At 69.2% G+C, this 115,343-nt stretch carries 99 protein-coding genes, 1 tRNA gene and 1 pseudogene; 39 read left to right on the top strand and 62 right to left on the bottom strand.

The window, feature by feature from the left end; genetic code table 11:
• Positions 1–43: 43 nt before the first annotated feature.
• Complete coding sequence (locus ACQP2E_RS33830) at positions 44–1,498, top strand: glycoside hydrolase family 3 N-terminal domain-containing protein (RefSeq protein WP_433827043.1); 1,455 nt, start codon at positions 44–46, stop codon at positions 1,496–1,498.
• Between the two features lie 580 nt (positions 1,499–2,078).
• On the opposite strand, the gene ACQP2E_RS33835 is transcribed toward ACQP2E_RS33830, so the two are convergent.
• Complete coding sequence (locus ACQP2E_RS33835; RefSeq protein WP_433827044.1) at positions 2,079–7,052, bottom strand: NAD-glutamate dehydrogenase; 4,974 nt, start codon at positions 7,050–7,052, stop codon at positions 2,079–2,081.
• 200 nt (positions 7,053–7,252) lie between these two features.
• Here ACQP2E_RS33835 and ACQP2E_RS33840 point away from each other — a divergent pair, with 200 nt between their 5' ends.
• Positions 7,253–9,157 carry a penicillin-binding transpeptidase domain-containing protein gene (locus tag ACQP2E_RS33840; protein WP_433827045.1) on the top strand — a complete coding sequence of 635 codons (1,905 nt, stop codon included), beginning with the start codon at positions 7,253–7,255 and terminating at the stop codon, positions 9,155–9,157.
• A 1,645-nt stretch (positions 9,158–10,802) separates the two neighbouring features.
• Here the strand turns inward: ACQP2E_RS33840 and ACQP2E_RS33845 are convergent.
• The 4 genes and pseudogenes from ACQP2E_RS33845 to ACQP2E_RS33860 all read right to left on the bottom strand — a co-directional run.
• Positions 10,803–11,948, bottom strand: a pseudogene (locus ACQP2E_RS33845) (arginase family protein); the annotation flags it as partial.
• Between the two features lie 13 nt (positions 11,949–11,961).
• On the bottom strand, positions 11,962–12,924 hold the full coding sequence (locus ACQP2E_RS33850; RefSeq protein ID WP_433827046.1) for a tetratricopeptide repeat protein: 963 nt from the start codon (positions 12,922–12,924) through the stop codon (positions 11,962–11,964).
• Between the two features lie 74 nt (positions 12,925–12,998).
• Positions 12,999–14,672, bottom strand: a complete 1,674-nt coding sequence (locus ACQP2E_RS33855) for an acyl-CoA mutase large subunit family protein (protein ID WP_433827047.1) — start codon at positions 14,670–14,672, stop codon at positions 12,999–13,001.
• A gap of 38 nt (positions 14,673–14,710) precedes the next feature.
• Positions 14,711–15,907 carry an FAD-dependent oxidoreductase gene (locus ACQP2E_RS33860; protein ID WP_433827048.1) on the bottom strand — a complete coding sequence of 399 codons (1,197 nt, stop codon included), beginning with the start codon at positions 15,905–15,907 and terminating at the stop codon, positions 14,711–14,713.
• Between the two features lie 53 nt (positions 15,908–15,960).
• On the opposite strand from ACQP2E_RS33860, the gene ACQP2E_RS33865 reads away from it, so the two are divergent.
• The gene (locus ACQP2E_RS33865; RefSeq protein ID WP_433827049.1) at positions 15,961–16,542 is read left to right on the top strand and encodes a PadR family transcriptional regulator; all 582 of its coding nucleotides are present in this window, start codon (positions 15,961–15,963) and stop codon (positions 16,540–16,542) included.
• On the opposite strand, the gene meaB is transcribed toward ACQP2E_RS33865, so the two are convergent.
• Together meaB and ACQP2E_RS33875 are read right to left on the bottom strand one after the other, a co-directional pair.
• Positions 16,535–17,491 (bottom strand): methylmalonyl Co-A mutase-associated GTPase MeaB, encoded by a 957-nt coding sequence (meaB, locus tag ACQP2E_RS33870; protein ID WP_433827050.1) that lies wholly within the window; start codon positions 17,489–17,491, stop codon positions 16,535–16,537. The two genes, ACQP2E_RS33865 and meaB, sit on opposite strands and share 8 nt — an antisense overlap.
• Positions 17,488–18,630 (bottom strand): acetyl-CoA C-acetyltransferase, encoded by a 1,143-nt coding sequence (locus ACQP2E_RS33875; protein ID WP_433834163.1) that lies wholly within the window; start codon positions 18,628–18,630, stop codon positions 17,488–17,490. Before ACQP2E_RS33875 ends, meaB begins: the two co-directional genes overlap by 4 nt.
• Positions 18,631–18,751: 121 nt before the next feature.
• Between ACQP2E_RS33875 and mce the strand changes: the two genes are divergently transcribed.
• The 5 genes from mce to ACQP2E_RS33900 all read left to right on the top strand — a co-directional run bounded on the left by mce (position 18,752) and on the right by ACQP2E_RS33900 (position 24,369).
• On the top strand, positions 18,752–19,312 hold the full coding sequence (gene mce, locus ACQP2E_RS33880; RefSeq protein WP_433827051.1) for a methylmalonyl-CoA epimerase: 561 nt from the start codon (positions 18,752–18,754) through the stop codon (positions 19,310–19,312).
• A 280-nt stretch (positions 19,313–19,592) separates the two neighbouring features.
• Positions 19,593–20,981, top strand: coding sequence for a cell division protein DivIVA (locus ACQP2E_RS33885; RefSeq protein WP_433827052.1), 1,389 nt, complete (start codon positions 19,593–19,595; stop codon positions 20,979–20,981).
• Positions 20,982–21,223: 242 nt separating this feature from the next.
• Positions 21,224–22,636: a Laminin subunit beta-1 gene (locus ACQP2E_RS33890; RefSeq protein WP_433827053.1), complete on the top strand. Its 1,413-nt coding sequence runs from the start codon at positions 21,224–21,226 to the stop codon at positions 22,634–22,636.
• A gap of 65 nt (positions 22,637–22,701) precedes the next feature.
• A complete protein-coding gene (locus ACQP2E_RS33895; RefSeq protein WP_433827054.1) occupies positions 22,702–23,817 on the top strand; it encodes an AI-2E family transporter in 1,116 nt (371 codons plus the stop codon).
• Between the two features lie 42 nt (positions 23,818–23,859).
• A complete protein-coding gene (locus tag ACQP2E_RS33900; RefSeq protein WP_433827055.1) occupies positions 23,860–24,369 on the top strand; it encodes a hypothetical protein in 510 nt (169 codons plus the stop codon).
• Here the strand turns inward: ACQP2E_RS33900 and ACQP2E_RS33905 are convergent, their stop codons facing one another.
• Complete coding sequence (locus ACQP2E_RS33905) at positions 24,370–25,164, bottom strand: alpha/beta hydrolase (protein ID WP_433827056.1); 795 nt, start codon at positions 25,162–25,164, stop codon at positions 24,370–24,372.
• Between the two features lie 3 nt (positions 25,165–25,167).
• Complete coding sequence (locus ACQP2E_RS33910; RefSeq protein WP_181558215.1) at positions 25,168–25,494, bottom strand: hypothetical protein; 327 nt, start codon at positions 25,492–25,494, stop codon at positions 25,168–25,170.
• Positions 25,495–25,548: 54 nt separating this feature from the next.
• Here ACQP2E_RS33910 and ACQP2E_RS33915 point away from each other — a divergent pair, with 54 nt between their 5' ends.
• The 3 genes from ACQP2E_RS33915 to ACQP2E_RS33925 are packed head-to-tail and all read left to right on the top strand — an operon-like array spanning position 25,549 to position 29,177.
• Positions 25,549–27,042: an aldehyde dehydrogenase family protein gene (locus ACQP2E_RS33915; protein ID WP_433827057.1), complete on the top strand. Its 1,494-nt coding sequence runs from the start codon at positions 25,549–25,551 to the stop codon at positions 27,040–27,042.
• 9 nt (positions 27,043–27,051) lie between these two features.
• A complete protein-coding gene (locus ACQP2E_RS33920) occupies positions 27,052–27,684 on the top strand; it encodes an ABC transporter ATP-binding protein (protein WP_433827058.1) in 633 nt (210 codons plus the stop codon).
• The gene (locus ACQP2E_RS33925; RefSeq protein WP_433827059.1) at positions 27,681–29,177 is read left to right on the top strand and encodes a DUF6297 family protein; all 1,497 of its coding nucleotides are present in this window, start codon (positions 27,681–27,683) and stop codon (positions 29,175–29,177) included. The genes ACQP2E_RS33920 and ACQP2E_RS33925 overlap by 4 nt, the downstream gene beginning before the upstream one ends.
• 98 nt (positions 29,178–29,275) lie before the next feature.
• Here ACQP2E_RS33925 and nucS read toward each other — a convergent pair whose 3' ends face one another.
• A complete protein-coding gene (gene nucS, locus ACQP2E_RS33930) occupies positions 29,276–29,935 on the bottom strand; it encodes an endonuclease NucS (RefSeq protein ID WP_433827060.1) in 660 nt (219 codons plus the stop codon).
• A gap of 54 nt (positions 29,936–29,989) precedes the next feature.
• On the opposite strand from nucS, the gene ACQP2E_RS33935 reads away from it, so the two are divergent.
• From ACQP2E_RS33935 to ACQP2E_RS33950, 4 genes are read left to right on the top strand one after another with little or no spacing between them, the layout of a single operon-like run.
• Complete coding sequence (locus tag ACQP2E_RS33935) at positions 29,990–30,637, top strand: DUF4126 domain-containing protein (protein ID WP_433827061.1); 648 nt, start codon at positions 29,990–29,992, stop codon at positions 30,635–30,637.
• A gap of 8 nt (positions 30,638–30,645) precedes the next feature.
• On the top strand, positions 30,646–31,962 hold the full coding sequence (locus ACQP2E_RS33940; RefSeq protein WP_433827062.1) for a hypothetical protein: 1,317 nt from the start codon (positions 30,646–30,648) through the stop codon (positions 31,960–31,962).
• Between the two features lie 57 nt (positions 31,963–32,019).
• Positions 32,020–34,635: an FtsK/SpoIIIE domain-containing protein gene (locus tag ACQP2E_RS33945; protein WP_433827063.1), complete on the top strand. Its 2,616-nt coding sequence runs from the start codon at positions 32,020–32,022 to the stop codon at positions 34,633–34,635.
• Entirely contained in the window at positions 34,622–35,392 is a 771-nt protein-coding gene (locus tag ACQP2E_RS33950) for a hypothetical protein (RefSeq protein WP_433827064.1), read from the top strand. The genes ACQP2E_RS33945 and ACQP2E_RS33950 overlap by 14 nt, the downstream gene beginning before the upstream one ends.
• A gap of 935 nt (positions 35,393–36,327) precedes the next feature.
• On the opposite strand, the gene ACQP2E_RS33955 is transcribed toward ACQP2E_RS33950, so the two are convergent.
• Entirely contained in the window at positions 36,328–37,176 is an 849-nt protein-coding gene (locus tag ACQP2E_RS33955; RefSeq protein ID WP_433827065.1) for a 3-hydroxyacyl-CoA dehydrogenase family protein, read from the bottom strand.
• 125 nt (positions 37,177–37,301) lie between these two features.
• Between ACQP2E_RS33955 and ACQP2E_RS33960 the strand changes: the two genes are divergently transcribed.
• On the top strand, positions 37,302–37,634 hold the full coding sequence (locus ACQP2E_RS33960; RefSeq protein WP_111654346.1) for a hypothetical protein: 333 nt from the start codon (positions 37,302–37,304) through the stop codon (positions 37,632–37,634).
• Positions 37,635–37,640: 6 nt separating this feature from the next.
• Here the strand turns inward: ACQP2E_RS33960 and murA are convergent, their stop codons facing one another.
• Positions 37,641–38,930, bottom strand: a complete 1,290-nt coding sequence (gene murA / locus ACQP2E_RS33965; RefSeq protein ID WP_433834165.1) for a UDP-N-acetylglucosamine 1-carboxyvinyltransferase — start codon at positions 38,928–38,930, stop codon at positions 37,641–37,643.
• A 55-nt stretch (positions 38,931–38,985) separates the two neighbouring features.
• On the opposite strand from murA, the gene ACQP2E_RS33970 reads away from it, so the two are divergent.
• Entirely contained in the window at positions 38,986–39,564 is a 579-nt protein-coding gene (locus tag ACQP2E_RS33970; protein WP_433827066.1) for a cob(I)yrinic acid a,c-diamide adenosyltransferase, read from the top strand.
• Between the two features lie 279 nt (positions 39,565–39,843).
• Here the strand turns inward: ACQP2E_RS33970 and ACQP2E_RS33975 are convergent, their stop codons facing one another.
• From ACQP2E_RS33975 to glyA, 14 genes are all read right to left on the bottom strand, one after another.
• Positions 39,844–40,686: a PhzF family phenazine biosynthesis protein gene (locus tag ACQP2E_RS33975; protein WP_433827067.1), complete on the bottom strand. Its 843-nt coding sequence runs from the start codon at positions 40,684–40,686 to the stop codon at positions 39,844–39,846.
• A 52-nt stretch (positions 40,687–40,738) separates the two neighbouring features.
• The gene (locus tag ACQP2E_RS33980) at positions 40,739–41,206 is read right to left on the bottom strand and encodes a DUF2550 domain-containing protein (protein ID WP_433827068.1); all 468 of its coding nucleotides are present in this window, start codon (positions 41,204–41,206) and stop codon (positions 40,739–40,741) included.
• Positions 41,207–41,214: 8 nt separating this feature from the next.
• Entirely contained in the window at positions 41,215–41,496 is a 282-nt protein-coding gene (locus ACQP2E_RS33985; protein WP_043524744.1) for a F0F1 ATP synthase subunit epsilon, read from the bottom strand.
• 72 nt (positions 41,497–41,568) lie between these two features.
• Entirely contained in the window at positions 41,569–42,618 is a 1,050-nt protein-coding gene (locus ACQP2E_RS33990) for an LCP family protein (RefSeq protein ID WP_433834167.1), read from the bottom strand.
• 264 nt (positions 42,619–42,882) lie between these two features.
• A complete protein-coding gene (atpD, locus tag ACQP2E_RS33995) occupies positions 42,883–44,325 on the bottom strand; it encodes a F0F1 ATP synthase subunit beta (protein ID WP_433827069.1) in 1,443 nt (480 codons plus the stop codon).
• Positions 44,325–45,254: a F0F1 ATP synthase subunit gamma gene (locus tag ACQP2E_RS34000; RefSeq protein WP_433827070.1), complete on the bottom strand. Its 930-nt coding sequence runs from the start codon at positions 45,252–45,254 to the stop codon at positions 44,325–44,327. Before ACQP2E_RS34000 ends, atpD begins: the two co-directional genes overlap by 1 nt.
• 2 nt (positions 45,255–45,256) lie before the next feature.
• Entirely contained in the window at positions 45,257–46,819 is a 1,563-nt protein-coding gene (gene atpA, locus ACQP2E_RS34005) for a F0F1 ATP synthase subunit alpha (RefSeq protein ID WP_433827071.1), read from the bottom strand.
• A 76-nt stretch (positions 46,820–46,895) separates the two neighbouring features.
• The gene (locus tag ACQP2E_RS34010; RefSeq protein WP_433827072.1) at positions 46,896–47,717 is read right to left on the bottom strand and encodes a F0F1 ATP synthase subunit delta; all 822 of its coding nucleotides are present in this window, start codon (positions 47,715–47,717) and stop codon (positions 46,896–46,898) included.
• A complete protein-coding gene (locus ACQP2E_RS34015; RefSeq protein WP_433827073.1) occupies positions 47,717–48,274 on the bottom strand; it encodes a F0F1 ATP synthase subunit B in 558 nt (185 codons plus the stop codon). Before ACQP2E_RS34015 ends, ACQP2E_RS34010 begins: the two co-directional genes overlap by 1 nt.
• Positions 48,275–48,299: 25 nt before the next feature.
• A complete protein-coding gene (locus tag ACQP2E_RS34020; RefSeq protein WP_111654357.1) occupies positions 48,300–48,536 on the bottom strand; it encodes an ATP synthase F0 subunit C in 237 nt (78 codons plus the stop codon).
• Positions 48,537–48,612: 76 nt separating this feature from the next.
• Entirely contained in the window at positions 48,613–49,401 is a 789-nt protein-coding gene (gene atpB, locus ACQP2E_RS34025; RefSeq protein ID WP_433834169.1) for a F0F1 ATP synthase subunit A, read from the bottom strand.
• A gap of 15 nt (positions 49,402–49,416) precedes the next feature.
• Entirely contained in the window at positions 49,417–49,578 is a 162-nt protein-coding gene (locus tag ACQP2E_RS34030) for an AtpZ/AtpI family protein (protein ID WP_433827074.1), read from the bottom strand.
• A 288-nt stretch (positions 49,579–49,866) separates the two neighbouring features.
• On the bottom strand, positions 49,867–50,337 hold the full coding sequence (locus ACQP2E_RS34035) for a hypothetical protein (protein WP_433827075.1): 471 nt from the start codon (positions 50,335–50,337) through the stop codon (positions 49,867–49,869).
• The gene (gene glyA, locus ACQP2E_RS34040; RefSeq protein ID WP_433827076.1) at positions 50,334–51,623 is read right to left on the bottom strand and encodes a serine hydroxymethyltransferase; all 1,290 of its coding nucleotides are present in this window, start codon (positions 51,621–51,623) and stop codon (positions 50,334–50,336) included. Before glyA ends, ACQP2E_RS34035 begins: the two co-directional genes overlap by 4 nt.
• A gap of 116 nt (positions 51,624–51,739) precedes the next feature.
• Here glyA and ACQP2E_RS34045 point away from each other — a divergent pair, with 116 nt between their 5' ends.
• Entirely contained in the window at positions 51,740–53,224 is a 1,485-nt protein-coding gene (locus ACQP2E_RS34045; RefSeq protein ID WP_433827077.1) for an SDR family oxidoreductase, read from the top strand.
• Here ACQP2E_RS34045 and ACQP2E_RS34050 read toward each other — a convergent pair.
• The 4 genes from ACQP2E_RS34050 to prmC are packed head-to-tail and all read right to left on the bottom strand — an operon-like array spanning position 53,183 to position 56,254.
• Positions 53,183–54,127: an L-threonylcarbamoyladenylate synthase gene (locus ACQP2E_RS34050; RefSeq protein ID WP_433827078.1), complete on the bottom strand. Its 945-nt coding sequence runs from the start codon at positions 54,125–54,127 to the stop codon at positions 53,183–53,185. The two genes, ACQP2E_RS34045 and ACQP2E_RS34050, sit on opposite strands and share 42 nt — an antisense overlap.
• Positions 54,124–54,711 (bottom strand): phosphotyrosine protein phosphatase, encoded by a 588-nt coding sequence (locus ACQP2E_RS34055; RefSeq protein WP_433834171.1) that lies wholly within the window; start codon positions 54,709–54,711, stop codon positions 54,124–54,126. Before ACQP2E_RS34055 ends, ACQP2E_RS34050 begins: the two co-directional genes overlap by 4 nt.
• A 1-nt stretch (position 54,712) precedes the next feature.
• Positions 54,713–55,357, bottom strand: a complete 645-nt coding sequence (locus tag ACQP2E_RS34060) for an L-threonylcarbamoyladenylate synthase (protein WP_433834173.1) — start codon at positions 55,355–55,357, stop codon at positions 54,713–54,715.
• 24 nt (positions 55,358–55,381) lie between these two features.
• Complete coding sequence (prmC, locus tag ACQP2E_RS34065) at positions 55,382–56,254, bottom strand: peptide chain release factor N(5)-glutamine methyltransferase (protein ID WP_433827079.1); 873 nt, start codon at positions 56,252–56,254, stop codon at positions 55,382–55,384.
• 82 nt (positions 56,255–56,336) lie between these two features.
• Between prmC and ACQP2E_RS34070 the strand changes: the two genes are divergently transcribed.
• The 3 genes from ACQP2E_RS34070 to ACQP2E_RS34080 are packed head-to-tail and all read left to right on the top strand — an operon-like array spanning position 56,337 to position 60,502.
• Positions 56,337–57,833 (top strand): GGDEF domain-containing protein, encoded by a 1,497-nt coding sequence (locus tag ACQP2E_RS34070; RefSeq protein ID WP_433827080.1) that lies wholly within the window; start codon positions 56,337–56,339, stop codon positions 57,831–57,833.
• Entirely contained in the window at positions 57,834–59,144 is a 1,311-nt protein-coding gene (locus ACQP2E_RS34075) for a PQQ-binding-like beta-propeller repeat protein (RefSeq protein ID WP_433827081.1), read from the top strand.
• Positions 59,144–60,502 carry a PQQ-binding-like beta-propeller repeat protein gene (locus ACQP2E_RS34080; RefSeq protein WP_433827082.1) on the top strand — a complete coding sequence of 453 codons (1,359 nt, stop codon included), beginning with the start codon at positions 59,144–59,146 and terminating at the stop codon, positions 60,500–60,502. Before ACQP2E_RS34075 ends, ACQP2E_RS34080 begins: the two co-directional genes overlap by 1 nt.
• A gap of 17 nt (positions 60,503–60,519) precedes the next feature.
• On the opposite strand, the gene prfA is transcribed toward ACQP2E_RS34080, so the two are convergent.
• Both prfA and rpmE read right to left on the bottom strand, forming a co-directional pair.
• Entirely contained in the window at positions 60,520–61,611 is a 1,092-nt protein-coding gene (gene prfA / locus ACQP2E_RS34085; RefSeq protein ID WP_433827083.1) for a peptide chain release factor 1, read from the bottom strand.
• 81 nt (positions 61,612–61,692) lie between these two features.
• On the bottom strand, positions 61,693–61,917 hold the full coding sequence (gene rpmE / locus ACQP2E_RS34090; RefSeq protein ID WP_111651844.1) for a 50S ribosomal protein L31: 225 nt from the start codon (positions 61,915–61,917) through the stop codon (positions 61,693–61,695).
• A gap of 200 nt (positions 61,918–62,117) precedes the next feature.
• Between rpmE and ACQP2E_RS34095 the strand changes: the two genes are divergently transcribed.
• Together ACQP2E_RS34095 and ACQP2E_RS34100 are read left to right on the top strand one after the other, a co-directional pair.
• Positions 62,118–63,014, top strand: coding sequence for an AAA family ATPase (locus ACQP2E_RS34095; RefSeq protein WP_433827084.1), 897 nt, complete (start codon positions 62,118–62,120; stop codon positions 63,012–63,014).
• Position 63,015: 1 nt separating this feature from the next.
• Positions 63,016–63,633 (top strand): RNA ligase family protein, encoded by a 618-nt coding sequence (locus tag ACQP2E_RS34100; protein WP_433827085.1) that lies wholly within the window; start codon positions 63,016–63,018, stop codon positions 63,631–63,633.
• On the opposite strand, the gene ACQP2E_RS34105 is transcribed toward ACQP2E_RS34100, so the two are convergent.
• The 5 genes from ACQP2E_RS34105 to ACQP2E_RS34125 all read right to left on the bottom strand — a co-directional run bounded on the left by ACQP2E_RS34105 (position 63,617) and on the right by ACQP2E_RS34125 (position 73,000).
• Positions 63,617–64,780 carry a nitric oxide synthase oxygenase gene (locus ACQP2E_RS34105; protein ID WP_433827086.1) on the bottom strand — a complete coding sequence of 388 codons (1,164 nt, stop codon included), beginning with the start codon at positions 64,778–64,780 and terminating at the stop codon, positions 63,617–63,619. The genes ACQP2E_RS34100 and ACQP2E_RS34105 overlap by 17 nt on opposite strands.
• 132 nt (positions 64,781–64,912) lie before the next feature.
• Positions 64,913–67,120 carry a transcription termination factor Rho gene (rho, locus tag ACQP2E_RS34110; protein ID WP_433827087.1) on the bottom strand — a complete coding sequence of 736 codons (2,208 nt, stop codon included), beginning with the start codon at positions 67,118–67,120 and terminating at the stop codon, positions 64,913–64,915.
• Positions 67,121–67,430: 310 nt separating this feature from the next.
• Positions 67,431–68,378 (bottom strand): homoserine kinase, encoded by a 948-nt coding sequence (gene thrB / locus ACQP2E_RS34115; protein ID WP_433827088.1) that lies wholly within the window; start codon positions 68,376–68,378, stop codon positions 67,431–67,433.
• 24 nt (positions 68,379–68,402) lie between these two features.
• Positions 68,403–69,644 carry an MFS transporter gene (locus tag ACQP2E_RS34120; RefSeq protein ID WP_433827089.1) on the bottom strand — a complete coding sequence of 414 codons (1,242 nt, stop codon included), beginning with the start codon at positions 69,642–69,644 and terminating at the stop codon, positions 68,403–68,405.
• Positions 69,645–69,760: 116 nt separating this feature from the next.
• Positions 69,761–73,000 carry an efflux RND transporter permease subunit gene (locus tag ACQP2E_RS34125; RefSeq protein WP_433827090.1) on the bottom strand — a complete coding sequence of 1,080 codons (3,240 nt, stop codon included), beginning with the start codon at positions 72,998–73,000 and terminating at the stop codon, positions 69,761–69,763.
• A 174-nt stretch (positions 73,001–73,174) separates the two neighbouring features.
• Between ACQP2E_RS34125 and ACQP2E_RS34130 the strand changes: the two genes are divergently transcribed.
• Positions 73,175–73,618: a MarR family winged helix-turn-helix transcriptional regulator gene (locus ACQP2E_RS34130; protein ID WP_433827091.1), complete on the top strand. Its 444-nt coding sequence runs from the start codon at positions 73,175–73,177 to the stop codon at positions 73,616–73,618.
• A gap of 807 nt (positions 73,619–74,425) precedes the next feature.
• Here ACQP2E_RS34130 and thrC read toward each other — a convergent pair.
• From thrC to argS, 4 genes are all read right to left on the bottom strand, one after another.
• Positions 74,426–75,475 carry a threonine synthase gene (gene thrC / locus ACQP2E_RS34135; RefSeq protein ID WP_433827092.1) on the bottom strand — a complete coding sequence of 350 codons (1,050 nt, stop codon included), beginning with the start codon at positions 75,473–75,475 and terminating at the stop codon, positions 74,426–74,428.
• Positions 75,476–75,606: 131 nt separating this feature from the next.
• The gene (locus ACQP2E_RS34140; RefSeq protein ID WP_433827093.1) at positions 75,607–76,905 is read right to left on the bottom strand and encodes a homoserine dehydrogenase; all 1,299 of its coding nucleotides are present in this window, start codon (positions 76,903–76,905) and stop codon (positions 75,607–75,609) included.
• Positions 76,902–78,287: a diaminopimelate decarboxylase gene (gene lysA / locus ACQP2E_RS34145; protein ID WP_433827094.1), complete on the bottom strand. Its 1,386-nt coding sequence runs from the start codon at positions 78,285–78,287 to the stop codon at positions 76,902–76,904. The genes ACQP2E_RS34140 and lysA overlap by 4 nt, the downstream gene beginning before the upstream one ends.
• A 2-nt stretch (positions 78,288–78,289) precedes the next feature.
• Positions 78,290–79,954 (bottom strand): arginine--tRNA ligase, encoded by a 1,665-nt coding sequence (argS, locus tag ACQP2E_RS34150; protein ID WP_433827095.1) that lies wholly within the window; start codon positions 79,952–79,954, stop codon positions 78,290–78,292.
• Positions 79,955–80,040: 86 nt separating this feature from the next.
• Here argS and ACQP2E_RS34155 point away from each other — a divergent pair, with 86 nt between their 5' ends.
• The 3 genes from ACQP2E_RS34155 to ACQP2E_RS34165 all read left to right on the top strand — a co-directional run bounded on the left by ACQP2E_RS34155 (position 80,041) and on the right by ACQP2E_RS34165 (position 81,638).
• The gene (locus ACQP2E_RS34155; protein ID WP_433827096.1) at positions 80,041–80,844 is read left to right on the top strand and encodes a DUF3105 domain-containing protein; all 804 of its coding nucleotides are present in this window, start codon (positions 80,041–80,043) and stop codon (positions 80,842–80,844) included.
• Positions 80,841–81,500: a DUF305 domain-containing protein gene (locus ACQP2E_RS34160; protein ID WP_433827097.1), complete on the top strand. Its 660-nt coding sequence runs from the start codon at positions 80,841–80,843 to the stop codon at positions 81,498–81,500. Before ACQP2E_RS34155 ends, ACQP2E_RS34160 begins: the two co-directional genes overlap by 4 nt.
• A 66-nt stretch (positions 81,501–81,566) precedes the next feature.
• Positions 81,567–81,638: transfer RNA gene (locus ACQP2E_RS34165), tRNA-Arg, on the top strand.
• Positions 81,639–81,799: 161 nt separating this feature from the next.
• Here the strand turns inward: ACQP2E_RS34165 and ACQP2E_RS34170 are convergent.
• Entirely contained in the window at positions 81,800–82,552 is a 753-nt protein-coding gene (locus ACQP2E_RS34170; RefSeq protein ID WP_433827098.1) for an ABC transporter permease, read from the bottom strand.
• A gap of 53 nt (positions 82,553–82,605) precedes the next feature.
• On the opposite strand from ACQP2E_RS34170, the gene ACQP2E_RS34175 reads away from it, so the two are divergent.
• A complete protein-coding gene (locus ACQP2E_RS34175; RefSeq protein ID WP_433827099.1) occupies positions 82,606–83,388 on the top strand; it encodes an ABC transporter ATP-binding protein in 783 nt (260 codons plus the stop codon).
• Here ACQP2E_RS34175 and ACQP2E_RS34180 read toward each other — a convergent pair.
• Positions 83,369–84,340: an ABC transporter substrate-binding protein gene (locus ACQP2E_RS34180; RefSeq protein WP_433827100.1), complete on the bottom strand. Its 972-nt coding sequence runs from the start codon at positions 84,338–84,340 to the stop codon at positions 83,369–83,371. The genes ACQP2E_RS34175 and ACQP2E_RS34180 overlap by 20 nt on opposite strands.
• Positions 84,341–84,483: 143 nt before the next feature.
• On the opposite strand from ACQP2E_RS34180, the gene ACQP2E_RS34185 reads away from it, so the two are divergent.
• Positions 84,484–85,413, top strand: coding sequence for an LLM class F420-dependent oxidoreductase (locus ACQP2E_RS34185; RefSeq protein WP_433827101.1), 930 nt, complete (start codon positions 84,484–84,486; stop codon positions 85,411–85,413).
• On the opposite strand, the gene glmS is transcribed toward ACQP2E_RS34185, so the two are convergent.
• Complete coding sequence (gene glmS / locus ACQP2E_RS34190) at positions 85,414–87,237, bottom strand: glutamine--fructose-6-phosphate transaminase (isomerizing) (RefSeq protein ID WP_433827102.1); 1,824 nt, start codon at positions 87,235–87,237, stop codon at positions 85,414–85,416. It lies immediately after the preceding gene.
• Between the two features lie 95 nt (positions 87,238–87,332).
• The gene (locus tag ACQP2E_RS34195; protein WP_433827103.1) at positions 87,333–89,420 is read right to left on the bottom strand and encodes a bifunctional polysaccharide deacetylase/glycosyltransferase family 2 protein; all 2,088 of its coding nucleotides are present in this window, start codon (positions 89,418–89,420) and stop codon (positions 87,333–87,335) included.
• A gap of 178 nt (positions 89,421–89,598) precedes the next feature.
• Here ACQP2E_RS34195 and ACQP2E_RS34200 point away from each other — a divergent pair, with 178 nt between their 5' ends.
• Entirely contained in the window at positions 89,599–90,603 is a 1,005-nt protein-coding gene (locus ACQP2E_RS34200; protein ID WP_433827104.1) for a glycosyl hydrolase, read from the top strand.
• An 8-nt stretch (positions 90,604–90,611) separates the two neighbouring features.
• Here ACQP2E_RS34200 and ACQP2E_RS34205 read toward each other — a convergent pair whose 3' ends face one another.
• From ACQP2E_RS34205 to ACQP2E_RS34220, 4 genes are all read right to left on the bottom strand, one after another.
• The gene (locus tag ACQP2E_RS34205) at positions 90,612–90,884 is read right to left on the bottom strand and encodes a hypothetical protein (RefSeq protein ID WP_433827105.1); all 273 of its coding nucleotides are present in this window, start codon (positions 90,882–90,884) and stop codon (positions 90,612–90,614) included.
• An 81-nt stretch (positions 90,885–90,965) separates the two neighbouring features.
• On the bottom strand, positions 90,966–92,933 hold the full coding sequence (locus tag ACQP2E_RS34210; RefSeq protein WP_433827106.1) for a capsular polysaccharide synthesis protein: 1,968 nt from the start codon (positions 92,931–92,933) through the stop codon (positions 90,966–90,968).
• Between the two features lie 94 nt (positions 92,934–93,027).
• A complete protein-coding gene (locus ACQP2E_RS34215; RefSeq protein ID WP_433827107.1) occupies positions 93,028–94,635 on the bottom strand; it encodes a protein kinase domain-containing protein in 1,608 nt (535 codons plus the stop codon).
• 171 nt (positions 94,636–94,806) lie between these two features.
• The gene (locus ACQP2E_RS34220; protein WP_433827108.1) at positions 94,807–95,160 is read right to left on the bottom strand and encodes a nuclear transport factor 2 family protein; all 354 of its coding nucleotides are present in this window, start codon (positions 95,158–95,160) and stop codon (positions 94,807–94,809) included.
• A gap of 76 nt (positions 95,161–95,236) precedes the next feature.
• On the opposite strand from ACQP2E_RS34220, the gene ACQP2E_RS34225 reads away from it, so the two are divergent.
• Genes ACQP2E_RS34225 through ACQP2E_RS34235 form a run of 3 tightly spaced genes read left to right on the top strand, consistent with a single transcriptional unit; the run spans position 95,237 to position 97,868 of the window.
• Positions 95,237–95,680, top strand: coding sequence for a hypothetical protein (locus tag ACQP2E_RS34225; protein WP_433827109.1), 444 nt, complete (start codon positions 95,237–95,239; stop codon positions 95,678–95,680).
• Between the two features lie 41 nt (positions 95,681–95,721).
• The gene (locus ACQP2E_RS34230; RefSeq protein WP_433827110.1) at positions 95,722–96,321 is read left to right on the top strand and encodes a TetR/AcrR family transcriptional regulator; all 600 of its coding nucleotides are present in this window, start codon (positions 95,722–95,724) and stop codon (positions 96,319–96,321) included.
• On the top strand, positions 96,318–97,868 hold the full coding sequence (locus ACQP2E_RS34235) for an MDR family MFS transporter (protein WP_433827111.1): 1,551 nt from the start codon (positions 96,318–96,320) through the stop codon (positions 97,866–97,868). Before ACQP2E_RS34230 ends, ACQP2E_RS34235 begins: the two co-directional genes overlap by 4 nt.
• A 194-nt stretch (positions 97,869–98,062) precedes the next feature.
• Here the strand turns inward: ACQP2E_RS34235 and ACQP2E_RS34240 are convergent, their stop codons facing one another.
• Entirely contained in the window at positions 98,063–98,419 is a 357-nt protein-coding gene (locus ACQP2E_RS34240) for an STAS domain-containing protein (protein WP_111651818.1), read from the bottom strand.
• Between the two features lie 289 nt (positions 98,420–98,708).
• Here ACQP2E_RS34240 and ACQP2E_RS34245 point away from each other — a divergent pair, with 289 nt between their 5' ends.
• Positions 98,709–99,698: an AraC family transcriptional regulator gene (locus ACQP2E_RS34245; protein ID WP_433827112.1), complete on the top strand. Its 990-nt coding sequence runs from the start codon at positions 98,709–98,711 to the stop codon at positions 99,696–99,698.
• A gap of 7 nt (positions 99,699–99,705) precedes the next feature.
• Here ACQP2E_RS34245 and ACQP2E_RS34250 read toward each other — a convergent pair whose 3' ends face one another.
• Positions 99,706–100,035 (bottom strand): hypothetical protein, encoded by a 330-nt coding sequence (locus ACQP2E_RS34250; RefSeq protein ID WP_433827113.1) that lies wholly within the window; start codon positions 100,033–100,035, stop codon positions 99,706–99,708.
• Between the two features lie 410 nt (positions 100,036–100,445).
• Here ACQP2E_RS34250 and ACQP2E_RS34255 point away from each other — a divergent pair, with 410 nt between their 5' ends.
• Complete coding sequence (locus ACQP2E_RS34255) at positions 100,446–100,592, top strand: hypothetical protein (protein WP_245972757.1); 147 nt, start codon at positions 100,446–100,448, stop codon at positions 100,590–100,592.
• 3 nt (positions 100,593–100,595) lie between these two features.
• On the opposite strand, the gene ACQP2E_RS34260 is transcribed toward ACQP2E_RS34255, so the two are convergent.
• The gene (locus tag ACQP2E_RS34260; protein ID WP_433827114.1) at positions 100,596–101,492 is read right to left on the bottom strand and encodes a Gfo/Idh/MocA family protein; all 897 of its coding nucleotides are present in this window, start codon (positions 101,490–101,492) and stop codon (positions 100,596–100,598) included.
• A 78-nt stretch (positions 101,493–101,570) separates the two neighbouring features.
• On the opposite strand from ACQP2E_RS34260, the gene ACQP2E_RS34265 reads away from it, so the two are divergent.
• Positions 101,571–101,936 carry a hypothetical protein gene (locus tag ACQP2E_RS34265; protein WP_433827115.1) on the top strand — a complete coding sequence of 122 codons (366 nt, stop codon included), beginning with the start codon at positions 101,571–101,573 and terminating at the stop codon, positions 101,934–101,936.
• Entirely contained in the window at positions 101,929–102,375 is a 447-nt protein-coding gene (locus ACQP2E_RS34270) for a hypothetical protein (RefSeq protein WP_433827116.1), read from the top strand. Before ACQP2E_RS34265 ends, ACQP2E_RS34270 begins: the two co-directional genes overlap by 8 nt.
• On the opposite strand, the gene ACQP2E_RS34275 is transcribed toward ACQP2E_RS34270, so the two are convergent.
• The 7 genes from ACQP2E_RS34275 to ACQP2E_RS34305 form a co-directional block, all read right to left on the bottom strand.
• Positions 102,372–103,835 (bottom strand): glutathionylspermidine synthase family protein, encoded by a 1,464-nt coding sequence (locus ACQP2E_RS34275; RefSeq protein ID WP_433827117.1) that lies wholly within the window; start codon positions 103,833–103,835, stop codon positions 102,372–102,374. The genes ACQP2E_RS34270 and ACQP2E_RS34275 overlap by 4 nt on opposite strands.
• 3 nt (positions 103,836–103,838) lie before the next feature.
• Positions 103,839–104,249: a hypothetical protein gene (locus tag ACQP2E_RS34280; RefSeq protein WP_433827118.1), complete on the bottom strand. Its 411-nt coding sequence runs from the start codon at positions 104,247–104,249 to the stop codon at positions 103,839–103,841.
• A 35-nt stretch (positions 104,250–104,284) separates the two neighbouring features.
• Positions 104,285–105,049 (bottom strand): 3-oxoacyl-ACP reductase FabG, encoded by a 765-nt coding sequence (fabG, locus tag ACQP2E_RS34285; RefSeq protein ID WP_111651809.1) that lies wholly within the window; start codon positions 105,047–105,049, stop codon positions 104,285–104,287.
• Positions 105,050–105,142: 93 nt separating this feature from the next.
• Positions 105,143–106,789: an alpha-amylase family protein gene (locus ACQP2E_RS34290; RefSeq protein ID WP_433827119.1), complete on the bottom strand. Its 1,647-nt coding sequence runs from the start codon at positions 106,787–106,789 to the stop codon at positions 105,143–105,145.
• A gap of 11 nt (positions 106,790–106,800) precedes the next feature.
• A complete protein-coding gene (locus ACQP2E_RS34295) occupies positions 106,801–107,865 on the bottom strand; it encodes a hypothetical protein (RefSeq protein ID WP_433827120.1) in 1,065 nt (354 codons plus the stop codon).
• Complete coding sequence (locus ACQP2E_RS34300) at positions 107,862–108,839, bottom strand: hypothetical protein (RefSeq protein WP_433827121.1); 978 nt, start codon at positions 108,837–108,839, stop codon at positions 107,862–107,864. The genes ACQP2E_RS34295 and ACQP2E_RS34300 overlap by 4 nt, the downstream gene beginning before the upstream one ends.
• Positions 108,836–109,183 carry a PadR family transcriptional regulator gene (locus ACQP2E_RS34305; protein ID WP_433827122.1) on the bottom strand — a complete coding sequence of 116 codons (348 nt, stop codon included), beginning with the start codon at positions 109,181–109,183 and terminating at the stop codon, positions 108,836–108,838. The genes ACQP2E_RS34300 and ACQP2E_RS34305 overlap by 4 nt, the downstream gene beginning before the upstream one ends.
• A gap of 100 nt (positions 109,184–109,283) precedes the next feature.
• On the opposite strand from ACQP2E_RS34305, the gene ACQP2E_RS34310 reads away from it, so the two are divergent.
• Entirely contained in the window at positions 109,284–109,955 is a 672-nt protein-coding gene (locus ACQP2E_RS34310; RefSeq protein WP_433827123.1) for a DedA family protein, read from the top strand.
• Here ACQP2E_RS34310 and ACQP2E_RS34315 read toward each other — a convergent pair whose 3' ends face one another.
• From ACQP2E_RS34315 to ACQP2E_RS34325, 3 genes are all read right to left on the bottom strand, one after another.
• The gene (locus ACQP2E_RS34315; protein ID WP_433827124.1) at positions 109,956–111,161 is read right to left on the bottom strand and encodes a chitinase; all 1,206 of its coding nucleotides are present in this window, start codon (positions 111,159–111,161) and stop codon (positions 109,956–109,958) included. It abuts the gene before it with no gap.
• A 30-nt stretch (positions 111,162–111,191) separates the two neighbouring features.
• Positions 111,192–112,472 carry a chitinase gene (locus ACQP2E_RS34320; RefSeq protein WP_433827125.1) on the bottom strand — a complete coding sequence of 427 codons (1,281 nt, stop codon included), beginning with the start codon at positions 112,470–112,472 and terminating at the stop codon, positions 111,192–111,194.
• A gap of 147 nt (positions 112,473–112,619) precedes the next feature.
• Positions 112,620–113,975, bottom strand: coding sequence for a carbohydrate-binding protein (locus tag ACQP2E_RS34325; protein ID WP_433827126.1), 1,356 nt, complete (start codon positions 113,973–113,975; stop codon positions 112,620–112,622).
• A gap of 157 nt (positions 113,976–114,132) precedes the next feature.
• On the opposite strand from ACQP2E_RS34325, the gene ACQP2E_RS34330 reads away from it, so the two are divergent.
• Positions 114,133–115,299, top strand: a complete 1,167-nt coding sequence (locus tag ACQP2E_RS34330; RefSeq protein ID WP_433827127.1) for a carboxylate-amine ligase — start codon at positions 114,133–114,135, stop codon at positions 115,297–115,299.
• The last annotated feature ends 44 nt before the right edge of the window (positions 115,300–115,343 follow it).

The raw sequence follows: 115,343 nt of genomic DNA on the forward strand, positions 1-115,343 counted from the left end.
TCGCAGGTCTTCCGGACCAGATCCGCGCCATCGGAAGGACAACATGTCTCACGACCCAGGCCTTCGCCGGCTCGCCCTGCGTACCCTGCTCGCCGCCTTCCCCGGCGCCACCGCGCCGGACTGGGCGCTCGAACTGGTCGCCGACGGGCTGGCCGGGCACACCCTTTTCGGGACGAACGTGATCGACGCCGCGCAGGTGGCGGCGCTCAACGGCACCCTGCGGGCGGCCCGCCCCGACGTGCTGATCGCGATCGACGAAGAAGGTGGCGACGTCACCCGGCTGGGTCACCGCACGGGTAGCCCGTACCCGGGAAACGCCGCGCTCGGCGCGGTCGACGACCCGGAGCTCACCCGGCGGGTCTACGCCGCGGTCGGTGGTGACCTGGCCGCCGCCGGCGTGAACCTGAACCTGGCGCCCACCGTCGACGTCAATACCGCCGACGACAACCCGATCATCGGGACCCGCTCGTTCGGCGCCGACCCGGCCCTGGTCGCCCGGCATGCCGCCGCGGCCGTGACCGGGCTCGAATCGGCAGGGGTGGCGGCCTGTGCCAAGCACTTCCCCGGCCACGGCGCCACGGTCAGCGACTCGCACCTCGAACTGCCCACCGTCGACGTGCCGCTCAGCCTGCTGCGGGAGCGCGACCTGCCGCCGTTCGCCGCCGCCGTCTCCGCCGGGGCGCAGGCCGTGATGAGCGCGCACATCCGGGTTCCGGCACTGACCGGCGACCAGCCGGCGACGTTCAGCCGGGCCGCGCTGACCGGACTGCTCCGCGACGAACTGGGCTTCCGCGGCACGATCGTCACCGACGCGCTGGAGATGCGCGGCGCCGCCGGAGCGGCCGGCAGCATCCCGCTCGCCGCGGTGGCCGCCCTTGCCGCGGGCGCCGACCTGCTCTGCATCGGCGCGCAGGTCACCCGGGAACTGGTGGAGGATGTCGCCGCCGAGATCGCCGCGGCTGCCGGTGACGGGCGCCTGCCTCTCGAACGACTGGAGGGTGCGGCCGCGCGTACCGCCGCGCTCGCCGCCTGGGCGGCGACGCCGCGCCCGGCGGCCGGGTCCGATCTCGCGCTGGGCGTTGCCGCGGCCCGCCGTGCGGTACGCGTGGAGGGCTCCCCTGCCGCACTGACATCCCCCCTGGTCGTCCAGCTGGTCTCCGGCTTCTCGATCGCCGAGGGCCGGGTGCCGTGGGGCCTGCGCCCGCACCTCAACGGAACCGAGCAGGTCGAGATCGTGGCGGCCTCGACAACACCGGAGCAGGTGGCCGAGCTGGCCCGGGAACGCCCGATCGTGGTGGTCGGCCGGCGCATCCACAGCTCGCCGGAGGCCCGGACCCTGGTGGAGAAGCTGGCCGCCGGCCGCCCGGTGGGCGTCGTGGAGATGGGCTGGCCGTCGAGCTGGCGACCGGAAGGCGTGAGCGCGTTCGTGGTCACCCACGGCGCGAGCCTGGCGAACGGCCGCGCGGCCGCCGAGGTCATGAATCTGGCTCATCACTGAGCGTGATGATCGCCGGGATTGTTGCGTCAGATGTCGGGAAAGTCCGAGCTTTCTGCCCGAATCGGGCTAACCGAACGGACAATCCGGTCACGCAGCGGTTCCGGCATGGACCGGTCACGACGTAGCGTCATGCCCGCAGGTGGGTCTGGGGACGTCGCGGACCTCGGCTCGGGACCAGACGAGCCGCGACGCAGACGGTGAGCCGGGCCAGGCGGACTACGGGAGCAGTCCCCCAAGCGCCCGGCTCACCACCTGCTCGCCTCATCAGGCTGTGGCCTTGATGATCGGCAACGGGCACGCCGGGCCGCACTGTTTCACCTCTCCGCGCCAGCGTGGAGGTTCCGCAGAGCGGCCGGCGTGAGGCCTGCTTGTAAGGCCTGAGCCCGCGTGATCAAACCGCGCTGCTGCCCACCTGTGGACAACCCAGAAATGTGGATAACCCGGTTCGTGGAGTCTCGCGGACGCTATAGACACCACCAGCCACCAAGAAGCTCAAACGGCCCAAGATCCGCAGCCGCAGCGGCGAGACAGGGCGAGACGCGGTGAGCCGCCCGGTTGGAGCCGGGCGGCGCACCGCGTATCAGCTCGCTGACGAGGTCTTCACCAGGGTTCGGATCTGGCGTAGCAACACGGACAGCGCCGCCAGATCGGCCGGCGAATCCTCGACGTTGCCCATCGCGTTCGATGCCCGGGCGATCGACGCCGCGTTCACCTGTTCCCACTCCGAAACCCGGTCCTCAGCAGCCGACCCCGACGGCGTCGACTGCAGCACCTCGGCCGTCAGCGCGGCCAGCGCCGCGTACAGGTCGTAACGCAGCGCCATCCGGGCCAGCGTCTGCCACCTGTCGTTGCGGGGCAGCTTGGAGATGTGCGACAGCAGGGTGTCCACGCCGAACCGCTCGGACAGCACGAAGTACACCGCCGCCACCTCGGGCGCGTCCTTGCCGGTCAGCGCCGACGTTTCCAGGATGTCGAGCAGGCCGAAGCCGTAGAACACCCTGGCCACGGCTTCGGAGAGCTGTTCCGGGACCTCGTTGCCGGTCAGCGTGGTGACCCGCAACTCCAGGTTGCGGCGCTCGGCGCCGACGATGACCTGGGGCAGGCGCGGCATCAGCTCGGCGACGCCGGGCCTCAGCTTGGCGACCTCGGCGACCACGTCGATCGGCGAGCGCCGGGTGCTGACCAGCCAGCGGACTGCCCGGTCGAGCAGACGCCGGGTCTCCAGCAGGACAGTCGTCTGCGCGGCGGTCGGCACCTGATTGTCCAGCCCCTCGGCCGCCGCCCAGATCTCCTTGAGGCCGTAGACGTCGCGGATCACGACGTACGCCCTGATCACGTCGGCCGCCGACGCGCCGCTCTCCTCCATCGCCCGGTAGACGAAGGAGGTGCCGCCCCGGTTGACCACTTCGTTCACCAGCGCCGTCGAGATGATCTCCCGGCGCAGCCGGTGGCCGGCCATCCGCCCGGCGAAACGCTCGCGCAGCGGAGTCGGGAAATACCTGACCAGAACGTCGTTGGTCCAGCTCTCGTCGACCAGCTCATCCGCAAGGACCTCGCGCTCCAAACTGATCTTCACGTACGCGAGGAGCACAGCGAACTCAGGTGCCGCCAAACCTTCGCCCTGCTCGTGGCGAGCCGCCAGTTCCTCGTCCGACGGCAGCGCCTCCAGCTCACGGTTCAATTCGCCGCGACTTTCCAGGGCTTTCAGCATCCGCCGGTGAACCGGGAGCAGCGAATGCGCCTGGGCCCGGGCATTGCCGAGAGCCATCGCCTGCTCGTAGTTGTCCCGCAGCACCAGCGCGCCGACCTCGTCGGTCATCGCGGCCAGCAGCTCGTCGCGCTGCTCGATGCTCATCTCGCCGTCGGTCACCGCCCCGCCGAGCAGAATCTTGATGTTGACCTCGTGGTCGGAGCAGTCCACACCGGCAGAGTTGTCGATGAAATCAGTAAAAACCCGACCCCCGGCTCTGCTTCCGTCGGGGCCGGGAACCCCACCGGCCCGGCAGAACTCGATCCGGCCTTTCTGGGTGAGACCGAGGTTGCCGCCCTCGCCGACCACCTTGACCCGCAGGTCGGCGCCGTTGATCCGGATCGCGTCGTTGCCCTTGTCGCCGACGTCGGCGTGCGACTCGGAGACCGCCTTCACATAGGTGCCGATGCCACCGTTGAAGTACAGGTCGACGGGCGCCTTGAGGATCCCGCGCATCAGCTCCGACGGGCTGATCGTGGTCGCCTCTCCGAGCCCGAGCGCCGCACGGATCTGCGGCGAGACCGGGATCGACTTGGCGCCGCGCGGGTAGATGCCGCCGCCCTCGCTGATCAGGGACTCGTCGTAGTCGGCCCAGGAGGATCGGGGCAGGTCGAACAGTCGCTGGCGTTCCGCGTACGAAATCGCAGCGTTGGGGTTGGGATCCAGGAAGATGTGGCGGTGGTCGAAGGCCGCCACCAATCGGATGTGCTGCGACAGCAGCATGCCGTTGCCGAAGACGTCGCCGGACATGTCACCGACGCCGACCACCGTGAAGTCCTCGGTCTGGGTGTCGACGCCCAGGTCGCGGAAGTGCTTCTTGACCGATTCCCACGCGCCGCGGGCGGTGATGCCCATCTTCTTGTGGTCGTAACCGGCCGAGCCGCCGCTGGCGAACGCGTCACCGAGCCAGAAGTCCTTGCTCACCGAGATCGCGTTGGCGATGTCGCTGAACGTGGCGGTGCCTTTGTCCGCGGCCACCACCAGGTAGGGGTCGTCGCCGTCGTGGCGCACCACGTCCTGCGGCGGCACGATCTTGCCGCTCAGGATGTTGTCGGTGACGTCCAGCAGCGCGGTGATGAAGCCCTTGTAGCACTCCACCGCCTCGTCCCGGTCGCCAGGTTTCTGCTTCAGCACGAAGCCGCCCTTGGCGCCGACCGGCACGATCACCGAGTTCTTCACCATCTGGGCTTTCACCAGACCCAGGACTTCGGTACGGAAATCCTCACGCCGATCGGACCAGCGCAGACCGCCACGGGCGACCGCGCCGAACCGCAGGTGCACACCCTCGAACCGCGGTGAGTAGACGAAGATCTCGTATTTCGGGCGGGGCTGCGGCAGGTCCGGGATGGCCTGCGGGTCCAGCTTGAACGCCACGTACGACTTCGGCCGGCCCTCGGTGCCGCGCTGGAAGAAGCTGGTCCGCAGGGTGGCCTCGATGAGCGTCAGGTACGACCGCAGGATCCGGTCCTGATCCAGGCTCTCCACCTGGTCGAGCAGCTCGGTGATCCGGTCGCGCAGCGCGGTGGCGCGGCGGGTCCGGTCGGCCTCGCCCACCTCCAGCGACGGCGAGAACCGGGTTTCGAAGAGCCGCACCAGCAGGCCGGCGATCTCCGGGTACGCCGTGAAAGTCGACTCCACGTACCGCTGGGAGAAGACGGTCCCGGTCTGGCGGAGATATTTCGCGTACGCCCGGAGCACCACCACCTGACGCCAGGTGAGCCCGGCGCGGAGCACCAGCTCGTTGAAGCCGTCCACCTCGGCCTCGCCACGCCAGGCCGCCGCGAACGCGTTCTCCACCTGTGGTCGTACCTCGGCGAGCTCGCGGTGACCGGCCGGTGGGAGCAGGCCGAAGTCGTACAGGTAGATCACGCCGTCGTCGCGGCGGATCTCGTACGGCCGCTCGTCGGTGACCCGGACGCCGAGCGAGTGCAGCACCGGGAGCACCGCGGAGAGCATCATCGGCTCGCCGTACCGGTAGACCTTGAAACGCACGTCGCGCTCGTCCGGCTCGGGTACGCCGTCCGGGCTGAGCCGGCGGCGCCGGAACAGGTGCATCGCCAGCTGGCCGGGCTCTTCGAGCAGCTCCAGCTTCGCGAGATCCTGCATGCCTTCGTACGGGGTGTGCCCGTTCTTGTAGCTCTCCGGGAACGCCGCTGAGTACCTGTGGAAGAGCGTCTTGGCCTGCTCGTCGCCGAGTTTGCGCTCCAGCACCAGGGAGAAGTCGTCGTCCCACATCCGGGTCGCGTCGGCCAGCAGCTCGGCCAGCTCGTTCGGGTCGACCGGCCCGGGCGGCGCCGCCGGGTCGGTACGCACGATGAAGTGCACCCGAGCCAGCATCCGCTCGGTGACCCGGGTGGTGTAGTCGACACCGACGCCGTTCAGCTCTCGGAGCAGGATCTCCTGCATGCGCAGCCGGTTGCCGGTGGTGAACCGGTCCCGGGGCAGGTAGATCAGGCATGAGATGAACCGCCCGTACCCGTCGCGCCGCAGGAACAGGCGCAGCTGACGCCGGCCGGCCATCCGCAGCACACCGATGACGGCCTCGTACAGATCATCGGTCTTGATCTGGAAGAGCTCGTCCCTCGGATAGGTCTCCAGGATCTGGAGCAGGTCCTTGCCGGAGTGCCCGCGCGGTGACAGGCCGGAGCGCTCCAGCACCTCCATCACCTTGCGCTTGACCACCGGCAGCTGACGCACGCTGGTCCGGTAGGCCGACGAGGAGAACAGGCCGAGGAAGCGCCGCTCGCCGATCACCGAGCCGGCCGCGTCGAAGACCTTCACGCTGATGTAGTCGAGGTAGGCCGAGCGGTGCACGGTGGCCCGCGAGTTCGCCTTGGTGATCACCAGGAGCCGTTTTTCCAGGACCCTCTGGTACGCCTCGGGCGCCATCGTGGCGAGCCGCCGCGGTTTGCTGGCGCCGCGCATGATGCCGAGGCCGGTGCCGGGAACCGCGGTCAGGACACCGTCGTCCAGGTGGTACTCGCGGTACCCGAGGAACGTGAAGTGATCGTTGGCGAGCCACTGGAGCAGCTCGATCGTGTCGGTGACGTCCTTCTCCGGTACCGGCGGCATCGTGCCGGACTGGTGAGCGGCGTTCAGCTCCTCGGAGATGACCATGGCGCGCTGCCGCATCCTGGGCCAGTCCTCGACCGCGTCACGGACGTCGGTGAGCACCCGGCGGACCTCGTTGAGCAGCTGCTCGCGGGCGTCCGGGCGGCGGACCGGGTCGATCTCGATCCGGATCCAGCTCTCGACCAGATCGCCCTCGATCGCGTCGTCCGGCTCGACCTCCGGCTCCACCTGCGCGAGCGCGCCCAGCGGCTCGCGGCGCACCACGATCAGCGGGTGCACCAGCAGGTAGACCTGCAGGTTGTGTGCGGTGAGCAGGGCCATCACCGAATCGACAAGGAACGGCATGTCGTCGGTCACGATCCGCAGAACGGTGTGCCCCTGTGAACCGGCCGGTTCGGTGATGGACAGCTTCACCTCGCCCGGCAACCGGTTGCGGGCAAGATCGCGGTGGGCGATCGTGGCCGTGAACATCTCGTCGGGCGTGTACCCGACCAGTTCCTCGTCGGGGGCGAACCGCCAGAAGCGGTCGACCAATGATGCGGTGGTGGTGTCCTCGCCCGCTCGCTGAACGGCCTGCGCGACAAGCCTTTCGGCGTTCGGGAGAGGCTCGTCGAGCTCTCCCGAATCGGTTGACGCGCCCAGTCGCCCGGTGAGGGCGAGTCCGGGCTGCGGCGCCGAAGGATCGGGCACAGTCTGATCAGAATCGGTCGCTGCCTCGTCGGCGACAGCCATGGCTCCGGCGCTCCCCTCACCCACGGCACTGTGGGCTCGAACGTGTCGACCACAGACTAGAACGACCGGCCCGGCACTCTTCACACCCCGGGTGTGCCAGTGAAGTGACGTGCGCTTTCGCACCGTATCAACCACTGCGGGTCAGCATGGCGGGCGTTGGCCTACTACGGTTCGATCAGCTACCCAGGGAAGGGAACGTCATGCGTCGCAGCACAGCCGGGATCGCCGCGCTGGTCATTCTCACCGCCGGCGGGTTGACCGGCTGTTCCGCCGACCCGCCGGAGGACACCGTCTCGGCGTTCGTGGCCGGCTGGCAGAGCGGTGATCTGAACGACGTGGGCTTCGTCACGGCCGACGGAGGCCGGATCGCAGCCCCGGACGTGCTTACCGGGATTCGTGAGCTCTACGGCGATCTCACCGGGCAGCCGGTCGCCGTCTCGGCCGGGACGACCACCACGACGGGTGACAACGCCAGCACCCCGATCACCGTGAAGTGGACGCTGCCGGGTGGCGTCGACTGGTCGTACCAGAGCACCGTGCGCGCGACGAAGGCCGGCCGCGACGACTGGGCCGTGGTCTGGGAGCCCGCGCTCGTCCAGCCGGATCTCGCCACCGGCGACAAGCTGCGGCTGCGCCGGGTCGCCGCGCAGCGCGCCGGCATCCAGGACGCGGACGGCAAAGCCCTGGTCGGCCCGCAGAAAGTGGTGGTCATCGGGGTCAGCCCGGAGAAGGTCACCGACTTCGAGGAGCTGCGCGCCGGCCTGGCCGCCGCGTTCAAGAAGATCGACGCGGACGTCAACGTGAACGCACTGAAGGACAAGATCGCCAAGGCTGACCCGGGCGCCTTCATCGACGTGGTCACGCTGCGCCGCTCCGACTACGACAAGATCCGCAGCCAGGTACGCCCGCTGCCCGGCACCGTCTTCCGCGAGGAGACCCGGCAGCTCGCGCCGACCCGCGCCTTCGCCCGCGCCCTGATCGGCACTGTCGACGCCGCCACCAAGGACGACATCGACGCGAAGCCGGAAACCCTCGCGGCCGGCGACCTGGCCGGGCACGGCGGCCTCCAGCAGAAGTACGACGACACGCTGCGCGGCGCGCCCGGGCTCTCCGTGGTGATCGCCAAGGAAGCCGCCGACGGCAAGGTCGAGTCCGCCGAGGTGTTCCAATCCGAGCCGGTCGACGGCAAGCCGGTGAAGATCACCCTGGACACCGCAACCCAGAACGCCGCCGACAAGGCCGTCGCGGGCGAGAAACAGCCCAGCTCCCTGGTCGCGATCCGAGTCACCGACGGGGCAGTGCTGGCCACCGCGAACGGTCCCGACGCCGGTGGGGTCAACACCGCGCTGACCGGCCAGGTGCCGCCCGGCTCGACGTTCAAGATGGTTTCCGCGTACGGGGTGCTGTCCCGTGACGTGGTCACCGCCGACACCGCCGTGAACTGCCCGAAGACGTTCACCGTGGACGGGCGTGAGTTCAAAAATTCGCACGACGAGGAGCTCGGCAAGGTGCCGTTCCACGTCGACTTCGCGAAGTCGTGCAACACCGCGTTCGCCAGCCTCGCTCCGAAGCTGACCTCGGCCGGCCTGCAGGAGGCCTCGGCGGCGCTCGGCCTCGGCGCCACCTACGACATGGGCATCGAGGCGTACGCCGGGCAGGTCTCCGACGGCGGCACCTCGACCGAGCTGGCCTCGGCGATCTTCGGCCAGGGCAGCACCGTGGTGAGCCCGCTCGCGATGGCGGTGGCCACCGCAGCGGTCGCGAAGGGACAGTTCCAGCCGCCCAAGCTGGTCCTCGACCCGGCACCGGCAGCGCCCGGCGCCGCCGGACCGGAACTCGACGCCGAGTCGGTCACCGCACTGCGCGCGATGATGCGCGAGGTCGTCACGAGCGGCACGGGTACGGCCCTGAAGAGCGTCCCGGGCAAACCGGTGCACGGCAAGACCGGCACCGCCGAGTTCGAGAACGGCAACGAGGAGACCCACTCGTGGTTCATCGGCTATCAGGGTGACGTGGCGTTCGCCGTGATGGTGCAGAAGGGCGGGGCGGGCTCCGAGGCCGCCGTGCCGATCGTGAAGCGTTTTCTGACCGAGCTCAACAAGTAACTCGCGCTCAAGTTTCGCCGATTTGTGTCCGGGCTCCGCGAGTCGCCTTTGTCGCATCACCCGGCAGCGGGGGGACGCGCGCTAGGTCTGCTCCGGCTTAGATCTTGGACACGGGGGTTTGCGCTCGACTTCACCCTTCCCGCCTGCAGGCGGATGCGGCGCGGGCACGGCGCGGGTGCGGCGCGGGTGCGGCGCGGGTGCGGCGCGGGTGCGGCGCGGGTGCGGCGCGGGTGCGGCGCGGGTGCGGCGCGGGTGCGGCGCGGGTGCGGCGCGGGTGCGGCGCGGGTGCGGCGCGGGTGCGGCGCGGGTGCGGCGCGGGTGCGGCGCGGGTGCGGCGCGGGTGCGGCGCGGGTGCGGCGAAGGGGCCCGCTGATCGATGTCGGTCCCGGGTCGCACTGTGAGCTTGTGTCCACGTTGACGAGGGCGCACGGGTGCTGGGGTCAGCGTGAGTGAGGGCGCACGGATGCCCGGGCCAGCGTGAACCAGAGCGCACGGATGCGGTCTGTGCGACTTCAGCACGGTCAGGGCATGGACCCGGGCGCACGGTGACGTTACGTGCGACCTGGACTCGCCCCGCGGCCGCGGCTGCTTCGCCCTCCGCGGTTGGACCAGCTGGGCCTCAGTGCTGTCTCACGGGCGGTTTGACAACGCTCGGCACCAGGCGGCTGTCACTCACGGCTGCCGGCTGTCACTCACGGCTGCCGGCTGTCACTCACGGCTGTCGGCTGTACCGCAGGGTGACCACCTGGTACAGCTGGCAGCCCTGAGTGACAGCCGGCTGGTGCCCACATGGCGAGCGCAGGGCCGCTTCGTGTGGACCTTGTGAGTTTCGGGTTGAGGGGACGGCCATACCGCACGAGTTTCGGCACTCGCACTCGTCGGCACTCGCACTCGTCGGCACTCGCACTCGTCGGCACTCGCGCTCGATCGAAGAAACTGCTGCCTCGGGATTAAGAGTGGCGAAAGCCGGACTCGCGCAAATCCTCCACAAGATCGGACGAACAGATCTCGTGGAGTTCGCCGCGAACGGCCCGCTAGCTCAGGCCACCCCACCGCTGGGGTCGCCGCCCGGGACACCCGCATCGGGAAAGCTGGGGCGGCGCAGGATGCCGGCCGCCGGGGAGTCCAGCGGGGGGCGGGGTCGTAGCATTCCGGGGCGGGTGGCCGGCAGCGGCTCCGAGTCCAGGAGCGGTGCGGAACCGAGCAGCGGTGCGAGGCGCACCTCGCCACGATCCGGGTCCTCGTCCGTGAGGCGATGGCCGTTCTCCGACGGGGTCACATCCCCGATGACCCCGTCCTCCCCGGACTCGCCGTCCGGAGACCCACCGTCCGGAGACCCACCGTCCGGAGATCGCTCATCGAGAGAGTCGAGAGAGTCGAGAGAGTCGCCGTCTCGCGAGGCCGGTTCCTCGGGCACCGAGTCCTCCGGCGGCCACCCCTCTGCCGGGAAATCCCCCGGATCCACGCCCTCGGGCTCCTGCTCACCAGCCTCGGACCGGTCGGCCTCGGACTCTACGACCGGGAGCAACCCCGCCTCGGCCGACAACTCCACCTCAGGCGACAACGCCACCTCGGGCGACTCCTCCACCTCGGGAGACGGCTGATCTGACACCCCGGGTGACGACTGATCTGACACCCCGCGTGACGGCTGATCAGAAACAGTCACCGTCTCAAGATCAAATGCCGGGCTCTCGACCGCCGAGGCCACCACCGGGTCCTGCACCGGGTCCTGCACCGGGTCCTGCACCGGGTCCTGCACCGGGTCCTGCACCGCGACGGGGACCGGCGTGTTGATCAGCGCCGGCGCGCCCAGCGGGTTGGCCAGGTCACGGCGGGCCGCGACCAGGTCCGGGCGCGGTGACGTGGTCTTCACCGGCGCCAGGCCGGCGACCACGGCCGATGCGATCTCCGCGGCGTACCGGCCGTCCGGGTCGTAGTCCGGGTCGAAGACGGTGATCTCCACGCCCAGGCAGTGCGGCGACTCGACCAGGCCTGCCAGCAGCAGTTCCAGCTCGGGGAACGCGATGCCGCCCGGGTCCGGCGCGTCCACGGCCGGCATGACCGCCGGGTCCAGGACGTCGACGTCGATGTGCACCCAGTAACCGGCGCAGTCGACCAGTTGATCGCGCGCCCACTGCGCGCTGCGGGCCGCGCCCTCGGCACGCAGCGCCGGCACCGGCCGGGTCACTATCCCGGCGGCCTGCAGGTCCAGGCGGTACTCGTCCTGGGCACGGATGCCGAGGACGACCACGTCGACGTCGCGGAAGTACGGTCGGCGGCGCTCTATCGCGGCCAGGTCGGCCTGTCCACGACCGGTCACCAGAGCGAGGTCCTCACCGGCCGCGGCGCCCACGTAGGACGCGTTGCCGGGGTGCCGGAAATCGGAGTGCCCGTCCACGAAGACCAGGCCGATCCGGCCGCCGACCGCCTCGCCGAGACGGTGCATGGCCAGGCCGGATCCGATCAGGATGGAGCAGTCGCCGCCGAGGATCACCGGGAACTCGCCGCCGTCGATGATCGCGCCGATCCGGTCGGCGAGCGCCCGGGAGTACGCCGCGATCTCCGGCGCCTGGGCGACACCGTCACCGGGACGCCAATCGCCCGGGTCGTACCGCGGCGGGGTGAGGCAGCCGGCGTCACGGGCGCCGAGCCGGCTCACCACACCGTGGTCGCGGAGGGCGCCGGGTGCCTTGGCACAGCCCGGCACCGACGTCGCGGTCGGCGGGCGCAGGCCGAGATTGGACGGCGCGTCCAGAACGGCGATGCGGCGCACGACGCCCTCCCCTTCGATTGAGAAACGCGGCCTAGAAGAGTGCGCTGGCGAGCGCGCGACGCGCACCGGCCACCGCGGGATCGTCCGGCCCGGCCACGAGGAACAGCGACAGCAGGTGCTTGCGGACGGCGTCGCGGTCGTCGCCGCTGGTCCGCTTCACGAGCCGGACCAGTCGCGCGTACGCATCCTCGGCCTGGCCGCTGAGCACCTCGATGTCCGCCGCGAGCCGCTGTGACTCGACGTCGTCCGGGTTCGCCTCGGCCTTGGCCAGCACGGCGGCCGGGTCGGCGCCGCTGATCCGGCGGTAGAGCTCGACCTGCGCGAGGCCGGACTCGGCCGCCGTGTCGGCCGGCGACTCGGCCAGGATCTTGCGGTACGCCGCCTCGGCCTCGTCCAGGTCACCGGTCATCAGCGCGTCGTCGGCCGCGTCCAGGCGCGGGTCCTCGGCCACTGCCACGTTCACCCCGGCGGCCTTGAGGACCGCGTCGATGTACTGCCGGATCTGCGCCTCGGGGAGCACACCGGTGAAGCCCTCGACCGGCTGGCCGCCGATCACGGCGGTCACCATCGGGATGCCCTGCACCCGGAAGACCTGAGCGAGTCGCGGGTTGGCGTCCACATCGACCTTGCCGAGGATCCAGGCGCCCGCGTACTCCTGGGCCAGCTTTTCCAGCAACGGCGAGAGCTGCTTGCACGGCTCGCACCAGTCGGCCCAGAAGTCGAGGAGGATCGGCGTGGTCAGCGACCGCTCCAGGACGTCCTGGAAATCAGCCTCGGTGACATGGATGACGGTGTCCGGCGTGACGCCGGGGACCGCACCGGGCATGCCGCCGGACGGAACGCCACTGACGGACGGGACGCCGCCGGGGGCGCCACCGTCGGTGGCCGCAGGGACACTCGGCGCGGCCGGTTTGGCCGGCGCCGGGGAACGCAGCGCGCTGAGATCGACCGCGCCGCGGGTGAAGATCGACGGAGTGGTCCGTGGGTCGCTCATGGTTATTTAGTCTCGCACGCTGTCACGCCTGTTCGCGCCGCCACCAGGCGGCCGATATCGGACGTCACAGGCCCTCAGAACCGAGCGGGCTCACGGTAGATCCCCCACTCGTCCTTCAGGACACCGCAGATCTCGCCGAGCGAGGCCTCCGCGCGGGCCGCGTCGAGCATCGCGGGAATCATGTTCTCCCCGGTACGCGCGGTTGCCACGAGCCGTTCCAGCGCTGCCTTCACGCGTACCGAATCGCGGTTGGTCTTGCGAGTGACCAGCTCGCGCCGCTGCACAACCTCGACCTCGTGGGAGACACGAAGGATTTCCAGATCCTTGGAGACGGTGCCGGTGTGCACGTTGACGCCCACCACCCGCTTCTCGTTCTTCTCCAAGGCCTGCTGGTAGACGAAGGCGGCCTCGGCGATGTTCGCGGTGAACCAGCCGTCCTCGATGCCGCGCAGAATGCCCTGAGTGATGCTGCCGTCGTGCCCGAGCTCGCGGATCCGGGCGAAGATCTCCTCGGTCTCGGCCTCGATCCGGTCGGTGAGGGCCTCCACGTACCAGGAGCCGCCGAGCGGGTCGGCCACATTGACCACACCGGTCTCCTCCATCAGCACCTGCTGGGTACGCAGGGCGATCTCGGCGGACTCGTCGGTGGGCAGCGCGAGGGTCTCGTCGAGCGCGTTGGTGTGCAGCGAGTTGGTGCCGCCGAGCACCGCGGCGAGCGCCTCGACGGCGGTCCGCACCACGTTGTTGACCGGTTGCTGGGCGGTGAGCGAGACGCCTGCGGTCTGCGTGTGGAACTTGAGCCACAACGCTTTCTCGCTGGTCGCGCCGTAATCGTCACGCAGGTGCCGCGCCCAGATCCGGCGGGCCGCCCGGAACTTGGCGATCTCCTCGAAGAAGTCCACGTGCGCGTCGAAGAAGAAGCTCAGGCCGGGCGCGAACGTGTTGACGTCGAGGCCGCGGGACAGGCCCAGCTCGACGTACCCGAAGCCGTCGGCCAGGGTGTACGCCAGCTCCTGCGCGGCGGTCGAACCGGCTTCCCGGATGTGGTAACCGGAGACGCTCAGCGGCTTGTATTTGGGGATCTCGGCCGCGCAGTACTCCATCAGGTCGCCGATCAGGCGCAGGTGCGGCTCGGGCTCGAAGAGCCACTCCTTCTGCGCGATGTACTCCTTGAAGATGTCGGTCTGCAGCGTGCCGTCGAGCTTGCTGAGATCGGCGCCCTGCCGCTCGGCGGCCACCAGGTACATGCAGAAGACCGGCACCGCCGGACCGGAGATGGTCATGCTGGTCGTGACGTCCTGCAGCGAGATGCCGTCGAAGAGCACCTCCATGTCGGCAGCCGAGTCGATCGCGACACCACAGTGGCCGACCTCACCGAGCGACTGCGGCTCGTCCGAATCACGGCCCATCAGGGTGGGCATGTCGAACGCGACGCTGAGCCCGCCGCCACCGGCCGCCAGGATCATCTTGTAACGCTCGTTGGTCTGCCGCGCGTTGCCGAATCCCGCGAACTGCCGGATGGTCCATGTCCGTCCGCGATATCCGGTCGGATAAAGACCCCTTGTGTACGGGAATTCGCCCGGCCACCCGATGCGCTCGAAACCGGGGTGATCGGTCTCGGCGGGCGGCCCGTAGACCGGGTCGACAGTCGAACCGGAGAGCGTGGTGAAGTCGGCGTCCCGCTTGCGGGAAGCGTCGTAACGTCGTTGCCAGCGCTCCCGGCCGGCGGCGATCTCGGCAGCGTTCATTCCGTCACTGTAGTGCAGGACTGAACGATCATTAAGGGTCAATTGGTGGCGAGGCCGGGCACCCGGTGCTCGAAGATCCAGGCCTGGGGATCACCCTTGCGGGTCATCAGCTTCATCACCAGCGGGAACATCGCGTCGCGGATCGCCGCACCGACCGGGCCGGCCGTCTTGCCGCTGCCGCTGCGCCGGCCGTACGCCACCACCTTCTCGACCCGGGTCCGCCGCAGCCGTTCGTAGCGCGCGAGCGCCTCCCGCGGATCGCCCTGTCCCGTGAGGCATCGGCCCAGGGTGACCGCGTCCTCGATCGCCATCGACGCGCCCTGGCCGGACGACGGCGAGACCGCGTGCGCCGCGTCGCCGAGCAGCACCACCCGATCGGACCGCCAGATCGGCACCCGCCGCAGGTCCTCGGTGTTCCACGGGCCGACCACCTCGTCCGACGCGCCGATGATCTCGGCGGCCGGCAGGTCGTCACCGGTGAAGAGCTCGATCAGGTGTGCCCGCCAGGATTCTTCGGTGAAGTCGCCGGAACGCACCGGCTCCCGGCTCGGCGGGTTGGCGAACCACCAGACCAGCCCGTCCGGCGCGACCACCCAGCCGAAGAAGGCCCGGCTGCCGAACGCCATGTGCAGCATCCCCGGGGTGTCGTCCAGGCCGGCGATCGGACGGCTGGTGAACCCGCCGGCGTTGAGCAGACCGAGATAGGCGGGCTCGGGACCACCCGGGTTCAACCCGGCACGGATCCGCGACCGCAGGCCGTCGGCGCCGACGAGCAGGTCGCCGTCCGCCCGGGTGCCGTCCTCGAACGTCAGGGTGACGCCGTCCGGCCGCTCGGTGAACCCGGTGGCCCGGCGGCCGTGCTCGATGGCGATGCCCAGGTCGGTGACCGCGGACCGCAGTGCCGCGTAGAGGTCGGCACGGCGGATCGTGGTGGTCGTCGAGCCGTCCGGGGCCGGGCCGCCGAGCGGCAGCACGGCGAGCCGGCGGCCACGGCCGTTGCTCATCGCGAGGGTGGGCGTGGCAAAGCCGGTGGCGAGCACCCGCTCCGGGTCGAGGCCCAGGTCACGCAGGGCGGTCAGGCCGTTGACGGCAACTGTCAGGAACGCGCCCCGCTCGTCGTCGCCGCGCTCGCGCGCCTCGAAGACCCGGGGTTCCCACCCGGCGCGGTGCAGGGCGATGGCGGCGACCGCTCCGGCGATCCCGCCGCCGGCGATCAGAACCTGGTTCTTAGTCATGGCATGACTATTTATGCGATGACTACGGCTCGTCAAGGCCTATTCTGACCGCCATGAAGCGGTCCCCACTCGCGATGGTTCTGCTGGCCCTGCTCGTGGAGGCGCCCGCGCACCCGTACCGGATGCAGCAGATGATCAAGGAGCGCGGACAGGACCAGCTCGTCAACGTCGCTCAGCGCAACAGCGTCTACCAGGCTCTTGACCGGCTGGTCCGGGACGGCCTGGCCCGGGCCGGGAGCACCAGCCGGGAACCGGGCCGGCCGGAGCGCACGGTTTACGAGGTGACCGAGGAGGGTGTGGCCACCCTGCGCCGATGGCTGCTGGAAACGCTGCCGGAGCCGGCCCGCGAGTTCCCCGAGTTCCCGGTGTCGCTGGCGTTCCTGCCGATGCTCAGCCCGGAGGAGACACGGGAGCTGCTGAGCCGGCGGCTCGCCACCCTGCAGGACCGGGTGGCCGCGATCGACGCACAGGCGCCACCCGGGCTGCCCCGGCTCTTCCTGGTCGAGGACGAGTACCGCACGGTCCTGCTGCGCGCGGAGATCGAGTGGTTGCGCGGGATCGTCGCGGATCTTTCGTCCGGCCGGCTGGCCTGGGACCGCGCCTTCATCGAACAGACGCTGGCCCGGTTCAGCTGATGGTCTCCAGCAGCAGGGCGGCTGCCGCGTGCGGATCGAGCGCGCCGGCCGCCACCTTCGCGGCCAGCTCGCCCAGCGCCGTGCCCTCGCGCGGGTCGCCCATCCGGCCGCGCAGCACCCCGAGCGCCAGCGCGGAAACCTCGGCCGCGGCCCGGCGTTCCCGGCGTACCTGAAGGTTGCCGGTGCTCTCCAGCCACTCGCGGTGCTTGCCGATCGCGGCCACCACGTCGTCCAGGCCCTCGCCCTTGACCGCGACAGCCCGGGTCACCTGCGGCCGCCAGTCGCCCGGCCCGCGGTCGCCGAGCGCCAGCATCCCCTGGATGTCCCGGTACGTCGCGTCGGCGCCGGGCCGGTCCGCCTTGTTGATCACGAAGACGTCGGCGATCTCCAGGACACCGGCTTTCACCGCCTGGATCGCGTCGCCCATCCCGGGCGCGAGCAGCACGAGCGTGGTGTCGGCGAGCGAGGCGATCTCCACCTCGGCCTGGCCGACACCGACCGTCTCGACGAGCACCACGTCGCAGCCGGCGCCTTCCAGGACGCGTACCGCCTGGGGTGTCGCGGCCGAGAGGCCGCCCAGCTGGCCGCGACTGGACATCGACCGGATGTAGACGCCGCTGTCGGCACTGTGGTCCTGCATCCGGATCCGGTCGCCGAGGATCGCGCCGCCGGTGAACGGGCTGGACGGATCGACGGCGAGCACGCCGACCCGGGCGCCGGTTTCCCGCAGCGCCCGGACCAGCTCGTTCGTCGTGGTGGACTTGCCAACGCCGGGCGCACCGGTCAGGCCGATCACCTGGGCCCGGCCGGCACACGAAGCCATCGCGGCGGCCACCTGGGGCAGCGCCGGATCGCCGTTCTCCACCAGGCTGATCAGCCTGGCCACCGACCGCGGATCACCCTGTCTCGCCTTGGCGACGAGAGAGGGCACATCACGCGATCGGGTCACGCGGCCACCTTGATGATCAAGGCGTCACCCTGACCGCCGCCGCCGCACAGGCCGGCCGCACCGAGGCCGCCGCCGCGCCGTTTCAGCTCCAGGGCCAGGGTCAGCACCAGCCGGGCGCCGGACATGCCGATCGGGTGGCCGAGGGCGATCGCGCCGCCGTTCACGTTGACGATCTCCTCGCTCACCTTCAGCTCGCGCGCCGACTGAAGCACGACCTGGGCGAACGCCTCGTTGATCTCGATCAGGTCCAGATCGTCCACGGCGAGGTGGGCCTTGTCCAAGGCGTGCTTGATGGCGTTGGCCGGCTGGGACTGCAGCGAGCTGTCCGGGCCGGACACGTTGCCGTGCGAGACGATCTCGGCGAGCCAGGTGAGCCCCAGCTCCTCGGCCGTCTCCTTGCGCATCACGACCACGGCTGCGGCGCCGTCGGAGATCGGCGAGGCAGAGGCAGCGGTGATCGTGCCGTCCGCGGTGAACGCCGGACGCAGCTTGGCCAGCGACTCGGCGGTGGTGTCCGGGCGGACACCCTCGTCGGTCTCGACCAGGCCGGTGGCGCCACGGCCGCCGGCCGGGACACCGGTGATCTCCTCGGCGAACCGGCCCTCGCGCTGCGCGGCGGCGGCACGCTGGTGGCTCAGCGCGGCGAACGCGTCCTGCTCGGCCCGGGTGATCCCGAGTTTCGTGCCGCTGGTCTCGGTGGCCTCACCCATCGGCACGCCGTCCCACGGGTCGGTGAGACCGTCGAACGCCATGTGGTCGCGGGCGGTCACATCACCGAACTTGCGGCCCTGACGCTGCTCGGTCAGAAGGTAGGGCGCGTTTGTCATCGACTCCATGCCGCCGGCCACCACGATGTCGAACTCGCCGGCCCGGATCAGCTGGTCGGCCAGGGCGATCGCGTCCAGCCCGGACAGGCACACCTTGTTGACGGTGAGCGCCGGGGTGGTCATCGGGATGCCGCCGGCGACAGCGGCCTGGCGGGCCGGGATCTGTCCACAACCGGCCTGGAGAACCTGGCCCATGATCACGTACTGCACCCGCTCCGGGGCGACGCCGCCGCGCTTCAGAGCCGCCGCGATGGCGTGGCCGCCCAGGGCGGTGGCGGGCAGGTGCTTGAGGTTGCCGAGCAGGCGCCCCATCGGGGTCCGGGCGCCACTGACGATGACGGAGCTGGTCACGGTCTCGATCCGATCTGCGTCGACCGGGTGCTGAGGAGGCACCCGCTGGCCTTAACGATGGGTCAGGGCCGAGACTAACCTCATGACGGACGTCTCATCGAGTAACGGTTCTCCGGAGAATCTCACAGTGAACCATTTTCAACCTGACATCGGGCCTGAAGCTTCCGGGCCGTTGGCCGGCGCCGGCAACGAAGACCCTCGACACGTTGAAAACAGTTCATTCTCCGGTGTCGAATTGCTGCGCATCGACCACGTCGGGATCGCGGTGCCCGATCTGGAGGAGGCCATCCGCTTCTATGCGGAAAACCTGGGTTTGCGGTGCGTGCATCAAGAGACGAACGACGAGCAGGGTGTCCGTGAGGCGATGCTCGCGGTCGGCGACGGCACCGGCCCGAAACTCCAGCTTCTGGCGCCGCTGCGACCCGACTCCGCGATCGCCAAGTTCCTCGGCCGCAGCGGTCCGGGCCTGCAGCAGCTGGCGTACACAGTGGCCGACGTGGAAAAGGCCTCGGACGCGCTTCGGGCCAAGGGCCTCCGGCTTCTGTATGACACGCCACGCCGGGGCACGGCCGGATCCCGCATCAATTTCGTCCACCCCAAGGACGCCGGTGGTGTCCTGGTGGAGCTGGTGGAGCCGGCCTGACGGTACTTCGGTCGGGTGATTCCACCTGACTCTTACCGGGCGGCCTGGCAGGATCGTGGCCATTGAGCAGGGCCGACGGGGCAGACGGAGGCACCGGGATCACGCTGAGCGCCGACTGAGCAGGTGAGGACGGGAGGACAGCGGACACTGACCGGTTTGTCGAGGGTCGCATCCGTTCGGCCCGGGGCCCGACTACGCTCCTGGTCAAAGCTGATCTACGATGCGGTTCGGATGCCCGTCCGCTCTTGCATGTCCGCCCCCTTCTCGCCAGGATGGCGCAATGCCCCAGCAGCAGGATCAGAACCTGGCCTTCTTCGAGACCGCCAACTCGCAGCACGACTTCACCGTGGTCCTGCGGGGATACGACCGTCACCAGGTCGACGGACACATCGGCCGGCTGCTCGCCGCGCTGAACCAGTCCGAGCAGGCTCGCGGCGAGGCCGAACAGCGGATGAACGACGCCCAGCGTCGGCTGCGCCAGGCTGAGCAGCGGCTCAACGCGCTGGAGCAGAAACTCGCCGACTCCAACAAGCTGTTGGAAGAGAACAACAGGCCGACGCTCTCCGGGCTGGGCACCCGGGTGGAGCAGATCCTGCGGCTCGCCGAGGAACAGGCGAACGATCACCGCAACGAGGCGAAACGGGAGTCGGAGGGCATCCTCTCCGCGGCTCGCCTCGAAGCACGTGAGATCACCGACAAGGCTCGTGCCGAGGCCGCCGCGATGAAGGCGACCGCCGAGCGTGAGGCCGGTCAGCTGCGGACCCACGCCGAGCGCGAGGCCGCCGAGAACCGGGTTCAGGCCCGGCGCGAGGCCGACACGCTGCGCTCCGACGCGGACCGCGAGACCAAGCAACTGCGTACCGTCACCGCGCACGAGGTCGCCGAGCTGAAGTCGACCGTGGAGCGCGAGGTCGCCTCGCTGCGCGCCACCGCCGAGCGGGAGATCACCCAGGCTCGGGCCAAGGCCGCCCGCGAGGCGGAGGAGAAGCGGGCCGAGGCCACCAAGCTGCTCACCGACGCGCGCGACAAGCGTGAGAAGGACCTCCAGTCGCTGGCCGTCGAGATCGCCGAGCGGCGCGAGAAGGCCGAGCGCGAGGAGTCCGAGCGGCACGCCGCGCAGGTCAACGCCACGCAGAAGATGGTCTCCGAGGCCGAGCAGCGGGCACGCGCCGCCGAGGACCGCGCCAAGGAGATCCAGCAGCGCGCCGAGACCCGCCGCGTCGAGTCCGAGCGCACCGCCGCCGAGACCGTCGAGAAATCCCGCGCGCTCGCCGAGAAGACCGTCACCGAGGCCCGCGCCGAGGCGAACCGCCTGCTCAGCGACTCCCGCACCGAGGCGGAGCTGACCACACAGGCCGCTCGCCGCGAGGTCGAGGACCTGACCCGCCAGAAAGACGCGGTCACCAACCAGCTCGGGCAGATGCTCTCCGGCCTCTCCGGCCTGGTGCCGGGTGTCGGTGGCGCGGCTGCCGTCAAGGCGGTCGCCGAGGCGGCCGTGCCGCAGCGCCCGCAGGCCCAGCCCCAGGCACAGGCCGAGGCGCCCGCTCAGCGCACCCCCGAGCAGGCCGCCGCACAGCAGGCCACCGGACAGCAGGCCGCCGCACAGCAGGCCGAGGCTCAGGAGGCGGAGGCCGGCGACGAGCCGGTGACCGCTAAGACCAACTCCTGAGATATTCGACGCGCCGCCCTCGGGTTGCGGAGCCGCCGCGAGTACGCGACGGTGAAAGCGCCGGGTGGTGCGGCTACATCGGGCCGTATCGGAGTTTCTCCGATACGGCTTCGCTCGTTCTCGCCGCGTAGCCTTGGGTCTTGGCAAGCCGGGGCGGACAAATCGTAACTACCCGCATAGTCCCTACCAGCCCGGTGTGTATGCACACGCCACGGGACGATGCGTATGTGAGGATGGACAGCATGTCGCACGGCGAAATCTTCGGCCTCAGCGGGGACTCGGCTCACGAACCCAGCTTCGAGACCGCCCTCCGGGGCTATGAGAAGAAACAGGTCGAGCGATACGTAGCCCGCGCCGAGAACGAGATCGCCGCGCTGGCAGCCGAGCGGGAGCAGGCGTACTCGCAGATACAGGCGATGAGCGCCCAGATCGAGCGTCTCCAGCAGGAGATGACCCAGGTCCGCCGGCAGTCCGGCGCGGTCGGCGAGGTCTCGTTCCGGCACCTCGGCCCCAAGGTGGAGCAGATCCTGGCGCTGGCCGAGGAGCAGGCCGAGGCGATCAAGGCGTCGGCCACCGACGACATCGCGAGCCGGCTCGCCGAGGCGGAGCGCATCCGCGCCGAGTCCGAGGCGCACGCCCACGACGGCATCCGGGACTTCGAGATCGCCCTGGCCGCACGCCGGGCCGAGGAGGAGAAAGCCGACGCCGCGAAACGCCTCGCCACCGAGCAGCACGTGACCGCGGCCCGGCAGAACGCCGAGCAGATGCGTACCGAAGCCGAGACCGTGCTGAACCGGGCTCGCGCCGAGGGGCAGAGCATCACCGACAAGGCCGTCCAGGACGCCCAGCGCACCAAGGCCGAAGTGGACGGTTATGTCCAGTCCACCCGGGTTCAGGCGGAGCAGGAGCTCAAGGCCCTGCGCGAGAAGGCCCAGCAGGAGATCGACGCGAAGCGCACCGCCGCGGAACGTGAGCAGGCCGACCTCAAGGCCGCCGTCGAGCACGAACTGGCCCTGCGCCGGCACTCGGTGCTGGAGGAGCTCGGTCAGATGCGCACCGGCGTCGAGAAGCAGTGCGCCGACCTGCGCAGCGAGGCCGACAAGTACGCCGAGGAAGTGCTCCGGCGCTCCGACGAGCAGGCCACCGCCGTCCGCAAGGAAATCACCGCCCAGCAGGAGAAGATCGCCCAGGCCGGGCGTGATCTGGACACCGCGCAGGGCAAGATCGCCGAGGCGGAGAAACGCCGGGCCGCCGCCGAGCAGCAGGCCCTCGAGGCGGAGCAGGAAGCCGGTCGGGTGCAGGAGCGCCTCACCGAGACGTCGGTGTCGCTCGAGGCGGAGCTCAAGCGGGTCGCCGAGGCGGTGCGCGCCGGCGAGGCCGCCGAGCGGCGCGCCACCGAGGTACGCCGGCAGGTGCAGCGCGAGGCGAAGCGGGTGGCCGAGCTGGCCGCCGCCGCGGTGCTGGCCGCCGCCGCGTCACCGGGCGACGACCAGGACGGGTACGGCGACGTGGAGCCCAGCGCTCCGGCGTCCGCTCCCGCCGCGGCCTCCGTCGCCGCCTCGGAGAAGACTCAGCAGGTCCAGCCGGCCAAGGTCACCGCCTCGGCGAAGGTGACTGTTCCGCAGGCCAGCCGGGTTCCGGCGGACGCCGAGTAACGCTCATCGGTACGCCGTCTCCGTCTTGGGTGGCGGGGGCGGCGTGGCAGCGATAGCTTCCGTGCATGTCGTCCGAGCAGCCCGTCGAGGAACCCGCCGAAGAGCCTGTGATCGTCGAGGACGACGACGAGGGCCGTTTCGGTGAGCCGGGACGCCCGCTCAACCGGCGCAGCCCGTTCCTCTTCGGCTTCCTGTTCGGACTCGGCGTCATCCTGGCGTACGCGCTCTTCCTCGGTCTTCGCAACGCCGCCTCGATCCTGGTTCTGATCTTCATCGCGCTGTTCCTGGCGATCGGGCTCAACCCGGCTGTGGAACGGCTGCGCCGCTGGGGCATGCGCCGCGGCTTCGCCGTCGCGATCGTCGCGCTGGCCGTGGTCGGCCTGCTGGTCGGCGGCCTCATCGCGCTGATTCCGCCGCTGGTCACCCAGACCACCGAGCTGATCAACAACGCGCCCGAGACGATCGAGAGCTTCCGGCGCAGCGAGACCGTCAACGAGCTGATCCAGCGGTACGACATCGTGAACAAGGTGCAGAGCGCGATCAACGCGGGCACCGTCGGCAACGCGGTGGGCGGCGTGGTCGGCGGCGCCCGGCTGCTGTTCGGCACGGTCTTCAACATCCTGACCGTGCTGGTCCTGACGATCTACTTCATGGCCGCGTTCGAGCGGATCAAGGCAGCCGGGTACGCACTGGTGCCGGGTACCCGGCGGGAGCGGGTCCAGCTGCTCACCGACGAGATCCTCACCAAGGTCGGCGCGTACATGGTGGGTGCGCTGGCGATCGCGATCCTGGCCGGGTTCAGCACCTTCGCGCTGGCGCTGGTGCTCGGTCTCGCGTACCCGTTCGCCCTGGCCGTGGTGGTCGCGGTCTGCGACCTGATCCCGCAGATCGGGGCAACGCTCGGCGCCGTGGTGGTCAGCCTGGTCGGGCTGGGTTCGTCGATCACCGACGGGATCGTCTGCATCGTGTTCTTCATCGTGTACCAGCAGATCGAGAACTACCTGATCTACCCCAACGTGATGCGCCGCTCGGTGAAGGTCAGCGACGTCGCGGCGCTGGTGGCAGCCCTGGTCGGGGTCGGCCTGTTCGGCGTGATCGGCGCGCTCGTCGCGATCCCGATGGTGGCCGCGATCCAGCTGATCATGCGGGAGGTCCTGGTGCCGTCACAGCAGGAGCGGTGACCCGGTTGCCAGATCAACCCTCCTGAGTGGAGCATGAGCCCGATGGTGAGGAAGAACCGGGTCGCACTGGCCGTGATCCTGGCCGTGGTCGGGACGACCGTCACCGCGTGTGGCAGCGAGCCGGCTGATGCTGTCACCGGCTCGCCCACCGCCGCGACCGCTACCGAGCAGGCCCTGCGGGCTCTGGAGGCGGACGCCACGTTCGGCCAGGAAACCACTACGCAGGCCGGTTGGCGTCCGATCTGCGTGGGCCGGCCGATGGGACTCTCGCCCGAGGACGTGGATCCGCGCACCGTTTACGCCTGGATCCAGTGCAAGTGGGTCCAGGAGAGCGTCGACAACGGCACCCAGCTTCCGGCGATCGCCGCGCCGATCGCGGTCCACCTGACGTCGCCCATGCGGTACGAGCTGCCGCAGGACGGCGACGACTATCCGACGTCGATCGACGAGATCTTCCCGCCGAACCTCCGGGAGGCCGCGCTCGGCGGCAGTCCGGAGGAGAGCGCGATGCTGGCCGAACTCGACGCGAAGGTCATCGAATCGCAGAAATAGTCACTCGGGTCGTGGGACGGGTTTGTCGGAGAACGAGGCGACGGTGCGGTCCGCGTACGCGCCCGCGTCACCGGTCTCGATCGGTCCGTCCCACGTCCGCGGCAGTGGCGTCGGCACGTCCGGCGCCACCCGGCGGACGATCTCGTCGAGGATCGTCTCGGCGTCGCCGACCCAGAGGTGCTTGCCGCCCTCGACCGGGACCACCTCGCACTGCGGGATGGCGGCGAACCGCTCTTTCGCCTCGTCAGGGCGCAGGTAGTCGTCGAACTCCGGGATGATCGCGGTGATCGGCTTGCCGGCCTCGGCCCACGCGTCGAGGTGCTCGGGCTTGGCGAATCGCAGCGGCGGGGAGAGCAGGATCGCCCCGCTCACCGACGGTTCCAGGCCGTACATCAGGGTCAGGTCGGTGCCGAACGACCAGCCGACCAGCCAGATGTTGGGCAGGTCGGCGAACTCGGCGAACTCGATGGCGGCGGCCACGTCGAACTTCTCGTCCACGGCGCCGGAGAAGGAGCCGCCGCTCGTACCGCGTACCGAAGATGTCCCTCGGGTGTTGAAACGCAGAACCGCGACCCCGGCCAGAGCAGGCAGCCGCCAGGCTGCCTTGCGGTAGATGTGACTGTCCATCATCCCGCCGTGTGTGGGCAGCGGGTGCAGGCAGACGATTGTCGCCACCGGGTCACTGTCGAGCGGGCGGGCCAGCTCACCGACGAGGGTGACGCCGTCCGCGGTGTGCAGCTCGATCTCCTCGCGGCTGGCGGGGAGGATCGAGTTGGCCCGGATCTGGTTGCTCACTGATCAACCATAACGAGGGGCGTTACGCGAGCGCTCCACACCTGGCGCACGCCTGTCCCGGGCTCGCCAGCAGCCGGTGTGCCAGTGCCTGCGGTCGCTCTCGTCGCCGTAACCGTCGGCCGGCCACGCCACGATGTGCGCGACGCCGGGGCGGACGTCCTGCATGCAGCCCGGGCAGCGATAGACCTTGACCGCGGCCTGCCCGAAGATGTTGCGCACCATCCACTCGCCGTCCTGCCACTGCTGGACGCGATCCTCGGTGATGCCCGGGCGGTCGACGCTGGGCTCATCATCGGTTTTTTTCTTCGGGCGGTTGCGGCGGGGGCTCACCAGTCCAAGAGTACGTAGTGACTCGCTGGTAACAATCGCCATACACTCCCGTACATGACGGCGACTCACGTTCCTGGCACTCCCGTGATCGAGGACGGCTGGCTTCTCTCCACGAACCCGGCCACCGGCGACGAAGCCGGGCGTGTCCCGGTCGCCGACGAGAAGGCGGTCGTGGCCGCCGTCGAGCGCGCCAAGGCGGCCGCGATCTGGTGGCAGAGCATCGGCTTCGAGGGACGCAAGGTCCGCCTGCTGCGCTGGCGCACCCTGCTCGTCGAGCGGATCCAGGAGCTCGCCGAGCTGACCTACGCCGAGGCCGGCAAGCCGGTCACCGACGGGATCATCGAGGTCACCGCCGCCGTGGAGCACCTGGACTGGGCGGCGAAGAACGCGAAGCGGGTGCTCGGTCCTCGCAAGGTGCGTACCCGTCTGCTGCTCGCCGAGCACTCCGGGCACCTGGAATATCAGCCGTTCGGTGTGGTCGGCGTGATCGGGCCGTGGAACTACCCGATTGTCACGCCGATCGGCCCGATCAGCGGCGCTCTCGCCGCCGGCAACACCGTCGTCTTCAAGCCGAGCGAATACACCCCGGTGGTCGGTCAGTGGCTGGCCGACACGTTCGCCGAGATCGTGCCGGAGCACCCGGTGCTGCAGGTTGTGCACGGGTTCGGTGACGTCGGCGGCGCGCTGTGCCGATCCGGTGTCGGCAAGGTCTCGTTCACCGGCTCCACCGCGACCGGCAAGAAGGTGATGATGGCCTGCGCCGAGAACCTGGTGCCGGTCGTCATCGAGGCAGGCGGCAAGGACGCGCTCATCGTCGACGCCGACGCGGACGTCTCGGCCGCGGCCGAGGCCGCCGTCTGGGGCTCGATGACGAACGCCGGGCAGACCTGCATCGGCATCGAGCGGGTGTACGCCGTGGCCCCGGTCTACGACGCGTTCGTCGAAGCCGTCGTGGCGAAGGCCGGCACGCTGCGAACCGGCGAGGAGATCGGCCCGATCACCATGCCGAAGCAGCTCGACATCATCCGCGACCACATCGAGGACGCGCTGGCCAAGGGTGGCCGGGCGGTTCTCGGCGGCGCTTCCTCGGTGCAGGCGCCCTATGTGGCGCCCACGGTGCTCGTCGACGTGCCGGCCGACTCGTCGGAGATGCGCGAGGAGACCTTCGGACCGACCCTGACGATCACCAAGGTCCGGGACGCCGACGAGGCCGTCGAGAAGGCCAACGACACGCCGTACGGACTGGGTGGCTCGGTCTTCGCCAAGAAGAACGGCATCCGGATCGCCCGCCGTCTGCGCTCCGGCATGGTCGCGGTGAACGGCACGCTCACCTTCGTCGGCATGGGCAACCTGCCGTTCGGCGGCGTCGGCGAGTCCGGCTTCGGGCGGATCCACGGCGAAGACGGGCTGCGCGAGTTCGCCCGTCCGAAAGCGATCACCGTACGCCGGGCGAAGTCCCTCCTCCCGGCGATGACCTTCGAACGCACACCGGCCCAGGTGCAGCAGATCGTCAAGGCCCTGCGTCTGCTGTACGGACGTAAGCCCTAGTCTGTTCGGGTGGTCGATCATCCGGCGGTCGAGGTCAGCGGTCTGCACGTCAGTTACGGCTCCACGCCGGTGCTCGTCGACGTGGGGCTCGTGGTGCCGTCCGGCGCCGGGGTCTGCGTCACCGGCGAGAACGGCATCGGCAAGTCCACCCTGCTGCGCTGTGTGAGCAGCCTGCAGCAGCCGGACGAGGGCACCATCCGGGTCTTCGGCGGTGATCCGGGCGATACGCCGGAGTTCTGGCGTGCCGTGGTCACCACCGTCGAACCGCCCACCTGGTACCCCGGCCTCACCGCCCGCGAGCACGCCGAGCTGGTCTGCCGCGCGCACGGGCAGGACCCGGCAGCGGCCGGCGTCGACGAAGCCCTGGAACGGTTCGGCCTGGCCGGGCACGCCGACGCGATCCCGCCATCGCTCTCGTCCGGTCAGAAACAGCGGCTCACCCTGGTGCTGGCCCTGATCCGGCCCAGCTCGCTGCTCATCCTCGACGAGCCGGAGCAGCGCCTCGACCCGGACGGCAAGGCCGCCGTCGCCGCGATGCTCGCCGAGTACATCGCCGACGGCGGCTCCCTGCTGATGGCGAGCCACGACGACGCGTTCGCGGCCGCGTCCGGCGCCTCGGTGACCACGATGGACGAGCTGTGACAGCGGTCCCGCTGCGCCCGGTCCGCCATTGGATCCACGCCACCCAGTCATCGCACCGCGAGCGTGGCGCCACCCTCAGCAACGTCTACGTCGGCGTCCTGTTCGTCGCCATCGTGGTGGCGATGTTCAAGGAGCAGCTCACCAAGATCTTCTGGCCGGCCGACCCGTCGCTCTCCGCCCTCGGCAGCGTCTCGGTCGCCGTCATCTGCGGCACCCTGCTGCTGCTGTCGCTGCGCCGCCTCGGCCCGATCACGCTGAGCCGCCCGGCCTCGTACTTCCTGCTCACCGCCCCGGTCAGCCGCCGTCGCCTGCTGATCCCCTCGGTGCGCATCGCGGCGGCAGCGGCCGCTCTGGCCGGTGCCACGGCTGCCTTCGCGATCCTCGGTCACGCCGGCTCCCGGGACACTCTCCCCGATCTGTTGATCGTGATCGGTGCGCTGGCCGGCCTGCTCGTCTACCTGATCGCCGCGCTCGCGCAGTCGGCCTCCCAGGGTGCGACTCTCATCGATCGCCTCGCCTCGCTGGCGCTCGCCATCGGCCTGGCCGAGCTGGTCGCCGAAGCAGCCGGATGGACGCCGCCCACCCTTCCGGGCCCACCTGCCGCCACGTCGCTGGTCCCGCTCGCGGGTGCACTCACGCTGGTCCTGCTGCTGGGCTTCGGCCTTCTGGTACGCGGCCTCGCGCGCACCCGCAACGACCGGATCCTGGAATCGGCGAAGACCGCGGGCACCCTGTTCGACGCGGCGTTCGGCATGGAACCGTCCTGGATCACCGACATGGTCGAGCGACGGTACTGGGCGAACCGCCGGCTGCGCTCCAGCCATCTGCTGCGGGTGACCCGCCTGCCGGTGCTGACCGCCCAGGACCTGCTGCTGACCGGCCGCCGTCTGCCCCGGCTGTTCTGGCTGGCCGGCGCCACGACCCTGCCGCTGCTGCTGACCTCGGCCCCATACTGGCTGCTCGCCATCGTCCTGCTGTACGCCACGATGACCGCGGCCCGGACCTCGACCGGCACGATCCGTACCGACGCCGGCAACCCGGTCCTGTCCAGGCTGCTGGGTCTCACCTCACGCCAGGCGCTCTACCAGCGAGCGTGGGTACCCGCCGTCCTGGCCGGTGTCTGGGCCACCGCGGCCCTGGGCCTGCTCCAGCTCACCGGCAACCTCGCGCCCGGTCCGTGGTGGGCGCTGGGCATCGCTCTGGCCCCGGTCGGAGCAGCCGCGGCCATCCGCAAGGCCCGGACCGGTTTCGTCCGCAACGACCTGCTCCCGCTGGACACCCCGATGGGCACCGTCTCAACGGGCCCGCTGGTCAACTCGATCGCCGGCCCCGACCTGCTCCTGCTGGGCCTGCCGACGCTGCTGGCGCTGGCCCAGAACAACCCGCTCCCCTGGACCTCGGTGATCCTCCAGGCCGCCATCGCGGTGATGGGCGCCCGCGCCTACCTGAACGCCACCACAGCCGAAACCCGAACCGAACTAACCCCCCGCTGACACCAATGCCCGGCCGATCTTGCGGAGTTACGCGCAAACGGTTCGCCGAACTCCACAAGATCGGCGAAGCACCCGCGCACAAGATCTCCGAGCGGCGGTCAGAAGAGGGTCAGCTCGTTGCGTTCCATGCCGCGGAGCTTGTCGTAGTCGACGACCACGCAGCGGATGCCGCGGTCGGTTGCCAGGACGCGGGCCTGTGGCTTGATTTCCTGGGCGGCGAAGATGCCCTTCACCGGGGAGAGCAGCGGGTCGCGGTTCATCAGTTCGAGGTACCGGGTCAGCTGCTCGACGCCGTCGATCTCGCCTCGGCGCTTGATCTCGACGGCCACCGAGCCGCCCTTGTCGTCCTTGCAGAGCAGGTCGACCGGGCCGATCGCGGTCATGAACTCGCGGCGTACCAGGGTCCAGCCCTCGCCGAACGTCTCCGGGTGGGCGGCGAGCAGCTCCTGGAGGTGAGCTTCCACACCGTCCTTGACCAGCCCCGGGTCAATGCCCAATTCGTACGAATAGTCCTGGAAGATTTCCTCCAGGGTGATCCGCAGCTCCTCGCCGGCCTTGTTCACCACCTTCCAGACGCCCGGCGATTCCTGCAGCTTGCAGGGCGGGCTCATCCAGTTCAGCGGCTTGTAGGCACGGTCGTCGGCGTGGATCGACACCGAGCCGTCGGCCTTCACCATCAACAGGCGGACGGCGGGCGGGAGGTGGGCGGACAGACGTCCCACGTAGTCCACTGAGCATTTCGCGATGACCAGGCGCACCGGGAGACAGTAACCGACCGAGCGGGACGAGCGTGGCGGTGCCATGCTGGCTACGTGTTCGAAGTCCTGACCGGCACCGGCCTGGCGGCATCCGCCGGCCTGAATGCGTATATCCCCCTGCTGACCATGGGCCTGCTGGCCCGATTCACCGGCGCGATCGATCTGCCGTCCGGCTTCGCCTGGCTGACGAACGGCTGGACCCTGACGATCCTGGCCGTGCTCCTGGCGATCGAGGTGGTCGCCGACAAGATCCCGGTGGTCGATCACCTGAACGACGTGGTGCAGACCTTCGTCCGGCCGACCGCCGGTGGCCTGGCGTTCGACGCGGGCTCGACGTCCGAGACGGTCACCGTCACCGACCCGGGTTCCTTCTTCAGCTCGCACGCGTGGGTGCCGATCGTCGCGGGCGGACTGATAGCCCTCGGTGTGCACGGTGTGAAAGCGGCGTCCCGGCCCGTGGTGAACGCGACGACCGCCGGCTTCGGCGCGCCGGTGGCGAGCACCGCCGAGGACCTGGGCAGCGTGATCATGTCGGTGCTGGCCATCGTGCTGCCGATTCTGGTGCTGATCGGCCTGGCCGCCCTGACGTTCTTCTCCTTCTGGGTCTTCCGGCGACGCAACAAACGCCGTGAGGCACGGGACGAGGCGCGCGACAGAGAAGCACGGGACAGGACTGTCGATACGCAACGACTCTTTGGTTGACTCTTCCGGTGCCCGCTCTCGCCGTTCCTGTGTTCGCCCTTTCCGCGTGGCTGGCCTGTTACCTGCTGGGGCGTGATCCGGGGCGGACGGTTCTGCGGTGGGCTTCGGCGGCGCTTTGGGCGTACGCAATCGGGGCTTTGATCTGGACCCTCGCCCCGGGGAGCGTGTTCGCGCAGGTCTGGCTCTGTCTGCCGGCGCTGGGGTGGGCGGGCGCGGTGGTGGCGCTGCTGCCGCTGACGCCGCGGGAGCGACGGCCGGTTGATCGTGGCGCGCTGGTGCTCGGGGTGCTGTTCCTGGCGATGGTGATCGCATTGCCGCCGATTGGGCGGCTGGTGGCGCTGGCGCCGCTGGCCGGCGCGCTGACGCTGCTGTGGCGGCTGCGCGCGCAGGTGCTGCCGCTACGGTTGCCGCTGGCCATGACGACGATGGCCGGGCTCTACGCGGCGGGCCTGGTGCTGCTGCTGGTGCCGGTGAAGGGCGCTGACGTGGCGGCGCTGGCCGCGCTCGGTGTCGATCTGCTGGCGGCCGGTTATCTGATCGCGGTGGCGCACGCGGTGGAGACCGGTGAGCGGCTGCGGCCGGACCTGCGCCGCTCGGCGACCGGGGCGATCGTGGTGACGGTGCTGGCCGGGGTTCCGGCGACGGTCACGATGATGCTGACGCCCGGCGACGAGGTCATCGCGGTACTGCAGTTTCTGATCATCGCGGTGGCGGTGGCGAGCGTCGGCCTGTCCGGCCGGGCACGCCGGCTGCTTGACCGGCTGGCGCTGGCCGACGAGGGTCCCTTGCGGACGGACCGGGCAGCGCTCTTCTCAAACGCGGACGCGTTGCTGCGCCGGCGGGAACGCCGTCGGCTGGACAGCATCGGCGAGCCGGAGTTCCTGCGGCTGACCCGGCGGGCACTGTCCGATTTCGGCGATCTGGATCGGCTGACCCGCAGCCCGCTCACGGATCTGCCGGTGGTGGAGCGGCGACTGGCCGGCCGGGAGGATCAGCCGCGGGCGCGGGCGCGCGAACTGCGGGCGGTGCTGAGGGAGTGCGTGTCCGGGCTGCGGCCGACGGGTCCGTTCGGGACCACCGACGAGTGGCGGTACTACAACGTGCTGCAGTTCTGCTGCGTGCTGGGCATCGACCCGTACGCGAGAAGGCCCCGCACCGACGGCATGAGCCGGGAGGCGAGGCTCGCGGTGGACTGGTTCAAACGGTACGTGCCGCGGGACGTGACCCGGCAGTGGCAGCAGGAGGCCGCCATGATCGTCGCGGGCGGACTGTGGGGCGAGTTGAGCGGTCGTCATCTGCATGAGACCACGACACGCAGTGGCTAAATGCCCGAATTGGGCAGATATGGCTAAACTCCCCCAACATGGACTCCGGGGGTGCGCGTGGGTAGTCACCGCAACGCGTTGGTCGCCGCTGTCCGGCAGGAACTTGCCGAGGCTCGGGGCACCGCACGGGCAGTGCTGGCTGCCGCCGAAACGTCACGTGGCGAGGCTCAGCACCGCAAAGGACTGGTCCGGGAGGCGTACGCCACCTGCCTGAACCAGCTGGCCGCGGCACGCGAGTCGGCACGTGACGACATTCAGCGGCGATACCGCAGCGAGGCGGTACGCCTCGCCGGTCACCTGCGCGGACTGGCCACGGTCAGCGCCACTGGCGCGGCAGGTGCGCCGTGGCGGGTGTGGGCGCCGAGCGAGCCGGAACCGGGCGACCGGCCCGGCCTGCTGCGCATCGGCACGATCGCGTTCGAGGAGACGGCTGCCCTGCCCGGGCTGGTGCCGCTGCTCGACGCCGCACACCTGCACCTGAGCGGGCCACCGGCCACTCTCGACCAGATGATCACCGGGCTGCTGATGCGGGCGCTCGGCAGCACCCGTCCGGGTGACGTGCAGCTCACCGTGTACGACCCGGAGCAGCTCGGTGGCACGCTCGCGCCGTTTTCCCCGCTGGCACCGGCACTGGTCGGGCCGGGTGCGCTCGGATCCCTTCTGGACGAGCTGGTCGAGCACATCTGCCGGATCAACGAGATGCCGGGACCGCGTACCGAACCTTGGCGGATCGTGGTGCTGCTGGCCGACCGGGCCACCGCGGCCGAGATCACCCCGGCGCAGCAGGCCCAGCTGGACCGGGTCGCGCGCAACGGGGTGACCGCCGGGGTGCACCTGGTGGTTCGCGGGCTGGAGCTCGAAGAACATCCGAGCGTCGAGCGGATCGTGGTTCACGAACGGACCGCGTTCTCCGACTCGCTGGGCCCGCTCCCGATCAAGCTGGACCCGCCACCGCCGCCCGAACGGGTCACCGCGTTCTGCCGGGCGGCCGCCGACCGGATGAACGCCGGCCCGGCACCGGCCCGGCTCAGCGATCTGGAACCGCCGAAGTTCTGGGCCGCGTCCGCACAGGACGGCCTGCCCGCCCCGATCGGCGACTGCACCGACGGCACGATGGTCGAGGTGCCGCTCGGCGACGCGTTGCCGCACGTGCTGATCGGCGGGCCGCCCGGTTCCGGCAAGACCAACCTGATCCACGTCTGGCTCGGTTCGCTCGCCACCCGGTACGGCCCCGAGGATCTCGCCCTCTACCTGCTCGATTTCAAGGAGGGTGTCTCCTTCGCCCGGTACGCGCCGGGCTCACGAGACCCCAGCTGGCTTCCCCAGGTACGCCTGGCCGGCATCAACGTCAACTCGGATCGCGAGTTCGGGCTGGCGATGCTGCGCCACCTCGGCGAGGAGTTGCGTACCCGATCGCTGGCCGCGAGCCGGCACGGCGCCACGACGCTCGCCGAGCTGAAGGCCGCCGACCCGGAGGGACACTGGCCGCGGATCGTGGCCGTCATCGACGAGTTCCAGGCATTGATCACCGGCCGGGACGCGGCCGCCGACGAGGCCGCCGGCCTGCTCGGCGACCTGGCCCGGCGCGGCGGACAGCAGGGCATCCACCTGATCCTCGCGTCACCGGAGACGGTCGGGATGCAGTCGCTGGGCGGTCACTTCCCGCTGCGGATCGCGCTGCCCAAGGCCCGCCGGGTCCTGACCGACGACAACCTGGCGCCGGCGGTCATCCCCCGGTACCACGCGGTGGTGAACACCGACTCCGGCGCGGCCGGCGCGAACCGGATCGTCCGGCTGCCGGACGCCGGTGACCGGACCGTGTGGCGCACCCTGCAACGGCGGCTCTGGCGGTCCCGGCCGGTCGGCTGCGAGGAGCCCCGGCTGTTCGACGGGTATGCCGTGCCGCGCCTGCCCGCCGCGTATCGGACTTTTTCCGGGTTTTCTGGTTCTTCTTCGGGTTTTTCTCCGGGCGCTGTGCCCGGCTCCTCTCCCGGCGCGGTGCCCGGCTCCTCTCCCGGCGTGGTGCCCGGCTCTTCGCCGGGCGCGGTGCTCGGTGAGCGGATCGACGTGGCGGCTCGGCCGGCCCGGCTGCGGCTCGGGCGAATGCCGGGACGGAACCTGGCGGTGCTCGGTGCGCGTACCGACGAGGCCTGTGACATTCTCGCCGCGGCCGCGCTGTCGCTCGCCGCGCAGGGGCCCGCGCACTTCAGCGTGATCTGTCTGGCGCCCGAGGCCGAACGCGCGGCGGCCCGGCTGGTCGCCGAGCTTCCGGCCGCGGATTGGTACGACTCCTCGGACCTCACGTTCGACCTGCCCGCCACCGACGTGCCGCACTACGTGCTCGGGTACGCACTCGACGCGGCCGGACCGGCACACCGGGAGGCGTTGCGCGCCCTGCTCGACTCGGGGCCGGAGAGGCGTACCCACGTGCTCGGCTGGTGGCGCACCGTACCCCGGCTCCGCGACGACCTCGGCGGGATGAACGCCAGTTTCGACTCGATCGGCGCCTGGGTCGCGCTCGACGTGCCCGGCGCCGACCTGGCCCCGCTGTACCCGCAACCCGGCGGCCCGGTCTGGTACCCGCGCAGCCGGCGAGCACTCTTCTTCGACCGTTCCGTGCACCGCACACCCGAAGTGATCATCCCGTACGAGGTGAACAGTGACCACACGTGACCGGCAGCCGATGGGCCGCGACTACCAGCTGATGGTGAGCGCTCTGGCCGAGGTGAACAAGCGCCGCGACACCGAACTCGACGACGCGGAACAGGCGTATCAGGACAACGCGTCACGAGCGGCCGGCGAGCTGGCCCGCGCCGAACACGACGCGCTCACCGCCGATCGCTGGGCCGGCGCCGCGGCCGCCCAGGTCCTCGACGTGGATCGCGAGGCGGCCGCCCTCTGGGACCAGCTGCGCCGGGCGCGCGGGATGCGGGTCCGTGCCCTGGGCGAGGTTCCGGAGCCGGCCCCGATCGAGGCGATGCCCCGGGTGGCCCTGCAGCGCCGGCCCGAATCCGCCGGCACCGAGCTGGCCACCCAGGGTCTGACTCCGGGCCGTCAGTCGCCGCGCGCGCTGCTGGCCCGCGCCGCCGACCGAATCGACGTCACGTCCCGTCCGGCCGGGCGGGTCCGGCCGAGGCGCTGGGTGTTCCCGTTACTGCCGCTGGTGGGCGCGCTCTGCGCGACCCTTGCGGGTCTCGTCGCCGCCGGCTTGGTGACATTCGGGGGTACGGACGTCGTGGGCGCCTCGGTGATCCGTGGCCTGGGCTGGCTCGGTTTCCTGGTGGCGCCGTCTACGGGCGTGCCGGTGGCCGCGTGGATCGCGCATCGGCGGCTGCGGGCCAGGCTGGAGATCGGCGGCATCGGCCTGACACTGCTCGGCGGCATGCTGGCGGCGACGGCGCTGTCCCTGGCATTCGCCGCCACCCGCTGAGCTGAAGCCGAGAGGGCTGTTGCGCGGAGCCGCTTTCCGTTACTGGACCGCGCGACTTACTGGACCGCTCGACTTCCGCCATTTCAGTATGCCGGGAGCCCTTTGATTGCCGTTGGCTACGGCAGAGCCAGGGGCGTGGGCTCCGGGGCGTGCTGAACCTGAGAGCGCGGCGTTGCCGAACGGGGGCACACGGAAGCTCGGTCTGGCGTAGAAGCGGGCACACGGAGGCTCGATCTGGCGTAGGCGCGGGCACACGGATGCGGTCTGTGTGACTTCACCATGGCCAGGGCGTGGACCCGGGCACACGGAGGCGTTGTGTGCGACCTGGTCCACCCCGCGAACCGTGCGCCAGCCGAGCCGGCCCCAAGCACAGTCCCGTGACCCTTTACACCGCGCCACGCGCCAGCCGGACCAGCTGGCGTCATGGGCCGCATCGAGGTACTTGAGCACGATCCGCGGATGCCTGCCACCGGTCCGCCGGTCCGTGCGAGCCGTAGCGCAGAGAGGTCATCGCGCCGGATGACCTACATGCGCTACGGCTGGAGTCATCGCGGCCAGCTCGCGCCGCTCAGCCGGACACGCCTAGACGAAGGCACACCGTGAGCTCTGGGCCAGCCTGAACGAGGGCACACCGTGAGCTCTCGGCCAGCCTGGACGAGGGCACACCGTGGGCTCCCGTCCAGCCCGAACGAGGGCACACCGTGAGCTCTGGGCCAGCCTGAACGAGGGCACACCGTGGGCCCTCGGCCGGCTGGGGATTTTGGTGGGCCCGTCGGGGCGGGGGTGTGATGCCTTTGCGGGCTGGGGGCCGGGTCACCGGCGGTAGCCGCCGCAGGCGGGGTGCGGGCTGAGTGCGTTTGTGGTGGGCGTAGGGCGTATCCATGAAAAAGCCGGTGCGGCGGGAGGCCGCACCGGCTCACAGAGAGTGACCAGGGTCAGTACTTGTAGAAGCCCTTGCCGGTTTTGCGGCCCAGGTCGCCGGCGGTGACCATGCGCTGGAGCAGCTCCGGCGGGAAGAACTTCTCGTCGGCGGTGTCGCGGTAGATGTTGCCGGCGGCGTTCAGCATCACGTCGAGCCCGGTGAGGTCGACGGTGGCGAGCGGGCCCATGGCGTGGCCGAAGCCGAGCTTCATCACGGTGTCCAGGTCCTCGGCGCTGACCACGCCGGACTCGACCAGTTTGATCGCCTCGACCAGGATCGCCGAGAAGAGGCGGTTGGAGACGAAGCCGGCCACGTCGCGCTTGACCTCGACGCAGGTCTTGCCGACCCCCTCGGCGTACGCACGAGCGGCGGCCAGCGTCTCGTCGGAGGTCTGGTAACCGCGGACCAGCTCGACCAGCTTCATCATCGGCACCGGCGAGAAGAAGTGGATGCCGACCACCGACTCCGGCCGCGAGGTGACCGTGGCGATCTGGGTGATCGGGATGGCCGAGGTGTTGGTGCCGAGGACCGCGCCGGCCTTGCAGATCTTGTCGAGCTGCTTGAAGACGTCGTGCTTCGCCTCGATCTTCTCGTAGATCGCCTCGACCACGACGTCGGCCTCGGACGCGGCGTCCAGGTCGGTGGTGGTGGTGATCCGCGACAGGGTGGCGTCGACGTCCGCCTCGGCGATCCGGCCCTTGACGGCGAACCGGGTCAGCGACTCCTCGATCGCGGCCAGGCCACGGTTGAGCGAGGCGTCGTCCACATCCCGGATGGTGACCTGCCACCCGGCCTGCGCCGAGACCTGCGCGATGCCGGAGCCCATCAAACCGGAACCGATGACCGCGAGCCGACCCGCCATGTTCCACTCCATTCATCCTCAAACGTTGACCCACCTTAGCCGGGTTACTTAACGCTGATTCAGCACGGGTTCTCGATCGGGTCAAATCCCATGAAATCATCGCTGGGCGGTGCCACACTGTGCGCATGGCCACGAGCGACGGCTGGTACCTCATCGGACCGTTGATCGCCGTCGGTCTTGTCGGCTTTCTCGGCGCGGTCTTCTGGCGAATGGGCCTGCAGCCCACCGGCGCACCCGGCGCGGAACCGGACGGTCTCTCGATCTTCTCGGAGTGCGAGGACTACGGACTGCTCTGGCCCGCGGCGGTCACGGAGGACACCGAGGTAGCCGACGAGATCCGGCGGCTGCTCGCCGATGCGGGCATCCGAGCGACAAGTGCGACCCGGCGCGACGGCCGGGTCACCGTGCTGGTCTTCGCCGAAGAAGTGGAGGAGGCACGCCGGCTCGCACAGAGCTAACGGTTCTCAGAAGTCGAACGTCGGCTCCGGCACGTCGGTCCGTTCCACCTCGACGCCCAGGTTCGCCAGGTCGGAGACGAAGTCCGGGTAACCGCGGTCGATGTGGTGGACCTCGCCGACCTCGGTCACCCCGTCGGCGCAGAGGCCGGCGATGACCAGGCCGGCGCCGGCACGGATGTCGGTGGCGCGTACCGGCGCTCCGGAGAGCCGGTCCCGGCCGTTCACCACGGCGTGGTGGCCGTCGGTACGGATGTCGGCGCCCAGTCGCACCATCTCGTTCACGAACATGAAGCGGCCGTCGAAGATGTTCTCGGTGATCAGTGACGAGCCCTCGGCCACGGCGGCCAGACCCAGCGCCATCGGCAGCAGGTCGGTCGCGAACCCCGGGTACGGCAGCGTCACGATGTCCACGCTCCTCGGCCGGTCGGTCATGCGTACCCGGAACTTGTTGTCACCGGGCTCGACAGTGGCGCCGGCCTGGACCAGCTTGTCCAGGGCGATGTCCAGGAACTCCGGGCGGACGCCGTGCACTGTGACGTCGCCACGGGTCATCGCTGCGGCGTACGCCCACGTGCCCCCGACGATCCGGTCACCGACAGTGGTGTGCTGGACCGGCTTGAGCGGCCCGTCCACCCCCTCGACGATCAGCGTCGACGTGCCGGCGCCCTCGATCTTGGCGCCCATCGCGGTGAGCATCTCGCAGATGTCGACGATCTCCGGTTCCCGGGCGGCGTTGTCGATCTCCGTGACGCCGCGGGCCAGAACGGCCGCCATCAGCAGGTTCTCGGTGGCGCCGACGCTCGGGAAGTCCAGCCAGATCTTGGAACCGCGCAGTCCCTGCGGCGCCGACGCGATCACGAAGCCGTGCTCGTTGGAGATCTCCGCACCCATCCGGGCCAGGCCGGACACGTGCATGTCCAGCCCCCGGGAGCCGATCATGTCGCCGCCGGGCAGCGCCACCCGGACGAACCCGCGCCGGGCCAGCAGCGGGCCGAGCACGCAGATCGACGCGCGCAGCCGCCGGACCAGGTCGTAATCGGCCTCCGCACCGGGCTCGGCCGGCACGTCGATGATCGCCTCGTTGCCCTTCAGCTCGACGTCGCAGCCGAGCCGGCGCAGCACCTCACCCATGATGGCGATGTCCGTGATGCGCGGGACGTTCGCCACCACGCTCCGGCCCTCGGCCAGCAACGCGACCGCCATCAGCTTCAGCGCCGAATTCTTCGCCCCGCCGACAGCGACGTCACCGGCGAGCCGCGCGCCGCCCTTCACCCTGATCACATCCACGCGGGCAATCGTAGGGTTCCCACGCCCGCGCCGCCTCGTAGGGTCAGCTCGTAGGGTGGGTCGCATGGCCGTACATCTCACCCGCATCTACACCCGAACCGGCGATGCCGGGCAGACCCGTCTGGTCAACAACGAGGTCGCACCGAAAACCGCGCCCCGCATCGCGGCTTACGCGGACGCGGACGAGTGCAACGCCGCGCTGGGCGCGGCCCTCGCCCTTGGCGATCTCCCTTCGGGGGTACGCACAGTGCTCTCCCGCATCCAGAATGATCTCTTCGATCTCGGGGCCGACCTGGGGAACCCGCTCTCGTCGGAGCCGCCGGCCTATCCACCGCTGCGCGTCACCGAGGACTACGTGACCCGCCTTGAGGGCTGGTGCGACGAGTTCAACGAGCAGTTGAGCGCGCTGGACAGCTTCATCCTCCCGGGCGGGACCCCGGGCGCCGCCCTGCTGCACGTGGCCCGCACGGTGGCGCGGCGCGCGGAGAGGTCGACGTGGGCCCTGATCGAGGCCGAGCCGGACACCACGAGCCTGCTGCCCGCCAAATACCTGAACCGCCTCTCCGACCTGCTGTTCATCCTCTCCCGGGTGGCCAACCCGGACGGCGACGTGAAGTGGGTCCCCGGCGGCCAGCGCCCCTGACCGCCCACCCCGCCGCAGCTCCCGCCCGCGTGTTGACTTCAGGTGCGATCCGCACCCCAACTCCACACACCCGCCACGCCCCGCCACGCCCCGCCACGCCCCGGCACGCCCCGGCACGCCGCGGTGCGCCTGGCGGGACCGCCCTCGGTGGGCTGCGGCGCGTTCGGCGCGCATGGCCGGATGCTCGCGCATCGGCATGTGGTGGCACTGGCTCGCGGTGTGAACCGGTGATGTGTGGTCGCTTTTGGTGCGGCCGTTGCGCGTACCCAGGGAAAAGCGTCAGAAAGGCGCCTGGAGCGAGCCGTCGATGACTGTCACGGCTCGGCCTCGCAGGAGGGTCCGGTCGCCGCGGAGGGAGACCTGGACGTATCCGCCTCGGGGTGACGCCTGGTAACCGGTCAGGTCGGAGCGGCCCAGGCGGGCTGCCCAGTACGGGGCCAGGGCTGTGTGTGCGCTTCCGGTCACCGGGTCCTCGTCGACGCCGACGGCCGGGCCGAAGAAACGGGAGACGAAGTCGTGGCCGGAACCCGGCTCGGCTGCCGCTGTGACGATCACCCCACGGCCGGAGAGCGGGGTCAGGGCACGCAGGTCGGGGACGATTGCCCGGACCGTCTTCTCGTCGGCGACCTCGACCAGAAGGTCGTCGGTGTCCGGGCCGGTGTGGTGGACGGCCAGCACCCCGACGCCCAGCGCCGTGACACCCAGCGCCGTGACACCCAGCGCCGTGACACCCAGCGCCGCCGCCAGGTCGGGATCGGTCTCGACCGGTGTCAGCGGGGCGGTCGGAAAATCGAGGGTGATCAGGCCGTCGTCGACGGACGCCCTCAGGACGCCGCTACGGGTGGCGAAACGGATCGGGGCGGCCGGGTTCAGCACGTGGGCCGCCGCGAGCGTGGCGTGGCCGCAGAGTGCCACCTCCACAGCCGGCGTGAACCAGCGCAGGGCCCAGTCGGCGTCGCCGCCCTCGGGCAGCGGGTGCAGGAAGGCCGTCTCCGCGTGGTTGACCTCGGCGGCCACCCGCTGCATCCAGTCGTCGGACGGAAAGGCGTCGAGCAGCAGGACGCCGGCCGGTGCGCCGGAGAACGGCTTGTCGGTGAAGGCGTCGACGATTCGGATCCGCATGGGACCGACGTTAGAGCAGGTCACCGGCGTGCGGCGAGAACCAATCCGGCTTTCATGGCTCGGTCGGGCGCGGGCCGAACACCGGCCGGCTGCGCAGCGCGCTCGGGTCTCGCGGCGGCCCCGCCTCCAGCCAGGAGCTGAAGCCGGTGACTGTGGTCTCCGCCATCGCGATCTCGATCTGGGTGCCGCTGCTCACGCACCGCAGAACCACCCAGTGGCCGGGCATGGTGAGGCGTTCCGGCCCACTCGGCAGGCGCCGCTCCTCGACCGCGAGAAACCGCCGGTCCAGGACACGCTTGGGGCGGATCGCCAGGCTGAACATGCGGTGGAACCGGAGCTCGTCACCGACGAACTGGCCGAGCCCGGGAGACCAGCCACGGCCCGGGACCATCGTGCTGATCCGGACCTGGAGCCGAATGGTTCCGCCGCCGGCCATCAGCAGCCGGCGGCGGAAGAAGATTGCGAAGAGGAGCGCGAGCAGAGTGACGATACAGATTCCGGCGATTTCCAGAACCCGCATCGCCGGCGTCAGTGCGACTCGGGCGTGGCCGGCGTGGCGCTCTCGGCGAGCACCGTGACGCCGTTCGCGTCGATCGAGAGGAAGCCACCGGCCACGTCGTAGGTGAGCTGCTCACCACCGGCGAGCTTCACACGGACCTGTGACGGCTCCTTGAGCAGGCCGAGCAGCGGCGAGTGGCCGGGGAGGACACCGATCTCACCCTCGGTGGTGCGCGCGACGAGCATCTCGGCCTCGCCGGCCCAGACCTTCTCCTCGACGGCGACGACCTCGACGTGCAGCTGGTTGGCCACGCTGTCTCCCTCTGACTACAGAACCTGAACGGGTGAAGTCTAAACGGCTGCCCGCGCCGACGTGGTACGGGGTCAGCTGTTGACGTTGACGAACCCGGGATGGTCGAGCAGGAACGGCGCGATCTGGTCGTCCTTGACCGCCTCGAAGAACTGCTCGTAGTCGCCGCTGAGCTGTTCGCCGAGGTATTTGTTCGACCCCTGCTCGAAGAGGCCGCCACCGGGCAGCTTGATCGAGGTCATGTCGTCGGTGTTGACCCCGCGCAGCGCCACGGCCCAGTCGAGGACGCTGTTGCCGCCACCGTCGAAGGTGAGCGAGTCACCGGCGGCGTCCAGGATCGAGAGCAGTTTCGTCGGGTTGGACACGACGTCCTTGCTCATCGCCTGCTTAGCCATGGCCTTGACGAACTGCTGCTGGTGCCGCTGCCTGTCGTAGTCGCCGTTCGGCAGCGTGTAGCGCTGACGGACGTAGTCGAGCGCCTCCCACGCCTCCAGGTGGTAGGTGCCTTTCTTGTACGTCTTCTGCGGCCCGGTGTACGGGTGGGCGCACTTGTCACAGCCAGGGATGCGCGGGCGCGCCTTGCCGTTCGGCTGGAGGTGCTCGGATTTCACGTTCTGGTCGATCGTCATGGTGACGCCGCCCATGGCCTCGACGATCTGCTTGAAACCGCCGAAGTTGATGATCGCGCCGGCGTCGAACGTCTTGATGCCGGTGAGTTTCGTGACCGTTTTCGCCAGCAGCTGGAAGCCCTGCTTCACGTCGTGCTCGCCGTTGCCGACCGAGCTCCCGTACGACATCGCGGCGTTGATTTTCGACTTGCCGCCCTTGAAGCCGGTCGGCTCGAAGGCGGGGATGTCGACGTAGAGGTCGCGCGGGATGGAGAAGAGGTAGACCTGGTCCATGCTCGCCGGGATGTGCGCCACGATGATCGAGTCGGAGAGCGGGGCGGTTTTCGTGTCACGCGGGTCGATGCCCGCGAGCAGAATGTTGATCGGGCCCTTGATCTCGGATTTCTGGGTGGCCGCGGCGGGGTCTCCGATCAGGGTCCCACCGGCGTCGACCGCACTCGTGTACCGCGAGATCAGCGCGTTGCCGCCCACCAGGACGCCACCGCTGACGACCATGAGCACACTGCCGAAAACGGCGCAGAGTCTCGTCCACAACGGCGCGCGACGCTTAAAAGACTTAGCCACCCGATCCCCAACCTCTGCCGGCAACGCGCGGCCAAGAGTACCCGAGGTTCGGGCATACGCAGGCACCTTCATTCCCCTTCACAGCCTGCGGAAACACACTCACAGGTTGGATGAACGCAGAGGAATCAGGCGAACACGCAGAAGCCGCGCCGGCGTACTGCCGGCGCGGCTTCTGTCGATCGAAGAGGGGCTGGATCAGCCCTTCATCAGCTCGTGCGCGTTCTTCTCGAGGTCCTCGAGGCCACCGCACATGAAGAAGGCCTGCTCGGGGAAGTTGTCGTACTCACCCTCGGCGATCTTCTTGAACGCCTCGATGGTCTCCTTCAGCGGGACCGTCGAGCCGGGAACGCCGGTGAACTGTTCCGCCGCGTAGGTGTTCTGCGACAGGAACCGCTCGATGCGGCGGGCCCGCTGGACCGTGACCTTGTCTTCCTCGGAGAGCTCGTCCATACCGAGGATGGCGATGATGTCCTGCAGGTCCTTGTACTTCTGGAGGATCCGCTGGACCTCACGGGCGACCGCGTAGTGCTCGGCGCCGACGAACTCCGGCGCCAGGATCCGCGAGCTGGAAGCCAGCGGGTCCACGGCCGGGTAGATGCCCTTGTCGGAGATCGACCGCTCGAGGTTCGTGGTCGCGTCGAGGTGCGCGAACGTGGTGGCCGGCGCCGGGTCGGTGTAGTCGTCGGCGGGCACGTAGATCGCCTGCAGCGAGGTGATCGCCTTGCCACGGACCGAGGTGATCCGCTCCTGGAGCTCGCCCATCTCGTCAGCCAGGGTGGGCTGGTAACCCACGGCGGACGGCATACGGCCGAGCAGAGTGGAGACCTCGGAACCGGCCTGGGTGAACCGGAAGATGTTGTCGATGAAGAGCAGCACCTCCTGGTTCTGGACGTCACGGAAGTACTCCGCCATGGTCAGAGCGGTCAGGGCGACCCGGAGACGGGTGCCCGGCGGCTCGTCCATCTGGCCGAAGACCAGGGCGGTCTTGTCCAGAACGCCACCCTCGTCCATTTCCAGGATGAGGTCGTTGCCCTCACGGGTGCGCTCGCCGACGCCGGCGAACACCGAGGTGCCGCCGAAGTTACGGGCAACTCGGATGATCATCTCCTGGATGAGCACCGTCTTGCCCACGCCCGCGCCACCGAACAGGCCGATCTTGCCACCACGCACGTACGGCGCGAGCAGGTCGAGCACCTTGATGCCGGTCTCCAGCATCTCGGTCTTCGGCTCGAGGTCCGCGAACGCCGGCGGCTTGCGGTGAATCGACCAGCGCTCCTGGATGTCCAGCGTCGACGGGTCGACGTTGAGCACCTCGCCGAGGGCGTTGAACACGTGGCCCTTGGTCACGTCGCCGACGGGCACCGAGATCGGCGCGCCGGTGTCGGTGACCGCGGAACCGCGGACCAGGCCGTCGGTCGGCTGCATCGAGATCGCGCGGAGCAGGTTGTCACCCAGGTGCTGGGCGACCTCCATGGTCAGCTTCTTGGTGCCCTCGGAGAGGGTGACCTCGACGTGCAGCGCGTTGAAGATCGCGGGCATGGCGTTACGGGGAAACTCGACGTCGACGACCGGGCCGATGACCCGGACGACGCGGCCGACGCTGGTCTCCGTCTTGGTGGGCTCAGCAACAGCAGTCATCACACATCACTTCCTGCCGCGGCCAGCGCGTTGGCGCCGCCGACGATCTCACTGATTTCCTGGGTGATCGCAGCCTGCCGCGCGGAGTTCATCTCGCGCGTGTACCGCTTGAGCAGATCGTCGGCGTTGTCCGACGCGCTCTTCATCGCCCGCCGGCGCGAAGCCGACTCGCTGGCCGCCGAGTCCAGCAACGCCGCGTAGATCCGCGTGTTGAGGTACTTCGGAAGCAGCGCGTCGAGCAACTCGTCGGCGTCCGGCTCGAACTCGTACGCGGGACGCAGGCCAGTGGATTCCTCGGCCTGTTCCTCGACCTGCACCGGCGCAAGCGGCTTCGCCTGTGCGGACTGCGTCATCAAGGACTTGAACTCGGTGCTCACGATGTGCAGCTCGTCCACGCCCGCGATGTTCTCCGGGCCGAACGTGCCGTCCGCCGTGGAACCGGCCGCGAACGCCTCGATCAACGCGTCGCCGATGTTCTTGGCGTCGGCGAACGACGGGCGCTCGGAGAAGCCGGTCCAGCTCGCGGCAACCTCACGGTTGCGGAACCGGTAGTAGCCGGTGCCCTTACGGCCCACCACGTACAGCGCCACTTCCTTGCCTTCCGATTTCAGCTGAGCGATCAGCTGCTCGGAGGCGCGGATGGCGTTGGCGTTGTAGGCGCCGGCCAGGCCACGGTCACTGGTGATCAGCAGGACACCCGCCCGCTGGACGCGCTCACGCGCGACCAGCAGGGGGTTGTCGACCGAAGCGTTGGACGCGAGCGCACCGAGAACCTTGGTGATCGCCTCCGAGTAGGGCCGGGAAGCCTTCACCCGTTCCTGCGCCTTGGCGATGCGGCTGGTCGCGACCAGCTCCTGCGCCTTGGCGATCTTCTTGGTCGACTTGACGGTGCGGATACGCCGCCGAAGCGCCTGTACCTGACCGGCCATGCCTAGCTACCGCTCTCGGTGGAACCGCTCTGGAAGACCTTCTTGAACTCGACGACGCCCGACTTCAGGCTCTCGATGTTGTCGTCGGTCAGCAGGTTCGTCGACTCGACCGCGGTGTAGACGTCGCTGCGGTGCTTCTTCACCCACTGCAGGAATTCCTGCTCGAAGCGGCGCACGTCGCCGACCGGGACGTCGTCGAGCTGGCCGGTGGTGCCGGCCCAGATCACGATGACCTGGTCAACCGTGGAGTACGGCGAGTACTGCGGCTGCTTGAGCAGCTCGACCAGGCGGACGCCCTTCTCGAGCTGAGCACGCGACGCCTTGTCCAGGTCGGAGGCGAAGGCCGAGAAGGCCTCCAGCTCACGGAACTGGGCCAGGTCGAGGCGCAGCCGGCCGGAGACCGTACGCATGGCCTTGACCTGCGCCGAACCACCGACGCGGGAGACCGAGGTACCGACGTTGATCGCCGGGCGGACACCCGAGGCGAACAGGTCGGTCTCCAGGAAGATCTGGCCGTCGGTGATCGAGATGACGTTGGTCGGGATGAAGGCCGAGATGTCGTTGGCCTTCGTCTCGATGATCGGCAGACCGGTCATCGAGCCGCCACCCAGCTCGTCGGAGAGCTTCGCGCAGCGCTCCAGCAGGCGGGAGTGCAAGTAGAAGACGTCACCCGGGTACGCCTCACGGCCCGGCGGGCGGCGCAGCAGCAGCGACACGGCCCGGTACGCCTCGGCCTGCTTGGTCAGGTCATCGAAGACGATCAGGACGTGCTTGCCGTTGTACATCCAGTGCTGTCCGATGGACGAACCGGTGTACGGGGCGATGTACTTGAAGCCGGCCGGGTCGGAAGCCGGAGACGCGACGATCGTCGTGTACTCCAGCGCGCCCTGCGCCTCCAGGGTGCCCCGGATGCTGGCGACGGTGGAGGCCTTCTGGCCGATCGCCACGTAGATGCAGCGGACCTGCTTCTGGGGGTCGCCGGACTCCCAGTTGGCCTTCTGGTTGATGATCGTGTCGAGCGCGACCGTGGTCTTACCGGTCTTGCGGTCACCGATGATCAGCTGGCGCTGGCCGCGGCCGATCGGCGTCATGGCGTCGATAGCCTTGATGCCGGTCTGCAGCGGCTGCTTCACCGGCTGCCGCGCCATGACGTTCGGCGCCTGCAGCTCGAGCTCGCGGAAGCCTTCGTTGGCGATCTCGCCGAGACCGTCGATCGGCTTGCCCAGCGCGTCGACCACGCGACCCAGGAAGGCGTCGCCGACCGGGACCGAGAGGACGCGACCGGTGCGCTTGACCGGCTGGCCCTCCTCGATCTTCGCGAAGTCGCCCAGGATCACGGCGCCGATCTCGCGGACGTCCAGGTTCGACGCGACACCCAGGGTGCCGTCGGCGAATTCGAGCAGCTCGTTCGCCATTACCGAGGGCAGGCCCTCGACATGCGCGATTCCGTCGCCCGCATCGGAGACGATGCCGACCTCCTCGCGGGAGACCTCGGGCGAATAGGACGAGACGTAGCGCTCTAGCGCCCCCCGGATCTCGTCCGAGGAGATGGTCAGCTCGGCCATCCTCTGCCTTCTCTGTCTAGCTCGGGACGTCGCCGCCGCCGAGGGGCCTTCTCGATAAGAAATCGAGGGGAAAGGACTATTTAGCGAACGCCTGCTTGGCGGCGTTCAGCCGGCGCAGGATCGTGCCGTCGTAGAGGTCGGATCCGACTCGGACGCTGGCACCACCGATGATCGATGGGTCGACGTCGACTTTCAGCGACACTCCGCGGCCATAGATGGCGGACAACTTCGCGGCCAGGGCGGTCTCGTCGGCGTCGGTGAGCGGCTTGGCCACCGTCACGTACGCCACCTCGCGGTCCCGCTTCGCCGCGGTCAGCTCGACCAAACGGTTCAGCGATGCCACGAAACCACGGCCACCGAAGCCTTCCAGCGCCACCTCGACCAGTCGGCCGGTAGCCACGTGGACCTTGCCCTTGAGCAAAGCCTGTACCAGCTTAACCCGCCGTTCGAGCGCCGCACCGGGGTCACTCAGCGTGACCTCCAGCGTGGAATCACCCGAGACGATCTGGCCGAACCGGAACAGCTCGTCCTCGACGTCGGTCAGCTTGCCGTCACGCTCGGCCGTGGCCAGCAGGGTTTCCACCCCAAGGCGCTCGGTCGCGTCCAGCAGCTCCACCGGCTTGGAGAAGCGGCCGGACACCAGGGCGCCCAGCACGTTCGCCGTGGTCTCGGAGACCTTGCCGGACAGCAGCGACCGCACCAGCTCGGCGCGGTCCGCGCCGGGCCGGGACGGGTCGGTCAGCGCCCGGCGCAGCCGGGGCTGGGCCCGCAGCAGGCCGGCCACCGACAGAATCTCGTCGGCGACCGATGCCAGCTGCGTAGCCGTTGCCGTCGCGGTGTCCGCGGTCAGCCGGTCCGACGCCTCGCCGTAGGCCTCGCGGCTTACGCTCGACGTCATCAGCGCCGCCCACCCGTGGTGCCGGCGGTGTCGAGGTCCGCGATGAAGCGCTCGACGGTGCCGCGGGTGCGGGCCTCGTCGGCAAGAGTCTCGCCGACGATCTTGCCGGCCAGGTCGACCGCGAGAGTGCCGACCTCGGAGCGAAGCTCGCGGAGGATCGACTCACGCTGGGTGGCGAGCTGCTCGTTGCCGGCCGCGATGATGCGGTCCGACTCCTCGCGAGCCTTGCCCAGCACGTCCTGACGAATGCCCTCGGCGTCCGCCCGGGCCTCGTCACGGATGCGCGCGGCCTCGGTACGGGCCTCGGCGAGCTGCGTCCGGTACTGCTCCAGCAGCTCGTTCGCCTCGGCCTGAGCGGCCTCGGCGCGCTTGATGCCACCCTCGATGGCCTCGACCCGCGCCTGGAACGTCTTCTCCATCTGCGGGAAGACGAACTTGATCAGCACGAAGCAGAGCACCGCGAAGGCAACCGAGCCGACCACGATCTCTTGCCAGATCGGGATGATCGGGTTGTGCTCGGTGGCGCCTTCTTCAGCGGCCAGATAGAGGTTGATCATGGACACCTCCCAACGAGGCAGAAAGTCAGGAGATCGGGCCCTGCCAGATGAAGCCGAACGCGATGCCCAGCAGCGCGAGCGCCTCGATGACGGCGAAGCCGATCCAGACGTACGGGAGGGTCAGGCGGGACGACTCCGGCTGGCGCGCGGTCGACTGGATGTAGGCCGAGAAGACCAGGCCAACGCCGATGCCGGGGCCGATCGCAGCGAGACCGTAACCGATGGCGGCGGTGCTGCCCTCAACGGCGGCGAGAAGGTCCATTGCTAATTCCTCCTGGTATCTCACGTGAGTGTCACGCGGGACGACAACGGGGTGTAACTAATGGTTCGGGTGGTGCTCAGTGCTCGTCTGCGAGCGCGCCCTGGACGTAGCTCGCGGTAAGCACCGTGAAGACATAGGCCTGGAGACAGATCACCAGGAACTCGAGCAGCGTGAGTGCGACAGTGAGCACCCAGGACAGCACCGAGATCGGCGCCAGCAGGACGTTCGCGTTGATCATCGCGAAGCCGCCCAGCGTGAACACCAGCAGGAGCATGTGGCCCGCGAACATGTTGGCGAAGAGACGAACCGCCAGCGAGAAGGGCCGCACGATGAAGTTCGAGAAGAACTCGATCGGGATCAGCAGCGGCAGGATGAACCACGGCGCCGGCGGGAGCAGCGCGTGCTTGAAGTACTTCAGCGGGCCGTGGTGCCGCATACCGACATAGATGAACATCACATAGCTGATCACCGCGAGGACCGCCGGGAACGCAATGTGCGACATCGGCGACATCTGGATCAGCGGCACGATGCCGAAGAAGTTGTTCACCAGGATGAACAGGAACAGCGTCGTCAGGTACGGCGCGAAGCGCACACCCGCCGGGCCGATCATGTCAACCGCGATGTTGTTACGGACGAAGCCGTAGGCGCTCTCAGCCATCCACTGCTTCTTGGTCGGTACCAACTTCGGCTTCCGGTACGAGACCAGGAAGAAGATGATGATCGCCGCGACCGCAACCCAGATGAGCAGCGTTACCTTGGTGAACCAGTAATTGTCGTGCTCGCCCCAAGGCAGGATGCTGGGCAGGTAGAAGTCCTCGACGCTGGGCGGGAACGCCGCCGCGAGGACCGTCGACTGACCGATCACCATGGCCCTTTCCTGTCAGGCGCCGAGCCGGCGCACGATGAGGTACACACCACCGGCGACTCCGAGGACGGCGCCGAGGCCGGCGAATATGCCCTTGGTTCCGACGAAGTGGTCAACCAGCCAACCGATTCCACCCCACACCAACATGCCCGCGATGAGGTAGGAGACGGCGGTCATGCCCACTCCCGTGTCGGGAGGTGGTTGCTGCTGACCCTTGTCACCGCGAGATTCGGGGGGAGGTTCTTGGCCGGTCATGACGGCCCGAACGATATCAGCAGGAAACACGAAGCTAAGCGGGACCCCCCGCACAACCTTCGTTGTCCAGGCGTCAGAGGTCTCGCAACTGGAAGGACACGGTACTCCTGTCACGCCAAAACGGAACACGGCACGAGGGAGGGGGTCACCAGATCGTGGTCGCTTGACCGAGTTGGACCCTCCTGACCAGCCAGGACACCGTGCCCTAGATCACTTTCGCGGCGCTCGCCGGTACATCCACCAGGCCTGCACGCCGGTCCACACCATGACGCCCGCGACGATGCCCAGGCCGAGTGCCGTCTTGCCCGACCAATCCGCCGAGACGCCGTAGGCGAGGATCACGCCGAGAATCGTGTACTTCACCGTATATGTAAGCAGACCGAGCGGCATGAGAAGTGCCGGACGAACCGTGTCAGCCCAGGCGATGACCAGGGTGCTCATCGTGTAGCTGATGGTCACGATCAGAACGCCGGCCGCCGCGCCGACCGCGGACTGCGCGCCGCCGGTCAGGAACCCGGCCGAGGCCGCGAACAGCAGCAACGCCATGCAGACCGCGGAGAGGAACGGCAGATGCTCGACCCGCCAGCGCGGGTCGGCGGGAAGCGCTGCGAGATCCGGGAGCGGACGCTCCGGCTCCTCGTCCTGTACGGCGGGAACCGTCACCGGTCCACTTCCAGTCACGCCAGAACCTCCTGTTGTTGATAGATCGGAAAACGCCGGACCAGCTCCGACACTTCCGTGCCCACCTCGCCCAGACGGCTCTCGCCGCCGGCCGTCGCCGGGTCGCTGCGCACCGCCGCCCCGATCAGGGCCGCGATCCGCCGCATCTCGTCCTCCCCCATGCCCTGCGAGGTGACGCTCGGCGTGCCGACCCGGACTCCGGAGGCCACGGCGGGCTTCTCCGGATCGTACGGAATCGCGTTCTTGTTGAGCGCGATCCGCGCTCTGGCGCAACGCGCCTCGGCTTCCGCTCCCCGGACGCCCAGCTCGCGCAGATCGAGCAGAGCGAGATGGGTGTCCGTGCCGCCGGTGACCGGGCGCATGCCCTCGGCGGCCAGCCCGGCCGCGAGGGCACGGGCGTTACGAACGGTCTGCTGAGCGTACCTCCGGAAGCCCGGCATGGCCGCTTCGCGCAGCGCCACCGCTTTCGCCGCGACCGTGTGCATCATCGGGCCGCCCTGCGCGAACGGGAAGACCGCCTTGTCGACCCGCTGAGCCAGCTCCTCGCGGCAGAGGATCATGCCGCCGCGCGGGCCGCGCAGCGCCTTGTGGGTGGTGCAGGTGACCACGTCGGCGTGCGGCACCGGCGACGGGACGGCCCGCCCGGCGACCAGGCCGATCACGTGCGCGGCGTCCACCATCAGGTAGGCGCCCACCTCATCGGCGATCTCCCGGAACAGACCAAAATCAATCAACCTTGGGTACGAGGCCGAGCCGCAGATGATCAGTTTCGGACGGTGCGCGAGGGCCAGGTCCCGGACCTCGTCGTAGTCGATCTCCTCGGTCCCCGGGTCCACCCGGTACGCGATCGGATGGAACCACTTGCCGGAGAAGTTGGCCCGGCTGCCGTGCGTGAGGTGTCCGCCGTGCGGCAGGCCCAGCGCCAGCACCGGGTCACCGGGCTCGGCCAGGGCAGCGTACGCGGCAAGGTTCGCCGAGGCGCCGGAGTGCGGCTGGACGTTCGCGTGCTCGGCGCCGAAGAGCTCCGTGGCCCGCTCGATGGCGAGCTGCTCGGCCCGATCCACCTGCGCGCAGCCGCCGTAGTAGCGATTGCCCGGGTAACCCTCGGCGTACTTGTTCGCCAGCGTGGAGCCGAGAGCGGCGAGCACCGCCGGCGAGGCGAAGCTCTCGCTCGCCACCAGCTGAAGGGTTTCCTGCTGACGAGCCAGCTCGTCGAGGAGGACGGTCGCGATCTCCGGATCGTCGCGTTCCAGCGCGGCGAAGTCCGGACCCCAGAAGGTGCCCACCTGGCCTCCCCTCGCGAAACCGCGAAACCCTGCGTTTCGCAGCATATGGCTTCGAAGGGCCCTCGCGCGGGCACAGTCTTTTATGAGGTTGAATTCGGCTGGGGAAGGAATCGGACATGCGATGTCTCGTCACGGGCGCGACCGGTTACATCGGCGGGCGCCTGGCGCCTCGCCTGCTCGAAGCCGGGCACACGGTCCGCTGCCTGTCCCGCAGCGCCGGCCGGCTGCGCGACGTCCCGTGGGCCGACCAGGTGGAGATCGTCCAGGCCGATCTGAGTGATCCGGCCACCCTGCCCGCCGCGATGGAAGGCGTCGAGGTCGCGTACTTCCTGGTGCACTCGCTCGGGCAGCGGGACTTCGAGCGGCGTGACCGGGAGGCGGCCCGCAACTTCGCCGAGGCGGCCCGCGCCGCCGGGGTACGCCGGATCGTGTACCTCGGTGGTCCCGAGCCGGCGCCCGGCGACCGCCCTTCGCCGCACCTGCGCTCGCGTGCCGAGGTGGCCCGGATTCTGCTGGACAGCGGCGTACCGACGGCCGTGCTGCGCGCCCCGGTGATCATCGGCTCCGGCTCGGCCTCGTTCGAGATGCTCCGGTACCTGACCGAGCGCCTGCCGGCCATGATCACACCGCGCTGGGTGAGCAACCGGATCCAGCCGATCGCGGTCCGTGACGTGCTCCGGTACCTGATCGGCGCGGCCGGGCTGGCACCCGAGGTGAACCGGGGCTTCGACATCGGCGGCGCGGACGTGCTCACCTACGCCGAGATGATGAACCGGTACGCCAAGGTGGCCGGCCTGCCCCGGCGGATCATCGTGCCGACCCGGGTGCTCAGCCCCTGGCTCTCCGCGCACTGGGTCGGCCTGATCACCCCGGTGCCGCACGCCATCGCCCGGCCGCTGGTGGCGAGCCTGGTGCACGAGGCGATCGCGCACGAGAACGACCTGACCGGGATCCTCGGTTTCGAGGAGCCGCTCGGCTTCGACGAGGCCGCCCGGCTGGCACTCACCAAGATCCGGGACGCCGACGTGGAGACCCGCTGGACCGGCGCCTCCGGCCGGGACGCGGCGGCCGAGCCACTGCCCAGCGACCCGGACTGGTCCGGTGGCAGCGTTTACGTCGACGAGCGGTCCCGTCCGGTGCAGGCGCCCGCCGACCAGCTGTGGCGGGTGATCGAAGGCGTCGGCGGCGAGAACGGCTGGTACTCGTTCCCGCTGGCCTGGTCGGTGCGTGGCTGGATGGACCGGCTGGCCGGTGGTGTCGGCCTGCGCCGCGGCCGGCGCGACAAGCACCGGCTGCGGGTCGGCGAGGCACTGGACTGGTGGCGGGTCGAGGAGATCGAGCCGGGCGCGCTGCTGCGGCTGCGCGCCGAGATGCGGGTACCGGGCCGGGCCTGGCTGGAGATGCGCGCCGAGCCGGACGGCGAGGGCGGCAGCGTGTACCGGCAGCGGGCCGTCTTCCTGCCCCGCGGTCTCGGCGGGCACCTTTACTGGGCCTCGGTGCTGCCGTTCCACGGGATCGTCTTCAACGGGATGGCCCGCAACATCACTGCTACCGCTGAATCATTGAGCGGCAGCGCGGGACAACCTGTCGCGCACCGCTAGCCACTCCTCGGTCTGCGGCGGCTCCTGGACCAGGATCGTCGCGACACCCGCGTCGTCAAGGCGGTGCAGCGCGGCGTAAAGGTCGGCGGCGTACTCGGCCGGATCCGCGGAGAGGATCTCCGCGAAGGGACCTTCCTCGAAGGCCAGGACACCGATCGGTTCGGCCAGATCGGATCGGTCGGCGTCCTGGACGTCCTTGCGGAGGACGACCCGGGCGCGCGGCGCGTAATGCCGCCGGCTCATCCCGGGTGAGTTACGTGCCGTGCCGTCCTCGGTCTCCGCATCGGGCAGGGTGATCGCCCCGGCCACGTCGCGCAGCTCCCGCAGGCCGAGCGCGCCCGGCCGGAGCAACCGCGGCACCGCGCCGGTCAGGTCCAGCACTGTCGACTCGATGCCCCATGAGCAGGCGCCGCCGTCCAGCACCAGCGGCACATCCGGCAGGCTGCGCACCACGTGCTCGGCGGTGGTCGGCGAGATGCTCTCGGTCCGGTTCGCACTCGGCGCGGCGAGCGGCAGGCCGGACGCTTCCAGCAGGCGCAGCGCGACGTCGTGCGCCGGCACCCGGACCGCGACCGTGTCGTTCGCGGCGCCGATCCCGGGCAGGTGCCGGGCCCGGCGGACGACCAGGGTGAGCGGGCCGGGCCAGAACCGGGCGGCCAGCTCGTCGGCCTGCTCGGGCCAGGTCTCGGCGAGGTCCCGGGCCGCCGCCACGTTCGCCACGTGCACGATCAGCGGGTTCCAGCCGGGCCGGTTCTTCAGCCGGTAGATCTCGGCGACCGCCTTCTCCGAGAAGGCGTGTGCGCCGAGGCCGTAAACGGTCTCGGTGGGGAACGCGACCACCGAGTCAGCAGCCAGGATTTCGACCGCGCGGCGAATCCCCTCGGCGTCCGGCGAAAGGATCACGGGAGGAGGAGCGTGGCGAACGGGACCGTGGTGTCCTCGATCTCGTCGCCGATGCGCTGGAACGTCTGGTCGCCACGGCCCCACGGGTCGTCCAGGTCGTCGCCGGGCTGCGGGTCGCTGTCGCCACGCAGCCGGGCGGCCGCCGCGACGATCGCCGCGCCCCGGACGTGCACGGCGTCCGGTTTCGGCTCGGCCGGCGGCAGGGCGGACGTGTCGATGCCGGCCAGCAGCCGGCCGAACTCGCCGAGCACGAACGTCCGCTCGGCGGCGTCCGGGCGCAGCGCGACCACGTAGTCGTACTGATCGGAGGTGGCGGTGAGGATCAGGTCGGCCTCGTCGATGAAGTCGCCACGCAGCTTGCGGGCGGCGAAGCCGTCGTCGGAGCCGCGCCGGGCACGGACCTGGCGGGCCGCCGGCGGGTTCATCTCCTCGCCCTCGTGCCAGCCACCGGTGCCGGCGCTGACGCTGCGGAGCAGGTCGGGCTCACCGGACCGGTCCCGCACGGCCCGGGCCAGCAGGCGCTCGGCCATCGGCGACCGGCAGATGTTGCCCATGCAGATGTGCAGGACGGTGAACGGCGCCACGTCAGGCCTGCCCATCGACGATGTCGGGAACCACGTCACGCAGTTTCTCAAGAGGGATGGCGCCGGCCCGCAGCACCACCGGCACGTCGCCGGTCACGTCCACGATCGTGCTGGGCGCCGGGTCGAGGGCGGGACCGGCTTCGAGGTAGACGCGAACCGCGTACTCCAGCTGGTCGCGGGCCTCGTCGGCGGTGAGCGGGGCGGGCGAGCCGAGCTTGTTCGCCGTGGTGACGGCCATCGGGCCGACCTCGCGCAGCACCTCCAGCGCGACCGGGTGCAGCGGCATCCGCACGGCCACCGAGCCGCCGGTGTCGCCGAGGTCCCACTGCAGGCTGGGCGAATGCTCCACGATGATGGTGAGCGCACCCGGCCAGAACGCGTCGGCCAGCTCACGGGCGGCCCGGGGCAGCGAGTAGACCAGCCCGTCCAGGGTGTGCCGGGAGCCGACCAGCACGGGCGGCGGCACGCGCCGGTCCGAGCCGCGGGCGTGGTGCAGCTGGGTGACCGCATGGGCGGTGAAGGCGTCCGCGCCGACGCCGTAAACCGTGTCGGTGGGGAAAACCACTAGTTCGCCGCTCTTTACCGCCTCGACGGCCGCCGCGATGCCACGGTCCCGGTCGGCGACGGTGGCACAGTCGTAGAGCATCACGACGTGCAGTCTGCCATGCCTTTACCTAAGGCGAGCGGTCGCATATCTCGGGCGGCCGGTGAGGTCGTCGTGTGCCGTCACCTCGGCGAACCGGCCGTCGGCATCGAGCAACCCGGGCACGGCCGCGCCGTGCACGTCGTCGTGCTCGATGCCGAGTCGGCCGCCGGGGCGCAGCAGCTTCGCGGCGAGAGCGATCACCGGGCGGATCACGGTGAGCCCGTCGCCGCCGCCGAAGACCGCCTCGGCAGGGTCGTGGTCGGACACCTCGGGAGAGACGGGAGTGCCGTCCGGGACGTACGGCGGGTTGCAGAGCAGCACATCCACCTGACCGTGCAGATCGGACAGCAGATCAGGATCGGTCACGTCCCCTTCGATTACGCGTACCGAAGGGAAGGGTGTGGCGTTGCGCCGCAGCCAGCGCAAGGCGGACGGTGAGCGCTCGACGGCAATCACCTGGCCCGCTTTCGACTCGTCGGCGACCGAGAGCGCGATCGCGCCGCTGCCGCTGCACAGATCCACCACTGTCGCGCCCGGCGCGGTCTGCTCGATCCCCCACCCGGCCAGCAGCTCCGTCTCCGGGCGGGGAATGAAGACACCGTCGCCGACGGCGAGTTCCAGATGGCGGAACGCGGCGGTGCCGAGCAGGTGCTGCAACGGGATGCGGCGGGCGCGCTCGGCGACCAGCTCACGAAAACGCGCCGACTCGCCCGGACGCATCGAGTCGATGATGAGAAGTCGTCCGCGGGGCACGTCGAGCACGTGCGCGGCCAGCAGTTCCGCATCGACCCGCGGTGATGCGACCCCGGCGGCGGCGAGTTCAGCCGCCGCGGCGGCCAGTTCCGGTGCCAGACGGGTTCGATCCGCGCTCTCGCGGGGGTGTTCGTGGCTCGCCATCACGGCATAATCATGAGACGTCGCGCACGCAGGAGGTCGGCCGGGTGACCCTTCGGCGCGCCGAAGCCGTGGGAGGCGCCGGGTGGGTTGGTTGGACCAGCTCGCGAAACATGTCGAGGATCTGCGCCGGGCGGGGCAACTGCAACAGAACGGGCGGTCCGCGCAGGCACTTCCGATCCTCGATGCCGTTCTGGCCGCGTCCGACGACCCTCTGACCCGGGCCTACGCCCTGGTGCAGCGGTTCGGTGCGCTGATCAATCTCGGTCGGGTCGCCGAGCTCTCCGCCGCGATGGCCGCCGCCTCCGAGGCCGTGCGCGAGGTTCCCGACCCCTATCTGCGCGGCCAGATGCACGCTTTCGCCGCCCTCGGCGCGCACCTGCAGAGCAATCTGGACCGTGGCGTGACCCATCTCGTGCAGGCCGCCCGGGCGCTGGCCGCCGTGCCGGAACGTGACTCGGAGACCGCGTGGGGCTGGCACGATCTCGCCATGGCGTACTCCTATCTGGGTTTTCACGGCCAGGCGCTGACCGCCATCGAGCAGGCCCGGGAGGTGGGCGCGAGCGCCGGCCTGGCGCCGGAGATCTTCGCGGCGCCCGGCATCCGGCTGCGCAACGCCGTCGCGCTCGACCATCAGGGCGACACCGACGGCTGCCTGCGGGTGCTGCGCGACATCGACGCCGAACTCTCCCGGTACATCGCGACCGACCAGCTGCGCCCCGGCAGCCGGACCGTCTACGGGTACGCACTGGCCCGCCGCGCCGCGCTGGGCGAGCCGACCGGCGGCGACGCCGCGCCCTGGCTGATCGGCGGCGGCGACAGCGTGCGCACCCGGGACCTGCGGCACCTCGGCGCGGTCTGCCTCACCATCGCGGACGGCAAACCGGAGCGGGCTCTGTCCATGCTGGAGGCGGTTCCGGTCTCCGCCGAGGTGCTCGGCGCGCCCGAGCCGGCCCGGCTGCGCAGCATCTGCCACGCCAGCGCCGGCGACCACGCGGCCGCGCACGCCGCCGATCGGTACGCGTTCCGCCTCGCCGCCCAGCGCATCGACCAGCTGCGCGACGGCTACCTCGACGGCGTGGCCGCCCGCCTGGACGCGCAGGAGACCCACCGCGACCCCGGCCGGTACGGCGACGAGACCCTTGTCGACCCGCTCACCGGGCTGCCCAACCGCCGCCAGCTGGAGCGGTACGTGGAAACGCTGCTGGCCCGTGGCGAACGGGCCGCGATCGGCATCTGCGACATCGTCGGGTTCACCGCGGTCAACGCCCGGCACGGCCGGCATCGCGGCGACCTGGTGCTCCAGCGCATCGCCGGCGTGCTGCACAAGACGATGCGCCGCGGCGACTTCGTGGCCCGGTTCGCCGGTGACGAGTTCGTGCTGGTCCTGCCGGGCGCCGGGCCGAGCCAGGCGGCCGAAGTGGCCCGCCGCATCGGCGCTGCCGCCGACGCGGAGAACTGGCAGGGCCTGGTTCCCGGCTCGCCGATCGGGCTGGCGGCCGGCTGGTCCGAGGTCGGCCGCAACGGCCGCGGGCTCAGCGCCGCCCTGGCCGCCGCTGCAGCGAGCCGGAAACAGACGTAAATGGCATTGATCGAGCTCGGCGACATGACCGACGCCCGCCCCGTTCCGGTGGCGGACCCGATCACCGCCGGGCTCGACCGCCGCCGGGTCAAGCCGGCCGTCCTGCTCGTGGTGCTGGCGCTGGTGCTGGCCTGCGGCGGCGCCGTCCGGCCGGAGTCACCCGGCCTTCGCCAGCTGTGGACCGCGCCGTACAACTCGGAGAAGAGCATCGTGCTCTCCGCCGACATCCTCTACCTGGTCAGCGGCGGTGACCGGGCCGAACTGGAGGCGTTCTCGCTGGCCGACGGGCGGCGGCTGTGGCGCTGGGGCACCGACGCCCATCTGATCAATGTCAACCCGGCGCCGGGTGGCGGGCCGGTGCTGGTCTCGGTCGACCCGGCCTCGGCCGGAACAGCGGACGGGCCGGCCGCGCTGGCCTCCCGGACCACGATCGCGCTGCGCGCCGGTTCCGGTGCCGAGCTGTGGCGCCATGCCGGCGAACCGCTCTGGCAGGGCGTCGATCGCGACGACGCGCTGTTGTCCGAATTCGATCCCCTAGGCGGCATCGCGGCGGTGTCCCGGGTCCGCGTCGAGGACGGCGCGCCGATCTGGACCAGCCGGGGCAGCACGGTCAGGGAAGCCATCGTCGAGATCGCCGGCGGCCGGCTGAACCGGGTGATCACCAGGACCACGGCCGGCGACGTCACGGTCCTGCGGCACGCCGACGGCACCCGCGAGGCCGCTGCCGCGCGGCTCGCGCCGGTCAAGGACGGTTACAACGACTTCGGCGCCCGCGACGGCCGGCTCTGGGTGGCCGCGTCCGAGCCCGACTCGGCCGGGCCGACCCCGGTCGGTGTCTACCGGCTGGACACCCTCACCGAGTCGGTGCGCCACGACGACATCACCAACTGCGGCACGATCATCTGTTCCTGGGGGCAGGGCGGCTTCCTGGCGCTCGACCCGGCGAACGGCCGCGAGCTGTGGCGCAGCCCTGAGATCATCGCCTCCGTGGTGACCGACGATCGACTTCTGACCGACCAGCAGACCGGCAGCGAGCACACCCTCCTGGACAGCCGTACCGGCCGGGCGCTGTCCGGCAGCGTGCACGGCTGGGTGGCCTGGGCCGACCGCTGGGACGACGAGATCCTGCTGCTGCGCCCGTCGGCCGAGCCGATCGGCCGGACCGCGGTCACCCGCATCGATCTGCGTACCGGCCGGACCGACCTGCTGGGCTCGCTCGAACCGCTGCCCGACCAGCAGTCCTGCCGGACCACACCGGGTTATCTGATCTGCACCGGCTGGGACCGGGTCATCGTCGCCGCGGTGCCCTGATGGCCGTTATCGACCTGGGCGAGTACAACGTACCCATCGAGCCCGAGCCACCCGGCCCGAAGTCCGAGTTCAACCCCCGTTCGGTACGCCGGATGCTCCTCGCCGGCATCGTCCTGGCCTGTGCGCTGCTCATCGGTTCCGGTGCGCCGCCCGCCATGCCGCTCGTCCGGGATATCTGGTCGGCGCCGATCACCGATCAGGACTCGATGACGATCCGCACCGACGGCGTCTTCGTCTTCCGCAGCACCGGGATCAACCAGGTGGACCTCACGGCTTACGAGCCGGCCACCGGTGACGTCCTCTGGTCGCGGTCCAGCGAGGGCAACGTCAACTGGACGTACCAGGGCGAGGAAGCCGGGCTGCTGCTGATCCCCGGCGACGAGAAGTTCTCGAACATCGAGTACGACGACGGCAGCTTCGGCCAGATCTCGTACGGCGGCACCACCACGGCCCTGGACGCGCGGACCGGGGAACGACTCTGGAAGGCGACCGGCGAGGTGCAGGCGGCGGCTTCCGCGTCGGTGCTGCTGGCCGAGCGCAACACGGACGGGAACTTCGTGTCGGTGTGGCTGGCGGATGCGCGTACCGGCGCCGAGATCTGGCGCCGCCCGGCCGGTGAGGCGCTGCACCTGATCATCAAGAACGAGGGTCCGGCGCCGGTGCTTGTCGTCCTCGCCGACCCGACCGGCCGGACCACGGTCCTGCGATACGCGGACGGCTCGGTCATCCGGGAGAAGCAGCTGCCGTGGACCCCGGCGCAGCCGGTCAGCGGCGTCGACACGTACCTGACCGTCGCCGACGACCTGGTGATGGTGAGCCGCAACGACCCGGCGAAGGCCCGGCTCGCCGCCTATCGCACCGGCAGCCTGGAACGGCTGTGGGAGATCGAGGCGCCGTCGTACTCGTACCTGATGGAGTGCGGTCCGATCCTCTGCCTCGCCGACGGCATGACCCTGCAGGGTCTCGACCCGCTCACCGGCCGCAAGGTCTGGGAACGCGCCGGCGAGTCCAGCGGGCTGATGCTGGTCGGCGGTTACATCCTCGCGTCGAGCAACACCGACCCGCCGGCCCAGTTCCTTGTCGACCCGGCAACCGGGGAGCAGATCGGCGCCGGTGGCGTGGGCTGGCCGGTACGGTACGAGCCGTTCAACGGCTCGATCGTGCTGCTGCACCGGATCTACGGCGAAGGGCCGCTGCGTGACGCGGTCGACCATCTCGACCTCACCACCGGCGAGGTCACCCGGGTCGGCCAGCTGGAGTCGTCGGCCGACCAGGTCGAGGGGTCACGCTGCGACGCGGCCGGCCGTTACCTCGCCTGTCAGCGGACCGGCGAGGTAGTAATCACTTCTATCGGCTGATTACTTTTGGCGGCTGTTTATTTTTGGCGGCTCAGCTCGGTCTCGCCGGCCAGCCGGGCTTCCCGGTCGGCCTGGGCCAGCGCGTCGAGCACGCCGTCCAGCTCACCGCCGAGGACCAGGTCGAGGTTGTACGCCGTGTACCCGATGCGGTGGTCGGTGATCCGGTTCTGCGGGAAGTTGTACGTGCGGACCCGCTCCGAGCGGTCCACCGTACGCACCTGGGACTTGCGCACGTCGCCGGCCGCCGCGTCCGCCGCCTCCTGGGCCTGCACGAGCAGCCGGGACCGCAGGATCCGCATGGCGGACTCCTTGTTCTGGAGCTGGCTCTTCTCGTTCTGGCAGCTCACCACGGTGCCGGTGGGCAGGTGGGTGATCCGGACTGCGGAGTCGGTGGTGTTCACCGACTGGCCGCCGGGGCCGGACGAGCGGTACACGTCGATCCGCAGGTCACCGGGCTCGATATGAACCTCGACGTCCTCGGCCTCGGGCAGCACCAGCACGCCTGCCGCCGAGGTGTGGATCCGGCCCTGGGACTCGGTGACGGGCACGCGCTGCACCCGATGCACGCCGCCCTCCCACTTCATCCGGGACCAGACGCCGTGGCCGCCCACCGGAACACCCTTGGTCTTCACGGCGACGGAGATGTCCTTCACCCCGCCGAGGTCCGACTCCTGCGAGTCGATCACCTCGACGACCCAGCCGTGCCGTTCCGCGTACCGGGTGTACATGCGCAACAGGTCGGCGGCGAAGAGCGCGGACTCCTGACCACCCTCACCCGCCTTGATCTCGACGATCACGTCCTTGGCGTCGCTCGGGTCGCGCGGCATCAGCATCTCGCCGAGCTTCTCCTCAAGCGCCGGGAGCACGGCGGCGACCGCCTCGACCTCGGACGCGAACGCCGGGTCCTCGGCGGCCAGCTCCTTCGCCGCGGCCAGATCGGCGCGGGCCGCCTCCAGCTCGTTGTGCGCGGCGTTCAGCGGCGCCAGCTCGGCGAAGCGGCGGCCGACCCGGCGCACCAGCGCCTGGTCAGCGTGGATGGAGGGGTCCTCCATCTGCCTCTCCAGGCCGGCGTACTCATCGAGAAGCATTGTCAGACGGTCGTTGCTCATCGATCTCTCCCAAGCCTTCGAGCGGACCCACATGCGAACGGCGCCCGTCCCGGAAGACCGGGACGGGCGCCGTTGAAGCAGTTACTTCTTCTTCGCGGCAGTGACCTTGGCGTACTTCGCCTGGAACTTCGCGACCCGGCCCGCGGTGTCGAGGACGCGCTGCTTGCCGGTGTAGAACGGGTGGCAGGCGCTGCAGGTCTCGACGCGGATCTCGCCGCCCTTGGCGGTGCTGCGGGTGGTGAAGGTGCTGCCGCAGGAGCAGACGACCTCGGTGGTCGTGTACTCGGGGTGAATGCCGCTCTTCATGATTACTCGGTCCCTCTCGATGATCAGGTCGCCGGGTCGCCTCACCTGCTGGAAAGGCGTGAACCGGAACCTCTACTGGCCGATGTACCAGTCTGCCATGCCCCGGTCGCCTTCCGGAAATCAGGCGGCGGAACTGCATACGCCCTCGTTAACGTGAGCGCCCCCCGACCCATTCCCGCCCCCCGATCCAGGGATCGACCATGACTCGACTGCTCATCACCCGTGGTCTGCCGGCCTCCGGAAAGACCACCTTCGCCCGTAAGCTCCAACCGGGCGTGGTCCGGGTCAACCGCGACGACCTGCGCCGGATGCTGCACGGCTCGCGGCTCTACACCCAGCACGCCGAGGACCAGGTCGGCCAGGCACAGCGCGCGGCGGTCGAGGCTCTGCTGCGGGCGCGAGGCAGCGTCATCGTCGACGACACCAACCTACGGCCCGAGACGGTACGCCGATGGGCCGAGATGGCCGCCCGCTTCGAGGCGTCGTTCGAGGTGCACGATTTCACCGACGTGCCGCTCGACGAGTGCCTGCGCCGTGACGCCGGGCGGCCGGAGAGCGAACGGGTCGGCGAGGGCGGGATCCGCCGCATGCACGAGCGCTACCTGGCCGGCAGGAATCTGCCGCTGCCGGTGCCGTGGGTGGAGCGCGGTGGTCCCGGTGTGATCTACCGGCCCGAACCGGATCTGCCGGAGGCGGTCCTTGTCGACATCGACGGCACGGTCGCGCTGATGACCGGCCGGCGCCCGTACGACTGGCACCGGGTCGGCGAGGACGCGCCCAACCCGGCGGTGATCACCGCGGTCCGGGCGATGCACGCGGCCGGGCATGCCATCGTCTTCTGCTCGGGCCGCGACGAGGTGTGCCGGGACGAGACCGAGGCGTGGCTCGATCTCTTCGTGGGCGTGCCGTACGAAGCCCTGTTCATGCGCCCGGAAGGCGACAGCCGCAAGGACGCGATCGTGAAACGGGAGTTCTTCGACGACGAGATCCGGGACCGCTGGCGGATCACCGGGGTTTTCGACGACCGCCAGCAGGTGGTACGTATGTGGCGGGCGCTGGGCCTGACCGTTTTCCAGGTGGCAGAGGGGGATTTCTAGGGTGAAATACCCGAGAACATTCCATCTGCCCGACTCACCGGGTGCGACATCCGACGACCGCGTTCAGCATGATTTGTCCTGGCTGGACGGCGAACTCGTGGTGACCGAGAAAATGGACGGCGGGAACCTCACCTTCACCCGCGACACCATGTACGCCCGGTCGCTCGACTCCGGGACCCAGCCGTGGGACCGCCCGGCGAAAGCGCTCTGGGCGATGACGGCGCACCGAATTCCGGACGACTGGCGGGTCTGCGGCGAGTCGATGTGGGCCCGCCGCAGCGTCGCGTACGCCGACCTGCCCGGTGTCTTCCTGGTCTTCGGCATCTGGGACGAGACGAACACGCTGCTGGGCTGGGACGACACGGTCGACTGGGCGAAACGCCTGGAGCTTCCGGTGGTGCCGGTCCTCTATCGCGGCGGCAGCATCTCCGAGGCCCGGGCCGCCTGGTCCGGCCAGCGCACCGAGAAGAGTTCCGAGGGCTACGTGGTCCGTGCCGCCGGCCGAATACCGGCGTCCGATTTTGATCACAAGGTGCTCAAGTGGGTGCGTGCCGGCCATGTGCGTACTGAAGCATCGTGGCGGCATCGGGACGATTTCGCCCTCAATGAGTTCGCTTGATGGGGCATCCTTGCGCCCGGTCCGCCGCCTCGTCGTCCAGATAGAACGCCGGCCGCAGATCCATCTCGTCGTAATACCTGTGGAACACCGGCGTCAGCCCACCTGACATCGGCGGCACGATCCACGACCAGTCCGCCGGGGTCGGCCGGCCCGCCTTCTCCTCGTTGCGCAGATGCGCCATGAACCGCTGCGACTCGGTGTGGTGGTCGCTCATCTTGACGCCGGCCTGCTCGAAACTGTGCAGCACGGCCCGGTTCAGCTCGACGAGCGCCCGGTCCCGCCAGAGCGTCGACTCCCGGCTCGTATCCAGTTCCATCCGGGCGGCGATCTTCGGGATCATGTCGTACCGATCGGCGTCAGCGAGGTTGCGCGCGCCGATCTCGGTGCCCATGTACCAGCCGTTGAACGGCGCGAGCGGATAGTGCACGCCACCGATGGTGAGCCGCATGTTGGAGATGGCCGGGACGGCGTGCCAGCGCAGACCCAGCTCGGCGAACCAGCCGTACTCGGGGTGGGTCAGCGGCACCTCGCGGATCGCGCGTTCCGGTAGTTCGTACAGGCGCAGGCCCTCGGACGGTGTCTCGATCACCAGCGGGAGCACGTCGAACGCCTCACCCTTGCCCTGCCAGCCGAAACCGCGGACCACGTCGGTGAGACCTTGCTGCCGCGCATCCCCGACCGTTTTGCCGGCTTCGGTACGGTATCCGGCGTACCGGATCAGCTGCTCGTTCCAGACCCGGGCGAACGGCTGACCGGGCTGCGCCGGCGCGAAGATGCTGATCACCGGGCGGATCGCTGCTTCGCCGGCCGACTGGAGATGCTGGACCAGCAGCGAGTAGATCTCGTCGGCGGTCCGGGCCCGGCGCCGGTCCAGAACCATCAGGCTGCGCCAGTACAGCCGTCCGATGCACCGGCTGGAGTTGCGCCAGGCCATCCGGGCGCCGTGCGCCAGCTCGTCGGTGGTGTGCACATAGCTGCCGGTGGCCGCGATCTGCGCCCGGACGATGGCCAGGCGTGGCTCGACCGGGCCGAGTCGCGGGTTCTCGGTGTAACAGCGGCGCAGAAAGTCCTCGGCCTCACCGGGGTCGACGGGAGCACTCGGATCCCAGGGCTCGGCCGGGTGGTCCCGGTAGCCGGGCACGATCATCGAGCGCCTCCGGATTATCGAGGGATGTGACACCGGAGGTTCGCACGACCCCGACCGGGGCGAATCAGACAACTTGTGCGACAAAAAAGACGGGCCACACCCGATTGGGTGGGGCCCGTCCTTTTTATGCGGTTACTCGCCTGGTGTCGACTTGGCGATCTGCATCAGGAACTCGATGTTGGTCCGGGTCTGCTTGAGCCGGTCCAGCAGGAGGTCCAGAGCCGCGCCGGACTCCAGCGAACTGAGCACCTTACGGAGCTTGTGGATGATCGCAAGCTCCTCCTTGCCCATCAGGATCTCTTCCTTACGGGTGCCGGAGGCGGAGACGTCCACGGCCGGGAAGGTCCGCTTGTCCGCGATCTTGCGGTCGAGCTTGAGCTCGGCGTTACCCGTGCCCTTGAACTCCTCGAAGATCACCGTGTCCATCATCGAGCCGGTCTCGACGAGCGCGGTCGCGAGAATGGTGAGCGAGCCACCGTTCTCGATGTTGCGCGCGGCGCCGAGGAACCGCTTCGGCGGGTAGAGCGCTGTCGAATCGATACCACCCGACATGATGCGGCCGGAAGCCGGCGCCGCCAGGTTGTACGACCGGCCGAGCCGGGTCACCGAGTCGAGCAGCACGACAACGTCGTGTCCCAGCTCGACCAGGCGCTTGGCCCGCTCGATCGCCAGCTCGGCGACCGTGGTGTGGTCCTGCGGCGGACGGTCGAACGTGGCCGCGACGACCTCGCCCTTCACCGAACGCTGCATGTCGGTGACCTCTTCGGGACGCTCGTCCACGAGCACGACCATCAGGTGGCACTCGGGGTTGTTGTGGGTGATCGCGTTCGCGATCGCCTGCAACACCATCGTCTTACCGGCCTTCGGCGGCGAGACGATCAGCGCGCGCTGACCCTTGCCGATCGGCATGACGAGGTCGATGACCCGGGTGGTGAGGATGTGCGGCTCGGTCTCCAGCCGCAGACGCTCCTGCGGGTAGAGCGGGGTGAGCTTGTAGAACTCGGGACGACGGCGAGCCTCGTCCGGCTCCATCCCGTTGATGGTGTCCAGGCGGACCAGCGGGTTGTACTTGTCCCGGCGCTGGTCACCGGTGTCGCGCGGGGTGGAGCGCACCGCACCGGTCACCGCGTCACCGCGGCGCAGGCCGTACTTCTTCACCTGCGACATCGACACGTACACATCGTTCGGGCCGGAGAGGTAACCGGTGGTCCGGACGAACGCGTAGTTGTCCAGCACGTCCAGGATGCCGGCCACCGGCACGAGAACCTCGTCCTCGGAGGTGTGCGACTCGCGGCCCTCACGCGGGCTGCCGCCGTCACGCTGACGACCGGTGCCGGCGCTGGCGCCCGCGGGCACGCCCTCGTCGTCACGGTCACGACCACGGCGGCGGTCACGGAACCGGCTGCGCCGGCTCCGGCGGCCACCCTCGGAGTCGTCGTTGTCGTCGTCGTGGCCCTGGTCGGCACGCGGTGCGCGATCACGGTCGTTGTCGCGCTGGTTGCGATCGTTGCGCTCGCCGTCACGCGGGTTGCGGTCGTTACGCTCGCCGTCACGCGGGTTGCGATCGTTGCGCTCACCGTCGCGGGGGTTGCGCTCACCACGCTCGCCATCGCGGGGATTGCGCTCGCCCTCACGTGAATTGCGCTCGCCGTCACGCGGGTTGCGCTGCCGGTCACGGTTACGGTCGCCCCGCTCGGGACGCTCGCCCCGCTCGGCACGCTCGATGGTCTCGGCGGCGGGCGCTGGTGCGGCCTGCGCCTCGACGGGCGCGGCCACGGCCGCCACAGCGACCGGAGCGGCCTCGACCGGAGCCGGCGCCGACTCGCGGGGTGCCGTGTCACGGGTGGCCCGCTCACGGCTGCGCCGCGACGGACGCTCGGAGGCGGCCGGAGCCGCCTGCTCGGACTGTGCCACGGCCTTCTCGACCGGGGCTGCTGCGTTCTTCGGCTTCTCGGCCGGAGCGGCCTGGACCGGGGCGGTCTCGACCGGCGCGGCCTGGACCGGCGCGGCCTGGACCGGCGCGGCCTGAGCCGGGGCGGCCTGGACCGGAGCGGCCTGGGCCGATGCGACGGCCTCGGAGCCGTTGGTACGCGGACGCGGCGGCTCGGCGGACGCGGCCGACGCACCGCTCTGACGCTCGGTGATCGCGGCGATCAGCTCGCCCTTGCGCATCCGGGCGGTGCCGGAGATGCCGAGGGAGGCGGCGAGGCTCTGCAACTCGGGCAGCAGCATCGCGGACAGCCCCGTGCCGCCGCGGCGGCGCTTCGTGGCGGTCGCGGTGATGCCGGCGCCGTCAGCGACGTCAGAAACACCCGACGTCACGTCGGTGGTGTCGCTCAATGGATTCCTTCCGTCGGAAAAAACCCGAGTCCACCCGGAACTGCAGCCTGGGCCGGGTGCCCTCGGAGCCCGCTTCGCAACAGCGGCGCGGGAGTTCGTGCAGCACGGCAGCTCGACCGGTGTCCCTGCCCGTCAGGGCTTGACGGGTAGGTCTCGGCGAGTGCAGCGATCTATCGACTGCTGCGCGGCGTATGCCTTGATGAGAGTTTGAGACAGGCCATCGGCCCAGAAATCTCGGGGGTGCGCCGAACCGCAGAGATCGCTTGCTTCGCGGCTGTTCCTGAAGCACTGTGCTAGGTCTTGAGCGTAGTCAACTCGTGCGACCTGCGGCAACAGGGCCCCGCTCGGCGTGTTCCACCATACCCCCTTTCACACGAGCACCGGCGTCATCCACGCCCAGCACTTCGCCGTGCCAGTGCGAGCCCGGGTGGAAATCGGCCGGGACCTCGCTCAATGCCAGAACTGTCGGCCCCGCGCCACTGATCACAGCGGCCACTCCGATCGATCGGAGCGCCGCGACGAGCGACGCCGACCCCGGCATTCCCGGTCCCCGGTAACCCTGGTGCAACCGGTCCTCGGTCGCCGGGAACAACAGCGACGGATCACTCGTGAGGGCATGAGTCAGCAGCGCTGCCCGCCCCGCGTTGAACGCACCGTCGGCGTGTGGCACCTCGGCCGGCAACGCGGCACGGGCGGTCGCTGTGTACCCACGCTCGTCGGGGATGAAAACCGTCGGGCGTACGCTCGCCGCCGGAGTGAGGCTCACCGCGCGTGCGCCGGCCACCCCCTCGGTCCACGCCACGGTGAAGCCGCCGAGCAGACAGGGCGCCACGTTGTCCGGGTGGCCCTCGATGCGCGCGGCGATCCGCAGCGCGTCCGCGTCGCCGAGCAGTTCGAGGCCACCCTTGACCAGGCCGCGGGCGAGTTGCACGCCGCCGACGATGGCCGCCGAGGAGCTACCCAGCCCGCGGGCCTGCGGGATGCGGTTGACGCAGCTGACCGCAAGGCCGGGCGGGCGCTCACCCATCTCGTCGAAGGTGGCCAGCATGGACCGCACAACGAGATGAGATTCGTCGACCGGCAGTTCGCCCGCGCCCTGACCGCTGATCTCGACGGTGAAACCGGACTCGGTCACGCGGGCGGTGAGGTCGTCGTACAACGTGAGCGCGAGGCCCAGCGAGTCGAAGCCGGGACCGAGGTTCGCGCTGGTCGCCGGTGTGCTGACGGAGACCGTTTCAGAGACGAAGGACAGGCCCATCGCCACATGCTAGGGCGTGATCATTTAAACCGAGGGGTCCCGGTCCGGTATTCCCGAATGTCGAGGCGCGGCGAGCCGGCGGGTGGCGATCCGCCAGACGATCGCGTAGATCAGCGTGATCGCCGCGCACCCGGCCAGGACGAACCGCTGGTCGACGTGGTCGATGACCGCGCCGGCGCCGAGCTGGCTGATCGCGATGGCAAGCGTCGCCAGCATCATGTCGGTGGCGAACACCCGCCCGCGCAACTCGTCCGGCACCTCGCTCTGCAGCGCGTAGTTGGAGAGGATCCAGTTCGTGCCGCCGGCGAAGTGCGCCACGAAGACGAGCACCAGCACCAGCGGGAACCACGGGCTGAACGCGACGCCGAGGTAACCGATGCCGTACAGCCCCATCGAGAGCGCGAGGCCGGGCAGCAGCCAGGAGGGCCGATTCAGCACCGGGCGCATCAGCAGTGGCCCGACCAGCGCGCCGGCCCCCCGCAGGGCGAAGAGCAGCCCGGCGCCGAGCGCGCCCGCGCCGTGCGCCACCGCGATCAGCGGGAAGACGGTGAGCACCCCGTTGCCGAGCCCGACCGCCGACTTCACCGTGACGAGCGCGCGGAGCCGCGGCCGCGCCCCGATGTACCGCAGCGCCTCGACGAGCGCGCGCATCGTCGGTTCCTGCTCGCCGCCGCTGCGCGGCGCTTGCAGCGGACGACGGATCAGGCTGGTCAGCACGGTTCCGGCCAGGAGCAGGGCCGCGGTCACCGCAAAGCAGACGTACGGTCCGAAGAGGGTGCTCACCACGCCACCGAGAGACGCGCCGACCACCGTCATCGTGCCCCAGGCGGAGCCGGCGACCGTGTTGGCCGCCGCCAGGTCCTCCGGGTCCACGACGTTCGGCAGCGCGGCGGAGGCGGCCGGGGAGTAGAAGGCCTTCGCCACCGCCATGGCGCCGACCGCGACGATGGCGAGCCAGGCGGTGTCCGGTGTGCGTACCGCGAAGAGCAGCAGCACCGCGAGGAACGAGGCGAGGTTCGCGGCGATCAGGATCTTCCGCCGATCCAGCCGGTCGGCGATCGTGCCGGTGTACGGAAGCAGCAGCGCGTTGATCCCGGTGTCGGCGGCGAGCACCATGGCACCCCAGACACCGCTGCCGGTCAGCTCCGGCAGCAGGACGAGCAACGGGACCATGACGAACCAGTCCGCGCCGAAGACCACGAGCTCGGCCGAGAAAAGACGCCGGAAATCACGGTTACGGGTAAGGACTGAAAGGGCTTGTGGCACTCACCGACCCTACAAAAGGATCTGCCTTCAGTCCGATTAAGGGTGGTGGTGGGGCGGTTGGATGGGGTGCTGCCCGGCCACCGTGGGGTGGCCGGGCAACGGATCAAACCGTTCTGTTACTTGGCCTCACCGGGCTTGCGCGGCATCTTCAACACCTCGAACTGGTCGGTGTAACCCCGCAGCGCGCCGGACGAATCCGCCTTGCCGCTGGTGACCGGCTCTTTCGCACCGGTCTCGTCGTCGCCGGCGGTGTTCTCCGGCGTCGGGTCAGCCTCGACCAGGCCGGCCTTGCGTGCCCGCTTGGCCGCCCGCTTCTGGCGGCTCTTCTCCTTGCGGTTCTCCACCAGCGTGTAGAGCGCCGGGACCAGCACCAGCGTCAGCAGCGTGGAGCTGACCAGACCACCGATCACCACGATGGCGAGCGGCTGCGAGATGAAACCACCCTCACCGGTGAGACCGAGGGCCATCGGGATCAGCGCGAAGATGGTCGCGATCGCGGTCATCAGGATCGGCCGCAGACGGTGCCGGCCGCCTTCGAGCACCGCTTCCTGGACGCCCATGCCGGCCGCCCGGTAGTGGTTGATCAGGTCCATCAACACGATCGCGTTGGTGACCACGATGCCGACGAGCATCAGTACACCGATCAGAGCCGGAACACCGAGCGGAGTGCCGGTGATCAGCAGCAGGCCGATCGCGCCGGTCGCCGCGAACGGGATCGACACCAGCAGGATGATCGGCTGCAGGATGCTGCGGAACGTCGCCACCATGATGATGAAGACGATCGCGATGGCGGCGAGCACGGCCAGGCCGAGCTGCGCGAACGCCTCCTGCTGGTCGGCGCTGACGCCACCGACCGTGTAATCGGCGCCCGGCGGCAGGTCGAGCGCGTCCAGCTTCTTGGTCAGGTCCGCGTTGACGGCGCTGAGGTTCGAGCCGGTGACCGTGCCGGTGACCGTCGCGGTCCGGTTGCCGTCGACCCGGGTGATCTGGTCCGGGCCGTCGACCTGGTTGACGTCGGCGACCTGGTCCAGCGGGACGACACCCTTGCTGGTGGTCAGCGGCAGGGCCTTGAGCGCGGCCGGGTCGGCCGGCGCGCTGCCGAACGAGATCACCACGTCCTGGCTCTCGCCGTCGACCGAGATCGTGCCGGCCGGGACGGACCGGAACTGGCCGGCGACGCTCTGGCCGATCTGCGCCTCGGTGAGACCCGCGTCGGCGGCGGCCTTGCGGTCCACCACCACGTCGATCCGCGGCACGCTGGTCTTGAGGCTGGTGTCCACGTCGGTGACACCGGAGATGCCGGCCATCGCGGCGCGCACCTGCTCGGTGGCGGTCGCGAGCACCGCGTTGTCGGCGGACTGCACCTCGACGGAGAGGCTGCTGCTGCCCAGGCCCGAGCTCTCCTGACCGATCTTGATCTCACCGGCGCCGGTCAGACCCGCGAAGTCGGTACGCAGTTCCTCGGTGATCTTCGCGCCGTCGGCGTCCTCGGCGAGGGCCACGCTGTACGTCGCGGTGCCGGAGCCGCCGCCACCCGCGAACGGGTTGGCCGAGTTGCCGCCGACGGTGACCTGGTACGTGGTCACGTCGTCGCGCTCGGCCAGGATCGCCTCGACCTTCTTGGCCGCCGCGTCGGTGGCCGCCAGGCTGGTGCCGGCCGGCATCTCCTGGCTGATCGTGAGGCTGTCCTGCCCCGAGTCGTCGAGGAAGTTCGTCTCCAGGCGAGTGGAGAGCGCGAACGTGCCGATCAGCACCAGGATGCCGATCAGGACCGTGGTCCAGCGCCGGGTCGTCGCGAACCGGATGACCGGCAGGTAACCGCGTTGCAGCGGGCTGCGCAGCTCCTTCTCCTCGGCGGCCTTGCGCATCGCCTCGGTGTCGGCGTCGGCCGCCGGCGGCTTCAGGAACCAGTACGCCAGCACCGGCACGACGGTCAGCGCCACGAACAACGATGCCAGCAGGGCCACCGTCACCGTGATCGCGAAGGACGAGAAGATCTGCCCGACCAGGCCGCCGACCAGTGCGATCGGGGCGAAGACGGCCACCGTGGTGAGCGTCGAGGCGACGACCGCTCCGGACACCTCCTTGACCGCCGCGAGGATGGCGTGCGTCTTCTCCTCGCCGTACTCAAGATGTCGTTTGATGTTCTCCAGCACGACGATCGAGTCGTCGACCACCCGGCCGACCGCGATGGTCAGCGCGCCGAGGGTCAGCAGGTTCAGCGTGTAGTCGCCGATCCAGAGGGCGATCAGCGCGACCAGCACGGACAGCGGGATGGAGACCGCCGTGACCAGAGTGGACCGGACGCTGAGCAGGAAGATCAGGATGACGATCACGGCCATCACAAGGCCGAGCAGGCCCTCGGTGGTGAGGCTCTCGATCGAGCGCTCCACGTACGGCGCCTGGTCGGTGATGACGGTCAGCTTCGCGCCGGAGTCGGCCTCCAGGTCGGCGAGCATGTCGCGGACCTCGTGCGAGATCTCCACAGGGTTGCCGTCCGGGCGTGCCGTCACCGCGATGCCGAGGCTGTTCACCCCGTCGGTCCGGGTGTACGACTCGGCGGCGGGCAGTTTGCTCTCCACGCTCGCCACGTCGCCGAGCTTGACCGAGCCCTTCGAGCCGGTCACGTAAACGGACTTCAGCTGGTCGATCGTGGTGATCGGCGTACCGACCTGCACGGTGAGCGACTGGTCGCCCTCGACCACGGCGCCGGCCGGGATGGAGACGCCGTTGGCCTGCAGCACGCTCGTCAGGGAAGCCGGGTTGACGCCGGCGGCACCCATCTTCGCCAGGTCCGGCGTGATCACCACCTGCTCGGCGCGAGCGCCGGTGACCTGCACGTCACGCACGCCGGAGATGCCGTTGAGCTCTGGCACCACCGTCTCGTTCAGCTTGCTGAGCAGGTCACTCTCGTCGCTGCCGCCGGTCGCCGCCAGCACGATCGCCGGGATGTCGTCGGTGCCGCCGGCGAAGACCTGCGGGTCGACGTCGTCCGGCAGCTGCGCCTGGATCCGGTTGAGCGAGGTGGTGACCTGGTTGACAGCGGACTCGATGTCGGTGCCGAACTCGAAGAGCACGACAACGCTGGAAACGTTCTCGCGGGAGGTCGACGTGACGCTGTCGATCCCGTCGATGCCCTTGACGGCGTCCTCGATCGGCTTCGTCACCTGTTCCTCGACGGCCTCCGGGGAGGCGCCGGGCAGCACCGCGCTCACGAACGCGGCGGGCAGCTCGATCGAGGGGAAGAGCTGCTGCTTGAGGGACGGGATCGCATAGAGGCCGAAGCCGCTGATCACAATCGCGATCAGGGCGACCAGGCCTCGGTTGGCAAGGCTTAGCCGTGTCAGAGCTGACATGGACGCTCCCCCGAGATAAGTTCGGTCGATACTGATATTTTGCCTGACGCGAACAAATGGTTTTCCGCCGGGGTCCTTTGATACCGTCCGACATCGGACGGACTCGGTCCTGTCATCAGCACGTCACCGAAGGAGCAGGCGCTGAGCGAGAAAGAGAAGCTCATCGCAGACATCATGGGCGCGCAGATCCGGCTCCAGCACGTGTTTGCAGATGACCGGTCAGATCCGCTGTTCGCGACACACCTGACCATGTCCCAGCTCAAGATCCTTCTCTTGCTGGCCCGCCACGGCACCGTTTCCGGCGGAGAACTCGCCCGCATGCTGGGCGTCGGCGCCGCAGCCTTGAGTGGCATGGTCGACCGCTTGGTGGTGCAGGACCTGGTGACGCGCGCGGAAGACATGCACGACCGGCGAGTCCGCCGGATCGGCCTCACCAAAGCGGGCACCGAGGTCATCGACGGCATCATCACCGCAGGCGTGTCCCGACAGCGCCACCTTCTCAGCCGACTCTCAGCCGACGAGCTGTCGATCGTCTCCCAGGCCATGGATCTCCTGCTCCGCGAGGCAGCGGCGTGCGCCACCGCGCCGACCGAGACCCAGGAGCCAGACTCACTCTGAGTTCACATTCCTTTAGTACGCGTAACCGACACTTCTGAAATGTCCCTGCCGTGGTCCGCACATCACCACAGCCCGCAACCCGCAGCCCCGGCACCGTCCGGTCCGGTCGCCTCCCCCAGCCGTTCGGGCCCTCGACCATCAAAATGGCAAAGGTCGAGACGGCGCTCGACTTTAGCCATTTGTGGAGCGGTAGCGGTTCGGGGCGGCGTGGTGGCGTGGCGTTTCTCGATGCGAGGTGCCGCTCGGAGATCTTGTGCGGTTCAGCCGGCCGATCGACCACAAGTGCACGAGTTCGCAGGACGGCCATCCGCGGCATGTCGATTTCGGAGGATCTGCGAGCATTCTGGTCATGCTCTGCCGCGACAGACAGAGCTTCACAGTTCCGACGTCGTGAGCGCGGTCCTTCACAGCTTCGACGTGCTGAGCGCGATGCTTCACAGTTCCGACGCGCTGAGCGGGGTGCTTCGCCGATCTTGTGGATTTCGGCGAACCGTTTGCGCGTAACTCCGCAAGATCGGCTAGGACTGTTCGATCTTGCGGAGTTATGCGGACACGTCTGCGGAGAAGTCCACAAGATCCAGGCAACACGGCGCAGCGTGGGCGGGGCAGCGCGGAAAGGCGCGGCACGGGGCGGGGCAGCACAGAACGGCGCAGCGCGGGACGGCGCAGCACAGGACGACGCAGCACGAGGCGAGGCAGCGCCGCGCACCGGGAGGGTTCGGCGGGGCCGGCGGCGGAGTGCGCCGGCGGGAGGGGCGTCAGGCGCCTCGGGCCATGAGGGCCTGACGGTTACGCGTATTAAAAGGTTTATGTCAGATCTAGCGACTTTGCGGCGATCAAGGCGTCGTTGGGGATCACGGTGGGTGACGGGGCGGTGGAGATTGCCCACTCCGGGTCCTTGAGGCCGTGGCCGGTGACGGTGCAGACGACGCGGGAGCCGGCCGGAATTTTTCCTGCTGCGGACTGCTGGAGGAGGCCGGCGACGCTGGCGGCGCTGCCGAGTTCGACGAAGACGCCGACCTCGCGGGCGAGCAGGCGGTACGCGTTGAGGATGTCACGGTCGGTCACCGCGGAGATCAAGCCGCCGGACGCGTCGCGGGCGTCGAGGGCCTTGGTCCAGCTGGCCGGGTTGCCGATGCGGATCGCGGTGGCGATGGTCGACGGGTTCTCGACGACCTTGCCGTTCACGATCGGGGCGGAACCGGAGGCCTGGAAGCCGAACATCTTCGGCAGTTTGGTGCTGTTGCCGGCGTCTTTGTCCTCCTGGTAACCCATCCAGTACGCCGAGATGTTGCCGGCGTTGCCGACCGGCAGGCAGTGGATGTCGGGGGCGTCGCCGAGGGCCTCGACGATCTCGAAGGAGGCGGTTTTCTGGCCGTGCAGGCGGAAGATGTTCACCGAGTTGACCAGGGCGACCGGGTAGTCCTGGGAGAGTTTCGACGCGAGCGCGAGGCAGTCGTCGAAGTTGCCGTCGACCTGGAGCAGCCGGGCGCCGTGCACGAGGGCCTGCGCCAGCTTGCCGAGCGCGATCTTGCCCTGCGGCACCAGGACCGCGCAGGTGATGCCGGCCCGGGCCGCATAGGCTGCGGCCGATGCGCTGGTGTTGCCGGTGGAGGCGCAGATGATCGCCTTGGCGCCGTCCTCGACCGCCTTGGAGACGGCCATCGTCATGCCGCGGTCCTTGAACGAGCCGGTCGGGTTGGCGCCCTCGACCTTGAGGTACACGTCGGCGCCGACCCGCTGCGAGAGCACCGGAGCGGGTACGAGCGGCGTGTTCCCCTCGTGCAACGAGACCACCGGGGTGGCGTCGGTGACCGGCAGCCGATCCCGGTACGCCTCAATCAAGCCCCGCCACATGGCCTACTCCTCACTACAAGCTGGGACGATCCGCGAACAGCGTGCCCCAGGATTCCGATCTTCGGGACCGACCGCCCATTATTCAGGACGGTGGCTGACCGCCTCGACGGTGTTGCCGTCGTGGTCGAGCACTAGCCGGCCCCTCCCTCGACGCGCAGCACGCTCGCGATCGACCGGACGATGTCCAGCCGCGACAGCGCCTCGACGGTAGCCGCCAGAGCGGCGTCCGGAGCACTGTGCGTCACGATGACCAATTTCGCGTCATCCTCACGACCGGACTGCCGGACCGTGGCGATGGAGACCTCGTGCTGGGCGAAGACGCCGGCCACGCTCGCCAGGACGCCCGGACGCTCGGCCACGTCGAGGCTGATGTGGTACCTCGTAAGGGACTCGCCGATCGGGCGTACCGCGAGCTTGGCGTAATTGCTCTCGCTCGGGGCGCGGGTGCCGGTGAGCTTGTTGCGGGCCGCCGCGACGATGTCGCCCAGGACCGCGCTCGCGGTCGGACGGCCGCCGGCGCCCCGGCCGTAGAACATCAGCGGGCCGGCCGCCTCGGTCTCCACGAAGACCGCGTTGAAAGCGTCACCGACTCCGGCGAGCGGGTGGGTCAGCGGGATCATCGCGGGGTGCACCCGGACGGAGACCGAGTCGGTGCCTCGCTGCGCGATGCAGAGCAGCTTGATCGTGCAGCCCATCTCCTTGGCGCTGGCCATGTCGCCGGCCGTCACCCCGGTCATGCCCTCGCGGAACACGTCCGCCGCGGTGACCCGGGTGTGGAACGCGAGCGAGGCGAGGATCGCGGCTTTCGCGGCGGCGTCGAAGCCCTCCACGTCGGCGGTCGGGTCGGCCTCGGCGTAACCCAGCTCGGTGGCCTCCTCGAGCGCCTCGTTGAAGCCGGCGCCGGTCGAGGCCATCGAGGAGAGGATGAAGTTCGTCGTGCCGTTCACGATGCCGGTCACCGCGGTGACCCGGTCGCCGTGCAGCGACTCGCGCAGCGGGCGCAGCAGCGGGATCGCGCCGGCCACCGAGGCCTCGTAATAGAGGTCGGCGTTGCCCTCGGCCGCGGCGTCGTGCAGCGCGCCGCCGTCCTCGGCGAGCAGCGCTTTGTTCGCCGTGATGACGCTCTTGCCGGCACGCAGCGCCTCGGTCAGCCAGGTGCGGGCCGGCTCGATACCACCAACGACCTCGATCACCACGTCGACGTCGTCGCGCTTGATCAGGCCGAGCGCGTCGGTCGTGAAGAGCTCCGGGTCCACCGGCAGGTCGCCGCGCTGGCGGCCGGGCCGGCGCACCGCGATGCCGACCAGCTCCAGCGGAGCGCCGATCCGGGCGGTGAGGTCATCGGCCTGGTCGTGGAGCAGCCGGACCACTTCAGTACCGACGGTGCCGCAGCCGAGCAGGGCCAGGCGGATCGGTTTTGCTGAGCTCATCCAACATCCAATGCAAGCAGGTCGTCCTCGGTCTCGCGCCGCACGATGACGCGGGCGGCGCCGTCGCGCACCGCCACCACGGGCGGCCGAGGAACGTGGTTGTAGTTGCTCGCCATGCTCCGGCAATAAGCACCGGTGCCCGGCACGGCGAGAAGATCTCCGGGCTGCACGTCGGCGGGCAGGAATTCATCCTTCACGACGATGTCCCCGGACTCACAATGTTTTCCCACAACGCGGGCGAGCATCGGCTGCGCCTCGCTGCTCCGGTTCGCCATCGTGGCCGAGTAGGAAGCGTCGTAGAGCGCGGTCCGGATGTTGTCGCTCATCCCGCCGTCGACGCTCACGTAGGTACGGATCCCGTCGACATCCTTGACGGTGCCCACCTCGTACAGGGTGAGAACTGCCGGACCTACGATCGCCCGTCCCGGTTCGATCGAGAGCTTGGGTACGCGCAACGAGGCGAGTTCACACTCCGACTCGACGATCTTGAGGATCCGCTTCGCCAGGTCACCGGCGGTGGAGGGCTGATCCTGCGTGGTGTACGCGATACCGAAGCCACCGCCCAGGTCCAGCTCCGGCAGCTCGATGCCGCGCGCGTCCCGGATCTGCGCCTGCAGTTCCAGGATCCGGCGGGCGGACACCTCGAACCCGCTCGTGTCGAAGATCTGCGAGCCGATGTGCGAGTGCAGGCCGCGCAGGTCGAGAATGTCCTCGTCGAGGATCCGGGCGGCGGCCGCGAACGCCGCGCCCCCGGAGAGCGAGAAGCCGAACTTCTGGTCCTCGTGGGCGGTCGCGATGAACTCGTGGGTGTGTGCTTCGACACCTACGGTGACGCGAATCAGCACGACCGGCCGCTTGCCGGATTTTTCGGAGATTTCGCTTAGGCGGGAAATTTCGTCGAATGAGTCGACGATGATCCGGCCGACGCCCGCGTCCAGGGCGCGCTGCAGCTCGGACACCGACTTGTTGTTGCCGTGGAAACCGAGCCGCTCGGGCGGGAAGCCCGCGGCCAGCGCCACCGCCAGCTCGCCGCCGGAGCAGACGTCCAGGAAGAGGCCCTCCTCCTCGACGATCCGCACGACCGCCTTGCACAGGAAGGACTTGCCGGCGTAGAAGACGTCGGCGCCGGCGAACGCGTCCCGGAAGTCCCGGCAGCGGGCCCGCAGGTCGTCCTCGTCCAGCAGGTACGCCGGGGTGCCGTAATCGGCGGCCAGCTCAACGACGCTCTTCCCGCCGATCTCGAGATCACCTGTCGACGAACGTGACACCGTGCGTGGCCACAGCTGCGGCACCAGAGCGTTCACATCCTGCGGTGTCCGCAGCCAGGCCGGCCCGCGGCTGCCCATGTCGCCGTGCAGGGCCCCGGCCTCGTGTGCGCGCATGCTTACATCCTCTCCGGGGCGGAGACACCGAGCAGGGACAACCCGTTGGCGATCACCGTACGGGTGGCGTCGTTGAGCCACAGCCGCGCGCGGTGCGTCTCCGTGATCGGATCGTCGCCCTTCGGGCTGACCAGGCACTTGTCGTAGAACCGGTGGTACGCGCCGGAGACCTCTTCGAGGTACCGGGCCACGTGGTGCGGCGCCCGCTGCTCGGCCGCGCGAGCCACCACGCCGGGGTACTCGTTCAGCGCCTTGAGCAGGTCGTTCTCCTTCTCGTGGCTGAGCAGCTCGGGTTTGAAGTCGTCCGGCTCGCCCCGGGTGACACCCTTGTCACGGGCGTTGATCGCCACGTTGAAGGTGCGCGCCGCCACGTACTGCACGTAGTAGACCGGGTTCTCCCGGCTCGCGCTGGTCCACAGGTCGATGTCGATGTCGATCGGGGAGTCGCTGGAGTACCGGGCCAGGGCGTACCGGGTGGCGTCCACGCCGAGCGCCTCGACGAAGTCCTCGAGGGTCACCACCGTGCCGGCCCGCTTGCTCATCCGGACCGGCTCGCCGTCCCGGACCAGGCTCACCAGCTGGCCGATCAGAATCTCCAGGTTCTTGCCAGGATCGTCGCCGAAGCACGCCGACATGGCCTTCATCCGGCCGATGTAACCGTGGTGGTCGGCGCCCAGCATGATCACGACCCGGTCGAAGCCGCGCTTGCGCTTGTCCAGGTAGTACGCGCAGTCGGCGGCGAAGTACGTCCAGTCGCCGTCGGACTTGCGCAGCACCCGGTCCTTGTCGTCGCCGAACTCGGTGGTCCGCAACCAGGTCGCGCCGTCGTTCTCGAAGATGTGGCCCTGCTCGCGCAGCCGGTCCAGCGCCTCCTGGAGCTCGCCCCGGTCGTGCAGGTCCTTCTCGTTGAAGTACGTGTCGAAGTGCACGCCGAAGTCGGTGAGCGACTGCTTGATCTCGGCGAACATCAGCTCGACGCCGACCCGGCGGAAGATCTCCTGCGCCGCGTCGTCCTGTTCGTCCAGCACGCCGGGCTCGGCCTTGACCACGTTCGCCGCGATCTCGGCGATGTAGCCACCGCCGTAACCGTCCTCCGGCGCGGGCTCACCCTTCGCCGCGGCGAGCAGCGAGCGGGCGAACCTGTCGATCTGCGAGCCCGCGTCGTTGAAGTAGTACTCGGTGCCGACCTCGGCGCCCGCCGTACGCAGCAGCCGGGACAGCGCGTCGCCGACCGCCGCCCACCGGACCCCGCCGATGTGCACCGGGCCGGTCGGGTTGGCCGAGACGAACTCCAGGTTGATCCGCTCACCGGCGAGCCGGTCGGTCCGGCCGTACGCTGAACCGGCGAGAACGATGTCGCGGGCCAGCGCGCCGGCCGCGGCGGCGTCCAGCCGGATGTTCAGGAATCCCGGGCCGGCGATCTCCACCGACTTGATCCCGGGGCGTCGTCCCAGCTCCTCCGCGAGAGCGGCGGCCAGCTCGCGCGGCGCCACACCCGCTTTCTTGCCGACCTGCAAGGCGATCGTCGAGGCGTAATCGCCGTGCTCGGGGTTACGCGGCCGCTCCACCGTCGTCGTGGCGGGCAGCGCCGCTGTGTCGAGACCGCGCGTCTCGAATACGGCACGAGCAGCTGAGAGAACGGTGTCAGCAAGGTTGGCGGGAGTCACTGGGCCATGCTATCGGGGGTAGACTTCGGCGTTCGGCGGCCACCCGAGCCCCGCCCCTTTCTCTTAATACGAATCGACGAGGCGCGATGAGCATGAGCACGCCGGGTCCCGAACGGGTCCCGTCCACTGTCAAGGTCGGCAAGACGACCGGCCAGGGCAAGCCCCCCGCGGACAAGCCGGGCGCGAGCCGGCCCGGGGCGAACCGCCCAGGTGGCAAGGGCGGTGCCAAGGGCAAGGGCCGCAAGCCGGTCACCCCGGTCAAGGTCAGTGGAGGCCGTAACTGGGGACCCATCGCGGTCACCGGCGCCGTGATCCTCATCGCCGCCGGCATCATCGGCTGGGGTGTCATCGCCTCCGTCCAGGGCAGCAAGCCCTGGGAGGAGCAGGTCGCCGCGATCGACGGCGTCGTGGATTACCGCGCACAGAAAAACGCGGCGATCGACGACCGGACCCACAAGGAGGGTCCGCAGACCTACGTGACGAACCCGCCGGTCGGTGGCGCACACAACAGCACCTGGCAGAACTGCATGGGCGACGTCTACACCGAGCCGATCGCCAACGAGCACGCGGTGCACAGCCTCGAGCACGGCGCGGTCTGGGTGACCTACAAGCAGGGCCTCGACGCCGCCCAGGTGGAGACGCTCCAGACGAAGGTCGAGGGCAAGGAGTACACCTTCATGTCCCCCATCGCGAACCTGGACAAGAACGTCTCGGTGCAGGTCTGGGGTTACCAGCTCAAGGTCGACAGCGCGGACGACAGCCGCATCGACGACTTCATCCGGATCGCCCGGGTCAAGGCCTCGATGGAGCCCGGCGCCGCCTGCTCCAGCGGTAACACGACAAGCGACCCGGTTCCGGCCGCCGCGGCCTCGGCCGGCGCCACCGGATGATCTCGGAGGTCCAGCCCTCCGCCTCGGACGCGTCGCCGGACGCGCCCGAGGCGGGTGGCACCCACACCTTCGGATACGTCGCGGTCGCCACCCTGCTGGTCGGCCTGATCCTCGGTCTCGGCGCCGGCCTGGTCGTCCCCGGCCTGCGTACACCGGGCACCGACTCGGTCGAGGCCGGCTTCCTGCGCGACATGTCCACGCACCATGCCCAGGCCGTCGAGATGGCGATGATCGCCCACACCGGCTCGGACACCCCGGACGTCATCACCCTCTCCGCGGACATCGCCACGACGCAGCAGGGCCAGATCGGATATATGCAGGCCTGGCTGCGCGACTGGGACCTCTCCCCCACCGGCACCGCCGAGCCGATGGCCTGGATCCCCGGTTCCGACGGCGCCATCGTGAATGGCCTGATGCCCGGCATGGCCACACCCGAGCAGATGGCCACGCTGCGCTCCGCCACCGGCAAGAACCTCGACATCCAGTTCCTCACCCTGATGCGGGCCCACCACGTCGGCGGCGTCCACATGGCCCAGGAGGCCATGGACCTCTCCGACAACGAGGACGTCGACTGGCTCGCGGAAAGCATGGTCACCGCCCAGCAGGGCGAGATCCAGCTGATCGACTCCCTGCTCAAGAAGGCCCAGGCAAGCTGACGAGCGACACCGCCGGAACCGGTTGGCAATGGTTCCGGCGGGCCTGCTAGGCTCCTTAATCACTGGGCCCCCGTAGCTCAGGGGATAGAGCGTCGCCCTCCGGAGGCGAAAGCGCAGGTTCGAATCCTGCCGGGGGCACGAGTCGGAGGCGGTTTGTGTCAGCGGATTGCGCTGACCTTGCCGCCTCGTTTTGTCTGCCGGGGGGCCGAGCCCCCCGAACCCCCCACGTTGCGGTGGGCACGCTTGGCCATTCTCTTGCGCTTCCCCCTTGGTACGCGCCCTTTGGTACGCGCTTCTGGCTACGAGGTTGTTTCTCGGGACCAGGGGAGGAGCAGGCGTTCCAGGGCTACCAGGGCGTAGTAGGACGCGATGCTCATCAGGGCCAGCAGGAAGATGCCGGCGAAGGCCAGGCCGGTTTGGATGTTGGCCTTTGCGGCCACGATGACGTATCCGATTCCGTCTCGGCCGCCGCCGATGAATTCGCCTACGACGGCGCCCACGAAGGCCAGGGAAATGGCCAGCTTCAGGCCGGTGAAGAATTGCGGGAGCGCCCACGGGACGCGCACCTTCAGGAATGTCTTCACGCGCGAAGCATCCAGGGAGCGGGTCAGCTCGATCAGGTCGGCCGGGGTGGAGCGCAGGCCGGCCACGGTGGACAGGACGATCGGGAAGAAGCAGAGCAGCACCACGACGAAGATCTTGGGCTGCATGCCGAAGCCGAACCACATCACCAGCATCGGGCCGATCGCGATCTTCGGAATGGCGTTGAAGCCGACCAGGACCGGGGAGACGGCCTGGTCGACGACGCGGGATGCGGAGATCGCCAGCGCCAGGGCCACACCGATGAAAACGGCGATGGCGAAGCCGGCCCAGACCTCGCGGAGCGTGTACCAGGATTGGGTCGCCAGGTATTCGGGCAGCCGGACCAGCTCGCTGCCGACCGTCTCCGGTGAGGGCACCACCTGCGGCGGTACGTCATGGATCCGGACCAGCAGGTACCAGGCGCCGATCAGGGCCAGCAGGAAGACGACGGGCAGAGCGACCGCGACCATCGTGACATTGATCCTTATGCTAAGTGTTCGGAGTGGACGGACAGGAGAACCCGATGATCCAGCTGGACGGCGTCTCGCGCACCTTCTCCGGCCGCCGGGGCACCGTGCAGGCTCTGAGTGGGATCGACCTCCGGGTCGAGCGGGGCGAGTTCGTGGCGGTGGTCGGCCGGTCCGGCTGCGGCAAGTCCACCCTGCTGCGCCTGGTCGCCGGACTGATCGCGCCGACCAGCGGGACGATCCAGGTCGGCGCGACGCCGGTGAAAAAGCCTCGCCGGGAGATCGCCATGCTGTTCCAGCGGCCCGCCCTGCTGCCCTGGCGCAACGTGCTGAGCAACGTCCTTTTCCCGGTGGAGATCTTCGGGTGGAAGCGGAAGGAGCACGTGGCGAAGGCCCGGGAGCTGCTCGACACGGCCGGCCTCGCGGGGTTCGAGAAGCAGATGCCGCACGAGCTCTCCGGCGGCATGCAGCAGCGGGTCTCGCTCTGCCGGGCGCTCATCCAGCAGCCGTCGGTGATGCTGATGGACGAGCCGTTCTCGGCGCTGGACGCGCTGACCCGCGAGGAACTCACCGTCGAGCTGCAGCGCATCCACGCCCGGGAACAGACCACCACGATCTTCGTGACCCACTCGATCGACGAGGCGGTGCTGCTCGCCGACCGGGTGGTGGTACTGAGCCCGCGGCCCGGTCGGATCGCGGAGATCGTGGAGATCGGCGTGCCCCGGCCGCGCAGCCTCGGGCAGAACGAGCACACCGAGGAACTGGCGCGCTGTTCTGCCCGGCTTCACGAGCTGCTGATGCACAACGAGGACCGGACCGTCACGCAGCCGGCTGGATGAACTCCGACGGCTTCTTCCCGGCCGGGATCGAGCCGGCACCGGCCAGGATCTCGATGACCCGGGCCACCCGCTCGTCGTCGAGGGCGCCGAGCTTTCCGGCGTCACCCCGGGCGTACGACGCCATGATCTCGAGTTCCTTCGCGGCGACCTCGGCGTCCGTCTCGGGCTGCGCCTTGTTCAGGATCTGACCGGCTTCGACGGGGTTCGCTATGGCGTACTCAAGGCCTTTGAGCAGTGCGGTGTTGAACTTGGCGGAGAGGGCGGGGTCGGTCTTTTCCGAGGTCAGCAGGAAGTTGCCGTAAAGGTCGGTGATCACGTCGCTGAACGGCAGCGAGACCGCGGCCTTGCCACCGGCGGCCTTTTCGATCAGCGGCTTGCCGACCACGAACTGGCCGATGACGTCGACCTTCTTGGCGGCGAGGGCGCCGGCAAGTTCACCAGCGTTGACCGGGACGATCTCCACCTTGCTCGCGTCGATGCCGGCGAGCTTCGCGTACGTCGGGAAGAGCAGCGTCGTGGTGGCGCCCGACTGGTCGCCCATCACCCGGCCTTCGAGGTCTTTCGGGGTGGTGATGCCGTACCCGTCGAGGGTCATGAAGCCGACCATCGACTTCTGCTGCACGGCGCTGACCGCGGTGATCCCGGTGACCTTGCCGGTCGCCTTGGTCAGGATGTATCCGGTCGAGTCCACCGGGGCGAAGTCGGCGGCGCCGGAGGCCAGCGCGGCCATGTTCTCGCCCGACCCGGTACCGATCGAGATCTCGACGTCCAGGCCCTGTTCGGCGAAGTAGCCCTTCTCGTCCGCGACGAACGCGTACGCCTCCCGGCCGAACGCGTTGAACGCGGTCAGGTACTTGACCTCGGCGAGGTCAGGCGAGGACGCGGAGTCACCGGACGAGGAAGAACATCCCGCCAACGCCAGAGCGGTCAGTACCGCAGCGATCTTTCGCATCGATATCGATCCCTCCCGTAAAACCGACAGGCTACGGAAATATCGATGTACGTAAGCGCTATCCAGGTAAAGAAACAGCAACGAAACGGTCAGCAGGGCAGCAACTACCGAGACGGACATGATTGCCGTTAATCTCTGCGGCCATGCGCGTCTGCATCTTCACCGAGCCACACCGAGGGGCCACCTACGACCAGCTGCTGCGTGCCGCCCTGCACGCCGAGGCAGCCGGTTACGAGGGCTTCTTCCGGGCTGATCACTATCTGCCGATGCACGCTTCGGACGGCTTTCCCGGCCCGACCGACTCCTGGGTGACGCTGGGCGCGATGGCCCGCGAGACCACCACTATCCGGCTCGGCACGCTGCTGACCTGCGCCACCTTCCGGCACCCCGCGGTCACCGCGATCAGCGTCGCGCAGGTCGACCAGATGAGCGGCGGACGGATCGATTTCGGTCTCGGCGCTGGGTGGTTCGGCCGGGAGCACGCCGCGTACGGAATCGAGTTCGGCACACCGCGCGAGCGATTCGACGTGCTGGAGGAGCAGCTCGAAGTGATCACCGGGCTGTGGTCCACGCCGGTCGGCGAACGGTTCTCGTACCAGGGCCGGATCTACCGCCTCGACGAGGCGCCCGCACTGCCGAAGCCGGTGCAGCAGCCCGGACCACCGGTGATCCTCGGCGGCCGCGGCAAGAAGCGCACCCCGGAGCTGGCCGCCCGGTTCGCCGACGAGTTCAACCTGCCGTTCACCAGGCTGGACCAGAGCGAGCAACTCTTCACGAGAGTCCGGGAAGCCTGCACGAAGCAGGGCCGGACCAGGCCGCTGACGCTGTCGGTCGGCATGGCGGTTGCCTGCGGCCGCACCGACGCCGAGGCGCGGAACAGACTGTCCACGATGCACGAGGCCTCGGCACTGCCCGACGAACCGACGATCACCGGCACTCCGGATCAGGTGGCCGACACGATCGGGAAATACGCGGAGCTCGGCGCCACCCGGATCTACATCCGGATGCGGGACCTCGACGACCTGGATCACCTGGATCTGCTGGCCGCCGAGGTTCTGCCGCGACTGACATAGCTACTCGACCGTCACCGACTTCGCCAGGTTCCGGGGCTGGTCGACGTCGTGCCCCCGAGCCGCAGCGATCTCACAAGCCAAGATCTGCATGGGTACGGTCGTCATCAGCGGAGCGAGCAACGCCGGTGTGACCGGCACCCGGATCACGTCGTCCGCGAACGGCACGATGGCCTCGTCGCCCTCCTCGGCGATCACGATGGTCCGGGCGCCACGAGCACGCACCTCCTGGATGTTCGAGACCACCTTGCCGTGCAGAGCGTCACCGGGAGCCGGCAGCACACAGATCACCGGCGTGCCCTCGTCGATCAGCGCGATCGGCCCGTGCTTGAGCTCGCCGGCCGCGAACCCCTCGGCGTGCATGTACGCGAGCTCCTTGAGCTTCAGCGCGCCTTCGAGAGCCACCGGATATCCGACGTGCCGCCCGATGAAGAGCACCTGCCGCGCGGTAGCGAGGTCGTACGCCAGCTCCCGGATCGCATCGGTACGCGCCAGCAACGCACGCAGCTGGTCCGGAACCGCGCGAAGGGCCGCCGCCACGTCAGCGTGGGAGAAACCGCGCGCCGCTCCCAAGCGCAGTCCCACCTGGTAACACGCGACGAGCTGGGTCAGGAAGGCCTTCGTCGAGGCGACCGCGATCTCCGGCCCGCCGTGCGTGTAGAGCACCGCATCCGACTCACGCGGGATCGTCGAACCGTTGGTGTTGCAGATCGCCAGCACCCGGGCGCCCTGCGCCTTGGCGTGCCGCAGTGCCATGAGCGTGTCCATGGTCTCGCCGGACTGACTGATAGCGATCACCAGAGTCGAGTCGTCCAGGATTGGGTCCTTGTACCGGAACTCGCTGGCCAGCTCGACATCACAGGGGATCCGCGCCCACTGCTCGATGGCGTATCCGGCGACCATCCCGGCGTGATAAGCCGTTCCGCAGGCGATGATCACGACCTTCCGCACCTCGTCGAGAGAGAGGTCGGGGAAGCGGGACAGCAGCGTGTCGGCGACCGCCTGCGGCTGCTCGGCGATCTCCTTGAGCATGTAGAAGTCGTAGCCGCCCTTCTCGGCGGCCGCGAGGTTCCAGTCGACCACGAACGCGGTCCCGCTCGCCGGCGTGCCGTCGAACCCGGTGATCTCCACTGAGTCCGGGGTGATCAGCACGACTTGGTCCTGGCCCAGCTCGATCGCTTCCCGGGTGTGTTCCATGAACGCCGAGACGTCGCTGGCCAGGAAGTTCTCCCCATTGCCGCGGCCGACCACGAGCGGCGAGTTGCGCCGGGCGGCAACCACCGCGCCCGGGACATCCGGTGAGGTCGCGAGCAGCGTGAAAGCGCCTTCGAGCTGGCCCGCCACCAGACGCATGGCCTCGGCAAGCAGAGCGGGACCCTCCAGAGACCCGCGCAGCGCGCGCATCTCCGCGGCCATCAGATGAGCGGCCACCTCGGTGTCGGTGTCGCTGCGGAACGCCACTCCGTCCGCTTCCAGCGACGCGCGGAGAGCGGCGAAGTTCTCGATGATGCCATTGTGGATCACTGCGACCCGGCCGTCGGCCGAGACGTGCGGATGGGCGTTCCGATCGGTCGGTCCGCCGTGCGTTGCCCAGCGGGTGTGACCGATTCCGGTCATCCCGATGTCGAACCCGGTGTCGATCCGCTCGGCGAGCGCCTTCTCCAGGTTGATCAGCTTCCCGGCCGCTTTCTCCACGGCCAGGCCGGAGACGTCGTCGACGATGGCGACGCCCGCCGAGTCGTAGCCGCGGTACTCCAGGCGCCGCAGTCCGTCCATCACGATGTCAAGGGCCGGTCGTCCGCCGGCGTATCCCACGATTCCGCACATGCCAGCAAAGGTAGAAACGCTGGGGGCTGGATTTGCTGTGCGAAATCAGTGGATCAGCCCAGAATGATTCCCCCCAAAAGGGCATGAAACCGCCGTCAGGACGGTCCGTCTCCGGTGGGAAGCCGCGATCCCATCAGCGCGTTGAGGCCGCCCGTCCGGCGCAGCTTCTGCCATCCGAGGCGGATCCCGCCGACCGCCGCGAGCACCGACTGGATCAGCACGAGGTACATCAGCTGCCGGTAGACGAACTGCTGCAACGGCAGCCGCCAGAGCGGTTTCAGCGACTCGTGGTCGAGGCGGAACGCGTACAGGGTGCTGATCAGCTGGACGCCGAGCATGCCGAGCCAGGCGATCACCGTGGTCACCGGGTCCAGGAAGATCAGGCCGTAGACCAGGAAGACGTCGATCAGCGGTGAGAGCAGCGGCAGCAGCGTCTGGAACACGGCCAGGTTGAGCAGGCCACGGCGGCCGAACTTGCCGCCCGCGCCCTTCTCGAACAGCGCCCGGCGGTGCTTCCACATCGCCTGCATGGTGCCGTAACTCCACCGGTACCGCTGGCGCCAGAGCTGCGACATGGTCGACGGCGCCTCGGTCCAGGCGCGGGCCCGCTCCTCGTAGACGACCCGCCAGCCGGCCCGGATGATGGCGATGGTGAGGTCGGTGTCCTCCGCCAGGGTGTCGTCGGACAGGCCGTTCACCTGCTGCAACGCCTCGCGGCGGAAAGCGCCGATGGCACCCGGGACGGTTGCCATGCAGCGCATCACGTCGTACGCGCGCCGGTCGATGCTGAAGCCGACGACGTACTCGATGTGCTGCCAGATGGCGATCATGGTGTTCCGGTTGGCGACCTTCGCGTTGCCGGCCACCGCACCGATCTCCGCGGAGGCGAACGGTTGCACGAGAAGGCGTACGGTGTCCGGTTCGAAGACCGTGTCGCCGTCCATCATCACGACCACCTCGGTGGTCGCGTGCGCGATGCCGTTGTTCAGAGCCGCCGACTTGCCGCCGTTCGGCTGGCGGACCACTGTGACGTTCTCGTACCCGAGCCCTTCGGCGATCTCGGCGGTGCCGTCGTCCGAACCGTCGTCCACCACGACGACCCGGATCGGATGAGTGCTCGCCACCAGCGACCGGAGGGTGTCGGCGATGCACTCCTTCTCGTTGTACGCCGGGACGATCACGGTGACCGGCTCGGTGTACGGCTGCCCCCAGATCGCGTCGCCGTTCCGATATCGCCGGGCGTGCCGGCGCCCGAGGGCCAGCATCAGCACCAGACGCAGCACCGTGATCACGCCGAGGACCAGCAGCAGCACGGAGAACCAGACGGTCGCGTTCGTAGCGACCTGCACGGCGCTGACGATGCCGAGCCCGAGCACCCACTCCTCGGTGGTGGCGGCCGGGTTCACAGTGTTCATCCCGGTCAGCGCGGAGACCGTGGTGAACGTGTACCCGGCGTCCTTCAGCGAGGGAATGACCGTCCGTAAGGCGGCAGCGGTCTTGGACCGGTTGCCGCCGCCGTCGTGGAAGAGCAGGACCGCGCCGGCGCCGTCGTCCGGGGTGACCGCCTCGACGATGTCGGCGTTCGTGACGTCCTCTTCCCAGTCACGGCTGTCCAGGTCGTTCACGACGGTGAGATAGCCGCGCTCGCCCATCTCCTCCATCACGGCCCAGTTGGTGTTGTCCAGCGCCGCGACCGTCGACGAGTACGGCGGCCGGAAGATCACGCTGGTCACCCCGGCCGCGCCGGCCAGGGCGTACTGGGTCTCCTGCATCTCCACCGAGCGCCGCCAGTCGTTCTTGGTCGACATGTCCGGGTGGGTGTACGTGTGGATCCCGATCTCGTGCCCGCCGTCCAGGACCTCCTTCGTCAGGCCCGGGTACTTGCTGATCTCCGCGCCGATCATGAAGAAGGTGGCGGGTACGTCGTACTCGGCCAGCACGTCCAGGATCTCCGGGGTGTACTCCGGGCTGGGGCCGTCGTCGAAGGTCAGCACGATCTGGTAATCGCCGGCGTCCACGGTCGTCGTGGTGTCACCGTCGGTCTGGATGATCGGGCCACCGCTCAGCGCCTCGTCCGGGACCTGGTCGGTATCCGAGGTGGACTCGACCGCGCCGTCCTGGGCGAACTCGCCCTGCACGATGCCGTTCACCAGCAGCAGGCTGGCGAAGAGGACGAGCACCACGGACAGGACTATCCAGCGTGGGCGGGGCACCGGGATTCGCCGCCGGGCAGGCGCTGGACGCGTCTCGACGGACACCGACATCCCCCTTGCCGTAGACCTGGCTCAAACCCCCTATCGGCCGCGAACGGGATTCGCTGAGCACCGGAATTCGGCGCGATGAGTACGGCATAGTGCGAAGGTGCAGCACAAACGGCTCGCCGGCCTCACCGCCTCTGTCCTGTTGCTCGCCAGCGGTTGCTCCGGAGACGGGGACGAGGCCGACACGACAACCACCACCTCACCCGCCGTCGCGTCCAGCACCTCGGCCACCACCGAGACGCCGGATGTCGCGCCGTACATCGACATCGTCAGCGGCACGGTGGACGTCGACGAGGTGAACGAGAAGACCGGGCAGAAGGACTTCACGATCGCATTCGTGCTGGCCGACAGCGCCGGCTCGTGCACCGCGACCTGGGGTGGCACCAAGGCCATCACCGACAGCACCATCCAGGCCGCGATCGCGAAGATCAAGGCACTGGACGGTGACATGGTCGTCTCCACCGGCGGGGCCACCGGCACCTATCTGGAGAGCGTCTGTACGGCGGACGAGCTGGCCACCGCGTACGCGTCAGCGCTGGACGCGGCCGGCAGCAACGCCCTCGACGTGGACATCGAACAGACGATCACCGCGGCGACGGTGACCCAGGCGCTCAGCACGCTCCAGGCGGATCGCGGCACTGCGATCACGCTCACCGTCCCGGTCGGCGGGACCGTGCTCGGGCTGACCGACACCAGCATCGCCCTGTTGCAGAGCGCGAAGGACGCCGGCCTGGACGTCACGGTCAACGCCATGACGATGAACTTCACCGAGGAGGACGACTGGGGCACGTCGATGACCACGGCCACCGAGGCGGTGGTCGCGGACGTCAAGTCGGTCTGGACGGACCTCAGCGACACCGAGGCGTACGCGATGCTCGGCGTCACGCCGATGATCGGGGTCAACGACACCGGGCCGATCACGGAGACTTCGGACGCACAGACGCTGCTCGACTACGCCGAGGAGAAAGGGCTGGGCTTCGTCCGGTTCTGGTCGGTCAACCGGGACAACGGCGACTGCGCGACAGGTGAGGTGGAGGCGGCGTGCAGCGGAATCACGCAGGACGCGTACGCATTCACCAAACTGTTCGTAGATTTCGGGAAATAACGGAAAAATTAGGAAGAGCTGGCGGAGTTCGACGCCGAAGCTGACGACGATGTCGTGGCTGACGTCGACACCGACGCCTTCGTCGACAATCCGGAATCCGCGGCCTGCACCACGCTCGCGCCGACCACCCCGATGTAAATTGCCGCGAACAACGCCACGAAAAACCCGAGAACCGCAAGCAGTCGCTTGCGGCGGCCCGTGGAATCGACGAATACCTGAACCCCTGCCGCCTCTTCCACCGGCGCCACCGCACTACGTATCACTTTTTGCATGAGAAACACATTAGGAATTCAACCTACGAGTTTCCTATGCGCGCTCACAATTAACTCTGTGTAAAAAATTGACAATTAGCAAGAATGCAATTACGGAAGGTCACCGCGGATGACCCGGGACAGGTACGACTCGCTACGCAGCTCGTGAGCTTGGTATTTATAGCGCAGCTTGTGCGCGAAGGCGCCCTCGATCACCGTCTGGTACTCATCCGGGTCGTACGCGTCGAGCATCACGCTCTGCAACGCATGGGGCGGTTTCGAATTAAGCCGCAGCCCCGCTTCCCAATCGGCGCGGAAACGGTCATCGAGGTGATGAAGCATCTCGAAGACATGATGCATGAGGAAATAGTCGATAAGTTCGCCACGCTTTTCCCACCACAGGAAACAGGCGGCCCGCCACAGGTGTACGGCATAACTGCCGGGCCGGGCGGCCAGGAACCAGCTGGAGATGTACGGCCCGGTGTAGTTGAAAGCGAACAGGCTGCTCTGCTGCAGCGCGCGGGTGATGTGCGGGCGCAGCGGCTCGGAGACCAGGCAGGTCCCGTCCACCCAGATCCCGCCGAACTTCTCCAGCAGCAGCAGCCGCAGCAGGTCGGAGAAGTGCGTCCGGTTGCCGTCCAGCGCGTCCAGCAGATCAGGCGGCACGTCCACGTACGCGGCGATGTTGGCGTCGGTCAGCTCGTGCACCCGGCTGGCCGGGTTGTTCGCCCGCAGCGCGTCGAGGCAGGCCCGCACGACCGGCGGGGCCGACTCGAAGCCCTGCGCCCAGTACACGAAGATCGGCTGGTCGAAGGAGCTGACCACCGGCCGGGCCAGCCGCTGCTCGGCCTGGGTACGGATCTGGCCGAGGTTCTCCGCGATGAAGACGCCGAGCTCACGACGTGCCCCGTACGACTTCACGTCGAGGTCGAGCACGGCCGGCCCGTCGAACGGCAGCTTCGTGTCGTGCGCCAGCGCCGCCCGCGTGGTGCGCTTGCTGTCCTCACGGCGCTTCAGCTTGTCGTACGCGAACGCCAGCGCGTACCCCCGCTCCCACGCCTCCGGCTGCTTCGTGACCGCGGTGCGCAGCAGCTTCTCGGCAGCCGCCCACTTGTGCTCGGCGAGCGCGAGCCGCCCGAGCTCGTACGCGGCCGAGCCGTCCGGGTCGCCGGCCTTGACCACCTTGCGCAGCGCCTTGAGCGCGGTCTCCTGGTCGCCGCCGGCCAGCGCGATCCGCGCGGTCGTCAACTTGTCGCCGCTGACCTGCTTGCGCAGGAAGGCGGCCTCCTCGGTGACGCCGGCCCGGGCCAGCCGGACCGCTTCCGCGGCGATCTCGGCGGACGCGGCTTCCAGCGAGACCTGCAGGGTGCGGCGGGACGGCGACGAGTCCGGCTCACCGGTCCACTCGAAGACGTGGAAGTCGGTGGCCGGGGTCGAACCGTCGAAGTGGTCCACCGCCTGAGTCGTCTCGGTGAGCGAGTAGTCGTACCAGTAGACGACGCCGTTGCCCGCTGACATGCCGCTGTGCAGCCGGATCCAGGCGGCTTTCGCCGTCGCCGGGATCGTGAACGTGACGCTGATCCGGTGGTGGCCGAACTCGTTGCGGGCCGGAGCGGACTGGGCGAGAGTCCACTTCACCGCCTCGTCGACGATGCAACCTGGCACCAGCCGCAGCGCCGCCGCGTTCAGCGTGCCGGTGAGCGGTTCCGGCAGGAAGACCGAGATGCTCGCCGTGTAGGTGCCGCCGGCGCGCAGGCCGAGGCGGAACTCACCAGCGGCGTTGCGCCCGCCCGGCGCGATGTGCGTGTCGTTGTTGGCGCCGACACCCTCGACCCGGGCGCCGCGCACCCCGGCCAGGCCCGGCACGTCGGCGAACTCGCACGAGTTGTGGGAGTGCACATAGACGCCGCCGGCCTCGAACGGCCGGTCCGGCGCACCCCGGAAACCGGGGTCGGGCACCAGGTTGACGACGGACGGCGCGACGACCGGCGGTGGCGGCGGGGTGGGACGCAGCCGGCGGCGAGCCGCGGCCCGCACCCGGCCGAGGCTGCTTCTGAGCGTATTAGCGGTCGCCGTCATCGATGTCCCTTTCGCCCGGCCGTGACGGGCCAGTCTAGCCAGTGTGCCCACGCAGCGTGACGGCGAATCCGAACGCGTCTCGCCACCGGTCCGGTCACAGCGGAAGCACGACCGCGGAGGGCCGATCACCGAAGCAGGTGACCGTCATCCGGTACCGCGCCCGCTCGCTCTTGAACACCACAGCGGTGGTCAGAGCGGGTCCGGGATCGACGCTGTCCACGGCGAATCCCTCGTTCGGTTCCCAGGCGAGCAACTCGGCGCCGTCCTCGACGCATCGCGCGAGCACCGTGCCGCCCGGCGACTCCAGCCGGGTGCCGTCCGGCGCGGGTTCCTCGACGGGTGCCGGCTCGCTCTCGCTGGGGCTCGGCGACGGCGAGATCACCTCACCGGAGGGTGCCGGCGCGGGCACCGACGAGACCGTTCCGGACGCCGCCGGGCCCAGTGAGCCGACCGATTCGGGCACCCTGCCGGGCACGATCACCGGCGCCGCGGGCCTGGTCCCGCCGCGTCCGCCGGGCGACGCGGAGGTCACGCTCGGTGACACCGAGGGGGGAACAACCGCGCCGGGCGCGGCTTCCGGTTCGCCTCCGGCTTCCGGCCAGAGGAAAGCCAGGGCGATCAGCACTGCCACCAGCCCGCCGCCGGCCAGGACCTTCTTGCGCTTCCACCACTGGGGTACGGAAGAAAGCCCACCCGCATCGACACCAGCGCTGCCACTCGCAGCCGGGGCGCCAGTGGACGCCGGACGGGTAACCGGAACCGTGGCCTCACGCAGCATCGTCGCGCCGTCGAAACCCGCACCCGATCCTGGTGCGGCCGGCGCGCCGGGAACCGAGGGGACCGCCTGCTCCTCCCGTACACCCGGGATGTTGATCTTTGAAGCGGTCGCGGCCTCGGCCGCGTCGCCCAGAGTGGCTGACACCTCGGCCGCGTCCGGACGATCGGCGGGATTCTTCGCGAGGCAGCGGTCGACCAGGTCGGCGATCGTGTCCGGGACGCCGGGCACCGGCGGCAGCGGGTCCGGCTCCAGGTAGACGTGCGCGCTGAGCATCTGTGTGGTGGTCTCCACGCTCCACGGCGCGATCCCGGCGAGCAGGCGGTAGAGCAGCACACCGAGCGCGTACATGTCCGAGGCCGGCTCGATCGCGCCGCCGGTGAGTCGCTCCGGCGCGAGGTACGCGGGTGTGCCGAGCAGCGCGTCCTCGGGCGAGGCGGGACCGACGACCGCGGCGATGCCGAAATCCACCACCTTCGCGCCGGCCGGGGTGACCATGACGTTGGCGAGCTTGATGTCGCGATGCACGAGCCCGTCGGCGTGCGCCACCGCGAGCGCCGCGGCGATCTCCCCGCAGATCCGGAAAACCGTCCGCGGCGGAATCGGACCCCGCGCCACCCGCTGTTGCAGCGTCGGCCCGTTGATCAATTCCATCACCACGTACGGAACCGGCTGACCGTTCTCGTGGGATTCCCCGAAATCGTAGATCTGCGCGATGTTCGGATGCGAGAGGGTGGCCGCGGCCCGCGCCTCGTGCAGGATCCGGGCCCGGAAGCGATCGTCGTCCGCATATCTCCCGGCCAGCACCTTCACCGCCACCGGGCGGTTGAGCACCTCGTCGAGAGCGCGCCAGACCACGGCCATCCCGCCCCGGCCGAGTTCGTTCAACAGCCGGTACCGGTTGCCGAGTTTCCGATCCTCCTCCACCCGACGCAGTGTGCCGAAAGGCCGGGGAAATAGCACATCCGAGAATCCTCGAACGCTATTCACTTTCGAGTTTGTGCGACTTACCGGCTCTTTCCATCTTGCGGCTATCGCCCGTTAGGGTGACGGCTCCCGCATCCACCACTCACGGCTCCTGCATCCACCCCTCACGGCTCACGGCTCCTGCATCCACCACTCGGTGAACTGGCGTGCCTGTCCGGTGTGGTCGAGCCGCAGCACCCAGAGGTTGCGGAAGACGCGGTCCGGATAGGTCGTCGTCGCCTCGATGATCGCGAGTTCCTCGGTGATGATCAGCGGGTGCCAGGCGAAGGTGGTGCTGCCCGGATCGTCCTGGTGCTCCAGCCAGCCGGCGACGATCGCCTCCCGGCCGACCCAGGGTTTCGCGTACGGCTCGGTGAAGTACGCGGCGTCGTCGGCGAAGAGATCGCGGATGTCGTCCGGCGCGTTCGACTCCCAGGCCTTGCGGTAGTTGTCCACCCAGGCCGTCACCGCGTCCAGGTTCGTCATTCCCGCTCCCCTCGCCACCGGCGCCTTTCATCCTGCCGTTCCATCCTGCCGTGTCATCCCACCGTAGAGTCGCCGCATGAACAACAGCTGGCGTCCCCTGCCGCCGCCGGCCCGGCCGATCGCGGCGGCCACGGCCGAGGCCGTGACGGCGATTCGCGAGGGCAACGAGCCCAGCGGCGACCTGGGTGCGCAGGATCCGGCGCAGACCGGGCTGATCCTCGGGACGGTAGTTCGCCTGCTGCTGGAGGACGGTAATCCGGACGGGCTCACCGCTGACGATGTGCGTACCGCGCTGGCCGGATGCGTACGCTCCTGGCCGGCCGCCGACCCGCAGGTGGTGCTCTGGCTGCTGGCCGGCGCCCTCGGCGTGCTCGAAGAGGACGGCTCGCCGGCCCCGAAACCGGACGTGCTGGCCCGGCACGCGGTCGCGCTGATCAATCACCTGCTCGCCGGCCGCCCGGTCGAGCCCTGGCTGACCGCGGCCCTGGCCGAGATCCAGCGGGCCCAGCTCCACGATTAAAACTTTGCAGTTTCTGCAAAGTTTTCGGTAGCCTCCCTCGGGTGCTTCGTGAGGCCAAACGCCGGCAGACCCGGCTCGACCTGATCATCGCCGCATTGCGCCTGGTGGACGCGAGCGGCGCCGACCGGGTGACCGTCGACGAGATCGCCGCGGCGGCCGGGGTCTCGCAGCGGACCTTCTTCAACTACTTCGCCACCAAGGAGGACGCCCTCGTCGGCGACCCCCTGGAGGGCTGCACCGACCTGCGTGCCCTGCTGCTCGCCGCGCCACCGGACCAGCCGCTGCTGGACGCCCTGCTCGACGCGCTCGCCCCGGTGTTGCAGCAGATCGACGACGACCGCGAACTCTGGCTGCTGCGGATGCGGGTGATCCAGCACAACCCGCAGCTGCTGCCGTTGCTGATCGCCGCGGCCGCCACCGCCGAGCAGCAGTTCGCCGAGGCCGTTGCCGAACGCGGCGCGCTGCCTCCGGATCACCCCTTCCCGGCCGTGGTGGCCGCCGCCACGAACGGCGCCGTGCGGGTCGCAGTGATCCGCTGGGCCGCCGGCGACGACCCTCGCCCTCTCGAACAACACGTACGCGAAGCCTTCGGCATGCTCGCCGGAGGCCTGGTCCTACCCCACATACCGAGGAACGCATGACAGTCGCCACCCCCGCACGCATGTCTCACCGAGAGGTCGTGCAAGCCCTGTCCGGGCTGATGCTCGGCATGTTCGTGAGCATCCTGGCCTCCACCGTCGTCGCCAATGCCCTGCCCCGGATCATCGCCGACCTCGGTGGCAGCCAGTCCGTCTACACCTGGATCGTCACCACCGAGCTGCTCGCCATGACGGCCACCGTCCCGCTCTGGGGCAAGATGGCCGACCTCTACAGCAAGAAGCTGCTGATTCAGCTCTCCCTCGGTCTCTTCGTGGCCGGTTCGCTGATCGCCGGACTCACCCCGAACGTCGAGGTCCTGCTGGTCAGCCGGGCCGTCCAGGGTGTCGGCGCGGGCGGCATGACGGCCCTCGCGATGATCGTGATGGCCGCGATGATCCCGCCCCGCGAGCTGGGCCGGTACTCCGGCATGTTCGGCGCGGTCTTCGGCGTCGGCACCATCGCCGGTCCGCTGATCGGCGGTGTCCTGGTCGACACGTCCTGGCTGGGCTGGCGCTGGTGCTTCCTGATCGGTGTGCCGTTCAGCCTGATCGCCATCGCGCTGCTGCAGAAAACCCTGCACCTGCCGGTGGTCCGCCGCGAGGTCACCATCGACTGGTTCGGCGCGCTGCTCATCACGTCCGGCGTCAGTACCCTGCTGATCTGGTCGACGCTGGCCGGCGACAAGTTCGACTGGGCGTCCTGGCAGACCGCGGCACTGGTCGCCGCCGGGCTCGCGCTCCTGGCACTCGCCGTCCTGGTGGAGTCCCGGGCCAAGGAGCCGATCATCCCGCTCGGGATCTTCCGGCACCGCACGGTCACCCTCGCGATCGTCGCGAGCGTGCTGGTCGGCGTCGCCATGTTCGGCGGCACCGTCTTCCTCTCCCAGTACTTCCAGATCTCGCTCGGCAAGTCGCCGACCGTCGCCGGCCTGATGGGCCTCCCGATGATCTTCGGCCTGCTGATCTCGTCGACCGTGGCCGGCGCGCTGATCACCAAGTACGGCAAGTGGAAGGGCTTCCTGGTCGCCGGCGCGATCATCATGACCGCCGGCATGCTGCTGCTCAGCACGATCGGCGCGGACACCAGCGTGCCGGTGATCTCGGTGTTCATGGCCGTGCTCGGTGTCGGCGTCGGCATGCTCATGCAGAACCTGATCCTCGCCGCGCAGAACGACGTACCCGCCGCCGAGCTCGGCGCCACCACGTCGGCGCTGACGTTCTTCCGCAGCATGGGCGGCTCGATCGGCGTGAGCGCGCTCGGCGCGGTGCTGACCCACAAGGTCACCGCGCTGTTCGCCGAGAAGTTCGGCGCTGCCGGCGGCGGTGGGACCGCACAGGTGCCGGACATCTCCACGCTGCCGCCGGAGGTCCTGACCGTGGTCCAGGAGATCTACGGCACGGCGACCGCCGAGCTGTTCATGGTCGGTGCGCCGGTCGCGTTCCTCGCCGTGATCGCGGTCGTCTTCATCAAGGAGAAGCCGCTGTCCACGCTCTCCGGTGAGGAACGACGCGCACAGGAGGAGGAGACCGCCGCTACCGCTGCGGTCTGATCAGAATCGGTCGGCTGCTCGCTCCATGGGATGAATGAATCCGTCCCGGGAGGGCCACCGTGTCCGCGTTGCGGGCGCGGTGGCCTGCTGCCTTTCCGGCGCTCCAAGAGGGCCTTACAGCGGGCTCAGGAAGGCTTTCCGGCGGGCCTCAGGAAGGCTTTCCGGCGGGCCTCAGGAAGGCTTTCCGGCGGGCCTCAGGAAGGGCGCAGGCCGACCTGGGTGCGCGGGGTGGGCGGCTCGGCACAACCCAGGAGCCCGACCAGCCCGGAGACCCAGAGCTGCCGGTACACCGTCGCGCTCGGGTGACTCACCACGAGCTTGATGCCGCTGGCGGCCGCGGTATGGAAACAGGCCACCAGGATGCCGATCCCGATGCTGTCGATCAGCATCACCCGTTGAAGATCAAGATTGATCTTGCTGGGAGTCATGCCTGTCAGCACGTCGTTGACCGCGTCGCGCATCACATGCGCGTTGTCCAGATCGATCTCACCGCTGGGTGCGATCTCGACAGTCCCGTCGGCCAGCTGGCGGGTCGTGATCGGCAGATACACAGCTGCCCTCTTCCTGGCATCGAGCCGGAGCTGACGCCGACTTCCGCGGGACTTCGGTGCGCCGGCCCTGTAACGGTCGTACGCGTACAAGCGTTCGCTGGGGTGGCACCGACCGGAAACCGCGTTCCTACAACAATCCGCTGGTCTGCAAGTTACGCCACGTAGGCGCGGAACGCCAGAGTAGTTCATATGGCCGGAATGTGCGGTATCGGTCACTGCGCGGCGGCCACGTTGACTGTCGACAGAGTAGAACCGAATACTCACCGTATGCGATGGAGCACCGGACGGCATGGCTGATGGCCCGGCCCGCACCCCTTCGGGGCCGGGAACCGTCTACTTCGACAGCGTCGATGTGGTTCGCGCCCGGGACATCCTGAATCGTTTTTACCCCCCGATGTCGATCGGCATCCCGGACGGCGGCGAGCTGAAACTGGGCGTGGAAATGATCCAACTCGGACCGCTGACCGTCGGGCACCTGACTTTTGAAGGTTCCGCCACACTTGTTTCCCCGCAGGCCGAGGCCTATCACGTGACGCTACCCACGGCAGGGCTGGTCCGGGCACGGCGCGACGGCCGTGAGGTCACCGCCTCACCCGCCACGGCGCTCGCGTTCCGGCCCGGCGACCGGATGTACATGCGGCACGAACCGCACTCCGCCGAGCTCGACGTCCGGATCGAACAATGGGCACTGGAGAGTGAACTTGCCGGGCTTCTGGGTCACCCGGTCGAAGGACCGATCGACCTGGCGCCGACGTTCGACCTGACCGGCGGGCCGGCACACAGCTGGAGCCGGCTTGTCCGGCTGCTGCACGACGAGCTGGAGCACGAGACCAGCCTGATCCACCAGCCGCTCATCGCCGAGCAGCTGTGCAGCAGCGTGCTCAGCGGCCTGCTGCTCAGCGTCCCCCACCGGTACCACCAGGAACTCGTCTCACCGGCCGGCAGCGGCCCTCCGCGCGCCGTCCAGCGCGCCGTCGAGGCCATCCACGAGGAGCCGGAACGCGCCTTCACGGTCCGGGACCTCGCCGGGGTCGCCGGGATGAGCGTGCGATCGCTCCAGGAGGGTTTCCGCAGGCACGTCGGCTGCGCGCCGATGACGTACCTCCAGCAGCTGCGCCTGAACCGGGTACGTGAGGCGCTGCTCGACGGTGATCCCGCGCGGGTCACGGTGGCGGCCGTGGCACATCGCTGGGGATTCGCCCACCTGGGCAGGTTCGCGTCGGCGTACCGGGAGCGGTTCGGCGAATCGCCGTCCGAGACGCTGCGTCAGCCCGGCTGAGAGCTCGCTATTCCCCCGGATCCCCGCATCTGCGGGGCTGCGGCACCCCGTTCACCCGCGCCGGGACGGCACCTAAAAGGTGTCCGCGCGACGGGGTCCAGTCCCGCCAGGGCCCGAGGCGGGGTGGCACCGCCACCATGTCGCCGTCGTTCGCGCCGCGCTGACCCCGCAGGAACGCGGCCACCCGCTCGGCGGAGGATTCCGCGCTGCGAGCCAGGCTCAGCAGCTGGTTCCGATCAACTTCGTCGTTCGCCGCTCGCTGCAAGAGCGCGACGATGCCGGCCAAGGCCTGCGCCGCGTCTGATGCGTCCCGCTCGGCGTCCCATCGGCCGGTCACGGCCGCACTCCCCCGGCGGTCATGCCGTACCGCATCTCAGCCTTGGTTGCGAGTCGCCCTGCCCTGGTTCCCAGTCCGTCATGCAATGCGTTCCCCTCACCCCCGCACGCCTCCGGGGCGCCGCCCACAGCCTTGTCCGGCAGTGACCGGACCTCCGACCCGGATGAGCGTGACAGCCGAAAATGTATTCGGCTCACTACTAAGCGTCCATCCGTAACGCGCAGGTTCTGTCCAGTTAGCGCTCAGTTCGGGCATTCGGCCCGCGCGGGGCGGCTACCCCTGGTAGACGATCTGAAAACAGGTAACCCGTACGGGATAAGCACTCGCTTTCGGAAAACAGTGAAACCACGGAAATCACGGTGGGGGTAACAATGCATCAGACAGGCAATCCGGACCATCCCGGAGAACCGTTGATCCGAACCGGCGCCGAGCAGCCGTGGGATCCGGAGGATCTGGCCGTCGCGCAGGGCAGGTATCCGACGCCGGAGAACGTCGCCCGGGCCAAGGCCGAGCTGGAGCGGGACGGCGCGGCAGCGATCGAGCGCACCGTCCCGTAATGCTCATCGCAGCGTGACGGTGACCCCGTCGCGCAGGGCCGTCTCGGCGGCCACGAGCACGGCGGTCACATCGGCGCCGAAGCGGACGTCGCAGGACGGCGACGCGCCGCCGGCGGCCGCCGCGAGCAGCTGGTCGACGGCGCGGCCGAGAGCCTCGTCCGGGCTCCACCGCGCCCTCGGCACCGTCAGAAGACCGGCCTCACCGGCGAAGACGGCCTCTTCGCGAGCCGAGGCCTCGGGCGCGTCGACGGCAAGCGTGAGCCGGCTGATCGCACCGCCGGCGTGCCGCAGCACCACGTGGGTGATGTCGCGCGGACCGGCCATCGCGGCCACCTCGGTGACCGGGCCGAGCACCGGCACCACCAGGGCCAGCGCGTGCGGGCCGACGTCCCAGAGGCCGCCACGCTCACGCCGCCACGGTGAGGCGCCGAACGGATTGTCCGGCGTGAAGATCGAGCCGAGGTGGTCGACGCGAGCCTCGGTCCAGCCACCCGTCGCCGCCGCCTCGGTCACGAAAGCATCGAGTTCGGGCGTGAACCGGCGGGTGAAGAAGACCACCGACGCCAGCTTGCGGGCCGCGACGGCCGCCGCGACAGCTTCGGCGTCCTCGGTACGCAGGGCCACCGGCTTGTCCAGCACCAGATGCCGGCCCGCCTCGGCGGCGCGCAGGGCGAGCGGCGCCTGGACGTCCGGCGGCAGCGCGATCGCTACGGCGTCCACGTCACCGATCAGGGAGTCGATGTCGGAATACGCGCGCGTCTCGAATTTGCCGGCGAGCTCCGCGGCCTTGGCCGAATCCCGGCCCCAGACTCCGGTGAATTCCACTTCTGGGTGAGCGGCCAGAGCCGGCGCGTGCGCCAGATGCGCCCACGGACCCGTACCGAACAAACCGAATCGCACCGGACGTCACCCCTGTTCTTCTTGTGATCTCCGGAGGCGGAAGTTACCAGCCCTTCGGCACATCAGTAACCTGGCCGGGTGAACGGTCCCCTGTCGGTCGCGACGATCGTCGCCGCCTTGATCCTCGCGGTCTGGTACCTCCTGCGCACGGCGCTCGACCGCGCGCCCAGCCGGTTCGACCTGCTGGCCTCGGTGGCACTCAGCGCCCTGGTCACGGTACTCGTCGTGGTCGCCGTGATCGGCCTCTTCGACGGCAGCCGCCCGCACGACACCGCGACCTTCGTGGGTTACCTGTTCACCACAATCGCGTTCGCTCCGACCGCGATCGTGCTGGCCCGGATGGAGCCGACCCGCTGGGGCAGCCTCATCCTCGGTGTCGGCGCTCTCGTCCTACCCGTTCTCGTGCTGCGGTTGCAGCAGATCGCGTCGGTGCCCCTTGCCTGAGGACATCCTGCCGGAAAATCGTGCCACCACCACCGCCCGGCCCCGCGACGCCGCGCTGAACAGCGGGCTCGGCCGGGTCCTGCTACTGGTCTACGGCATCTTCGCGCTGTCGGCGAGCGCCCGGGCCCTGGTCCAGATCAGCACGCACTTCTCCGAGGCGCCGCTGGCGTACCTGCTTTCCGCGGTGGCCGGCCTGGTCTACATCGCCGCCACCGTGGGCCTGGCCCGGGGCGGTGTCCGTGGCCGGATGATCGCCCTGGTCAGCTGCAGCATCGAGCTGATCGGCGTGCTCGTCGTCGGCACGCTCAGCGTCGTCGACGCGGTGGCGTTCCCGGACGACACCGTCTGGTCACACTTCGGCAGCGGGTACGGGTACGTCCCCCTGGTGCTGCCGTTCGTGGGCCTCTGGTGGATCTGGAACCACCGGCCGGCCGGCTAGTTCTTGCCCTCGACCACGTGCGGGATGAAGTTGCAGATGTTCGTGGTGACCAGGCCGGCGGTGCCCACGCCCTCACGGATGCCCATGCCGGCCGGCTCGCCGTCGATCAGCCAGGAGCCGATCACCGGGTGCACGGTGCCCTCCAGCGACTCGAACGACGGCAGCTCGCGGAGCTCCTGCACGATGTAGCGGCCGTCGGACCCGTATTCCGAGGGGTTGCCGACGATCGTTTCGCCGTCGCGGACCAGGGTCACCGAGCCGCCTTCACGGCCCCAGACGGGCTTTTTCGCGTACGAAGTCAGTTTTGAAGCCGCGGTGGCTTCGGCGAAGTAGGCGGGCAGCAGGTATTTGCCCCGCTCCGGGTCGTCGCCGAAGAGCATCCACAGCACCGGCAGCAGCGCCTTGTTGCCGAGCAGCGCGGCCTTGTACGGCGGCTCGATCCAGACGGTGCCGCGTTTCTCCGGGTCGGCCATGTTCCGGAAGAAGGCCTTGCCGCCCTCCTCGTGCCAGAACCATTCCCACGGGTACAGCATGAAGATCACGTCGATGGGCTCGGCCTCGTGCTCCTTGCCCGGCGCGGGGACGAACAGCACCCGGTCGCCGGCCACGTCCCAGCCGATCTGGCTCATCGCGATCAGCTCGACCGGGTAACCGGCCTCCTCCGCCGTCGCCATCAGGTAGGCGACGTTCATCCGGTCTTCCCCGGAGGTCTCGCTCGTCTCGTACGCAAAAAAGATCTTGGGCTTCTCGGGCAGCCAGGTGCGCGCCTCGCGCAGCTTGCCGATGTTGCGCCGCCAGGCGCCGGGGTCGCCCGGCTCCCCGGGGACGGCGTCCCAGCCGACCAGTCGTTCGTGTATCGAATTCCACTGCCGCCACGGGTGATCGGTCAGGCCGGTCTGATCCATCCAGTGCCACTGGATGACCGCGGCCTCGACCAGCGAGGTCGGCGTCTGCGCGTTGAATTCCAGCAGGCGCGGGACGCTCCCGGAGCCGTTGTACCAGAAGTCGAAGCGGCCGTAGACGCTCGGCGACCAGTCCGGTGTCTGCATCGGCAGCCGCATGTCCGGATCTTTGTCGTAGTGCGTCCACGTGTCCGGGTCGCCGTCGTACCAGGTCCGGATGATCTGCTCGTGCGTGTACTCGGGCACGCCGATCCGGGCGAGGTAGCAGGTCTCGGCCGAGCAGATGGACTCGAAGTAACCCCGCTTGCGGCCCTCCACGGTCCGCCTCGGGCACTGCTTGACCATCCACTCGCCGGCCTCGATGCACATCTCGTACAGCGTGGCGGTCGCTGTCTCCAGCTCCTCGATCTCCGCCGCGGCGAAGTCGTAGTACGGCCCCTCCTGCCAGTACGACTGCATCGAGCCGTCCGGCAGTTCGGTGTCGTTGTACGTCAGCCCGAGGCTGAAGTTGGTGAGCTGCCAGCCGTCCCGAACCGGCCCGTACGCGATCCGCCGCACGACTCAGCCGCCCGACTTCGACGCGGACTTGCCGCCGCTGGTGCCGCTGCCGCCCTTGCCGACAACGCTGGTCTTGACCGTGCCATTGGTGATCTTGCCAGTCGCCGGCAGGCCGAACTTCGACCGGGACGCGGCGTCGTTGTACGCGAACTTGGAACCACCGGACGGCAGCTTCTGGCCCACCGGGTAGCCACGGCTGTAACCGGAGCTGTGCCAGATGAAGAAGCCGGCCCCACCGTGGTACGAGTCATCGTCGTCGCAGTAGTCCTCGTCGACGACCACGCCGTTCGCATCGGCGCAGTAGAAACCCTCGTCCACGTACTCGTCGTTGTCGCATGCCGCCGCTCCCCCCGCGGCCAGCAGAAGAAATGTGCTGGTCAGCGACACGCTGCGGGAACTCATGCGTCGGTTCATGATTTCTTTGTAACTCTTCTCAGCAAGTTGCCAACTCAGTCTTTCGGCCCGCCGGCCACATAAATGACCTGTCCCGTCACGAATCCGGCGCCTTCACTGGCGAGGAACGAGACGGTGTGCGCCACGTCGGCCGGTCGGCCCGCGCGCGCCACCGGGATCGTGGCGACCGTGGCCTTCTCGAAGTCGGCGAAGTCCACCCCGACCCGCGCCGCCGTGGCGCGGGTCATGTCGGTGACGATGAAGCCCGGCGCCACCGCGTTCGCGGTGATGCCGAATTTGCCCAGTTCAATCGCCAGGGTCTTGGTGAAACCCTGGATCCCTGCCTTCGCGGCAGCGTAGTTGGCCTGGCCCCGATTGCCGAGCGCGGAGGTGCTGGAGAGGCTGACGATGCGGCCGAACCCGGCGTCGACCATGTGTTTCTGCACCGCTTTGCTGAACAGGAAGGCGCCACGCAGGTGGACCGCCATCACGGTGTCCCAGTCGTCCTCGGTCATCTTGAAGAGCAGGTTGTCGCGCAGAACCCCGGCGTTGTTGACCAGGACGCTCGGCGGGCCGAGCTCAGTCACCACCCGCTCCACAGCGGCGGTGACCTGCGCCGAGTCGGCAACGTCGGCGCCGATGGCGACCGCGGTGCCACCGGCGTCGTGGATCGCCGTCACGGTATTGGCGCACGCGCCCTCGTCGAGGTCGACGACCGCGACGGCAAGGCCGTCCGCGGCCAGCCTCAGGGCGATGGCCTCACCGATGCCGCGTGCGGCTCCGGTCACGATGGCCACCCGGCTCGGTTCGGACTGCGACATTGCGGCCTCCGGGATGTGAATCAGCTGCCCTTGCGGCAGGCCCACCAGGGAAATGTGATCTTCACTGCTCCTGCGGGCCGACTCTAGCGGGCATCAGACCGTTCTGCGCAGGCGGATCCACCGGTAGCCATGGCCCTCGACCTGGATCGCGTCCAGCTTGCCGGGTTCCGGATATTCCTGGTCGGCCAGCACGTCGTTCGGGAACTCCGCCTCGCCGGCCAGGCTGCTCAGGTCGACCACACCGGCCTCTTTGCCGAGGTTGTGCACGAACACGACGGTCCCGGAAGCGTCGTCCGCACGGTGCACCAGGACGCCACGCGGCACCGGCACGTCGACGTGGGTGCAGGTGCCGCCGCCGACCTCGGGCGTCTCGCGCAGCGTCCGGATCATCCGCTCGAACCAGGAGAGCAGCGATTTCGCATCGTGCCGCTGCTGGGTGACGTTGACCTTCTCGAAGCCGTACTCACCGCCGGAGATCACCGGCCGGCCGATCTTCGACGGGTCCGCGGTGCTGAAACCGCCGTTCGGCAGCAGCGACCACTGCATCGGCGTGCGGATCGCGTCACGGCCGTTGAGCGACAGGTCGTCGCCCATGCCGATTTCCTCGCCGTACCGCAGGACCGGGGTGCCACGCAGGCTGAACTGCAACGAGTAGGCCAGCTCCAGCCACCGCCGGTCGTTGCCGAGCATCGGCGCGAGCCGCCGCCGGATGCCCCGGCCGTAGAGCTGCATGTTCTCGTCCGGACCGAACTTGTCGAAGACGTCCTTGCGCTGCTCGGCGGTGAGCCGCGACAGGTCGATCTCGTCGTGGTTGCGGATGAACGTGGCCCACTGCCCGCCGGCCGGGAGCTTCGGCGTGTCCCGCAGCGCGTCGATGATCTGCTCCGGGTCCTCCCGGGCCAGGCCGAGCACCAGTTTCGCGTTGAGCATGAAGTCGAAGAGCATGTGGATCCGGTTGCCGGACCCACCGTCGTCACCGAAGAACTTGGTCAGCTGATCGGGCTCCACATTGGCCTCGGCGAGCAGGACCGCGTCGCCCTTGCGCCACTGCACGTGCTGCCGCAGCTCGGTCAGGAACTCCATGTCCTTCGGCGAGTTCGGATTGCCCGGCTCGGTCTCCTCGATGATGAACGGCACCGCGTCCATCCGGAACCCGGCGACACCGAGCTGGAGCCAGAACGAGCAGATCTTCTTGATCTCCTCTCGGACCTCCGGGTTCTTGATGTTGAGGTCCGGCTGGAACTTGTAGAACCGGTGGTAGAACCAGAGCTTCGCGGTCCGGTCGTAGGACCACGTCTCGTCCTGCTCACCGGGGAAGACCATGCCCTGGTTGCGGTCCGCCGGAGCGGTCTCGCTCCAGACATACCAATCCCGGTACGGCGAATCGGGCGACGACCGGGCCGACTGGAACCACGGGTGCTGGTCCGAGGTGTGGTTGACCACCAGATCGATGATCACCTTGATGCCCCGGTTGCCGGCCTGGTGCAGCAGCTCGGCGAAGTCACCGAGGTTTCCGAACCGCGGGTCGACGTTGTAGAAGTCGGACGCGTCGTAACCGTCGTCGAGACCCGGCGAGGGGTGGATCGGGTTCAGCCAGAGGCAGGTCACACCCAGCCGCGCCAGGTAGTCCAGGCGGCCGATCAGGCCCCGGATGTCACCGCACCCGTCACCGTCCGAGTCCGCGAAGGAGTCGATGTCGAGACAGTAGACGACAGCCTTTTCGTACCACCGGTCACTCATGGCCCTCTTTCTTAGCCCTGCTCCCCCGCCCCGAAACGTTCCGCTCGGTTCGCGGCGTGCCCGTTCGTGGGAGTCCGTCGCCAGATCCGGAAGACAATCAACGCCGCGGCGAAGGCGATCACTGGGACCGCAAGCACCAGGAAGATCTGCGAGAGCAGGTCGCCGCCGCTCCCGATGACGGTCAACAGCCCGGAGCTGAGAGCGAGCTCCCAGGTGATCGGACCGGCGAAGGCCGGGACCAGCAGCACCGCGACCCGGCCACGCACACCGGGCGCAACGGTCAGCACGGCCGTCGCCACCAGCACGAAGAGCGCCAGCTCAAGGATCCGCACCGGCCACTGATCCCCCGCCGCGAAGACGAACTCGGCAAGCACCTCGGCGACAAGCAGGCCCCCGGCCACGGCCGAGAAGAGAACCAGGCCACGCGGGCCGAACAGAACCGGCAGCGGGCGGCCGCGGCGGGCGACAACAAGACAGCCGATGGCGACGCCGACCGTGACCAGCGACCAGGAGAGCCGGATCGACGACTGCACCGGAGTGCCGGGCAGCCACCAGATGACCGCGCCCAGCTCCACCAGGGCGGCCGGCCAGACCAGCCACGCCGCGGTACGCCGCAGGCCGAACAGCGCGGCCGCACAGACCAGCGCCCAGAAGGCGAACCGCAACGAGACGTCGAGCAGCAGCAACCCGCGGATGCCGAACATCGCCATCGGCTGATCGGGAGACGAGAACTGATCGGGAGACGAGAACAGGAGCACCCGAAGCCCGGTGAAGAGCCGCCGGCCGGCGACGGCGGCCAGCATCGCTGCGATGACGAGCCCGGCGACGGCGGCCGCGTCACGCCAGCCCGAACCCCGCTCGGTCCGCCATGTCCGGCCCCACTGACCCCACCGGGCGGCCCACCGGGCGGCCAGGCCGGCCCGCAGCAGGTCGGCCACCTCGGCCGGCGGGGGAATGCGCCGCTCCGGCGCCGAACCAGCCATCAGCACGCCGATCATCTCCTCCTCGTAATCGGCCCGGTGGCCGGCCGGATAGACCCGCAGCAGACGGCGGTAACGCCTCTCCAGAGCGCTCATCCGCGGCCTCGCTCATAACGGCTGGTCAGAGACGCCACGACGAGAAACGCGGCGAACGGAACCAGCATTAGCACCGTCCACTGGAGCGGATCGATCAGCCGGGTCGCCTCGGGGTGGTACGAGTTGTACTCGCGGAAAGCGCCGAACCCGGTCCGGATCAGTGGCACCGTGACCAGCACCGGAGCGGCCCAGGCCAGCAGCCACCGGCGCACCGCGGCCTCCTGCCGGATCACGCCCAGCGCCGTCAGCACTCCGATGGACAGCAGCATCAGGACGCCCCCGATCGTCACGGATCCGTTGACGAACAGCATCGGGATGTCTCCACCGGAACCGCGCAGCACCATCCAGGACGCCTTCATCGGGACTGCCCAGTCCACTTCGTTCAGCAGCGCCAGCATCACCGACGCGGTCAGAACCAGACCCAGGCCGCGCGGCCGGCCATTGTCCCGGACCGCGATCAGCCCGGCGATCAGCACCACCGCGACGGCCATGATGATCCAGTAGGCGTTGAGCACGGTGGCGGGCGTGTCCAGGTAGAACCTGGCGGGCGCGGCGATTTCGCCCGCAAGACCCACCGAGGCGGCCGCGAACCCGAGCAGGCGCCGGCCGGACAGCGCGGCGATCAGCACCAGGGACCAAGCGGCGACCCGCACGACCTCGACCGTGTCGACGGCGTCGAGTGCGGCCGGCAGGCCCAGATCGACAAATATCGGTAACACCAGGCGAACCGCGTTCGCCAGCAGCAACAAGGCGCCGAAGAGCTGGACCAGCCGGGCGGCCTGCCGGAACGCGTGCGGAGCTCGCACCCGCCGCAGTCGCACGGCCACCGCTGCCCGGAGCAGGTCGAGGAACTGCCAGGGGCCGGGCCGGCCGTCGCTCATCAGGACGCCGAGCATCTCGTCCGCGTACTCATCGCGGAAGTCGCGGGGGTAGAGCGCGAGCCATCGCCGGTAACGGGCCTCAACGCCGCTCATGCGGTGGCTCCCCCGAGGTCGGCACGGCGGGCACGCAGCCGGCGGTCGGCGATGGCGGCCTGCTCACGCAGGCGGGTCGTCTCGATGGCGAGGCTTTGCTCGCCGGCCGCGGAGAGACGGTAGTAACGCCGCAACCGGGACTGGACGATCTCCTCCCGGTCGACCTCGATGAGGCCCTCCTCGCGGAGCCGGTCGAGCGCGGCGTAGAGCGTGCCGGCACGCAGGCGCACCCGCCCGCCGGTCATCGCGGACACGTCCTCGATCACGGCGTAACCGTGGCGTGGCTCCTCGGCGAGGGCGGTGAGCACCAGGAATGTGGGCTCTCGCATCGGCGCGTGGGTCATGGCGGAAGCATATACCGATCATCGGTATATGCGCCACGCGCTTCGTACGCTGATGGGCGGGTAAGCCTGAAGCACCGCATCGTTCTCAGGAGGACCGCACATGGCTGAAGCCGATCTCGGCAACCTCAGCGGGCTGACCGGCTGGGTTGCTTCAGTGATCGATTCAGCCGGTGAGCTGGGTGTCGGCCTGCTGGTCGCGCTGGAGAACCTGATCCCGCCGATTCCCAGCGAGATCGTCCTCTCGATGGCGGGTTACCTGGCCAGCGCCGGCCGGGTCAACCTGGTGCTGGTCTGGATCGCCGCCACCGTGGGCGCGCTCGTCGGCGCCCTGCTGCTCTACTGGCTCGGCCGGGGCCTCGGCGAGGAACGACTGCGCCACTGGCTGGACAAGGTCCCCCTGGTCGACCTCGACGATCTGAACAAGGCGGACCGCTGGTTCGAGCGACACGAGCGGTCAGCCGTCCTGTTCGGACGCTGCGCTCCGGTGGTCCGCAGCCTGGTCTCCATCCCGGCCGGGGCGAACAAGATGCCGGTCGGCCAGTTCGTCCTGTTCACCGCGATCGGCAGCGGCGTGTGGAACGCGCTCTTCGTCGGCGCCGGTTACGCGCTCGGCAACCGCTGGCAGGACGTGGAGAAGTACAGCCACTGGTTCGACTACGCGATCTGGGCGTTCTTCGCGGTCGCCATCGGCTCCTGGGTGATCAAGAAGGTCCGCAAACGCCGACGCGCGGCCGCCCCGAAAGGCGACCGCGCGTCCCGTTCCAGCAGATGATCAGAAGCCGGCGCTCACCTTGGTGAACGCCCAGTCCGCCTGGGCGATGCCGGAGCAGTCGGAGACCACACCGCCACCGGCGCAGCCGCGGTCCCGGTTGACCGCCCAGAAGGCGAACCGGGCCAGGTTGTTGTTCTTCGCGTAGTCCCGGATCCGGGTCCAGGTCTCGACCGAGGTCAGCTCCTGCTGGTCGGAGAGGCCGTTCATGCCGGAAATGCCGATCCTTGCGTACGCCTGAGCGTCGGTGTATCCGAACGTCGACTTCAGCACGTTCTTCAGACCCTCGGTGGCGCCGACGGTCGCGGCGTACATGTCCGCGTGCCCGCTGAAGTCGAACGGCATCTGGGTGAAGATGTCGATGTTCGCGTTCTTCGCCTTGGCCTGCTGGATCAGCCGGACACCGTGCGCGTTCGGCCCGGTCGTCGTGGTGCCGAAGGTCAGGATGGTCTTCACGCCCGGGTTGTTCTGCTTGATGATCCGCAGGGCGTCGACGATCCGGTCGGCCACCACGTAGTTCTCGAACTCGTCGGTGTTCTCGATGTCGATGTCGATGGCCTTGAGCTGGAAGGTGTCGATCACCTTCTGGTACGCGCCGGCGAGCGCCTCCGGGGTCGAGCAGTTCGGTCCGAGCTTGTTGCCGCTCCAGCCACCGATCGACGGCACGACCTCGGCGCCGGCCGCCCGGATCGCCGCGATGGTGCTGGCGTGCGCGCCGCCGGTGAGGCCGGACGAACCGTCCCACGCCGGGTTGCAGCCGTTGCTGGCCAGCACGAACGCCATCGTGAAGGCCTTGATCCCGGTCGCGTTGACGACCGTTGCCGGCGCCGGCGGGTTACCCCAGCCCGGATAGATGTACGGCGCCGCGGCCATCTTGGTCCCGGTCGCCGGCGGCGTGGTCGGGCCGGTGGTCGGCGGCGTGGTGGGCGGGGTCGTGGTGGGCGGGGTCGTGCCGCCGCACACGCCGTTGTCGATCCAGACGGCCCACTGGCTGCTGTTCGTGGCCGGCGACTCGTTCTGGGTCCACCACTTGGCGGTGTAGTTGTGGCCGTTCTGCGAGGCGACGTTGTCCTTGACGTAGACGGCGCTCGCGCTCCAGGCCGGCGCACACGCGACGGCCGCGTTCGAGGTGGTCATCGGGAGGATCGCGGCAGCCGTTCCGGCCATCGCGACCGCCACGACGACGGCGATCTTCCTGCTGAGTTTCACGGGGATGCTCCGGGAGGGGGTGAAAGCGGATCAGGGGAGGGTGGCGAGGTGCGGGTCGATCGTGTTGGCCCAGCCGTTGCCGTTGGTGACGTCCCAGTTGATCGACCAGGTCATCGCGCCGCGGATGCCCGGGTACGTGGCCGGCGGCTTGAAGGTGCCGCAGTTCGTGCCCTTGGCGAGGCAGTCGAGCGCGGCGTTGACCACCGACGGGGCCACGTAACCGCCGCCCGCCGCCCGGGTGCTGGCCGGCAGGCCGAGGGCGATCTGGTCGGCGCGCAGCCCGTTCTGCAGGGGGATGCAGGCGAGCGCGGTGAGGAAGTTGATGCTGCCCTGGCCGTACGCGGCGTTGTTGTCGCAGCCGAGCATCGCGCCGGAGTTGTAGTACTGGGTGAAGACGACGGTCAGGATGTCCTTGATGTCGAGCGCCAGCTTGAAGTACGACGACTGGGCGTTCTGCATGTCGATGGTCTGCGGCGCCATCGTGATGATCAGGTTGCTGCCGGCCTTGGCCCGCAGGCTGCGCAGGGCGCTCGCCATGTACGTCGGGTTGAGCCCGTTCTCCAGGTCGATGTCGACGCCGTCGAAGCCGTACGTCTGGATCAGCGAGTACACCGAGTCGGCGAAGGCGGTGGCGGCCGTGGCGCTGTTCACCGCGACCGTGCCCTTCTCGCCACCGACCGAAATGATCACCTTCTTGCCACGCGCGTGCAGGGTGTTGATGTCCGCCTTGAACTGCGCATCGGTGTAACCGCCGACGGCCGTGGCCAGGCCCGGGTCGAGGTTGAAGGTGACCGCGCCGGTGGTTGTGGTGGCGTCCGCGAAGGCGACAGCGATGAGGTCGTAGGTCGCGGGGACGGCGGCCAGCTTGAGCGGCGCCGCGCCGTTGTCGAAGTTCTGCCAGTACCCGGTGATGAAGTGCGCCGGCAGCGAACCGGTGCCCGGGGACTGCGAAGTTGAGGGCGAACCAGAAGGCGACGACGAGGGGGACGAAGACGGGGATGACGACGGCGAGGAACTGGGCGAAACAGAGACCGAGGGCGACGGGCTCGTGCCGCCCCCGCACACCCCGTTGTCGGCCCAGACATCCCACTGTCCACTGCGTACGGCGGGCGACTCGTTCTGCGTCCACCACTTGGCCGTGTAGTTGTGGCCGTTCTGCGAGGCCACGTTGCCGCCCACGTACACGGCGGTCGCGCTCCACGCCGGGGCACAGGCCGCCGCGGCCTGGGCGGTGCCCGTGAAGTAGGTCGCCGCGCCACCGGCGACGAGCGCCGTGACCGTTGCGAGGATTACCGATCTGGAGCGCTTCATCGCAGTCCTTCCGAGCACACCTGGTGAGATGCATCAATCTTTAGGACTGTTAACAGTAAAAGTAAAGAGGGTGCAGAGATTAAATATCCTTAAAACTCGATGCGCCTCAGCCGCAGGTCAGCGGCTACGGCGCATCGATAAAAACAATTACCGCCGGAACTGGATCCAGTTCACGTTCACGAAGTCGGCGGGCTGTCCGCTACTGAAGGTGAGAAACACCGTGTGCGAACCGGTCACGTTGGACACGTTGCCCGGTATCGACTGCCAGGTCTGCCAGCCGCCGGTGCCGCCGAGCGCGAAACTGCCGATCGGCGCGTTGCTCCGGCTGTCCAGCCGCACCTCCACGAGGCCGCTCACCCCGCCGGCCGCGCCGGACGCCACCCGGGCCACGAAGTCCTTTGCTCCGCCCGTACCGAAATTGACGTTGTTGAACTGAAGCCAGTCGCCGCCGGCGATGTAACCGACGTCCTGGCCGCCCTCCGAGCACGTCTCCACCTGGACGCCCGCGGAGGAGTTGTAGGACTCGGCCTCGATCCGCGCATAGGCGTCCCGGCTGGTCCCACCGGTGGGAGTCGGCGACGGGGATGACGACGTGGACGACTGCCAGACCGCGACGTAATCGACGAGCATCGGGACGCCGGGCTGGGTCTGCGCGGTGGGACCGCCACCGAAGGCCGCCGGGAAACCGCCGCCGATGGCCACGTTGAGGATCACGAAGAACCCGTGGTGCGTCGCGTTGTTCCAGGTGGTGGCGTCGACGACGGTCGAGTTGAGGGTGAAGTAGTTGACGCCGTCGAGGTACCACCGCAGCTGCTCGGGCGACGTGCTGCGGTCGTACTCCAGCGCGTAGGTGTGGAAGCTGGTGAGGCAGCCGCTGCAGGCCCGCTCACCACTGCCGAGACCGGTGGTCTCGTTGCACGGCCCACCCGGGTTGGTGCCGCAGTGCAGGGCGGCGAAGACGCTGGGACGCCCGTTGATGTTCTCCATGATGTCCCACTCGCCGATGCCCGGCCAGTTCGTCGCACCGACCGGCCGGGCGGCGTCACCCAGCGCCCAGAACGCCGGCCAGTAACCGGCGGCTGCCGCACCCGTGACGTTGGGTTGCTGGATGCGAGCCTCGATGCGCACCTTGCCACCGACCGGGGCCGCGAAGTTGGTGCGCTGCGTCTCGACCCGGCCCGACGTCCACCGGCCGGCCGAGTCGCGGAGCGGCTTGATCACCAGGTTGCCGCCACCGTCCTGGTAGACGTTCGCGGTCGAGTCGGTCATCGTCTCGATCTCCCCGGTACCCCAGTTCGCGGCGCCGCCGGGGTATCCGGTGCCGGTGGAGTAGAGCCAGTCGGACCGGTTGAGACCGGTGCCGGAAGCGCCGGTGAAGTCGTCGCTGAAGACCAGCGACATGCCTGCCGGGTTCGGCGGGACGGCAGCGTCGGCGCTGGTCACCACGGTCATGGAGGCGGCGACGGCGAGGGCTGCGGCGGCAGCGACGGCGAACCGCCGCATCGTTCGACGGGGAAATTCCATTGAGGCACGCCCTTTCGGGGGATTAGAGAGCGCTCTCACGAAAGTTTCACGCGTGTTTCGCGGCCTGTCAATATGGACGACTGCCTATATCTGAGCAGCGGTTTCCCGGGAAAACCCCTCGGGTATTCGACCGCGCATGGACACCGCCACTGAGGGCAGCACCGTTCTTCCCGCGGAGATCGCGGCCGAAGCTGATCGCCACGACCTGCTGACCCTCGGCATCGAGGAGGAATACCTTCTCGCCGACGCGGTCGAGCCACGCGCCGTCGAGCTGGTCGAGGAGGTCTTCGCCGAGCTGACCGACGACATCCGCGGCAGCGTCCAGCACGAGTACTACCGCAGCCAGATCGAGGTGGCCAGCCCACCCCGGCTCGACCTCGCCGACCTGCGCACGGCCATGGAGCAGCTGCGTACCGGGGTTGCGGCCGCTGCCGAGCGCGCCGGCGCCCGGCTGGTCGCGATCGGCACCGGCCCGGCCGCCGGGCCGAACATGCGGATCGTCGACAAGCCGCGGTACCACCTGATGCGCGAGCGATTCGGCGACCTCTCCCCCGGCCAGGGCATGTGCGGCACCCACGTGCACGTGAGCATCCCGGACCCGGAGACCGGTGTGCAGATCCTCAACCACCTGCGGCCCTGGCTGCCGGTGCTGCAGGCGGCCACCGCCAACTCACCGCTCTACGCCGGGCGCGAGACCGGGTACGCGAGCTGGCGTTCGATGATGTGGGAGCGCTGGCCCACCGTCGGCCCGGCACCGTACCTGCACTCGCACGAGCACTACCTGACAATGATCAGCGACCTCGAGGCGAGCGGCGCGATGCTCGACGAGGGGATGCTCTACTGGTACGCCCGCCTCTCGGCCAATTACCCCACCGTCGAGATCCGGATGGGCGACGTCACGCCGACCCTCGACGACGCGATGCTGCTCACCGCGCTGACCCGGGCACTTGTCGCCACCCTGCTGCGCGAGGTCCGCGACGGCGTCGAGGCGCCGGACGTGCCGCACCCGCTGCTGATGGCGGCGCACTGGCGCGCCGCGCACGACGGCCTGGAAGGCCTCAACATCGACATGGCGACCCGGGAACCCCGGCCGGCCTGGAAGCTGATGCGGCAGCTCTTCGACTACGTGCGCCCGGAGCTGGAACGGCACGGCGACCTGGAGACCGCGACGCTTCTGATGGGACGCCTGCGGGCCGAGGGGACCGGGGCCGCACGCCAGCGGGCGATGCTCGCCCGGGGCGCGTCGGTCGCCGACGTCGTGGACGAACTGGCCCGCCTCACCCGCGGGACCGATTTGGCCTGACCGACAAGGATCAGACCCCATCAGTACGGATGTTGCAGAGCGTA

Origin of the sequence: Actinoplanes sp. CA-015351 (assembly GCF_050955685.1) — a bacterium.
Lineage (GTDB): Bacteria > Actinomycetota > Actinomycetes > Mycobacteriales > Micromonosporaceae > Actinoplanes.

Coding starts and splice junctions, on each gene's coding strand:
- ACQP2E_RS34300 (WP_433827121.1), bottom strand. CDS start 108,839: ATGAGCGGCGTTGAGGCCCGTTACCGGCGATGGCTCGCGCTCTACCCC.
- ACQP2E_RS34320 (WP_433827125.1), bottom strand. CDS start 112,472: ATGAAGCGCTCCAGATCGGTAATCCTCGCAACGGTCACGGCGCTCGTC.
- ACQP2E_RS34245 (WP_433827112.1), top strand. CDS start 98,709: ATGGCTGATGGCCCGGCCCGCACCCCTTCGGGGCCGGGAACCGTCTAC.
- atpD (WP_433827069.1), bottom strand. CDS start 44,325: ATGACTGCTGTTGCTGAGCCCACCAAGACGGAGACCAGCGTCGGCCGC.
- fabG (WP_111651809.1), bottom strand. CDS start 105,049: ATGTCGCAGTCCGAACCGAGCCGGGTGGCCATCGTGACCGGAGCCGCA.
- ACQP2E_RS34080 (WP_433827082.1), top strand. CDS start 59,144: ATGGCCGTTATCGACCTGGGCGAGTACAACGTACCCATCGAGCCCGAG.
- ACQP2E_RS34155 (WP_433827096.1), top strand. CDS start 80,041: ATGAGCATGAGCACGCCGGGTCCCGAACGGGTCCCGTCCACTGTCAAG.
- ACQP2E_RS34170 (WP_433827098.1), bottom strand. CDS start 82,552: ATGGTCGCGGTCGCTCTGCCCGTCGTCTTCCTGCTGGCCCTGATCGGC.
- ACQP2E_RS34125 (WP_433827090.1), bottom strand. CDS start 73,000: ATGTCAGCTCTGACACGGCTAAGCCTTGCCAACCGAGGCCTGGTCGCC.
- ACQP2E_RS33895 (WP_433827054.1), top strand. CDS start 22,702: ATGTCGTCCGAGCAGCCCGTCGAGGAACCCGCCGAAGAGCCTGTGATC.
- ACQP2E_RS33885 (WP_433827052.1), top strand. CDS start 19,593: ATGCCCCAGCAGCAGGATCAGAACCTGGCCTTCTTCGAGACCGCCAAC.
- ACQP2E_RS33900 (WP_433827055.1), top strand. CDS start 23,860: ATGGTGAGGAAGAACCGGGTCGCACTGGCCGTGATCCTGGCCGTGGTC.
- ACQP2E_RS33860 (WP_433827048.1), bottom strand. CDS start 15,907: ATGACTAAGAACCAGGTTCTGATCGCCGGCGGCGGGATCGCCGGAGCG.
- ACQP2E_RS33890 (WP_433827053.1), top strand. CDS start 21,224: ATGTCGCACGGCGAAATCTTCGGCCTCAGCGGGGACTCGGCTCACGAA.
- ACQP2E_RS34060 (WP_433834173.1), bottom strand. CDS start 55,357: ATGCTCTACGACTGTGCCACCGTCGCCGACCGGGACCGTGGCATCGCG.
- ACQP2E_RS33830 (WP_433827043.1), top strand. CDS start 44: ATGTCTCACGACCCAGGCCTTCGCCGGCTCGCCCTGCGTACCCTGCTC.
- ACQP2E_RS34305 (WP_433827122.1), bottom strand. CDS start 109,183: ATGACCCACGCGCCGATGCGAGAGCCCACATTCCTGGTGCTCACCGCC.
- ACQP2E_RS34185 (WP_433827101.1), top strand. CDS start 84,484: ATGCGCGTCTGCATCTTCACCGAGCCACACCGAGGGGCCACCTACGAC.
- ACQP2E_RS33975 (WP_433827067.1), bottom strand. CDS start 40,686: ATGCGGATCCGAATCGTCGACGCCTTCACCGACAAGCCGTTCTCCGGC.
- ACQP2E_RS34330 (WP_433827127.1), top strand. CDS start 114,133: ATGGACACCGCCACTGAGGGCAGCACCGTTCTTCCCGCGGAGATCGCG.
- ACQP2E_RS34295 (WP_433827120.1), bottom strand. CDS start 107,865: ATGAGCGCTCTGGAGAGGCGTTACCGCCGTCTGCTGCGGGTCTATCCG.
- ACQP2E_RS34290 (WP_433827119.1), bottom strand. CDS start 106,789: ATGAGTGACCGGTGGTACGAAAAGGCTGTCGTCTACTGTCTCGACATC.
- ACQP2E_RS34225 (WP_433827109.1), top strand. CDS start 95,237: ATGAACAACAGCTGGCGTCCCCTGCCGCCGCCGGCCCGGCCGATCGCG.
- ACQP2E_RS33980 (WP_433827068.1), bottom strand. CDS start 41,206: ATGCGGGTTCTGGAAATCGCCGGAATCTGTATCGTCACTCTGCTCGCG.
- ACQP2E_RS34130 (WP_433827091.1), top strand. CDS start 73,175: ATGGGCGCGCAGATCCGGCTCCAGCACGTGTTTGCAGATGACCGGTCA.
- ACQP2E_RS34235 (WP_433827111.1), top strand. CDS start 96,318: ATGACAGTCGCCACCCCCGCACGCATGTCTCACCGAGAGGTCGTGCAA.
- ACQP2E_RS33850 (WP_433827046.1), bottom strand. CDS start 12,924: ATGAGCGACCCACGGACCACTCCGTCGATCTTCACCCGCGGCGCGGTC.
- ACQP2E_RS34310 (WP_433827123.1), top strand. CDS start 109,284: ATGGCTGAAGCCGATCTCGGCAACCTCAGCGGGCTGACCGGCTGGGTT.
- ACQP2E_RS34160 (WP_433827097.1), top strand. CDS start 80,841: ATGATCTCGGAGGTCCAGCCCTCCGCCTCGGACGCGTCGCCGGACGCG.
- ACQP2E_RS34015 (WP_433827073.1), bottom strand. CDS start 48,274: ATGATCAACCTCTATCTGGCCGCTGAAGAAGGCGCCACCGAGCACAAC.
- ACQP2E_RS33960 (WP_111654346.1), top strand. CDS start 37,302: ATGGCCACGAGCGACGGCTGGTACCTCATCGGACCGTTGATCGCCGTC.
- prfA (WP_433827083.1), bottom strand. CDS start 61,611: ATGAGCAACGACCGTCTGACAATGCTTCTCGATGAGTACGCCGGCCTG.
- ACQP2E_RS34175 (WP_433827099.1), top strand. CDS start 82,606: ATGATCCAGCTGGACGGCGTCTCGCGCACCTTCTCCGGCCGCCGGGGC.
- ACQP2E_RS34075 (WP_433827081.1), top strand. CDS start 57,834: ATGGCATTGATCGAGCTCGGCGACATGACCGACGCCCGCCCCGTTCCG.
- ACQP2E_RS33915 (WP_433827057.1), top strand. CDS start 25,549: ATGACGGCGACTCACGTTCCTGGCACTCCCGTGATCGAGGACGGCTGG.
- ACQP2E_RS34095 (WP_433827084.1), top strand. CDS start 62,118: ATGACTCGACTGCTCATCACCCGTGGTCTGCCGGCCTCCGGAAAGACC.
- ACQP2E_RS33875 (WP_433834163.1), bottom strand. CDS start 18,630: ATGGGGCGCCTGCTCGGCAACCTCAAGCACCTGCCCGCCACCGCCCTG.
- prmC (WP_433827079.1), bottom strand. CDS start 56,254: ATGGCGAGCCACGAACACCCCCGCGAGAGCGCGGATCGAACCCGTCTG.
- ACQP2E_RS34030 (WP_433827074.1), bottom strand. CDS start 49,578: ATGACCGCCGTCTCCTACCTCATCGCGGGCATGTTGGTGTGGGGTGGA.
- ACQP2E_RS34020 (WP_111654357.1), bottom strand. CDS start 48,536: ATGGACCTTCTCGCCGCCGTTGAGGGCAGCACCGCCGCCATCGGTTAC.
- mce (WP_433827051.1), top strand. CDS start 18,752: ATGACGGACGTCTCATCGAGTAACGGTTCTCCGGAGAATCTCACAGTG.
- ACQP2E_RS34180 (WP_433827100.1), bottom strand. CDS start 84,340: ATGCGAAAGATCGCTGCGGTACTGACCGCTCTGGCGTTGGCGGGATGT.
- ACQP2E_RS34010 (WP_433827072.1), bottom strand. CDS start 47,717: ATGACGTCGAGCGTAAGCCGCGAGGCCTACGGCGAGGCGTCGGACCGG.
- ACQP2E_RS33990 (WP_433834167.1), bottom strand. CDS start 42,618: ATGGTCGTCAGCGGTGGCGTCCTGGTGGGCGGCAACGCGCTGATCTCG.
- ACQP2E_RS33970 (WP_433827066.1), top strand. CDS start 38,986: ATGGCCGTACATCTCACCCGCATCTACACCCGAACCGGCGATGCCGGG.
- ACQP2E_RS34325 (WP_433827126.1), bottom strand. CDS start 113,975: ATGCGGCGGTTCGCCGTCGCTGCCGCCGCAGCCCTCGCCGTCGCCGCC.
- ACQP2E_RS33865 (WP_433827049.1), top strand. CDS start 15,961: ATGAAGCGGTCCCCACTCGCGATGGTTCTGCTGGCCCTGCTCGTGGAG.
- ACQP2E_RS34000 (WP_433827070.1), bottom strand. CDS start 45,254: ATGGCCGGTCAGGTACAGGCGCTTCGGCGGCGTATCCGCACCGTCAAG.
- lysA (WP_433827094.1), bottom strand. CDS start 78,287: ATGCGCGCACACGAGGCCGGGGCCCTGCACGGCGACATGGGCAGCCGC.
- ACQP2E_RS34210 (WP_433827106.1), bottom strand. CDS start 92,933: ATGACGGCGACCGCTAATACGCTCAGAAGCAGCCTCGGCCGGGTGCGG.
- ACQP2E_RS34280 (WP_433827118.1), bottom strand. CDS start 104,249: ATGAACCGACGCATGAGTTCCCGCAGCGTGTCGCTGACCAGCACATTT.
- thrC (WP_433827092.1), bottom strand. CDS start 75,475: ATGTGGCGGGGCTTGATTGAGGCGTACCGGGATCGGCTGCCGGTCACC.
- rpmE (WP_111651844.1), bottom strand. CDS start 61,917: ATGAAGAGCGGCATTCACCCCGAGTACACGACCACCGAGGTCGTCTGC.
- ACQP2E_RS33840 (WP_433827045.1), top strand. CDS start 7,253: ATGCGTCGCAGCACAGCCGGGATCGCCGCGCTGGTCATTCTCACCGCC.
- ACQP2E_RS33835 (WP_433827044.1), bottom strand. CDS start 7,052: ATGGCTGTCGCCGACGAGGCAGCGACCGATTCTGATCAGACTGTGCCC.
- thrB (WP_433827088.1), bottom strand. CDS start 68,378: ATGGGCCTGTCCTTCGTCTCTGAAACGGTCTCCGTCAGCACACCGGCG.
- atpA (WP_433827071.1), bottom strand. CDS start 46,819: ATGGCCGAGCTGACCATCTCCTCGGACGAGATCCGGGGGGCGCTAGAG.
- ACQP2E_RS34045 (WP_433827077.1), top strand. CDS start 51,740: ATGCGATGTCTCGTCACGGGCGCGACCGGTTACATCGGCGGGCGCCTG.
- ACQP2E_RS33855 (WP_433827047.1), bottom strand. CDS start 14,672: ATGAACGCTGCCGAGATCGCCGCCGGCCGGGAGCGCTGGCAACGACGT.
- ACQP2E_RS34220 (WP_433827108.1), bottom strand. CDS start 95,160: ATGACGAACCTGGACGCGGTGACGGCCTGGGTGGACAACTACCGCAAG.
- ACQP2E_RS34105 (WP_433827086.1), bottom strand. CDS start 64,780: ATGATCGTGCCCGGCTACCGGGACCACCCGGCCGAGCCCTGGGATCCG.
- ACQP2E_RS34140 (WP_433827093.1), bottom strand. CDS start 76,905: ATGAGCTCAGCAAAACCGATCCGCCTGGCCCTGCTCGGCTGCGGCACC.
- ACQP2E_RS33955 (WP_433827065.1), bottom strand. CDS start 37,176: ATGGCGGGTCGGCTCGCGGTCATCGGTTCCGGTTTGATGGGCTCCGGC.
- glmS (WP_433827102.1), bottom strand. CDS start 87,237: ATGTGCGGAATCGTGGGATACGCCGGCGGACGACCGGCCCTTGACATC.